General features: G+C 35.0%; 103 protein-coding genes, 1 tRNA gene, 1 pseudogene and 1 other annotated feature (2 of these 106 cut by a window edge). Of the genes and pseudogenes, 79 read left to right on the top strand and 26 right to left on the bottom strand.

Annotation, left to right across the window (positions count from 1 at the left end; all coding sequences use genetic code 11):
• Positions 1 to 599, top strand: the 3' portion of a protein-coding gene (locus GMJ66_RS08830; RefSeq protein WP_156289955.1) for a deoxynucleoside kinase. 91 nt of this gene lie to the left of the window's left edge; only the last 599 of its 690 coding nucleotides appear in the window; its start codon lies off the left edge, out of view; it ends in the stop codon at positions 597 to 599.
• Positions 565 to 1,245: a deoxynucleoside kinase gene (locus GMJ66_RS08825; protein WP_156289954.1), complete on the top strand. Its 681-nt coding sequence runs from the start codon at positions 565 to 567 to the stop codon at positions 1,243 to 1,245. Before GMJ66_RS08830 ends, GMJ66_RS08825 begins: the two co-directional genes overlap by 35 nt.
• A 37-nt stretch (positions 1,246 to 1,282) precedes the next feature.
• On the opposite strand, the gene proC is transcribed toward GMJ66_RS08825, so the two are convergent.
• The gene (gene proC, locus GMJ66_RS08820) at positions 1,283 to 2,098 is read right to left on the bottom strand and encodes a pyrroline-5-carboxylate reductase (RefSeq protein ID WP_156289953.1); all 816 of its coding nucleotides are present in this window, start codon (positions 2,096 to 2,098) and stop codon (positions 1,283 to 1,285) included.
• Between the two features lie 325 nt (positions 2,099 to 2,423).
• On the opposite strand from proC, the gene GMJ66_RS08815 reads away from it, so the two are divergent.
• Positions 2,424 to 2,945: a GTP pyrophosphokinase gene (locus GMJ66_RS08815; protein WP_407939208.1), complete on the top strand. Its 522-nt coding sequence runs from the start codon at positions 2,424 to 2,426 to the stop codon at positions 2,943 to 2,945.
• 306 nt (positions 2,946 to 3,251) lie between these two features.
• Here the strand turns inward: GMJ66_RS08815 and GMJ66_RS08810 are convergent.
• From GMJ66_RS08810 to guaB, 4 genes are all read right to left on the bottom strand, one after another.
• Positions 3,252 to 3,344: transfer RNA gene (locus GMJ66_RS08810), tRNA-Ser, on the bottom strand.
• Between the two features lie 226 nt (positions 3,345 to 3,570).
• Complete coding sequence (serS, locus tag GMJ66_RS08805; RefSeq protein WP_156289951.1) at positions 3,571 to 4,845, bottom strand: serine--tRNA ligase; 1,275 nt, start codon at positions 4,843 to 4,845, stop codon at positions 3,571 to 3,573.
• 273 nt (positions 4,846 to 5,118) lie between these two features.
• Positions 5,119 to 5,342, bottom strand: a binding site (T-box leader).
• Between the two features lie 78 nt (positions 5,343 to 5,420).
• Positions 5,421 to 6,755: a D-alanyl-D-alanine carboxypeptidase family protein gene (locus GMJ66_RS08800; protein WP_231514881.1), complete on the bottom strand. Its 1,335-nt coding sequence runs from the start codon at positions 6,753 to 6,755 to the stop codon at positions 5,421 to 5,423.
• A gap of 156 nt (positions 6,756 to 6,911) precedes the next feature.
• The gene (gene guaB / locus GMJ66_RS08795; protein ID WP_407939207.1) at positions 6,912 to 8,384 is read right to left on the bottom strand and encodes an IMP dehydrogenase; all 1,473 of its coding nucleotides are present in this window, start codon (positions 8,382 to 8,384) and stop codon (positions 6,912 to 6,914) included.
• 158 nt (positions 8,385 to 8,542) lie between these two features.
• On the opposite strand from guaB, the gene GMJ66_RS08790 reads away from it, so the two are divergent.
• The gene (locus tag GMJ66_RS08790) at positions 8,543 to 9,496 is read left to right on the top strand and encodes a YaaC family protein (RefSeq protein WP_156289949.1); all 954 of its coding nucleotides are present in this window, start codon (positions 8,543 to 8,545) and stop codon (positions 9,494 to 9,496) included.
• 34 nt (positions 9,497 to 9,530) lie between these two features.
• On the opposite strand, the gene GMJ66_RS08785 is transcribed toward GMJ66_RS08790, so the two are convergent.
• The 8 genes from GMJ66_RS08785 to dnaA all read right to left on the bottom strand — a co-directional run bounded on the left by GMJ66_RS08785 (position 9,531) and on the right by dnaA (position 20,349).
• Positions 9,531 to 10,631: an HD-GYP domain-containing protein gene (locus GMJ66_RS08785; RefSeq protein ID WP_156289948.1), complete on the bottom strand. Its 1,101-nt coding sequence runs from the start codon at positions 10,629 to 10,631 to the stop codon at positions 9,531 to 9,533.
• Positions 10,632 to 10,897: 266 nt separating this feature from the next.
• On the bottom strand, positions 10,898 to 13,399 hold the full coding sequence (gene gyrA / locus GMJ66_RS08780) for a DNA gyrase subunit A (protein ID WP_156289947.1): 2,502 nt from the start codon (positions 13,397 to 13,399) through the stop codon (positions 10,898 to 10,900).
• Between the two features lie 153 nt (positions 13,400 to 13,552).
• Positions 13,553 to 15,472, bottom strand: a complete 1,920-nt coding sequence (gyrB, locus tag GMJ66_RS08775; protein ID WP_156289946.1) for a DNA topoisomerase (ATP-hydrolyzing) subunit B — start codon at positions 15,470 to 15,472, stop codon at positions 13,553 to 13,555.
• A gap of 84 nt (positions 15,473 to 15,556) precedes the next feature.
• Entirely contained in the window at positions 15,557 to 15,838 is a 282-nt protein-coding gene (gene remB, locus GMJ66_RS08770) for an extracellular matrix regulator RemB (RefSeq protein WP_156289945.1), read from the bottom strand.
• Positions 15,839 to 15,865: 27 nt separating this feature from the next.
• Entirely contained in the window at positions 15,866 to 16,978 is a 1,113-nt protein-coding gene (recF, locus tag GMJ66_RS08765) for a DNA replication/repair protein RecF (RefSeq protein ID WP_156289944.1), read from the bottom strand.
• 5 nt (positions 16,979 to 16,983) lie between these two features.
• The gene (gene yaaA / locus GMJ66_RS08760; protein WP_156289943.1) at positions 16,984 to 17,205 is read right to left on the bottom strand and encodes a S4 domain-containing protein YaaA; all 222 of its coding nucleotides are present in this window, start codon (positions 17,203 to 17,205) and stop codon (positions 16,984 to 16,986) included.
• A 467-nt stretch (positions 17,206 to 17,672) separates the two neighbouring features.
• On the bottom strand, positions 17,673 to 18,809 hold the full coding sequence (gene dnaN / locus GMJ66_RS08755) for a DNA polymerase III subunit beta (protein ID WP_156289942.1): 1,137 nt from the start codon (positions 18,807 to 18,809) through the stop codon (positions 17,673 to 17,675).
• Between the two features lie 196 nt (positions 18,810 to 19,005).
• On the bottom strand, positions 19,006 to 20,349 hold the full coding sequence (dnaA, locus tag GMJ66_RS08750; protein WP_156289941.1) for a chromosomal replication initiator protein DnaA: 1,344 nt from the start codon (positions 20,347 to 20,349) through the stop codon (positions 19,006 to 19,008).
• A gap of 1,257 nt (positions 20,350 to 21,606) precedes the next feature.
• Between dnaA and rpmH the strand changes: the two genes are divergently transcribed.
• The 15 genes and pseudogenes from rpmH (at position 21,607) to GMJ66_RS08675 (ending at position 35,322) form a co-directional block, all read left to right on the top strand.
• Positions 21,607 to 21,741 (top strand): 50S ribosomal protein L34, encoded by a 135-nt coding sequence (gene rpmH / locus GMJ66_RS08745; protein WP_156289940.1) that lies wholly within the window; start codon positions 21,607 to 21,609, stop codon positions 21,739 to 21,741.
• A gap of 129 nt (positions 21,742 to 21,870) precedes the next feature.
• Entirely contained in the window at positions 21,871 to 22,212 is a 342-nt protein-coding gene (gene rnpA / locus GMJ66_RS08740; RefSeq protein WP_156289939.1) for a ribonuclease P protein component, read from the top strand.
• A gap of 129 nt (positions 22,213 to 22,341) precedes the next feature.
• Positions 22,342 to 23,082 carry a membrane protein insertase YidC gene (yidC, locus tag GMJ66_RS08735; RefSeq protein ID WP_407939209.1) on the top strand — a complete coding sequence of 247 codons (741 nt, stop codon included), beginning with the start codon at positions 22,342 to 22,344 and terminating at the stop codon, positions 23,080 to 23,082.
• Positions 23,079 to 23,696, top strand: a complete 618-nt coding sequence (gene jag / locus GMJ66_RS08730; RefSeq protein WP_156289937.1) for an RNA-binding cell elongation regulator Jag/EloR — start codon at positions 23,079 to 23,081, stop codon at positions 23,694 to 23,696. Before yidC ends, jag begins: the two co-directional genes overlap by 4 nt.
• A gap of 516 nt (positions 23,697 to 24,212) precedes the next feature.
• On the top strand, positions 24,213 to 24,503 hold the full coding sequence (locus GMJ66_RS08725; RefSeq protein ID WP_156289936.1) for a hypothetical protein: 291 nt from the start codon (positions 24,213 to 24,215) through the stop codon (positions 24,501 to 24,503).
• Complete coding sequence (locus GMJ66_RS08720) at positions 24,496 to 24,714, top strand: YozQ family protein (RefSeq protein WP_156289935.1); 219 nt, start codon at positions 24,496 to 24,498, stop codon at positions 24,712 to 24,714. Before GMJ66_RS08725 ends, GMJ66_RS08720 begins: the two co-directional genes overlap by 8 nt.
• 44 nt (positions 24,715 to 24,758) lie before the next feature.
• Positions 24,759 to 25,007 carry an alpha/beta-type small acid-soluble spore protein gene (locus tag GMJ66_RS08715; RefSeq protein WP_156289934.1) on the top strand — a complete coding sequence of 83 codons (249 nt, stop codon included), beginning with the start codon at positions 24,759 to 24,761 and terminating at the stop codon, positions 25,005 to 25,007.
• A gap of 524 nt (positions 25,008 to 25,531) precedes the next feature.
• Positions 25,532 to 26,908, top strand: coding sequence for a tRNA uridine-5-carboxymethylaminomethyl(34) synthesis GTPase MnmE (gene mnmE / locus GMJ66_RS08710; RefSeq protein WP_156290023.1), 1,377 nt, complete (start codon positions 25,532 to 25,534; stop codon positions 26,906 to 26,908).
• A gap of 42 nt (positions 26,909 to 26,950) precedes the next feature.
• Positions 26,951 to 28,837, top strand: a complete 1,887-nt coding sequence (gene mnmG / locus GMJ66_RS08705) for a tRNA uridine-5-carboxymethylaminomethyl(34) synthesis enzyme MnmG (RefSeq protein ID WP_156289933.1) — start codon at positions 26,951 to 26,953, stop codon at positions 28,835 to 28,837.
• A gap of 132 nt (positions 28,838 to 28,969) precedes the next feature.
• A pseudogene (gene rsmG, locus GMJ66_RS08700) lies at positions 28,970 to 29,682 on the top strand (16S rRNA (guanine(527)-N(7))-methyltransferase RsmG).
• 826 nt (positions 29,683 to 30,508) lie between these two features.
• Positions 30,509 to 31,360 carry a nucleoid occlusion protein gene (noc, locus tag GMJ66_RS08695; protein ID WP_156289932.1) on the top strand — a complete coding sequence of 284 codons (852 nt, stop codon included), beginning with the start codon at positions 30,509 to 30,511 and terminating at the stop codon, positions 31,358 to 31,360.
• 164 nt (positions 31,361 to 31,524) lie between these two features.
• Positions 31,525 to 32,298, top strand: a complete 774-nt coding sequence (locus GMJ66_RS08690) for a ParA family protein (protein ID WP_156289931.1) — start codon at positions 31,525 to 31,527, stop codon at positions 32,296 to 32,298.
• On the top strand, positions 32,279 to 33,115 hold the full coding sequence (locus GMJ66_RS08685; RefSeq protein ID WP_156289930.1) for a ParB/RepB/Spo0J family partition protein: 837 nt from the start codon (positions 32,279 to 32,281) through the stop codon (positions 33,113 to 33,115). Before GMJ66_RS08690 ends, GMJ66_RS08685 begins: the two co-directional genes overlap by 20 nt.
• Positions 33,116 to 33,944: 829 nt before the next feature.
• Entirely contained in the window at positions 33,945 to 34,649 is a 705-nt protein-coding gene (locus GMJ66_RS08680) for a DUF554 domain-containing protein (RefSeq protein ID WP_156289929.1), read from the top strand.
• A gap of 46 nt (positions 34,650 to 34,695) precedes the next feature.
• A complete protein-coding gene (locus tag GMJ66_RS08675) occupies positions 34,696 to 35,322 on the top strand; it encodes a transporter (RefSeq protein ID WP_156289928.1) in 627 nt (208 codons plus the stop codon).
• Between the two features lie 236 nt (positions 35,323 to 35,558).
• Here the strand turns inward: GMJ66_RS08675 and yyaC are convergent, their stop codons facing one another.
• Positions 35,559 to 36,182 (bottom strand): spore protease YyaC, encoded by a 624-nt coding sequence (yyaC, locus tag GMJ66_RS08670; protein WP_156289927.1) that lies wholly within the window; start codon positions 36,180 to 36,182, stop codon positions 35,559 to 35,561.
• 87 nt (positions 36,183 to 36,269) lie between these two features.
• Between yyaC and GMJ66_RS08665 the strand changes: the two genes are divergently transcribed.
• The 6 genes from GMJ66_RS08665 to rpsR all read left to right on the top strand — a co-directional run bounded on the left by GMJ66_RS08665 (position 36,270) and on the right by rpsR (position 40,221).
• Positions 36,270 to 37,304 carry a YkvI family membrane protein gene (locus GMJ66_RS08665; protein ID WP_156289926.1) on the top strand — a complete coding sequence of 345 codons (1,035 nt, stop codon included), beginning with the start codon at positions 36,270 to 36,272 and terminating at the stop codon, positions 37,302 to 37,304.
• A 98-nt stretch (positions 37,305 to 37,402) separates the two neighbouring features.
• Positions 37,403 to 37,603, top strand: coding sequence for a DUF951 domain-containing protein (locus tag GMJ66_RS08660; protein WP_156289925.1), 201 nt, complete (start codon positions 37,403 to 37,405; stop codon positions 37,601 to 37,603).
• Between the two features lie 218 nt (positions 37,604 to 37,821).
• Entirely contained in the window at positions 37,822 to 38,922 is a 1,101-nt protein-coding gene (gene ychF / locus GMJ66_RS08655) for a redox-regulated ATPase YchF (RefSeq protein ID WP_156289924.1), read from the top strand.
• A gap of 217 nt (positions 38,923 to 39,139) precedes the next feature.
• Positions 39,140 to 39,430, top strand: a complete 291-nt coding sequence (gene rpsF, locus GMJ66_RS08650) for a 30S ribosomal protein S6 (RefSeq protein ID WP_156289923.1) — start codon at positions 39,140 to 39,142, stop codon at positions 39,428 to 39,430.
• Positions 39,431 to 39,445: 15 nt separating this feature from the next.
• A complete protein-coding gene (ssb, locus tag GMJ66_RS08645) occupies positions 39,446 to 39,943 on the top strand; it encodes a single-stranded DNA-binding protein (RefSeq protein WP_156289922.1) in 498 nt (165 codons plus the stop codon).
• Between the two features lie 47 nt (positions 39,944 to 39,990).
• On the top strand, positions 39,991 to 40,221 hold the full coding sequence (gene rpsR, locus GMJ66_RS08640; protein ID WP_156289921.1) for a 30S ribosomal protein S18: 231 nt from the start codon (positions 39,991 to 39,993) through the stop codon (positions 40,219 to 40,221).
• Between the two features lie 144 nt (positions 40,222 to 40,365).
• Here rpsR and GMJ66_RS08635 read toward each other — a convergent pair whose 3' ends face one another.
• A complete protein-coding gene (locus tag GMJ66_RS08635; protein ID WP_156289920.1) occupies positions 40,366 to 40,854 on the bottom strand; it encodes a DUF1189 family protein in 489 nt (162 codons plus the stop codon).
• 298 nt (positions 40,855 to 41,152) lie between these two features.
• Here GMJ66_RS08635 and GMJ66_RS08630 point away from each other — a divergent pair, with 298 nt between their 5' ends.
• The 4 genes from GMJ66_RS08630 to dnaB all read left to right on the top strand — a co-directional run bounded on the left by GMJ66_RS08630 (position 41,153) and on the right by dnaB (position 46,145).
• Positions 41,153 to 42,097, top strand: a complete 945-nt coding sequence (locus GMJ66_RS08630) for a YybS family protein (RefSeq protein WP_156289919.1) — start codon at positions 41,153 to 41,155, stop codon at positions 42,095 to 42,097.
• A 27-nt stretch (positions 42,098 to 42,124) separates the two neighbouring features.
• Positions 42,125 to 44,098: a DHH family phosphoesterase gene (locus GMJ66_RS08625; protein WP_156289918.1), complete on the top strand. Its 1,974-nt coding sequence runs from the start codon at positions 42,125 to 42,127 to the stop codon at positions 44,096 to 44,098.
• Positions 44,095 to 44,541, top strand: coding sequence for a 50S ribosomal protein L9 (rplI, locus tag GMJ66_RS08620; RefSeq protein WP_156289917.1), 447 nt, complete (start codon positions 44,095 to 44,097; stop codon positions 44,539 to 44,541). The genes GMJ66_RS08625 and rplI overlap by 4 nt, the downstream gene beginning before the upstream one ends.
• 233 nt (positions 44,542 to 44,774) lie before the next feature.
• Complete coding sequence (gene dnaB / locus GMJ66_RS08615) at positions 44,775 to 46,145, top strand: replicative DNA helicase (protein WP_156289916.1); 1,371 nt, start codon at positions 44,775 to 44,777, stop codon at positions 46,143 to 46,145.
• Between the two features lie 870 nt (positions 46,146 to 47,015).
• Here dnaB and GMJ66_RS08610 read toward each other — a convergent pair.
• The 4 genes from GMJ66_RS08610 to GMJ66_RS08595 all read right to left on the bottom strand — a co-directional run bounded on the left by GMJ66_RS08610 (position 47,016) and on the right by GMJ66_RS08595 (position 49,630).
• Entirely contained in the window at positions 47,016 to 47,489 is a 474-nt protein-coding gene (locus GMJ66_RS08610; protein ID WP_231514880.1) for an RDD family protein, read from the bottom strand.
• Between the two features lie 12 nt (positions 47,490 to 47,501).
• On the bottom strand, positions 47,502 to 48,494 hold the full coding sequence (gene sppA, locus GMJ66_RS08605; protein ID WP_156289915.1) for a signal peptide peptidase SppA: 993 nt from the start codon (positions 48,492 to 48,494) through the stop codon (positions 47,502 to 47,504).
• A 189-nt stretch (positions 48,495 to 48,683) separates the two neighbouring features.
• Entirely contained in the window at positions 48,684 to 49,424 is a 741-nt protein-coding gene (locus GMJ66_RS08600; protein ID WP_156289914.1) for a DUF3169 family protein, read from the bottom strand.
• Entirely contained in the window at positions 49,424 to 49,630 is a 207-nt protein-coding gene (locus GMJ66_RS08595; protein WP_156289913.1) for a helix-turn-helix transcriptional regulator, read from the bottom strand. Before GMJ66_RS08595 ends, GMJ66_RS08600 begins: the two co-directional genes overlap by 1 nt.
• Before the next feature lie 417 nt (positions 49,631 to 50,047).
• Between GMJ66_RS08595 and GMJ66_RS08590 the strand changes: the two genes are divergently transcribed.
• The gene (locus GMJ66_RS08590) at positions 50,048 to 51,337 is read left to right on the top strand and encodes an adenylosuccinate synthase (RefSeq protein ID WP_156289912.1); all 1,290 of its coding nucleotides are present in this window, start codon (positions 50,048 to 50,050) and stop codon (positions 51,335 to 51,337) included.
• A gap of 173 nt (positions 51,338 to 51,510) precedes the next feature.
• On the opposite strand, the gene GMJ66_RS08585 is transcribed toward GMJ66_RS08590, so the two are convergent.
• The 3 genes from GMJ66_RS08585 to GMJ66_RS20400 form a co-directional block, all read right to left on the bottom strand.
• Positions 51,511 to 52,008, bottom strand: coding sequence for a kinase (locus tag GMJ66_RS08585; RefSeq protein WP_156289911.1), 498 nt, complete (start codon positions 52,006 to 52,008; stop codon positions 51,511 to 51,513).
• Between the two features lie 146 nt (positions 52,009 to 52,154).
• Positions 52,155 to 52,556, bottom strand: coding sequence for a hypothetical protein (locus GMJ66_RS08580; RefSeq protein WP_156289910.1), 402 nt, complete (start codon positions 52,554 to 52,556; stop codon positions 52,155 to 52,157).
• Positions 52,557 to 52,683: 127 nt separating this feature from the next.
• Entirely contained in the window at positions 52,684 to 52,854 is a 171-nt protein-coding gene (locus GMJ66_RS20400; RefSeq protein WP_197046651.1) for a hypothetical protein, read from the bottom strand.
• 973 nt (positions 52,855 to 53,827) lie between these two features.
• Between GMJ66_RS20400 and GMJ66_RS08575 the strand changes: the two genes are divergently transcribed.
• From GMJ66_RS08575 to GMJ66_RS08545, 7 genes are all read left to right on the top strand, one after another.
• The gene (locus GMJ66_RS08575) at positions 53,828 to 55,318 is read left to right on the top strand and encodes a M23 family metallopeptidase (protein WP_156289909.1); all 1,491 of its coding nucleotides are present in this window, start codon (positions 53,828 to 53,830) and stop codon (positions 55,316 to 55,318) included.
• A gap of 287 nt (positions 55,319 to 55,605) precedes the next feature.
• Entirely contained in the window at positions 55,606 to 56,307 is a 702-nt protein-coding gene (gene yycF / locus GMJ66_RS08570) for a response regulator YycF (protein WP_156289908.1), read from the top strand.
• A gap of 6 nt (positions 56,308 to 56,313) precedes the next feature.
• Positions 56,314 to 58,149: a cell wall metabolism sensor histidine kinase WalK gene (gene walK, locus GMJ66_RS08565; protein ID WP_156289907.1), complete on the top strand. Its 1,836-nt coding sequence runs from the start codon at positions 56,314 to 56,316 to the stop codon at positions 58,147 to 58,149.
• On the top strand, positions 58,146 to 59,441 hold the full coding sequence (locus GMJ66_RS08560; protein ID WP_156289906.1) for a YycH family regulatory protein: 1,296 nt from the start codon (positions 58,146 to 58,148) through the stop codon (positions 59,439 to 59,441). The genes walK and GMJ66_RS08560 overlap by 4 nt, the downstream gene beginning before the upstream one ends.
• A 3-nt stretch (positions 59,442 to 59,444) precedes the next feature.
• Positions 59,445 to 60,407 (top strand): two-component system regulatory protein YycI, encoded by a 963-nt coding sequence (locus tag GMJ66_RS08555; protein WP_156289905.1) that lies wholly within the window; start codon positions 59,445 to 59,447, stop codon positions 60,405 to 60,407.
• Between the two features lie 7 nt (positions 60,408 to 60,414).
• Positions 60,415 to 61,200: an MBL fold metallo-hydrolase gene (locus tag GMJ66_RS08550; protein ID WP_156289904.1), complete on the top strand. Its 786-nt coding sequence runs from the start codon at positions 60,415 to 60,417 to the stop codon at positions 61,198 to 61,200.
• A gap of 315 nt (positions 61,201 to 61,515) precedes the next feature.
• Positions 61,516 to 62,742 (top strand): S1C family serine protease, encoded by a 1,227-nt coding sequence (locus tag GMJ66_RS08545; RefSeq protein ID WP_156289903.1) that lies wholly within the window; start codon positions 61,516 to 61,518, stop codon positions 62,740 to 62,742.
• Positions 62,743 to 63,164: 422 nt separating this feature from the next.
• Here GMJ66_RS08545 and GMJ66_RS08540 read toward each other — a convergent pair whose 3' ends face one another.
• Complete coding sequence (locus GMJ66_RS08540) at positions 63,165 to 63,530, bottom strand: DoxX family protein (protein ID WP_156289902.1); 366 nt, start codon at positions 63,528 to 63,530, stop codon at positions 63,165 to 63,167.
• Positions 63,531 to 63,736: 206 nt separating this feature from the next.
• On the opposite strand from GMJ66_RS08540, the gene GMJ66_RS08535 reads away from it, so the two are divergent.
• Positions 63,737 to 65,449, top strand: a complete 1,713-nt coding sequence (locus GMJ66_RS08535; RefSeq protein WP_156289901.1) for an ABC transporter ATP-binding protein — start codon at positions 63,737 to 63,739, stop codon at positions 65,447 to 65,449.
• A gap of 344 nt (positions 65,450 to 65,793) precedes the next feature.
• Here GMJ66_RS08535 and GMJ66_RS08530 read toward each other — a convergent pair whose 3' ends face one another.
• Positions 65,794 to 66,387 carry a histidine phosphatase family protein gene (locus tag GMJ66_RS08530; protein WP_156289900.1) on the bottom strand — a complete coding sequence of 198 codons (594 nt, stop codon included), beginning with the start codon at positions 66,385 to 66,387 and terminating at the stop codon, positions 65,794 to 65,796.
• A 127-nt stretch (positions 66,388 to 66,514) separates the two neighbouring features.
• Between GMJ66_RS08530 and GMJ66_RS08525 the strand changes: the two genes are divergently transcribed.
• The 5 genes from GMJ66_RS08525 to rlmH all read left to right on the top strand — a co-directional run bounded on the left by GMJ66_RS08525 (position 66,515) and on the right by rlmH (position 73,141).
• The gene (locus GMJ66_RS08525; protein WP_156289899.1) at positions 66,515 to 66,856 is read left to right on the top strand and encodes a DUF3889 domain-containing protein; all 342 of its coding nucleotides are present in this window, start codon (positions 66,515 to 66,517) and stop codon (positions 66,854 to 66,856) included.
• Positions 66,857 to 67,668: 812 nt separating this feature from the next.
• The gene (gene dacB / locus GMJ66_RS08520) at positions 67,669 to 69,180 is read left to right on the top strand and encodes a D-alanyl-D-alanine carboxypeptidase/D-alanyl-D-alanine endopeptidase (protein WP_156289898.1); all 1,512 of its coding nucleotides are present in this window, start codon (positions 67,669 to 67,671) and stop codon (positions 69,178 to 69,180) included.
• 450 nt (positions 69,181 to 69,630) lie between these two features.
• Positions 69,631 to 70,800: a TraB/GumN family protein gene (locus GMJ66_RS08515; protein ID WP_156289897.1), complete on the top strand. Its 1,170-nt coding sequence runs from the start codon at positions 69,631 to 69,633 to the stop codon at positions 70,798 to 70,800.
• Between the two features lie 300 nt (positions 70,801 to 71,100).
• Positions 71,101 to 72,321 (top strand): hemolysin family protein, encoded by a 1,221-nt coding sequence (locus GMJ66_RS08510; protein ID WP_156289896.1) that lies wholly within the window; start codon positions 71,101 to 71,103, stop codon positions 72,319 to 72,321.
• Positions 72,322 to 72,661: 340 nt separating this feature from the next.
• Entirely contained in the window at positions 72,662 to 73,141 is a 480-nt protein-coding gene (rlmH, locus tag GMJ66_RS08505) for a 23S rRNA (pseudouridine(1915)-N(3))-methyltransferase RlmH (RefSeq protein WP_156289895.1), read from the top strand.
• Positions 73,142 to 73,261: 120 nt separating this feature from the next.
• Here rlmH and GMJ66_RS08500 read toward each other — a convergent pair whose 3' ends face one another.
• Entirely contained in the window at positions 73,262 to 73,921 is a 660-nt protein-coding gene (locus GMJ66_RS08500; RefSeq protein WP_156289894.1) for a hypothetical protein, read from the bottom strand.
• A gap of 216 nt (positions 73,922 to 74,137) precedes the next feature.
• Here GMJ66_RS08500 and GMJ66_RS08495 point away from each other — a divergent pair, with 216 nt between their 5' ends.
• The 8 genes from GMJ66_RS08495 to GMJ66_RS08460 all read left to right on the top strand — a co-directional run bounded on the left by GMJ66_RS08495 (position 74,138) and on the right by GMJ66_RS08460 (position 83,961).
• Positions 74,138 to 76,756 carry a TrlF family AAA-like ATPase gene (locus tag GMJ66_RS08495; RefSeq protein WP_231514879.1) on the top strand — a complete coding sequence of 873 codons (2,619 nt, stop codon included), beginning with the start codon at positions 74,138 to 74,140 and terminating at the stop codon, positions 76,754 to 76,756.
• Between the two features lie 251 nt (positions 76,757 to 77,007).
• The gene (locus GMJ66_RS08490; RefSeq protein ID WP_156289892.1) at positions 77,008 to 77,373 is read left to right on the top strand and encodes a hypothetical protein; all 366 of its coding nucleotides are present in this window, start codon (positions 77,008 to 77,010) and stop codon (positions 77,371 to 77,373) included.
• Positions 77,374 to 77,476: 103 nt separating this feature from the next.
• Positions 77,477 to 77,842: a hypothetical protein gene (locus GMJ66_RS08485; RefSeq protein WP_156289891.1), complete on the top strand. Its 366-nt coding sequence runs from the start codon at positions 77,477 to 77,479 to the stop codon at positions 77,840 to 77,842.
• 440 nt (positions 77,843 to 78,282) lie between these two features.
• Positions 78,283 to 79,461 (top strand): DNA cytosine methyltransferase, encoded by a 1,179-nt coding sequence (locus GMJ66_RS08480; protein WP_156289890.1) that lies wholly within the window; start codon positions 78,283 to 78,285, stop codon positions 79,459 to 79,461.
• 128 nt (positions 79,462 to 79,589) lie between these two features.
• Entirely contained in the window at positions 79,590 to 80,384 is a 795-nt protein-coding gene (locus GMJ66_RS08475; protein WP_156289889.1) for a TdeIII family type II restriction endonuclease, read from the top strand.
• A gap of 311 nt (positions 80,385 to 80,695) precedes the next feature.
• Positions 80,696 to 82,204 (top strand): zinc-ribbon domain-containing protein, encoded by a 1,509-nt coding sequence (locus GMJ66_RS08470; RefSeq protein WP_156289888.1) that lies wholly within the window; start codon positions 80,696 to 80,698, stop codon positions 82,202 to 82,204.
• Between the two features lie 40 nt (positions 82,205 to 82,244).
• Positions 82,245 to 82,922: a hypothetical protein gene (locus GMJ66_RS08465; protein ID WP_156289887.1), complete on the top strand. Its 678-nt coding sequence runs from the start codon at positions 82,245 to 82,247 to the stop codon at positions 82,920 to 82,922.
• A gap of 676 nt (positions 82,923 to 83,598) precedes the next feature.
• A complete protein-coding gene (locus tag GMJ66_RS08460; protein WP_156289886.1) occupies positions 83,599 to 83,961 on the top strand; it encodes a hypothetical protein in 363 nt (120 codons plus the stop codon).
• Positions 83,962 to 84,229: 268 nt separating this feature from the next.
• On the opposite strand, the gene GMJ66_RS08455 is transcribed toward GMJ66_RS08460, so the two are convergent.
• Positions 84,230 to 85,672, bottom strand: coding sequence for a helix-turn-helix domain-containing protein (locus GMJ66_RS08455; RefSeq protein ID WP_156289885.1), 1,443 nt, complete (start codon positions 85,670 to 85,672; stop codon positions 84,230 to 84,232).
• 262 nt (positions 85,673 to 85,934) lie between these two features.
• Between GMJ66_RS08455 and GMJ66_RS08450 the strand changes: the two genes are divergently transcribed.
• The 28 genes from GMJ66_RS08450 to GMJ66_RS08315 form a co-directional block, all read left to right on the top strand.
• On the top strand, positions 85,935 to 86,402 hold the full coding sequence (locus GMJ66_RS08450; protein ID WP_156289884.1) for a hypothetical protein: 468 nt from the start codon (positions 85,935 to 85,937) through the stop codon (positions 86,400 to 86,402).
• Between the two features lie 36 nt (positions 86,403 to 86,438).
• Positions 86,439 to 86,612, top strand: a complete 174-nt coding sequence (locus GMJ66_RS08445) for a hypothetical protein (protein ID WP_156289883.1) — start codon at positions 86,439 to 86,441, stop codon at positions 86,610 to 86,612.
• Between the two features lie 219 nt (positions 86,613 to 86,831).
• Complete coding sequence (locus GMJ66_RS08440; protein WP_197046650.1) at positions 86,832 to 87,731, top strand: tyrosine-type recombinase/integrase; 900 nt, start codon at positions 86,832 to 86,834, stop codon at positions 87,729 to 87,731.
• 597 nt (positions 87,732 to 88,328) lie between these two features.
• Positions 88,329 to 88,664 carry a hypothetical protein gene (locus GMJ66_RS08435; protein ID WP_156289881.1) on the top strand — a complete coding sequence of 112 codons (336 nt, stop codon included), beginning with the start codon at positions 88,329 to 88,331 and terminating at the stop codon, positions 88,662 to 88,664.
• A 41-nt stretch (positions 88,665 to 88,705) separates the two neighbouring features.
• Positions 88,706 to 89,050, top strand: a complete 345-nt coding sequence (locus GMJ66_RS08430; protein WP_156289880.1) for a hypothetical protein — start codon at positions 88,706 to 88,708, stop codon at positions 89,048 to 89,050.
• 117 nt (positions 89,051 to 89,167) lie between these two features.
• Complete coding sequence (locus GMJ66_RS08425) at positions 89,168 to 89,689, top strand: hypothetical protein (RefSeq protein ID WP_156289879.1); 522 nt, start codon at positions 89,168 to 89,170, stop codon at positions 89,687 to 89,689.
• A gap of 563 nt (positions 89,690 to 90,252) precedes the next feature.
• The gene (locus GMJ66_RS08420; protein WP_156289878.1) at positions 90,253 to 90,765 is read left to right on the top strand and encodes a hypothetical protein; all 513 of its coding nucleotides are present in this window, start codon (positions 90,253 to 90,255) and stop codon (positions 90,763 to 90,765) included.
• Positions 90,766 to 90,811: 46 nt separating this feature from the next.
• On the top strand, positions 90,812 to 91,306 hold the full coding sequence (locus GMJ66_RS08415; RefSeq protein ID WP_156289877.1) for a hypothetical protein: 495 nt from the start codon (positions 90,812 to 90,814) through the stop codon (positions 91,304 to 91,306).
• A gap of 82 nt (positions 91,307 to 91,388) precedes the next feature.
• A complete protein-coding gene (locus tag GMJ66_RS20905) occupies positions 91,389 to 91,511 on the top strand; it encodes a hypothetical protein (protein WP_269321873.1) in 123 nt (40 codons plus the stop codon).
• A 55-nt stretch (positions 91,512 to 91,566) separates the two neighbouring features.
• A complete protein-coding gene (locus GMJ66_RS08410; protein ID WP_156289876.1) occupies positions 91,567 to 92,394 on the top strand; it encodes a recombinase family protein in 828 nt (275 codons plus the stop codon).
• A 42-nt stretch (positions 92,395 to 92,436) separates the two neighbouring features.
• Positions 92,437 to 92,874 (top strand): hypothetical protein, encoded by a 438-nt coding sequence (locus tag GMJ66_RS08405; protein ID WP_156289875.1) that lies wholly within the window; start codon positions 92,437 to 92,439, stop codon positions 92,872 to 92,874.
• Positions 92,875 to 92,911: 37 nt separating this feature from the next.
• The gene (locus GMJ66_RS08400; RefSeq protein WP_156289874.1) at positions 92,912 to 94,549 is read left to right on the top strand and encodes a recombinase family protein; all 1,638 of its coding nucleotides are present in this window, start codon (positions 92,912 to 92,914) and stop codon (positions 94,547 to 94,549) included.
• 200 nt (positions 94,550 to 94,749) lie between these two features.
• Entirely contained in the window at positions 94,750 to 95,343 is a 594-nt protein-coding gene (locus tag GMJ66_RS08395; RefSeq protein ID WP_156289873.1) for a helix-turn-helix domain-containing protein, read from the top strand.
• A gap of 16 nt (positions 95,344 to 95,359) precedes the next feature.
• Positions 95,360 to 96,877, top strand: a complete 1,518-nt coding sequence (locus GMJ66_RS08390) for a class I SAM-dependent DNA methyltransferase (RefSeq protein WP_156289872.1) — start codon at positions 95,360 to 95,362, stop codon at positions 96,875 to 96,877.
• Positions 96,867 to 98,090, top strand: coding sequence for a restriction endonuclease subunit S (locus GMJ66_RS08385; RefSeq protein ID WP_156289871.1), 1,224 nt, complete (start codon positions 96,867 to 96,869; stop codon positions 98,088 to 98,090). Before GMJ66_RS08390 ends, GMJ66_RS08385 begins: the two co-directional genes overlap by 11 nt.
• A gap of 47 nt (positions 98,091 to 98,137) precedes the next feature.
• Positions 98,138 to 101,389 (top strand): type I restriction endonuclease subunit R, encoded by a 3,252-nt coding sequence (locus GMJ66_RS08380; protein ID WP_156289870.1) that lies wholly within the window; start codon positions 98,138 to 98,140, stop codon positions 101,387 to 101,389.
• A gap of 142 nt (positions 101,390 to 101,531) precedes the next feature.
• Complete coding sequence (locus GMJ66_RS08375) at positions 101,532 to 101,681, top strand: hypothetical protein (protein WP_156289869.1); 150 nt, start codon at positions 101,532 to 101,534, stop codon at positions 101,679 to 101,681.
• Between the two features lie 191 nt (positions 101,682 to 101,872).
• On the top strand, positions 101,873 to 102,286 hold the full coding sequence (locus GMJ66_RS08370; protein ID WP_156289868.1) for a DUF2513 domain-containing protein: 414 nt from the start codon (positions 101,873 to 101,875) through the stop codon (positions 102,284 to 102,286).
• 122 nt (positions 102,287 to 102,408) lie between these two features.
• A complete protein-coding gene (locus tag GMJ66_RS08365; protein WP_156289867.1) occupies positions 102,409 to 103,434 on the top strand; it encodes a restriction endonuclease in 1,026 nt (341 codons plus the stop codon).
• Between the two features lie 72 nt (positions 103,435 to 103,506).
• The gene (locus tag GMJ66_RS08360; RefSeq protein WP_156289866.1) at positions 103,507 to 106,413 is read left to right on the top strand and encodes a DEAD/DEAH box helicase; all 2,907 of its coding nucleotides are present in this window, start codon (positions 103,507 to 103,509) and stop codon (positions 106,411 to 106,413) included.
• Positions 106,414 to 106,697: 284 nt separating this feature from the next.
• Positions 106,698 to 107,987 (top strand): hypothetical protein, encoded by a 1,290-nt coding sequence (locus GMJ66_RS08355; protein WP_231514878.1) that lies wholly within the window; start codon positions 106,698 to 106,700, stop codon positions 107,985 to 107,987.
• Between the two features lie 98 nt (positions 107,988 to 108,085).
• The gene (locus tag GMJ66_RS08350) at positions 108,086 to 108,319 is read left to right on the top strand and encodes a hypothetical protein (RefSeq protein ID WP_156289864.1); all 234 of its coding nucleotides are present in this window, start codon (positions 108,086 to 108,088) and stop codon (positions 108,317 to 108,319) included.
• 1,485 nt (positions 108,320 to 109,804) lie between these two features.
• The gene (locus GMJ66_RS08345; protein ID WP_156289863.1) at positions 109,805 to 110,191 is read left to right on the top strand and encodes a hypothetical protein; all 387 of its coding nucleotides are present in this window, start codon (positions 109,805 to 109,807) and stop codon (positions 110,189 to 110,191) included.
• Between the two features lie 561 nt (positions 110,192 to 110,752).
• A complete protein-coding gene (locus tag GMJ66_RS08335) occupies positions 110,753 to 111,133 on the top strand; it encodes a hypothetical protein (protein WP_156289861.1) in 381 nt (126 codons plus the stop codon).
• Between the two features lie 354 nt (positions 111,134 to 111,487).
• A complete protein-coding gene (locus tag GMJ66_RS08330) occupies positions 111,488 to 112,699 on the top strand; it encodes a DUF4297 family anti-phage-associated protein (RefSeq protein ID WP_156289860.1) in 1,212 nt (403 codons plus the stop codon).
• 1 nt (position 112,700) lies between these two features.
• Entirely contained in the window at positions 112,701 to 114,377 is a 1,677-nt protein-coding gene (locus tag GMJ66_RS08325) for an ATP-binding protein (protein ID WP_156289859.1), read from the top strand.
• Between the two features lie 476 nt (positions 114,378 to 114,853).
• The gene (locus GMJ66_RS08320; RefSeq protein WP_156289858.1) at positions 114,854 to 115,033 is read left to right on the top strand and encodes a helix-turn-helix domain-containing protein; all 180 of its coding nucleotides are present in this window, start codon (positions 114,854 to 114,856) and stop codon (positions 115,031 to 115,033) included.
• 72 nt (positions 115,034 to 115,105) lie between these two features.
• Positions 115,106 to 115,343 carry the start of a DnaD domain-containing protein gene (locus GMJ66_RS08315; RefSeq protein ID WP_156289857.1) on the top strand. 617 nt of this gene lie beyond the right edge of the window, so the window shows 238 of its 855 coding nt (coding positions 1-238); its start codon is at positions 115,106 to 115,108; its stop codon lies beyond the right edge, outside the window.

Genomic DNA, 115,343 nt, shown 5'->3' with positions numbered 1-115,343 from the left:
ATTTATTAAAAGAAATTGTAGAAGAGAATCCTTTTCTAGGGAAATTCTATGATGATATTGAAGCATGGAGCTTCCAAACAGAAATGTTCTTCTTATGCAATCGATTTAAACAATTAGAAGATATTGAACAGCAGTATTTACTAAAAGGTAAACCAGTTGTTGCTGATTACCATATATCTAAAAATATGATTTTTGCTAAACGTACCTTACAAGCGGACAAGCTTAATAAATACGAGAAAATCTATCACATATTAACAGCAGATATGCCTGTTCCAAATATCATGATTTATCTAAATGCAAGCCTTGATACTATTTTGAATCGGATACGCAAGCGTGGAAGAGACATCGAGAAAAATATAAAACCATCTTACCTTGAGCAGCTATCCAAGGACTACGAAGTCTATATGAATGAATTTGAAAGGATGCATCCAGATATACCTGTTATCCGCATTGACGGTGATAAAATGGACTTTGTTACCTATCAAAATGATTTAGAAACAATCATTAGTATGGTAGACAGGCATATTAAAGAGATTAGCATCGAGAAAATGAAGGGGAATGTACATGAATCTAAGAGAAAAATATCAAATCCCAAATGATAGTGTCATTACTATTGCGGGTACGGTAGGCGTAGGTAAATCTACCATGACCAAAGCATTAGCAAAAGCACTGAATTTTAAAACCTCACTTGAAAAAGTAGAAACCAATCCATATTTAGAAGATTTCTATCGTGACTTTGAACGCTGGAGTTTTCATTTACAAATTTATTTCCTTGCAGAACGTTTTAAAGAGCAAAAGAAAATTTTTGAATATGGTGGAGGTTTTATACAAGACCGCTCTATTTATGAGGATACTGGAATTTTTGCTAAAATGCATTATGAAAATGGGAATATGTCAAAAACAGATTATGAAACCTATACCAATTTATTCGAGTCCATGGTAATGACACCTTATTTTCCACATCCTGATCTTCTTATTTATTTAGAAGGGCCATTGGATGCCATATTAAAGCGAATTGATGAACGAGGTCGATCCATGGAAAAAAGTACTCCGATTTCCTATTGGGAAGAAATGCATCGTCGTTATGAAGAATGGATTAATAATTTTAATGCATGTCCTATTTTACGGATTGATATTACAGATTATGATCTCATGAAAGAAGAAAAATCCATTGAACCAATCCTGGAGAAAGTCGGCCATTTTATCCAACAGTCCAGAAAACGTACATCAAGAGGTAAATACTGATTAGAACAGGGAGGCCATTATGTAGACCTCTCTGTTTTTATTGGTCTTTTCCCAATTCCTCAGAACGTGCTTTTGCACTTTTAACACATTCCATTAAAATCTTTTGAAAATGATTCTCCTCCAGCACTTTAATCCCAGCTTCCGTTGTTCCTTTAGGACTTGTTATTTTTTGTCTTAATACATTTGGTGAATCCTCTGATTGCTGTAACATCGCACCAGCACCAACCACTGTTTGTGTGATTAATTCCTTTGCAGTTTGTTGGTCTAATCCTGCTTCTATAGCGGCGTTTTCCATGGCCTCTACCATATAATATAAATAAGCAGGTCCACTTCCAGAAATAGCCGTAACAATGTGCATATCAGCTTCTGCCACTATCGTAGTTGTTCCGATGGTGTTAAATAGTTTTTCTGCCTGGTTAACATGTTCATTACTTGCATATTTCCCTTTAGAAATGGCAGTGGCGGAATATCCAATCATTGCAGAGGTATTTGGCATTGCGCGAATGACAGGTAAATCCATTTCCAATTCTTTTATAATCGTATCGGTAGACACTCCAGCGAGAATGGAGATGATAAGTTGTCTTTTATTCATATGTCCTTTTATTTCATGCATAAAATCATGTAAATCATAGGGTTTCATAGCTAAGATAAGAATATCGGCATCTTGAATGATCCTTTCCTTTTCTTGTGTACAGAAAACCTGGTATCTCTCTTTTATATACTCTAAACGATTAATATTGCTTTTATTTGCAACTTTAATTTGGTCCTTTTTAACAATACCAGCGTTAATAACCCCAGACAAAATTGCCTCTGCAGCAGAGCCTGCTCCGAAAAAAGCTATGTTCTTATCCATTGTTTTAGCCTCCTTTAGCAAAAGTGTTCGATTCTATTATACTTACGACGTAAAAAAGCCCATTCCTTCCTAATCCAATAGGACGGAATGAGTTCCGCGTTACCATCTAAATTGATAAGCAATCTTCCCCAAACTCTTTGATAACATGGGAATCTGCGGTTGGTTTTATGCTAACAACACCTAGGGTAGATTTCTTACAAGCGACTTCGCTGGAATCTTTCAGTCTGAGGATTTCATTCTATTTCGAATAGACATTGTACTACTAGCCAAATCAGCGTCTTTCCTGTCCATTTTGTTTTAAGTAATATATGCTCTTCTCCCATATTTGTCAAGCCGAAATTGGAAAATAAAAAATTTACCCATATCCTTGGATTCGGTCAAAGAGAACATCAGGGATATTGTTGGCATACGAGTCGTATGTTCCTTTATTTCTGATATTTACCGTATTTCTGAAATGATTGAGCACCAGAAAGATGTCACATTAGTGACAAAAAAGGATTATATTAAACACCCTAAACCAAATGGATATAAAAGTTTGCATTTAATAGTCTCCGTACCGGTGTTTATGTCGGATCGAGTAGAGCAAGTGTATGTAGAAATCCAGATCCGCACTGTTGCCATGGGTTTTTGGGCCAGCCTGGGACATAAAATATACTATAAATACGATAATGCCATACCTGAACATTTATCCAAAGAATTAGCGGATGCAGCCAAAGTAGCAAATGATTTAGATCAACGGATGGAGCAGCTGCATAAAGAAGTAAATGAAGTAAAAGAACAAGACCAACCAGATAATGAAGAGAAACCTCATTTTCCAATTAATTTCCTGGAATCTTTTATAAAGTGAATTATTACGTGTTTAGAAAAAAGAACAAAAGCGCAAGCGCCCGTTTAGCGACGTACGGACTGGACTGAGCTGCAGGAGATAAAGGAAACACGACGAACGAAGGGAATCGATGTTGACTTATCGTGCGGAGGCGAAGGAAGTCTCGCTAGTCGCTGGGCGCTAGAGCTGGATGTGGCTACTTATAGTAGAAAATTATCCACAGGTTTTACATTTTATAATTTCCTAAGCAATAATAAAACACCGTTACAAATAAAACGTAACGGTGTTTTTTATCTCCAATATTATGTACGCGTTTTTTAGTTAAAATGGAGGAGGTAGAGGGATTCGAACCCCCGCGCGGTTTGACCCGCCTGTCGGTGTTCAAGACCGATCCCTTCAGCCAGACTTGGGTATACCTCCATGACGACAAGAAATAATATAACATATTTGGTAAATACATGTCAATATTTATTTGATAATTTATTTAGAAAAACTCGCATTCGCTCGTCCTTTAGCGAATGCGAGTTTTTCTTATACTTAGGACGTTAAAATTTTAGCTACGTCGAAAAGCTTCTTTGCTAAAATTTTATACTTTCCTAACGTGTAAAAAATATGAGGAGAGCATGTTACCCTCCCTAGTTTTCACCTATTTTATAACTTCTATTCCACCCATATAAGGAATCAGCACTTTTGGTACTTTTACAGAACCATCCTCTTGTTGGTAATTCTCTAAAATAGCTGCAACGGTTCTTCCAACTGCTAGGCCAGAACCATTTAATGTATGGACAAACTCCGGTTTGCCATTCGCCTCTCTACGGAAGCGAATTCCAGCACGTCTTGCCTGGAAGTCTTCAAAATTAGAGCAAGAAGAGATTTCACGGTACGTATTCTGATTAGGTATCCATACTTCAATGTCATATTTTTTCGCAGCCGTAAATCCTAAATCACCTGTACACATACTCATTACACGATATGGCAATTCGAGCAACTGTAGAACTTTTTCAGCATGGCCGGTTAATGTTTCTAATGTTTCATAAGAATCTTCAGGTTTAGCGAAATGAACCAGCTCTACTTTGTTAAATTGATGCTGGCGAATCAAACCTCTCGTATCACGCCCAGCAGATCCAGCCTCAGACCGAAAGCTTCCACTGAAAGCAACATATTGTTTTGGAAGATCGTCTGCATTTAAAATTTCATCGCGATGATAGTTTGTCACTGGAACTTCAGCAGTAGGCACCATGAAATAGTCCCATCCCTCTAATTTAAATGCATCTTCTTCAAATTTTGGAAGTTGCCCGGTACCTGTCATACTCGTACGATTTACAATATAAGGTGGCAGCATTTCCACATACCCATGTTCATCCGCATGTAAGTCCATCATAAAGTTTAAAAGGGCACGTTCCAGTCTAGCACCTAACCCTTTATAAAAGACAAAGCGGCTTCCAGTTACTTTACCAGCACGTTCAAAATCTAAAATATCCAAGCCTGTTGCGATATCCCAATGCGGTTTTTCTTCAAAATCAAATGCCGGAATATCCCCCCACTTCCGTGCCTCTACATTATCATCCTCATCTTCACCAACGGGAACACTCTCATGAGGAATATTAGGAATGGATAGCAGGATTTGCTGTAATTTTTCTTCAATCTCTTTTAGTTCCTTATCTAGAGTTGAAATTTGCTCGCCAACTTCACGCATCTCCTTAATTGCAGGTTCTGCATCCTTTTTCTCCTTTTTTAACACAGAAATTTGTTTCGTTACTTCATTTCGTTTTGCCTTTAAGCTTTCTGTTTCAGCTATTAATTTCCTACGTCTCTCATCTAACTCACCAAAATGGTCCAATTCTGATAAATCCTCACCTCGATGTGTTAGCTTTGCCTTTACCTCTTCAAAATTATTTCTTAAGTACTTCATATCCAGCATGTTTTATTCCTCCTTTAATGTAATGAAAAGACTCTATAGAATACGACATGAGTTGCAGCTTATTCTACCGCCACGGACATACACTTCTTAGTTTTATGCTTCTTTCTTCTTAACATAGATCAGGATAAATAAACTCTTCATAAATCGAACCGCTATTAAGCTGGTTAATTGTAGCGAGGGCAGTGTTGCAATCTACTCATGTCGGAATTTGTATCGTATCAATAGCAACAGACTTTACGAAAAGAGCCAAATAAAAAAACTCCCATCCCTAAATATAGGGACGAGAGTTTGATTCCCGCGTTGCCACCCTTGTTGAAGAGAATATCTCTTCCGGCTTTAACGTATGTAACGGTACGTAACCGGGTTTACTTACTCAGTAAAAACTTTTCCGTAAACCAGTTCAAGGATGGATTCACAGTAACCTACCATCGATTCCCACCAACCATCGACTCTCTAAAGATAGCTACACTGTTACTTATTCCTATCAATACTATTAAGCAGCATGTTTTAATGTATCCATTTAATTTATAATTATCATAAGCCATTTTAATTCAAGAAGCAAGTCTATCCATTTATTAATTAAATAAACCTGTAATCCAATTTACCGCAGAAGAGAAAATATTAGCAAAAAAGTCACCAATGGCTCCGATTGTCAGCATAAACCAATTTGCTTTTTCTACAGATGCCTCTGTAACCAAATTAACAGAACTGATTGCATCCGTATCAATAAACCCTTCGTTTTGCTCGCCTTCATATACCAATGTGGCTGTACCAATTACTTCACCTTTTTCAACAGGAGCAATCAGTTCCCCATTTTCATTTAACTTTTCCTCATCCATTTGATATTCGATACGATATAATTCTTCTTCTTCTGGTTGAATTGGAAGCGCAATAGAGTCACTTATTGAAACATCAACAAAATCTTCCTTCCCTTTGGCAACTGGAATGGCAGATTCCCCCTCCAGCTGATAGCCTGATGGGAACAATTCTTCTGTTTGGAAATTGTTAAATCCATAATCCAGGAGCTTGGCTGTTTCTTCAAAGCGCTCTTCACGGCTATCGGCTCTCATAACTACTGAAATTAAACGAGTTCCATTTCTGATGGCTGTACTAGTAAAACTGTTTCCTCCACTTTCTGTATAACCAGTTTTTAATCCATCTACTCCTTCATAATAAAACTGTTTAAAATTGACTCCTTCGTGTTCTAACATCCAATTCCAGTTAGTAATGGTTTGGCCATCAAATGTTGTTTCTGGAATAGAGGATGTTTCCAAAACCTCTGGAAAGTCATGAACAAGATTATATGCAAGTAATGCAGTAGATCTAGCAGATAATAAGTTTAAATCATCTGCTTCTGTGCCTTCTGGATGGTTTCCGTCCAAATCTGCATTATCAAGTCCTGTAGAATTAACGAACTCATACTCTGTAAGGCCCATTTCTTCTGCCTTTTCATTCATCATTTCAACAAATTCACCTTCAGAACCAGCAATTAATTCCGCAAGAGCAATCGTTGTAGCATTATCTGAATTAATAGCCATTGCTTCATACAATGATTTTACTGTATAGTCCTGATTCTGCCTTAAGCCCACTCCAGAAAAGGCGTCATTTGCCGAGATACTGTATGCATAATCACTAATTTGTGTCGTTGTATCCCATGTTATTTCACCTTCCTGAATGGCTTCTAACACTAAATACTCCGTCATCATTTTCGTCATACTTGCTGGAGGAATCGTAGCATCCGGGTTTTTGGCATATAAAATTCTCCCCGAGTCAAAATCAACTAAAATGGCTGATTCCGAATTTAAATCTAAATGTTCCTGAGCGTTTATATGGTTAGGATGAAGCGTAATCGAAATGAATATTACGGCTAATGTAAAAAGAATCGACAATTTTCTCATGTTGTACTTCAACGTTCTTACCTCCAAGTTTCTGTTTCATATCTTTAAATTATTCTATTTGCGGCTCTATTAAAAAAACACTTGTTTATTTTACCATACAGGCGGCAAAAAAAATAGATGAGGAAAGTCCTCATCTATAAAAATTTCCCATAATAGAGTACCGATCTATTAAACAGAATAGTTTGGTGCTTCTTTTGTTATTTGAACATCATGTGGATGACTTTCCCGCAATCCAGCATTCGTGATTCTGATAAATTGTGCGTCATTACGTAATGCTGTAATGGTTGGAGCCCCGCAATAACCCATTCCAGAACGCAGCCCACCGATTAACTGATGGATGGTATCTGCTAAAGATCCTTTATAAGGAACCCTTCCTTCGATTCCCTCTGGAACAAGCTTCTTATTATCTGCATCCCCTTGGAAATATCGGTCTTTGGAACCAGCTTTCATCGCACCAACAGAACCCATACCACGATATACTTTATATTTTCTGCCTTGATAAATCTCTGTCTCACCAGGACTTTCGGTTGTTCCGGCAAACATGCTACCCAACATAACAGCATGAGCACCAGCTGCTAGTGCTTTTACAATATCACCGGAGTATTTAATTCCACCATCGGCAATAATTGGTACCCCGTATTCCTGTGCCGCCATAGCACAATCATTGACAGCCGTTATTTGAGGTACCCCAACACCCGCTACAACACGTGTTGTACAAATCGATCCAGGTCCAATACCAACTTTAACAACGGTTGCACCGGCTTCAATAAGCGCCTTTGTACCTTCTGCAGTGGCAACATTTCCAGCTATGATATTTAAATCCGGGAATTCTTTACGAACCGCTCGTACTTGTTCAATGACGCCTTTGGAGTGGCCGTGCGCTGTATCAATAACAATTACATCGACACCAGCTTCTACCAACGCCTCAATCCGTTTCACTGCATCCTTCGTTACACCGACAGCAGCTCCTACCAAGAGTCTGCCATGGACATCTTTTGCCGCATATGGGAATTCAATAACCTTCTCAATATCCTTAATCGTAATTAGTCCTTTTAAGTTGTTATTTTCATCCACTAGAGGCAGTTTTTCAATTTTATATTTCTGAAGAATTTTTTCAGCTTCATCCAATGTTGTTCCCACTGGTGCAGTGATTAGGTTATTGCTAGTCATTACTTCCGAGATAGCGATGGAATAATCTTGGATAAAACGTAAATCACGATTGGTAATAATACCTACTAATTTTTGGTCTTCCACTGAATTAACAATTGGAACACCAGAGATTCGGAATTTCCCCATTAAATGTTCTGCATCATAAACTTGATGTTCTGGGGTAAGGAAAAATGGATTCGTAATGACACCACTCTCAGAACGTTTTACTCGATCAACCTGTTCAGCCTGTTCTTCAATGGACATATTCTTATGAATAACTCCAAAACCACCTTGACGAGCCATTGCAATTGCCATTTCCGCTTCTGTAACGGTATCCATCCCAGCACTAATAAATGGAGACATTAACTTTAAACTAGGTGACAATTCTGTACTTAATTGAACTTGATTTGGTAATACCTCAGACTCCGCTGGCATCAATAGTACATCATCAAATGTTAAACCTTCTTTTGCAAATTTATCCTTACGCAACATTACTCCTCCTTATAAAATGTATTTAATGAAACATAAATGATTAAACTAGTAGGTAAATCTATTTTTATATACCATACGCCAACTATTTTCCTTTTTCAATAACATATTATTGGAAATTAAAAAGAAAATAGATTCTGAATTTTTGGTGGGGAGAGACTATGCTCGAAAACAGTGACTTTTACATGTATTTAACATCACAACAAACTGCACAAAACTATTTGCTTCACTGCTATAAACAATTAGAGGAAACAGATGCTGAAACAAAAAGCTATAATAATTGTAGTGCATTTATGTATTATCTTGACCATGGAAGAAGATTTTATGAAATCGGACATGAAGTAGATATTTTTGCAAAACCAGTACTATATTTTTATGGGTTAACACATGTTTTAAAGGCCTGTCTACTAACGAAACGACCAGACTATCCTGAATCCACGACACTTTTATCACATGGAGTTACCACAAGAAAGCGAAAAAAACGCAACTATACCTTTATGAATGATGAAGTAAAAGTACAGCAAAAAGGACTTTTTCCTTATTTTTCAAAATATCTTTTTACCATTGATCCGATACCTTTTGAAAAAATAAAGATGGAAGATTTGTTTTCCGTCATACCAGAGATGCAATCCTTTTTTTCCTTTCAAGGGGATGAGAAAATGACGATGGTTGGAACGGTAAACTCCAGGCTATTACAGTTTCCTGTATGGCTGATGGATACCCATCATTTAACAGAAAAAGCATTTGTAAAAAGGATTGAACCTTTTTTGCCTCAGATTCAAAACATCGACTATCAGCAATCTTCTATTTATGTTGAATTAGAGAGAAAATTGCTATCATCCAAAGGGCCCTTTTTTATTCATATAAATGAAGGTGAAATCTATTTTCCGATTCACAGAAATCATTTTTTACCAGTCTCAGAAGTGATGGTTCATTATTTGCTTTTATATAACTTAAGTATGCTATGTAGATATGAAGCCGAATGGTGGGGGGATTTACTTTCCTCTAAGCCGGAATTGGATTATCCATTTATTGTACAATTTTTAAAAGTTACTGCAAATAAGATTCCAAAATTGCTTGAAAGAGAACTATACCAAAATATGGAAAATGATTAAAAAACGCTAGAAACTGTTTTTCTAGCGTTTCCCTTTATACCCTTGCTTCAAGATGTACATTCGGCATGTTTTGCAATGAAATAATTTCTCCAGTTCCGTCCAATTTAACAATCGGACGAGTAGGTTTAGAAGGCTCTATGAAAATAATCTCACCTGTTTGATCGTTGGTAAGCCTTACTTTTGTACCAATTGGAAAATCAGCAATGCTGCTGACAAATTTATGAACAATAGCAGAATCAAATTTGGTAAACTCACTTTTCTGGAGTTCTTCTATCACCTTAAACGGAGACTGTTTTGCTTTATATAAGCGTTCACTAGTCATAGCATGGTAACTGTCACATATACCTACTATTTGTGCATATTTATGAATTTTATCCATGGGTACTCCAAGAGGATATCCACTTCCATCGAACCGTTCATGATGCTGGATAATCGCCAGTTTTACTCCTGCAGTTAAGGAAGACGTTTGTTCAACAAGCCGATATGAAAGAGTAGGATGTTTTTTAATTTCTTCTAATTCATGTTGTTGTAATGAACCTTTCTTAAAAACTATTTTCGGATCAATCCTGGACATCCCACTGTCACTTAATAAGCCTGCGATTCCTATTTGTAACCATTCACCTTTACTATAGCCAAGTTTCCTTGCCAAATAAGAGGATAAGATAGCGACTGCTACACTATGATAATATAAATATTCTTCCTTTTTCCCATACTGATGGAGCAATGTCACAGCTTCATCGATGTCTTCTGTTCTTTCTAATAAAGGAATAATAAGCTTTCTGACATGCAATATATCTAATGACATACCACTTTGCCAGCTTTTAAATAATTCCTTGTATCCTTTAACCGCTTCTTCATAATGGTTTTGAAAGGGAGATTTAGTTTTGTCTGTATCCCATTGATTTCCTGTAATCTGCTCTTCTTCAGACGCGGCATCCACCGATTCAGGTTCAAATAATTCTCCATTGTTTAACTGTGTTGATACTTCTACTGTATCAACCAGGAAAGCCTTTAATATTTCAATATGTATATCTAACAGTACTGTATTTTTAGGAATAATAGGGTGATTTGTTTTCCCCCAAACATCCTTTAATAAAATACACCCTGGTACAAGCTGTGATGGCATTACTTGCATACATATTCCCCCAGTTCATTAAAGTAAACCCCAATTAGAAAATTCCCCCCAACTATCTTCATTATCTTAAATTTTTGCTGTTTATTACAAGTTTATTGTTTTACACAAAGTATATAAACTGCGAACTAGTTTTGTGCAACGTCAATTGTAAAACAACAGCTCACAAAAAAAGCATCATTTATTAAGTTGGGGATTTACTGCACTTTTGCCTGTTGAAAGTGAAATTTGATAAAAAGGAAGGTGACTTTTAAAAGCCACCTTACCATCTATTCTTCTTCTGTTTCTTCTTCTGATCCCACTTCTGCAGACTCTTCTTCTGGAACATCTTCTTTATCTTCTTCATGTTCAATTTTAGCAACCGTTGCTACTTCTTCGTCTTCATTCAAACGAATGAGTCGGACTCCCATCGTATTTCGCCCTGTTTCCGATATATCCTGAACTGGTATACGAATTATCACACCCGCTACGGTGATGACCATTAAATCTTCCTCCCCTGTTACAGCTTTCACAGCCGATACAGGTCCAGTCTTCTCACTTACTTTACATGTAAACACACCTTTACCGCCACGATTAATACGACGATACTCGGACTCTGGAGTTTGCTTTCCATATCCTTTCTTTGTCACATGAAGAATTTTCGACCCTTCTTCTAAAATTTCCATGGAAACTACTTCATCATCATCTCTTAATGAAATACCTTTTACACCTGCAGCAGTTCGTCCCATCGCTCTAATTTGTGTCTCTTCAAAACGGATTAAATAGCCATTTTTCGTAGCAATCATGACATCTTTATTACCATCTGTTTCTTTCACTGAAATCAGCTCATCATCATCACGTAATCCAAGAGCAATGAGTCCACCTTTACGGATATTCGCAAATTTAGATACAGAGGTGCGTTTTGTAATACCATGTTTGGTTGCAAAGAATAGGTAAGCATCTTCCTGATACTCACTTACTGATATAACAGCATTGACCCATTCACCGCTTTCTACCTGGAGCATATTAACAATCGGGATTCCTTTTGCTGTCCTTGAGAACTCAGGTATTTCGTATCCTTTTGCTTTATATACTTTCCCTTTATTCGTAAAGAATAAAAGCATATTATGTGTCGACGTCGATACAAGATGCTCCACGAAATCATCTTCATTTGTACCCATCCCCTGGATACCTCGACCGCCACGTTTTTGGGTACGATAGGTAGAAGATGGGAGCCGTTTAATATAGCCTTTATGCGTTAAGGTGATAACGACATTCTCTTCTGGAATTAAGTCTTCATCCTCAAAAAAGTCTGTACCACCAACTACAATTTCTGTTTGGCGCTCATCATTATATTTTTCTTTGATCTCTGTCAGTTCTTCACGGATAATTTCCAGAATCTTTTCCTCATCAGCTAAGATGGCTTTTAATTCAGAGATAAGCTTCTCCAATTCTGCATACTCTTCTTCTATTTTGTCTCGTTCTAAACCTGTTAACCGCTGGAGACGCATATCTAAGATGGCTTGTGCCTGCTTCTCAGATAACTTGAAGCGCTCCATCAACCCATTACGTGCAATATCGGTTGTTTTTGAACCTCGAATGAGTGAAATAACTTCATCGATATGATCTAGAGCAATTCGCAAACCTTCTAAAATATGAGCGCGAGCTTCCGCTTTTCTCAGCTCATATTCTGTTCTGCGTCTTATAATTACTTTTTGATGATTTAAATAATGTACTAAACATTCTTTAATATTTAATACTTTTGGTTGTCCATCTACTAGAGCAAGTGTATTAATTCCGAATGTCGTTTGCATCGCGGTCTGCTTATATAAATTATTTAATATGACATTAGGATTCGCATCACGTCTTAATTCAATAGCGATACGCATTCCATTACGGTCAGATTCATCCCTTAAATCTGTAATTCCTTCAATGCGCTTATCACGAACAAGTTCCGCAATTTTTTCTACTAATTTTGCTTTATTTACTTGATAAGGGATTTCTGTAACTATGATCGATGACTTTCCATTGGTATGTTCTTCAATATTAGCTTTGGCACGAATCGTAATCGACCCTTTACCTGTTTCATAAGCTTTCCGGATACCACTTCTCCCTAAAATTTGACCAGCAGTAGGGAAGTCTGGACCATGAATATAATCTTCCATTAATTCCTCAATTGTTATGTCAGGATTCTTACTTACTGCTAACACCGCATCAATCGTCTCTCCCAAATGATGTGGGGGAATATTCGTTGCCATACCAACTGCAATCCCAGATGTCCCATTAACAAGCAGATTCGGAAATCGAGCTGGAAAAACAACCGGTTCTCGTTCTGAACCATCATAGTTATCCTGGTAATCAATCGTATCTTTATTGATATCACGAAGTAGCTCCATCGAGATTTTGGACATTCTGGCTTCAGTATATCGCATTGCAGCTGCTGAGTCCCCATCTACAGAACCAAAGTTACCATGTCCATCTACCAGCATATAGCGGTAACTAAAATATTGAGCCATACGTACCATGGTTTCATAAACGGCAGAATCACCATGTGGGTGGTACTTACCGATTACTTCCCCAACTATACGTGCTGATTTCTTATAGGCCTTGTCAGAATGCATTCCTAAATCATGCATCGCATACAATATTCTTCGATGTACGGGCTTCATTCCGTCACGAACATCAGGAAGAGCTCGTGCGACAATAACACTCATTGCATAATCGAGGAAAGATGTACGCATTTCATTGCTAAGATTAATTTCTTGTACGTTTGGTCTTTGTTTTTCCGCCATATTCATACCTCCTAAACAAAAAACACGATATGTGTTTTTCTAAAGGATTAGAAGATAAAGGGCAAAACTATAAGAATAGAATCCCAGTTATGCCTCTTCCTTCTAACCTTCAACTTCTGTATTCTAGCTTTTTATCTTCAAGCAGTGTGTTTCTTATATATCTAAATTCTTAACATATTGCGCATTTTCTTCAATAAAATGACGCCTTGGTTCTACTTTATCACCCATTAACATATCAAAGACCTGATCTGCATCGATGGCATCTTCTAACTCCACTTGTAGGAGTGTACGGTTTTCTGGATTCATTGTCGTATCCCATAATTGTTCTGCATTCATTTCACCAAGACCTTTATATCGCTGAATGCCCGGTTTTGGTGCACTTGGAATGTCAGCAAGGATTTGATCCATTTCTTTATCATCATAAGCATATCGGAGCGTTTTCCCTTGTTTTATTTGATAAAGTGGTGGTTGTGCAATATAGATATAACCATGTTCAATTAATGGGCGCATAAAGCGATAGAAAAATGTCAATAGTAAAGTACGTATATGTGCACCATCAACATCTGCATCTGTCATAATGACAACTTTATGGTATCTTGCTTTCGTAATATCAAATTCTTCTCCAATTCCAGTACCAAGTGCGGTAATCATGGAACGTACTTCATTGTTGGATAAGATTCGATCCAATCGTGCTTTTTCAACGTTCAGGATTTTACCACGCAATGGAAGGATAGCCTGGAAGTGACGGTCACGACCAGATTTTGCAGAACCACCAGCAGAATCCCCCTCAACAATATAGAGTTCACTGATGGAGGCATCTTTGGAAGAACAGTCAGCAAGTTTACCCGGTAAATTGGATACTTCCAAAGCACTTTTTCTTCTTGTCAGTTCTCTCGCCTTTTTTGCCGCCATACGTGCTCTGGAAGCCATCAATCCTTTTTCCACGATGATCTTTGCAACGCTAGGATTTTCATAAAGAAATGTAGAAAATTTCTCACTGAACACCGAGTCCGTTACGGTTCTTACTTCCGTGTTTCCTAACTTTGTTTTAGTTTGCCCCTCAAATTGCGGGTCAGGGTGTTTGATAGAGATAATTGCCGTAATACCTTCCCTTACATCTTCACCAGTAAGGTTGGACTCTCCCTCTTTAATTAAATTATTTTTCCGTGCATAATCATTAATCACTCGGGTAAGACCTGTTCTAAACCCTACTTCATGGGTTCCGCCTTCATACGTGTGAATATTATTAGCAAAGGAATAAATATTGGAGGAGAATCCATCATTATATTGGATCGATACTTCTACGGCAATATCCTGATCTTCACCCTCAGCATAGAATGGAGCATGTAACACTTCTTTTGTATTGTTAATGTACTCCACATAGGACTTGATTCCACCCTCATAATGGTGGCTGACCGGTTCCTGATCTGTTCGCTTATCTTCTAAAGAAATCTTTAACCCTTTATTCAGGAAAGCTAATTCACGAATACGTTGTGCTAATGTATCAAAGTTATATTCAACCGTTTCTGTAAAAATTTCCGGGTCTGGTTTAAAGTGAGTAATGGTTCCAGTTATATCGGTCTCACCAATTACTTTAATATCGCCTTGTGGGACCCCTTTTTCATAACTTTGATAGTGAACTTTTCCGTCACGGTGAACATACACTTCCATAATAGTAGACAGGGCATTTACAACCGATGCACCAACCCCGTGCAGACCACCGGAAACTTTATAGCCTCCGCCACCAAATTTCCCACCTGCATGGAGAACCGTCATAATAACTTCTAAAGCAGGGCGTCCTGTTTTCTTCTGAATATCAACCGGAATTCCACGTCCATTATCTTTTACCGTTATACTGTTGTCCTTCTCAACGATGACCTCGATATGATCACAATAACCTGCTAACGCTTCATCGATACTATTATCGACAATTTCCCAAACAAGGTGATGTAATCCACGTTCTGCGGTTGATCCGATATACATACCTGGTCGTTTTCGAACGGCTTCCAATCCTTCTAAGACCTGTATTTGATCAGCGTCATATGCTTGTTCATTCTTTATTTTTTCTTCCATTTTCCTCACACTCATTTCTTATTTAAAAAACTAAATCTATTTTAAAATGATTAAAATCATGTATATTTGCACATGAAGGTTAACTTAAGGAATAACCTCATTGGAATAATCATCCAAATTACTAATGCTTTCTATCATGCTAGTTCGCTTCTTAAGTGTTGCAACTGAAACCGTCGTATAATAAATAGTATCTTTGGTGATCATTACGGATTTTGGATTTTTAGTTGGTCCAGTTATTTTCTTTTCCCTTTTCCAAGCATCCATCATCTCTGTCATAATCACAGAGGAGGATATAATATGATAATCAATAATGGCTATGACATCCTTTGAACGTATAACATTACCATCGCCTATATGAATAAACATGCTTCCAAAACCCTTCTTCTTGAAATGTTATGTTTCGGCTTTTCCATTGCTGACTCGGAATAATTCAGCTTTTTCCAGTGTTTCATGATGAATCCCATCTACACTCGTTGTGGAAACAAAGGTTTGTACTTTCCCTTGAATCGTATTTAGTAAATGGGATTGTCTATAATCATCTAATTCACTTAGTACATCATCAAGGAGAAGTATAGGATACTCTCCAACCTCTTTATGAATCAATTCAATTTCAGCAAGTTTTAAGGATAAGGCAGTTGTCCGCTGCTGCCCTTGGGATCCGAATGTTTGAACATCCTTACCATTTACCTGGAATAACAAATCATCACGATGTGGACCAATAAGGGTTGTGCCACGTTCCATTTCTTTTTCCTGTATTTCCTGAAATTTCCTTAAATAATTATTAGTTATTTTTTCCTTATTTTCCGCTTCTGATACTTCAATTGTGGCACTATACTTAATTTCCAGATTTTCCAGACCTCTGCTTATTCCATGGTGAATGGGGTGAGCCCAATTCTTCAGTAATTCTAAAAACAAAAATCGTTTTTCTAAAACAACAGCTGCATGATCAACAAGCTGCATCGTTAAAACTTCCAGCATGGTTGTGTCTGCTTTTTCTCTCCGTTGTATTTGTTTCAACAAATGATTGCGCTGCTTCAGTATTCGCTGGTATTGTCCTAAATGGTATATATAGGTTGGTTGAATTTGCCCTAATTCCATATCCATAAACCTGCGTCTAATTTGAGGAGGGCCTTTCACAAGCGTTAAATCTTCTGGTGCAAACATAACGACATTGATTGCCCCAATATAATCACTTAACCGCCTCTGTTCCAAATGATTTAACTTTGCTTTTTTCCCTTTTGTAGAGATGATAATTTCCAGTGGGAGAGATTGATTGCGTTTTTTTACCCTACCCTCTATTTTAGCATAATCTTTCTCCCATTGGATAAGTTCTTTTTCATGAGAGGTTCGATGGGACTTGGTAAACGCCAGTACATAAATAGCTTCCATCAGATTGGTTTTCCCTTGAGCGTTCTCACCAATAATGACATTGATTTTATCATCGAAGGAAATCTCCTGTTTTTCGTAATTTCGAAAGTTCTTTAACTGTAACCTCTCTATATGCATCTAAGTTAAGCCTCTTTTTTCACAATATAAGAACCGAATTCCTCTATCTCTACTACATCATTTGGATATAATTTCCTCCCGCGCCGGTGTTCCAGTTCACCATTTACAACCGCACCAACATCCTGAAGATAAGCTTTCACCATTCCACCCGAATCTAAAATGTTTAGAAGTTTAATAAATTGGCCTAAAGTAATGTAATCTGTTTCTATTTGTATTTCTTCATGCAAGTTAATCACCAATTTCTTTTTGTATTTTTTACTTATTAGAGGATGTTCAAAAAGTCCGGTGAAAAGGACACATCGAATTTCTTCGTTGGCTCGCTTTTCCGTTGCTCACGTATTAACTGATACGTTCCGCTACTCAAAGCTTCGCCGCCTCGAACTTCTCGGTCCTTTTCATCCTCCTTTTTGAACACGCACTATTAATTGCTTATTTCCTTCTAAAACTTTTATATACCTATTTTACTAAAGTTTTTGGATTAAGGGAAGGTAAGACCCTAGAAATTAAAAATAAACGCTAAAATTGGCCTATATTTGCTTTTTATGATGGCCTTACATTTCATATCTATCCAAGCCACTAATTTTTTAAAAGGATTTGTTTTTTGCAAAAAGAGCCAAAGAAAAAACCGGGTATACCGAAATTTTTCTTTGGCTGTTTTGGTTACTGTTTCTATCTAAAGCAAAATATGTGTTTTTTAATAGGTTCTTACTGGAAGAATTAACTGTAAAATAGAATCATCGTTTACTGGACGAATAATAAATGGTCTCATTGCACCTGTAAATGAGATGGAAACTTCATCATATTCGATTGCTTTTAGTGCATCAATCATATATTTGGAGCTGAAAGAAATCTTTAATTCTTCTCCTTCCATTGCTTGAACTGTAAGATCTTCTGTTACATTTCCAATTTCCGGAGAATTGCTGGTAATTTCAATTAATCCAGATCCTTGTGTTGATAGCCGAACCACATTATTGCGCTCCTCTTTTGCTAACAAAGAAGCTCGATCAATGGTACCAAGCAGTTCTTTTGTTTTTACTTGAATATTGGTTTTACTCTGTTCCGGAATTAATCGGGAAGTTTCAGGATAATTTCCATCAAGCAAGCGGGAAAGGAAATTTAAGTATTTCGTTCGGAATAAAATCTGATTGTTAGTTACACTAATCTCTACTTTTTCCTCTGAATCAACCAGAATTTTATTTAACTCATTTAAGCTTTTCCCAGGTACAACAATATTTTTAAACTCAATATTAGTACTTGAAATAGGAACTTCTCTAGAAGCTAAGCGGTGACTGTCTGTTGCAATAAACGTTAATAAACTATCACTTAAATTGATATTAACCCCCGTTAGAATCGGCCGAGTCTCCATCGTTGAAATTGCAAAAACGGTTTGTTTGATCATGCTTTTCAGTATATCAACAGGGATTTCAAAACTATCATCGGTTTGAATTTTTGGTAGTTGTGGATATTCTTCTGCATCCTGTCCATTTAAAATAAACTCCGCTTTACCAGATCGGATCGTTACTTTCAAACTTGAATCTGCTTCAATTTCTACTGTTTTTTCTGGTAACTTTCGAACAATATCAGGAAAATACTTTGCCTGCAGCACAATACTTCCTTCTTCTATTTGTTCTATATTTACCTTTTCATCTTCTTCAGCAGGAATATAAGATTCAATAGAAACATCGGAGTCACTTCCAGTTAATGTGATTCCATGTTGTTTTGCTTCAATTTTTATCCCTGTCAGGATGGGAATAACCGTTCTTGACGAGATAGCTTTCATTACATTTTGAACACTGGAAATTAATTGTTCGCGTTGGATAATAAATTTCATGAAAAAATCCTCCTAAATGGAAGTACTATTTATATTATTTTTTTATAAAAATATAATAATAAAAGTAATAATACCTGTGATTATGTGGATAAATGTATTTTTCTGTTTGAACAGTAAGTTTTCCACATGTGGATATTTTGTTCATAAACGTTATTGTTCATTAACAGTATTCACATGTGGATAGGGTTATAGTCTACTATAATGATTTGATCTTTTCTTTTATATCTTCAATGTCTCGGGAAAGGTCAGCATCTTTTTCAAGTAGTTTGGATATTTTTTCGTGAGCATGAATGACTGTTGTATGATCACGTCCTCCGAATTCCTCTCCAATTTTAGGCAATGAGAAATCGGTTAATTCCCGTGCTAGGTACATTGCAATTTGTCTAGGAAACGCAATGGATTTGGTTCTTTTTTTGGCAGAAAAGTCTTCTAATTTGATATTATATCTTTCACCAACTACTTCTTGAATCCCCAGAATGGTAATGACTTTTGGTTTATTGCTAGGAATGATGTCTTTCAATGCGTCGGCAGCCAGGGAAGCATCAATGTCTTGATTGACTAGCGAAGAATATGCGACAACGCGTATAAGTGCCCCTTCTAATTCGCGAATATTGGTGTCAATCTGATTGGCGATGTAAAGCATGACTTCATTCGGAATATCAAGTCCTTCCGCTTTTGCCTTTTTATTTAAAATAGCTATTCTCGTTTCTAAATCTGGAGGGGTAATATCGGTAATTAATCCCCATTCAAAACGTGACCGCAGCCGATCCTCTAATGTCGGAATTTCCTTTGGTGGCCGGTCACTGGAAATAATAATTTGCTTACTTTCCTCATGCAGCGTATTAAAGGTATGAAAAAATTCTTCCTGAGTTGATTCTTTTCCAGCAATGAATTGAATATCATCTATTAATAGGACATCGACATTTCGATATTTATTGCGAAAATTCGTCGTTTTATTGTCCATAATGGCATTGATGAATTCATTCGTAAATTTCTCAGATGTTATATAAACAACTTTAGCTTTCGGATTATGTTCTTGTACATAATGTCCGATTGCATGCATTAAGTGTGTTTTTCCTAAACCAACGCCACCATAGATAAATAGCGGGTTATATGCTTTGGCCGGAGCTTCGGCGACAGCTAATGATGCGGCGTGTGCAAAGCGATTCCCAGCTCCAATGACAAACGTATTAAATGTATATTTGGAATTAAGCATCGTTTTTGGAAAATCACCGGGTTCAGATGTTTCTTTTGGTTTAGGGTCTGGTTTCACATCCTCAAGCTCTGGAGTAGTATCTGGAATAATAAACTTTGTATTTAACCTGGAACCGGTAATCTCACCTATAATATCGGAAATTAGATCCGTATACTGGTTCTCAAGCCAATCTCTGGCAAATTCATTTGGAGCAGATATAATCAATGTATTTTTTTCCAATGCTTCTGCTTGCGTATTTTTTAACCACGTATCAAAGCTTGGTTTGCTAATTTTTTCTTCAATTTTCTCTAATGTAGCAACCCATAGCTCTTCAATATTTTCCAATCCGGTTTTTCACTCCTTTCTTGAAATGACAGAAAAAGCATACCTCAGTTTGCTAAGAATGAAGGAAAGGCATGCTAAACATGTACATTATTTACGGTAAAAAATTCATATGAGAAGAAAAAAGATTTGTGGATATTTTAATATAAGGATAATGAAGGGTAGTAATAGTTATATACGCTATCCACATACCTGTTGAAAAAGTTATAAAAAGTACTGTGAACAACTATCCACATGTTATCCACAATCTGTGTATAATTATTTTGTCGATTTGATTTTCCACAAGTGAAAACATTAATATAATATCAAAAAAAACCTAATCGTGCAATGCTTTTTCATCACTTATCCACAAAGTCTACTGGTTGTATATAATTTCTATCCACACTACTATATTTTGTTATTTTGTTGTCGATAAGTGTTGTGGACAGAAAAATATTGTCGAATTTTTTACAAACAGTGCCTGTGGATAATAAAAATGTGGTAAGGAAAAGGAAGAAAATATAACCTGTTGAAGATAGGTGATTAAAGAACAGATCTCGGAAAATAGAAAATGTGCTTTTGAAAAGTTTATTTTATTTCTCTAGAATATAAAGATATCTACTTTTTTTATGTAACTCTTTTCTGTTGTAAAAACAGGTCACTAGAATTTATACGAGCAAAGAGATCTGGTGGAGTACGTTTCATTTTACTTAGAACTCAAATAAAAAAAAGTGCTAATAAAACGTGCTTTTAATATGTTTACCTATGCATGAATCAGAAAGCCAATACTAGCGTAGACAGAACGTAGCCTCCTCAAAAACACAAACCGATTTCTTCGTGCGATTAGAGCTGCAGTTGGCGTTCCTTGTCCTGTGGGAATAGCACGTTCCAGACCTGAGCAGCGAGGTACTACTTAAGTAATCTTCTTTGTTCCCTTGCGCCGATGAATCCTACTATGGAGCGTTACTAGAAGACTAGAGGTGCACCGGTTTTTCTTGATGAGGCTTGAGGCCGTGCCCACGAACCGTAAATATTCTGCCGAAGCGACTGCATGCACAAATCATCATTAGAACAAGCGAGAACATCAGGAAATGGAGTTTTCACTAGTCGAGAGTTTATAAAAAATGCATACTAAATTTGTCCGCAAAAAGCAGTGATCTTTTAGAAAATGGATTTGACAAAAGGTATTCACATTACGTATAATTACAAAGACTGTCTAATTGATAAGTTTTTAAACCAATTTTAGATATTGAAGTTTTCCCTTAGGGAGGTGCAAGATAAATGAAAAGAACTTACCAACCAAATAATCGTAAACGTAAAAAAGTACACGGTTTTCGCGCACGTATGAGTTCAAAAAACGGACGTAAAGTTTTAGCTCGTCGTCGTCGTAAAGGAAGAAAAGTATTATCTGCATAGGCCACTGTTGATTCAGTGGTCTTTTTCTACATAAATTTATTGAATAAAATAGGAACATTCATGTCAATGATTATATGGTTAGCTGTAAATACAGAAGGACAAGCTTGTTGTGTTAGATAGGTGGTAAGAATGAAAAAAAGATTTCGTATAAAAAAGAATGAAGATTTTCAGTTTGTATTCAGGAAAGGTAAATCTTTTGCTAACCGTCAGCTTGTTATTTACTACGTAGAGAAACCTGGTCAAGATCACTTTCGAATCGGTCTTTCTGTAGGGAAAAAAATAGGAAATGCAGTAACACGTAATAGAATTAAGAGGTATTTGCGCCAGGCTTTTCAAGAGTTAGACAGTAGTATAAAATATCCATATGATATTGTTATAATAGCAAGGAACCCAACGAAGAATATGGAGTATGAGGAAATAAAAAAAAGTCTCATTCATCTTATGTATAAAGAACGTCTATTAAAAAAATAAGAGAACTTTCAGCTTAAAATAGAAAGTTCTATCTTTTTAAGATAAAATAACATGTAGAATATGCGAGTGATAGTCTAAGGAGGAAATAAATTGCGCAAGAAGTATTTATTGCTTCTGGCTCTTATTGGAATGGTCTTACTGCTATCTGGTTGTATGGAAGTAGATCAGCCAATTACGTCAGAAAGTGAAGGAATATGGAATCAAATTTTTGTCTATCCGCTTTCATGGGTAATTATAAAAATAGCTGAAATATTTAACAATAGTTATGGACTTTCAATTATCATTGTTACTATTTTTCTTCGCTTACTTATTGTTCCTTTAAGTATTAAACAAATTAAAAGTTCAAGAGCAATGCAGGAAGTTCAGCCAAAATTAAAGGAAATACAGAAGAAATACAGTTCAAAAGATGCGAATACACAACAAAAGCTTCAACAGGAAACAATGAAGGTGATGCAGGAGCATAATGTTAATCCACTCGCTGGTTGTTTGCCGATTTTTGTCCAAATGCCAATATTAATTGCCATGTATCATGCAATTGTTCGTACTGAAGAAATTAGTAACTACAGCTTTTTATGGTTCGAATTAGGTTCTCCGGATTTCGTATTACCAATATTAACCGGTGTGTTTACGTTCATTCAGCAAAAACTCATGATGTCAACCAATACAGCAATGAATGCTAATCCGCAAATTGCCATGCAAATGAAGATGATGCTTTATGTGATGCCAATCATGATTACAGTAATGGCCTTTTTCTTCCCAGCTGCATTGGCATTATACTGGGTAACTGGTAATATCTTTATGATTTTCCAAACTGTTTTAATCAATAAACCGATGATGAGTGACAACAGTAATGGAGGAGTTAAGAAGTGAAAGAAATAACTGCTAGTGGACAAACTATTGAAGAGGCGGTCCAAGCAGCACTAGAGCAGTTAAACACCACGAGAGACCAAGTTGAAATTACCGTTATTGATCAAGGAAAAAAAGGTTTATTTGGAGTATTTGGAGCAAAACCAGCAATAGTAAAAGTATCGCTGGTTAAAGATCCAATTAAAGAGACCGAGAAATACATGAAAGAAGTTACGGCGAATATGAATTTAGATGTTGATATTCAAACGACCATTGAAGGAAAACATGTTACCTTTGAATTAAATGGTGAAAATATTGCAATTTTAATCGGCAAACGCGGGCAAACATTAAATGCGTTGCAGTATTTAATTCATCTCGTAATTAATAGAATCAGTGAAAACTATTATACGGTTACGTTAGATGCTGAAGGATATCGGGGGAGAAGACAAGAAACGTTGGAGTCATTAGCTTTAAAAATGGCTGATAAAGCGATGCGCTTAAATAAAAAGGTGGCATTGGAACCAATGCCAGCGTTTGAAAGAAAGATTATTCACAGTGTATTGCAGGGAAAGCCTGGGATTTCCACGTATTCTGATGGAGAAGAACCCCATCGCCATATTGTAATAAAACCAAAGTAATTGTATATAATAAGCACTCCCATTTAGTTTGTTGAATGGGAGTGCTTATTTTTATAGATTGTTTTTTTAAAACATGTTTATTTTTACCATAAAGATTTTATTTAACATTGATATAAACTTCGAACTAAATGAGTGCACTGTTAATAGTGGTAGGCTATACTGAAATTTATTTAATTAAATAAATTGTTAGAAATATAAAAGCACAAAATTTCCATAGCGGTAGGTACAACACCTATTTAGCATCTTAAGTTGGTCAGGAGTTTATATCCATTCCACAACAATAAACTTTACAATAAGAGCCTTTTTATTGTAAAGGAAATTTGAAGCAAAGAAAAAGTTTGACATAGCAAAAGGACTAACTTCATAAATGGTCTTGCTGTATGAATCCAGTTTTCTTTTGTTTAAAATAACGACAACAGCATAAATTAATAACAAATTCCTTTTACCGTTATGAATGTAAATAGGGAGATAGTTCTATACTAAGCATAATCATAACCTGGAAAAGGAGTTTTAGTCTTGAATCAATATTCGGGAGCAATTTTTAGTGGTGAATTTGATCAAAGCAATGACAGTTTTTATCTCACGGAAGTAAAAAGTATTAATACTGGATCTGTTTTGTCAGAAAATCAGCTTTCACATTTAGAGGAGTATTTAATCAAACAGCACGATAGTTGTATGTTAACTGTCAATGATCAAATTCCTGTTCTATTACAGAAACATGAAATTGATGAGTTACTTGGCGACATTCGTCAGATATTAGAGGGACTAAATCATTCAGGTGCAGAAGGGAGTTCAGAACATGCTTAAAAAAAGTAGTGGAAAGGCGAAAACTGTTGCGGAAAAAACCTACCAGTATTCGGATTACTATAGTGAAGATCAGCTTTCCAAAGGGATGGCTGTAACTCATGAGCAAGTGTCAGATACGTATATGGAAGGTACAGCAGACAGGGAAGTCGATCACAGAAATGAACGCGATGATAACAGTGATGAGGAAAATATTCCAAGAAAACACTTATAATTCACCTTTATTAAGTAGATGTTAAAACGGAAGAAGGGGAAAAAATGACAAACAGAAATAAAATTCTAGTTCCAGAAGCACGAGACGGATTAGATCAATTAAAAGCAAAGGTTACTAATACAAACAATCCAAATCATACGAAATATGAAGTAGCTAAAGAACAGGGAATCCATCTTCACCATGGATATAATGGTGATATAAAAGCGAAAGATGCCGGTAAAGTTGGTGGAAATATAGGTGGCAATATGGTGAAGGAATTAATTGAAATGGCAAAGAAGGAATTAAATAAGTAGGTATACAAAAACTCCGCAAATTTTTGCGGAGTTTTTTCATGCACGTTAGAAAAGATAAAATTTTAACATGAAGAGGATTCGACGTAGTTAAAATTTTAATGTACCAAGTATAAGAAAAACTAACACATTCGCTTAAGGACGAGCGAATGCGAGTTTTTCTAAAAAGAAAGGCGAACTTTAGTAGCGAGAGCTAATGGATAAACATATAGAAATGGATAGCGGAAATTTGTCCATATCGGCTGGACAAGCGAATATGGTGTTTTTTTAATGGGAAAAGTATTAGTAATTTAGCAGCAGTTACGAGAAAATATCAACTGTTAATAACTCTTTCTCGGATTTGTATGATATCAAAAAAGAATCTATCCACATGTTGATAACTAGTCTGGGCGATTGGGTTATAATTGTGTTGTGGATAAGTTTATTTTTCCGTATAAGTATGTTATCCTATTAAGTTAGTGACAATGAAAATGTAGAATGATGAATATAGAAGTCAAGCAAGGAAAAATGTTGGAGGTGAAGTGATGATGGAAACGGACACGATTACTGCAATTTCAACGCCGATTGGTGAAGGGGCGATTGTAATTGTAAGACTAAGCGGTTCAGAAGCAATTCAGTTAACATCAGAAGTATTCAAAGGGAAAAATCTACAGGAAGTGGATTCACATACGATAAATTATGGGAAAATCATCGATCCCGAGACAAATGAGGTTGCAGATGAAGTGATGGTTTCTGTCATGCGTGCGCCGAAGACATTTACTCGTGAAGATGTAGTTGAAATAAATTGCCATGGAGGAATGGTTGCTGTAAATCGTGTGCTGGAAATGTTGCTTAGTAGAGGTGCAAGACTCGCTGAACCTGGGGAATTTACAAAACGTGCCTTTTTAAATGGACGAATTGATTTATCTCAAGCAGAAGCAGTGATGGACTTAATCCGTGCGAAGACAGATAAAGCGATGAATGTTGCTCTAAAACAAATGGATGGAAGGCTGTCCGGACTGATTCAGCGTTTACGCCAGGATTTACTGGAAACCGTTGCCCATGTCGAAGTAAATATTGATTATCCTGAATATGATGATGTGGAAGAAATGTCACATGAAGTGATGCGAACAAAAACAAAAGAGGTTCATTCCGAAATTGAACAGTTGCTGCAAGTGGCAAAGCAAGGGAAAATACTTCGGGAAGGTCTCGGAACGGCTATTATAGGCAGACCAAATGTCGGAAAATCGTCCTTAATGAATACGTTGGTACAGGAAAACAAAGCAATTGTGACAGAGATTCCAGGAACAACACGTGATATTATTGAAGAATATGTAAATGTAAGAGGAGTTCCATTACGGTTGGTAGACACAGCAGGAATCCGAGAGACAGAGGATATTGTGGAAAGAATCGGAGTGGAACGTTCGAGGAAAGTATTAAAGGAATCTGATTTAATTCTATTTGTATTAAATTATAATGAAGAGTTAACGGAAGAAGATATGAAGCTGTTTGAAGCGGTTAAAGGGCTTGAATATATCGTTATTATTAATAAAACAGATCTGGAACAAAAATTGGATTTAGAAAAAGTAAAAGAAACAGCAGGAGACAGGCCAATTGTAACGACATCTCTTTTAAAAGAAGAAGGGGTGGATGAATTGGAAAAAGCGATTGCTGATACATTCTTTTCCGGAGAAATTGATTCTGGAGATTTAACGTATGTTTCAAATGTAAGGCACATTCAGCTTTTAAATAAAGCAAAAAAAGCATTAGAAGATGCAATAGAGGGAATTGAACTGGGAATGCCAATGGATATTGTACAAATTGATGTAACACGAACATGGGAATTCCTCGGGGAGATTATTGGAGATACGGCAAGTGACAGTTTAATTGATCAGTTGTTCTCACAATTTTGTTTAGGAAAGTAAAAAGTTAAGTTATGCTATAAAGATTTGAAAGGATGAAAAACAATGACATATAATGCGGGTCATTATGATGTTATCGTCATTGGTGCCGGCCATGCTGGTGTGGAGGCTGGTGTTGCAGCAGCACGAATGGGAGCCAAGACGTTAATGCTTACACTGAATTTAGATATGATTGCTTTTATGCCATGCAATCCATCCATAGGTGGTCCTGCCAAAGGGATTGTTGTACGTGAAGTAGATGCTCTTGGTGGTGTTATGGGGAAAGTAATTGATAAAACGTATATTCAAATGCGGATGTTAAATACAGGAAAGGGTCCTGCCGTACAGGCATTAAGAGCCCAAGCGGACAAAGCGCTATATAGCAGAGAAATGAAGCGATTAATCGAAAACGAAGAAAACCTCACGATTCGCCAAGGGATGGTAGAGGAATTGATTGTGGAAGATGGCAAGTGCAAAGGGGTTATAACCGAAACAAATGCTGCTTATTATGCAGATGCAATTGTTGTCACAACTGGTACGTATATGCGCGGTAAAGTATTAATGGGAGACCTCGAATATGAAAGTGGTCCAAATAATCAGCGTCCATCTGTTAAATTATCGCAAAATCTGGAAGCACTGGGACTAGAGCTTGTTCGCTTTAAAACTGGTACACCACCACGAGTAAATAGCCATACGATTGACTATTCAAAAACAGAAATTCAACCAGGGGATGAAAATCCGAGATATTTCTCCTATGAAACAACAGAACAAATTGTCGATCAAATTCCTTGCTGGTTAACCTATACGAATGAATTTACACATGAAGTAATCAATGACAATTTGGGATTGTCATCAATGTATTCTGGCATGAAACGTGGTACAGGTCCACGCTATTGTCCTTCCATTGAAGATAAAATTGTGCGGTTTAATGATAAACCACGTCATCAAATCTTCCTTGAACCAGAAGGGAGAGATACAGAGGAAGTTTATGTCCAAGGATTGTCGACATCCCTTCCTGAGTCAATTCAACATAAAATGATTAAATCGATACCTGGATTGGAAAATGCAGAAATTATGCGTCCTGGCTATGCGATTGAATACGATGCTGTTGTTCCGACGCAACTTTGGCCAACATTGGAAACGAAATCTATTTCTGGTTTATTTACTGCTGGTCAAATTAATGGTACATCCGGATATGAGGAAGCTGCAGGTCAGGGAATTATGGCTGGAATCAATGCTGCATGTAAAGTACTTGGGAAAGAACCGTTTATTTTGGACCGCTCTCAAGGATATATTGGCGTATTAATTGATGACCTGGTAACAAAGGGGACCAATGAACCTTATCGTTTATTGACATCCCGTGCTGAATACCGTTTATTGCTGCGTCATGACAATGCTGATTTGCGTTTGACTGATATTGGTCATGAAATCGGTTTGATTCCGGAAGAACGTTACGAAAAGTTCCTTGAAAAGAAACGTTTAGTGGAAGAAGAAAAACAACGCTTGAAGACAATCATGATTAAACCTAATGATGACGTTCAAAAAATAATGGAAAAAGCAGGGGCAACTCCATTAAAAGAGGCAACAAAAGCCTATGATTTAATGAAAAGACCAGAGTTAAACTATAGTGAAATTGAACAAATGATTGAGCCTAACCCTGATTTAAATGATGAAGTAAAAGAGCAGGTTGGAATTCAAATTAAGTATGAAGGGTATATTAAAAAGGCAGTTGAGCAAGTAGAACGTATGCTGAAAATGGAAGACAAAAAAGTTCCTGAAGATATAGATTACGATGCGATTGCTGGATTAGCAACAGAGGCAAGAGAGAAATTGAAGAAAATCCGTCCATTGTCTCTAGGTCAAGCATCAAGAATTTCCGGGGTTAACCCAGCCGATATTTCTATTTTGCTTGTGTATATTGAGCAGGGGAATATAGCCCGTCTTGCGAATTAATATATAAAACGCGGTTATCTAAGGAGATAGCCAAGTTTTCTAACCTGCAAAGTCTTAGTCCATTAACCTCTAGCCGGTTAGTGGACTTTACATAATTGTTGAGAAAATTGTATAGTTAAGGAGTTTTCATTCATGAATCCAGAACAATTTCAAATGGCTTTAAAAGAAAAAGGAATTGAACTAAATGAAAGGCAGTTAGAGCAATTTGCCATCTATTATAAAGTCCTTGTCGAGTGGAATGAAAAGATTAATTTAACTGCTTTAACCGCTGAAGAGGATGTATACTTAAAACATTTTTATGACTCCATTTCTGCCGGATTTTATCATGATTTCACGGAGAAACAAACATTATGTGATGTAGGTGCTGGAGCTGGATTTCCAAGTCTTCCATTAAAAATTTGTTTCCCGAACATAAAAGTCACTATCGTTGATTCCCTGCAAAAACGAATTGGATTTTTGAATCATCTCGCGGAACAGCTCGATTTAACCAATGTTGCATTTTACCATGATCGGGCAGAAACATTTGGTAAAAACAAAGAGTTTAGAGAATCATTTGATGTTGTTACCGCCAGAGCTGTAGCCCGAATGTCTGTATTAAGCGAACTTTGTCTTCCACTTGTGAAAAAAATGGTGTATTTATTGCGATGAAAGGTGCTCAAGCCAATGACGAATTGTCCGACGCTAAAAAAGCCATAGAAACCTTAGGTGGGGAAGCGGAAAATACATATACATTTATGCTCCCAGAAGAAGAAAGTGAACGCAATATCGTTATAATAAAAAAGATAAGAAAAACTCCAAATAAGTACCCGAGAAAACCAGGAACACCTAATAAAATACCGCTATGAGCAAAGTGAAACAGTTATCAAATTGATTTTTAAAAAATCTTTTGCTTTTGATACACAATATATAAAGTAAAACGTAAGTGAGTGCAGTTTTTTTTCGCTCCGGACAGTGGCGTACCTTAGGGCAACGCTTTAGCCTCCCAGGAAGAAAACGACTTCTTGCGGGGTCTTCAATCCGCCCTAAGGTGTGCGTAGTGTGTTTCCGTAGCAGTAGGGATCAGTAGAATATGTTGGATTTTATATCAATTACGAGATAGCCTAGATTGAAAAGCAACTAAACTTTATGAAAATACCATATATATAGGGGAGAGTTTTTTATACCATTTTATATTTTGATAAAGGAAGAGAAAAGTCTGCTTTTACGTGTTACGATAGCATGAAATCTTAGCTGAAAAGTGAGTTCGAGGCAGCTGATATTATAACTCACACAAAGAAAATGAAATGGTTATTAAAGTATAAAGCATCTAATTTAACTGAACCAACTAATAAAATGATAGTAAAAACCAGTCTAACAAAGCTGGCGTGAGTTTTTTCAAGGGGATATAGACATTTATTGGTGCTTTTCTGACTCTATATATGGTAAAATAGATTTAAATCTTATATTCTAGTATGTATTGCACAGTATGTATGCTGTAGCTTTTTTTTACGCTAAGAAAATAAAAAATGGGAATTAAAGAGGGCGTTCGCTTAAAGGTGAAGCTCTGGCTGTAATTTTACTAAATATGAGTGAAGTATTAAAATAAATAATGAAAACAAATTGTTTCACGTGAAACAATTTTTTACATAAATATAAAACTAGTCTTTATAGAATTTCAAGGTGGTGTCAAATGTGGTGCATCCTTTTAACCGTATTTTTGGATTAGGTGAAAAATCAGCGGATGAAATAGAAGAATCTTACCATCCAGATGAAGTGGTTCAAATACCTGTAGACTGTATTATACCCAACCGTTATCAGCCAAGAACGATCTTTAATGATGAAAGAATTAAAGAATTAGCACAAACCATTCATACACATGGGATGATTCAACCCATTATAGTAAGGAAGTTTGAAGAAGAGAAATACGAAATCATAGCTGGTGAACGTAGATGGCGAGCGGTTCAAACGCTAGAATGGGAAACGATTCCCGCAATCTTACGTGACATGACAGATACAGAAACAGCATCCGTTGCTTTAATAGAAAACTTACAAAGAGAAGAATTAACGGTTATCGAGGAGGCTTTTGCATACTCCAAACTATTAGAAATGCACTCCTTAACACAAGAGGCATTAGCTCAAAGGCTTGGGAAAAATCAGTCTACCATTGCAAATAAATTACGGCTATTAAAACTTCCGGAAGAAATCCAAGAAGCGCTATTAAATAAATCGATTACGGAACGACATGCAAGAGCATTAATAAAGCTGAAAGATCCAAAAAAGCAAACGGAAGTATTAAAGTTAATTATTGAAAATGATTGGAATGTAAAACAAACAGAAGAGAAGATTGCCAAAATACAGGAACCAAAAGAGCCGAAGAAGAAACGACCGAAGCTTAAGGGAATCAATAAGGACATTCGAATCGCGATGAATACGATACGTCAATCACTGAGCATGGTAACAAAAACCGGTGTTGATGTAGAATCAGATGAAAAAGAATTTGATGAGTTTTACCAAATAACGGTTAAAATACCAAAAAAGAAATAACAGCAATGATACATTTTATTTTTACCCATCTTACGCAAATAAGGTGGGTATTTATATAGAGTTATTTTATAGATTACAATTACATAAAAATATATAAATAATATGACCGTTTTTATAGAAAGAATGATAAAATAGATTGTATATAGTTTTAGGAAGGTGTCAACATGGGGAAAATAATGTCCATCGCGAATCAAAAAGGTGGCGTAGGAAAAACAACTTCATCAGTCAATTTAAGTGCATGCCTTGCACACCTGGGAAACAAAGTATTACTAGTAGATACGGATCCACAAGGAAATGCAACGAGTGGGGTAGGCGTTAATAAAGCTGATGTCAGTAATTGTATTTATAATGTTCTTGTCGATGATATGGAAGCAGAAAAAGTGATCATATCAACGAATGTAAACAACCTAGATTTAATTCCTGCAACTATTCAACTAGCTGGAGCAGAAATTGAGCTTGTACCAGTGATTTCAAGGGAAATACGCTTGAAAAAGGCTTTGGAAAACCTAAAAGACTCATATGATTATATCATTATAGATTGTCCTCCTTCATTAGGCTTGTTAACACTTAACGCATTAACAGCTTCTGATACGGTCATCATACCAGTTCAATGTGAATATTATGCCCTCGAAGGTTTAAGTCAATTATTAAATACGATTCGACTTGTTCAAAAACATTTAAATAAAGCCTTAATGATTGAAGGTGTGCTGCTCACCATGTTGGATGCTCGTACGAATTTAGGTCTTCAAGTAATAGAAGAAGTGAAGAAGTACTTTCAAGATAAGGTCTATCAATCGGTTATTCCAAGAAATATACGGTTAGGCGAAGCACCTAGTCATGGACAACCAATTATAACGTATGACCCAAGATCGAAGGGTGCAGAAGTATATCTTGAATTAGCAAAGGAAGTGATAGCCAATGGCGAAAGGGTTGGGTAAAGGTATCAATGCGTTCTTTCCTGAAGTAGAAGAGGTGAATGATGCTTCCATTGAGGAAGTTGCTATTACGGACTGCAGACCGAATCCATATCAACCAAGAAAAACCTTTCACGCGGATGCTATTGAAGAATTAAAAGAGTCCATCCTTCAACACGGAATACTTCAACCGTTAATTGTACGTAAGAGCATTAAAGGGTATGAGATAGTTGTCGGGGAGAGACGTTTTCGGGCGGCTAAAGAGGCTGGCTTGAAGACAGTTCCTGTAGTAGTAAAAGAGCTTTCTGATGAAAAAATGATGGAACTAGCATTGCTAGAAAATCTGCAGCGTGAGGATTTAACTCCTATTGAAGAGGCGCATGCATATTCCAATTTAATGAATGAGCTTCACATTACACAGGAGGAATTATCTAAACGTCTGGGGAAAAGTCGTTCACATATTGCCAATATGGTACGTTTATTAGCCTTACCAGAAAACATTGTTGCCTATATTAATAATGGGGAACTGTCTATGGGTCATGGTCGAGCACTACTTGGCTTAAAAGATAAGGAACGATTAATACCTCTTGTCAACAAAATCAGAAATGAAAAATTAAATGTAAGGCAAGTAGAAAATTTAATCACCACTTTAAACGAAAAACCAGTTAAAAAGAAGGAAAAGCCAAAAAAAGATGTTTTTCTTACAGAACGGGAATCTGTTTTAAGAGATCGATTAGGTACAGCTGTATCGATACAGCGAGGGAAGCGAAAAGGGAAGATAGAAATCGAATTTTATACAGATGATGATCTGGAACGTATTATCGAGCTGTTAGAAGACTAAACCAATAGACTTTTCTGGGGAAATAGACTGATGTGAATGATGTCAGTCTATTTTTTCACATTAAGTCATCAAAAATGTTCCACGTGAAACATTTTTGATATTTTTACATATTAGGAAAGAAAAATAGTTAGCCAAAAAGTTGTTCCATATTTTGATATAAACTTCTGACTAATGGAAATACCTATTTGTGATGCTCGCTTGTTCTGATGATTACAGCGTGTATGCAATCGCTCCGGCAGAATACTTACGGTTCGTGGGCACGACCTCAGCCTCCTCGCGGAAGAACGCTGCTGCTCAGGTCTAGGACATGTGCTATTTCCACAGGACAAGGAACGCGAACTGCAGATTTACATCGCACGAGGAAAATCAGCATGTATTTTCGAGGAGTTACTTATTCTGCCTACGCTAGTACTGGTTATCTGATTAATGTTTAGCAATAACCTGTAATTAGGACGTTTGACAATCTTCTTTTCACCTAAAATGAGATCTAACTTCACTACGTAAAAAAATATGTATTCAACAGATTGCTTTCTGCTCGCAAAAATTCTAGCTTTGTATTTTAGAGAAAAAAGTATTCTTTAATCTAATCAAAAATCGAAATAGTAACAATCAGATAGAAAGTCGAATAGTACAAACCCAGCGAAGTTTATTTCTGGAGCGGTTAAACGCACAATGCTACCTTTTTAAGTTACGTCGGACTATATACATTCAACGCAACTAATATTTTAATGTCCAAAGTATAAGGTAAACGAACATCATCGCTAAAGACGAGGGTATGCGATGTTTTTAATACATAAACATAAATGATACATATAGGGAAGTGATACAAATGGCGTTATTAGGAACAATTATTAATGGGGCATTAATTTTAGCAGGCAGTATATTAGGATTGTTTTTCACAAAGATTCCTGAAAGATTCAAAGAAACGGTTATGCACGGAATTGGCTTAGCGGTCATATTAATAGGTTTACAGATGGCTTTTTCTACGGACCAAATAATTATAGTACTGTTAAGCTTACTTAGCGGGGCAGTTATCGGTGAACTTCTTCGTCTGGAGGAAGGGTTAAATCGGTTAGGTGAGTGGGTAGGAAGTAAATTCACGACAAAAAATGATGAAATTAGCATGTCGCAAGGGTTTGTTACGGCAACATTAATATTCTGTATCGGGGCAATGGCAATTATCGGAGCCCTGGATAGTGGAATTCGTGGAGATCATGAAGTTCTAATAACCAAAGGAATTTTGGACGGATTTACAAGTTTAGTTTTAACCACTACACTGGGATTCGGAGTTATGTTTTCCGTTATTCCGGTTGTCGTATATCAAGGTGCAATTGCACTGTTTGCAACGCAAATTGATCGGTTACTTCCGGAAGTTTTTTTAGAGGGGTTGATTGTAGAAGTTACTGCAGTAGGAGGACTTTTGATTGTGGCTATTGGTTTAAACATGCTAAAACTAACGAAGATTCGGATAGGAAATCTATTACCTTCTATACTCACACTAGTTTTAATCTATTATATCTATCAACTCTTTTAAAGAGAAAATCATTCTATTCCTTGAAATATAGATAGGGGACTTTTCCATGCAAAAGGTTATAAAAATTACATATGAAGGAATGATGATTCTCTTGGTCATGTTAACGATCATGACCATATGGACAGATAACACTTTTCATTCAACTATTAATTGGATCGTATGGGCCGTATTTACCGTTGATTTTTTAAGCAGGTTAATCATGACAAAGGATAAATGGAAATTTATAAAGAATCATCCATTTTTATTGCTGGCGATTGTTCCATTTGATCAAATTTTCCAGGTAGCTAGAGTAGTCAGGGTGATTTATTTGTTTCGGATTAAAACGATAACAAAATATTATGTGACACCATTTATTGAAAAGCTTTCCTATAAATCAGCCACGGTGGTTTTATCATCTATTATGATTATTTTAATCATTAAGTCATGGGTTATGATGTATTTAGAAGCATCAGTTGAAACTTTTTGGGATGGATTATATGTAACATTTGGTCATTTGTTGTTCTTTGGACGGGAAATCTATGTCATTAGTCATCCCGTATCTATATGGTTTTTAACCATTGCTTCTGTTTTAGGTATAATTCTCCAAGGATTAGCATTGCAGTGGGCATTTTCGAAAGTGGAAAGATATTATAAAGTATTTAAAAATAATAGAATAAATTCAGAGAGTAAATAAACGGGTATTTCATTCGTTTATTTTTTTTGCGAAAAAGAGGTTCATGTTAATAATGCATATAAATGTTGTGAAAAGGAGGTGTAAAGTAAAAGAAAGAAAGGGGTTTTCCTCTAAATATAGCTAAATCATGGTTTGAATCAAGTTCAGTTATAACACAGATACACTATGATTATTGGTGATTCATAGTGTATCCATCAATTTATACGCCATTTCATTTTCAAAACTTTCCAGTATTCCTAAATCGTACGTTTTTTCTCCTTCTTACTTCTCAATACAATCGCAGACATTGGGTAATTGTATTTCAGGTTACAATCAACCTGTTCCAATACTCCAGCTAAACCTTTTGCCATATCCATAACAAAAGATAGTCTCGTGTTTTGCAGAACAGAATATTCCATAAAACCGCCAATATTTACAACAGCGGTAATATGCATATCTCCGACTTGAGGCAGGGATTTATTTAAAGCAGCCCCAGGTTTTAGTGGACCTTTCGCAGCAATTAGATGGCCAATGGAGCTATTCTTGCCTAAACATGCATCAATGGCAATAATATATGGGTTTCTATGATTTTTTGTAATGGTATCCATGGTTTCCTTCAGATTGGTAGCGTGTACAGGGTTATGCAATGTTCCATAAACAGTCATATGTTTTAGTTTTAAATCTTCTAAATAAGAGCCAGTAAGAGGACCTAGTGAATCACCGGTAGACCGATCTGTACCAATACAGACAATCACGTAATCACGAGGAATTTCCGGCATCCAAGTCATAATTTGGTTACTCATCTTGATGCTTAGGGCAGGATCGGTATATGACAAGCGAAAGTTTTCATTTAAATTATTAAATCGACTCTTTAGACTCATAGCTTATCCTCCAAAATCATATTGGTATAGTATACGGATATTTTTGTTTTTCTATACATAGATTCTATAAATATTGGAGGAAATGAAATGTTAAGAGCTGGTCTAAAATGGATGTTTTTAATAATTGGAACAACGATTGGAGCAGGATACGCTTCTGGAAGGGAATTATGGCAGTTTTTTGGACATGAAAGTGGACTGGCTATTCTCTTGTTTACGGTATTTTTCTCGATTTGCTGTTCGGTCATAATGTATGTAAGTTATAAACATGAATCCACACACTATTTACCGGTTTTAAAAGATATTGTGGGCAGACGTTTATCAAAGTTTTACGATGTCATGATATTTTTCTATTTATGCTCTACAACAGTGGTAATGATTGCGGGAAGTGGTGCAACCGGACAAGCATTTAATTTTTCAAAATGGTGGGGAGTTGCAATCATTGTTATTGCCTTGATTTTGCTTTTTAAAAGAAATATAAATGGTTTGCTTTCCATGAATCAGATTATATTACCTGTTTTATTAGGTGGACTTGTATTTATTTTGCTGCTGTTTACGATTGACCAGGAATTAGAGCTGTTTTCCCACTGGCATGAGCAGCGGAACTGGACCGCTGCATTTCCATTTACTGCATTAAATATTCTTCCTTTAATCGCAGTTATAGGTGCAATTGGAGATAAAGTGAAATCAAAAGGGGAGATCCTTATTGCCAGTATTGGCAGTGGACTAGTATTGGGTGTCATCTCGTTCATTTATAATAATAGTTTAATTCAAATTGCTGATGAAATTCTTTTATATGAAATTCCATTATTTGCAATATTAAAGCATTATCCATTTGAAATATTAATTTTTATGTCTATTATGCTATGGTTTGCTATCTTTACCACAGCTGCTTCAGGGATATTAGGAATCGTGACAAGAATTCAAGAGTATTTTCAACAACCCTTTATTTACTTGGTCATCGTTACATTATTACTTATGATTCCACTGACAACGATTGGATTTTCTCAGCTGATTAGCTTTATCTACCCGATATATGGAATTTTAAATTTATATGTTTTAACACGTTTACTTTTATTTCCTTTATGGAATAGATATGAAAATCAAGAATGGAAATCTCGCTGAAAACATAGATGAAAATGAGTAGGCATTTATTATTCTTTTCAGTTATAATAAATGAAATGCTATACTTTCTTTAACTATGTAAAAAAGGAGATGACCAAATGGTAGAAAAGGAATTCGGATTAAATGATGTTGTGCAAATGAAAAAGCAGCATCCATGTGGAGAAAACCGCTGGAGAATCATTCGAATGGGTATGGATATTCGAATTAAGTGCTTAGGTTGTGATCATAGTGTCATGCTCCCTAGAAGAGAATTTGCCAAAAAGATGAAAAAAGTATTAGAGAAGGCAAAAACGGAATAGGAAAATATATTTAATGATAGACGAAAATATATCTAAAATGGTAAAATAGCATTATATAGAGATAGAAAATTAAAAAATAATAGGGTAAAAAAGCAAAAATAGGTATGTTTATCGTGCCTATTTTTGTTTTTTGTTTATTTGTCTTTTTTCCTACTAATATCTATAATTAGAATATCGAACGCGTTCTGATGAAAGAATCCTTAAGGAGTGGAAATGAAATGGCTTTAACAGCAGGAATTGTGGGACTACCAAACGTGGGGAAATCTACGTTATTTAATGCAATTACACAAGCAGGAGCAGAAGCGGCAAATTATCCTTTTGCTACTATTGATCCTAATGTAGGAATTGTAGAGGTTCCAGATGAACGTTTAAATAAATTAACAGAATTAGTAAACCCAAAGAAAACCGTGCCAACAACATTTGAATTCACGGATATTGCCGGTATTGTAAAAGGTGCAAGTAAGGGGGAAGGGTTAGGAAATCAATTTCTTTCCCATATTCGCCAGGTTGATGCAATTTGTCAGGTTGTTCGCTGTTTTGAAGACGAGAATATTACACATGTTTCCGGAAAAGTGGATCCAATCGATGATATTGAGGTCATTAATTTGGAGTTAATCCTCGCTGACTTGGAAACAGTCAACAAACGATTTCAGCGTGTGGAGAAACTTGCCAAACAGAAAGATAAAGAAGCAGTAGCGGAATTGGATGTCCTTTCTAAATTAAAAGATGGTTTGGAAGAGGAACGGCCTGCTCGCGCATTGGAATTTAATGAGGAACAATGGAAAATTGTAAAGGGACTTCATCTGTTAACAAGTAAACCAATTCTATATGTTGCTAATGTTAGTGAAGAGGAAGTGGCTGATGCAGATTCCAATAAAAATGTGCAAAAGGTAAGAGAATATGCAGCAAAAGAAAATGCCGAAGTAATTGTGATTTGTGCTAAAATAGAAGAAGAGATTTCAGAATTAGATCAAGAGGAAAAAGCTATGTTCCTTGAGGAATTGGGAATCAAAGAATCTGGACTGGATCAGCTGATTAAAGCTTCCTATAGTTTATTAGGATTAGCTACGTATTTTACAGCTGGTGAACAAGAAGTTCGGGCTTGGACGTTCCGAAAAGGAATTAAAGCACCACAAGCAGCAGGAATTATTCACACCGATTTTGAAAGAGGTTTTATTCGGGCGGAGACAGTTTCTTATGATGACCTTGTAGAAGCTGGATCCATGGGACAAGCACGTGAAAAAGGGAAAGTTCGCTTGGAAGGTAAAGAGTATATTGTACAAGATGGCGATGTCATTCACTTCCGTTTTAATGTGTAGCTATTTTCAAAAAAACAACATGCTTTATGAAAAGAACCAATGTGTAAAACAAAACGTATAACAAATTAGGATCTCTCGAATGCTTGTTATTTCTAAAAAGATTTGGTATAATACATCATTGTGAGTAATTAGTCGAATGATTGCTCCTTGCTCTTATCAGGAAAGATTACTTTTCCGATAAAATAAGGGCCGCTAAGACCAAAAGGAGGTGTAACGGATGAGAAAATACGAAATCATGTATATCATCCGCCCAGACATGGAAGAGGAAGCTCAAAAGAGTCTTGTTGAGCGCTTTAACACAGTTTTAACTGATAATGGGGCGGAGATTGAAAAAGTGGATGAGGTAGGTAAAAAGCGCCTAGCTTATGAAATCCAAGACTATCGTGATGGATATTATGTTTTAATTAACTTTAGTGGTGACGAGAAAGCTATTAATGAGTTTGATCGCCTAGCTAAATTTAGTGATGATATTATTCGTCATATTGCAGTTCGAGAAGATGATCAATAATAAGGAGTGGTTCTGATGTTAAATCGTGTCGTATTGGTAGGCAGATTAACGAGGGATCCTGATTTACGTTATACGCCATCTGGAGTAGCAGTAGCTAACTTTAACATTGCAGTGAATCGACCTTTCACGAATCAGCAAGGGAATCGTGAAGCCGATTTTATTAACTGTGTCGCATGGCGCAGACAAGCAGAAAACCTGGCAAATTATATGAAAAAAGGTAATATGGTTGGTGTAGATGGCCGTGTCCAGACCCGTAGTTATGAAGGGCAGGATGGTAAAACTGTATTTGTAACGGAGATTCAAGCTGAAAGTATTCAGTTCTTAGAATCAAAAGGTTCTTCTGGTGGAGGAACCAATACATCAGGATTTCAGCCTAATCAAAATCAGAACCAAAATAACCCGAATCAAAATCAATTTCAGCCAAATCAGAACCAAAATCAACAACAACCAGAGGACCCATTTAAAAATAATGGGGAACCTATTGATATATCAGATGATGATCTACCGTTCTAAAGGTTCGGTCTTTAGAACTTATAAATATAATGCAAGGAGGGTTTTAAATGGCAGCTCGTCGTGGTCGCGCAAAGCGTCGTAAGGTGTGTTACTTCACAGCGAATGGAATTACACACATCGATTATAAAGATGTTGATTTGCTAAGACGTTTCATTTCAGAACGTGGAAAAATTCTTCCTCGTCGTGTAACTGGAACTTCTGCAAAATACCAACGTAAACTTACAAAAGCAATCAAACGTTCTCGTCAAATGGCATTATTGCCATATGTGGCAGAGTAATCTAAAACCTCTAATCCAAATTATTTTGGTTTAGAGGTTTTTTATTCTTCATTTCTGTTATTTTTATAACATATGTATCATACGTATGTTATGATTGGAATAATATATACCTTATTCATTTCTTACACCATCTGCCTCCAGGATTTAGCTTCTTATCCTTCGTTTGGGATAAATGAAAATCATTCTACATAATAATCCAAATGAATAAATAAATGCGAACAATAAATAAATATCCGTAACAGAAAAAAGAAATGCGAGAATTGTATATAACAGAAACGGAATGGTTATGGTAAATGCTGTCATTTTCCATAATAGGGAGTAATGTAATTTTCGTTTTAGTATTTTAGAGATTAGTTTACCCAGATAAGCCGTGATGGATATAATTGCAAATACAATAACCGTTAGTGGGAGATAATAAAAAATAAAAAAATAGATTAGTGTAAAAATCAAATTTATATCCGAACCAAAACCGTCCGCATCGGTTAACCGATCCACTAGGGAAGGTATGGATACGATAAGCAGCAAAATTAAAATATAAAAGATAGCAATATCTAAACCAACCCGATTTAGTTGAAACATTGCTTGTTTGTTAGGTAACTTCATACTATTTAAAAATGAATTCCAAAAAATCATTCTTTTCATCCTTGTCCTATAAAATAGAAATAACTATAGGTCCATTATATTAGATTTTGGCAAAAAGTCGTATCATAACTATTTAAAATCATGATATTTCTACATCTTTTAACAAAAAGTGACATTTATATTAGTAGGTATAATACGTTATAATGGAATGAAGATAAAAGGAAGTTATACGGGTTGGATATTATTATGTTTTACACTTTATTCGACAACCATTTCTATAAATTTCATGTTATCATATGATATATTGTAGCTATAGCTAAAATTTATAGAGGATTAGTCGAGGTGCTATATGAATCAATCAAAGAAACTTACAGATGGAGCATTGATGTTAGCCATTTTTATGGTATTGCTCTTTATTACAATCTTTATTCCACTACTATCCATTATTAGCGTGTTCTTACTTCCGGTACCTTTTGTCATATATGCTTCAAAATATAACTGGAAGCCATCCTTATTAATGTTGGCACTCGCTGTCATTTTATCGGTGATGTTTGCAACGATCTTTTCCTTACCAACACCTATCATGATGGGGTTAGGTGGAATTATGATAGGAAGTGCTATTTATAAAAATTTATCAGCATATGAGACATTAGCAAGGGGTACTTTTGGATTTGTCATTGGATTGCTTTTCCTTTTTGTGTTTAGTCAGGTTTTATTCCAAGTAAACATCGTTGAAGATTTCCGTGTGATGATTTCCGATTCATTGGAAATGAGTACATCTATATTGGAAGACTTCGGTGCAGAAGGTCAAGCGGATGAATTCCAGGAAATGATTCAACTCCAAATTGATTATATTATAGACTTATTGCCTGTATTTGTATTAATATCAGCTCTTGTTTTTGCTTTAGTAAGTCAATGGGCCAGTTACAAAATATTAAACAGGTTGGAAAAACTGGATTTACACTTTCCGCCATTTCGTACATTGCGTATGCCATCCAGTATTATATGGATCTATTTAGTCGTTCTATTCCTGACTTTGATGGATTTAAACCAATCAGGAACGTTCTTTTTAATCGTACAAAATGTACAAGTTTTAGCTAGTATTTTATTAGCGATACAAGGTTTTTCCTTTATATTTTATTATGCTCATCATAAGAAACTGTCTAAGGCCATTCCAATTATAAGTATTGTTCTTACGGTGTTACTTCCTATCGTTTTTCTTACCATAGTAAGAATTATTGGTATTATAGATATAGGATTCAATATGAGGGAGCGCCTGATGAAGAATAAATAAATGAGGGGTTTATAGGAGCTGAAAATTATGCCGGATATTCAGAAAAAACCTACACTTAGCAGGCACTTATGGGTCATTTATTCATTATCCATTATCCTGCTTCTATTTATATGGTATTACGAGTGGGTGCTAGGTATTATAATGACTGCTTTGTTAGCAGCTTCACTTTACTATTCCATTCGCACGGAGAAAACCATTATTGACGAAACAGAAGCATATATTTCAACCATCTCCCATCGAATAAAAAAAGTTGGTGAAGAAGCACTGCTTGAAATGCCATTTGGAATCATTTTATTTAATGATGATTTTGAAATCGAATGGTCCAATCCATATATAAATAAATTTAGTGAAGAAGATACGTTTGTTGGAGAGTCACTAAACGTACTTTCAGAAAAACTAATTCCTATGATTAAGGAAAATAAAGAAGAAATTTGGATAGACATCGATTCATTAAAGTTTCTGACCATTATTCGTAAAGAAGAACGTTTATTATACCTTCTTGATCGAACTTCACAAGTAGAGTTAGAAACGTTATATGAGAACGATCAAACGATTTTGGCGTTTATCTTTTTGGATAATTATGAGGAAATCACCCAAAACATGGATGATACGGCTAAAAGTCAATTAAATTCGGAGGTTACTTCTGTTTTAAATAATTGGGCAAGTGAGTATGGCCTTTATTTAAAACGTACATCTCAGGAAAGATTTTTAGCGGTCGGAACAAAACAAATACTAGAGAAACTAGAAAAAGCAAAATTCGCTATTTTAGACGAAGTACGTGAAATCATTGGTGAACAGAATAACCCTGTTACCCTTAGTATAGGGGTTGGTACTGGTGAACTGACCTTACCTGCTTTAGGTGAGCTTGCTCAGTCTTGTCTTGACTTAGCATTAGGACGTGGCGGTGACCAGGTCGCTATTAAGGATGAGTCTGGAAAGGTTCGTTTTTACGGTGGGAAAACCAATCCAATGGAAAAACGAACTCGTGTACGAGCACGAGTGATATCCCATGCTTTAACTGAATTAGTGAAAGCAAGTGATAATGTTATTATTATGGGACATAAGGCTCCTGATATGGATTCCGTTGGGTCCGCAATTGGTATCTTAAACATTGCAAAGACGAACGATGTAGATGGTTATGTCGTGTTTGATTCAGAAGATGTCGATACAGGAGTCTATCGCTTAGTGGAAGCTTTGAAAGCAGAAGATAGTATTTGGCATCATTTTATCGAACCATTCGAAGCGGAAGAAATTATCACGAATCGCAGTTTGGTTGTCATTGTCGATACACATAAACCTGTCATGGTTGCCGATTCAAGTCTTTTAAATAAAACAGACTATAAGGTAATTATCGACCATCACCGCCGAGGAGAAGATTTTATTGACAATCCTACCTTAGTGTATATGGAGCCTTATGCTTCTTCCACTGCGGAATTAGTCACAGAGCTACTGGAATACCAGCCTAAAGGCTTAAAATTAAAAATGCTGGAGGCAACCGCATTGCTTGCCGGAATTATTGTGGATACAAAAAGCTTTACGTTAAGAACCGGGTCGAGAACATTTGATGCTGCCTCTTACTTGCGTTCCAAAGGGGCAGATACGGTTCTTGTTCAGCAATTTATGAAAGAGGATATTGACATATATGTGAAACGTGCTAAGTTAGTGGAGCGTGCAGAAATATTCAGAGATTCCATTGCTATTTCAAAGGCAGAACCAGGCATCTCTTATGGCCCTGTGCTAATAGCGCAAGCTGCGGATACCCTTTTAACGATGACAGGGGTTAGTGCATCTTTCGTTATTTCTGAGCGGGATGATGGTAGAATAGGGATCAGTGCAAGGTCTCTTGGTGACGTGAATGTACAAGTAATCATGGAAAAAATGAATGGTGGTGGCCATTTAACGAATGCAGCAACACAACTGGAAGATACCACGATAGAAGATGCTGCAAATTTACTAAAAGATATCATAGTCGAGTACTTTGAGGGGAGAGAATCGGAATGAGAGTAATATTTCTTAAAGACGTAAAGGGAAAAGGGGAAAAAGGCGACGTCAAAAATGTATCTGATGGATATGCTCGTAATTATTTATTAAAAAATAATTTAGCAGAAGAAGCAACCTCAGGGAATTTAAAAGCATTAGAACTGAAGAAGAAGAAAGATGCTGCACTCGAACAAAAAGAAAAAGATGAAGCAGTGGAGCTGAAAAATAAATTAGAAGAACTAGCCGTAGAATTGAAAGCAAAATCTGGTGACGGTGGTCGTTTGTTTGGTTCGATTACAAGTAAGCAAATTGCTGAGACGCTAAACAAGCAATATGGATTTAAAATTGATAAACGAAAAATTGAGCTGGATCAGCCTATCCGTGCACTTGGATACACGAATGTTCCAGTAAAATTGCATCCTGATGTTTCAGCGACCATCAAAGTCCATGTAAAAGAACAGTAAAAATAAAAGCGAAATTGCCCGTTTAGCGACGTACGGTCGAAATACAAGATTATTATATGAAGATATAAATATAACTGACAAGAGAAATCGGCTTTATTGCCGATTTCTTCTACTCTAAAAAACTCACTTCTGATCATAAAGAAAAATTCTTGCTTTACCATTACTTCAATATAAAAAATCTTCTTTTAAAATCATACACTTCTCAGAAGAACTAAAGGGGAGAGAACTTAGAAATGAGCCAATCATGGAATGAACGAACACCACCTCATAATATGGAAGCTGAACAATCGGTAATTGGTGCAGTATTTTTAGAGCCAGAAGCATTTTCTGCGGCTTCAGAAATATTAGTTCCGGAAGATTTCTACCGGGCAGCACATCAACGGATTTTCGCAGCGATGATGAAACTTGCAGACCGGGGAGAACCGATTGATGTCGTTACGGTAACTTCCTATTTGAATGATGTAAAACAGCTCGATGAAGTAGGCGGTGTCACATATTTAACGCAATTGGCAGAAAGTGTACCAACGGCAGCGAATATTGAGTATTACTGTAAAATAGTCGAAGAAAAAGCACTGTTGAGACGTTTAATTCGGACAGCAACAGACATTGTTACTTCCAGTTTTGAAAAGGAAGACGAAGTAGAAGATGTTCTCAATGATGCGGAAAAAGGGATTTTAGAAGTATCGGGCCGAAAAAACTCCGGTGCCTTTAAATCTATTAAAGATGTATTAATAGATGTATATGATAATATAGAGCAACTGCATCAGCAAAACGGTGATGTAACGGGAATTCCAACCGGTTTTAGAGATTTGGATAAAATTACTTCCGGTTTCCAGCGTAATGACTTAATTATTATCGCGGCCCGTCCGTCTGTTGGTAAAACGGCCTTTGCTTTAAATGTTGCACAAAGTGTTGCCGTAAATACGGATGAAAATGTGGCGATATTCAGTTTGGAGATGGGGGCCGATCAATTAGTTCAGCGTATGCTTTGTGCGGAAGGTAATATTGATGCACAGCGTTTGCGAAATGGACAACTTCAGGCAGAAGACTGGAGTAAACTAACCATGGCGATGGGTTCCTTGTCTAATGCAGGAATCTACATTGATGATTCACCAGGTATCCGTGTCAGTGAAATTCGTTCGAAATGCCGTCGTTTAAAACAGGAGCATGGTTTAGGGATGATCCTTATTGATTATTTGCAGCTCATTCAAGGAAGTGTAAATTCCAAGGAAAACCGGCAACAGGAAGTTTCCGAGATTTCACGGTCTTTGAAAGGATTAGCACGTGAATTGAATGTACCACTTATTGCCCTGTCACAGCTTTCCCGTGGAGTGGAATCACGTCAGGATAAACGACCAATGATGTCCGACTTACGTGAATCAGGAAGTATTGAGCAGGATGCCGATATTGTAGGATTCCTGTATCGTGACGACTATTATGATAAAGAGACAGAAAAACAAAACATCATCGAAATTATCCTTGCTAAACAACGTAATGGTCCAGTGGGTACCGTAGAGCTTGCCTTTGTGAAAGAGTATAATAAATTCGTAGACTTGGATCACCGCTATGAATCAAGTGATATTCCACCGGTAGCCATGTCATAAAACGAAGCTGGGATAAAAATATTATAGTTATCGAAAAATCCGAACGATAATTCTGATTTTGGGATTGTTGTTCGGTTTTTTGGATGATTATTGCCGTTTGTAAAAATTTCATTCTGTTGTGCAAAATATCAACACAACGGGCGCACATATCAACCGTAGATGACATTTATCACTCGTGTCTAGACTTTAGCAGCGCGGGTACTACTTGAGTAATCTCCTTTGTTCCCTTGCGCCGAGGAAGCCAACTACAGAGCATTAATAGAAGACTAGAGGTGCACTTACGGTTTTCCCTGATGAGGCTTTAGGTCGTGCCCACGAACCGTAAGTATTCTTCCGGAGCGAATGAATGCACGCTATCATCATTAGAACAAGCGAGAGCATCACCATAGGAATTTTCATTAGTCCTCAGTTTATATCCATTCCATAATAACCAACTTTGCGAAAAGAGCGGTTTGAACTTTTATACATGTAATCATTCGTTTTTAGGTTGGGTGTTTAATAATGTCCCAGCCTTGTTTTGTTATGTTAGCCCTTTTGTCATAAAAGAATATCGTTTCCATCAATGAGAAATGTTGCTCTATCGATATCTCAGACACAACATATTCGTGGGAAAGGTGCCCGCTCATAAAAAAGGAGTAGGCGCTCATAAAAGAAGAAGCCCGCTCATAATAAGGAAGTACGCGCTCATAAAAGAAGAGTCCCGCTCATAATAAGGAAGTACGCGCTCATAAAAGAAGAGTCCCGCTCATAAAAGGAAAGAACCACCCATAAATAATACCGTTAGTGACAACAAAAATAACAATTTCCAGGAAAACAGCCAAAATAAAAAGCCAGAAATCCCTTTATAAAGGAATTCCTGGTTCTTCTTTATCATCTCGCGAAGACAACTCTCGTACCAGCTATTAAATCATGTATCCCCTGTTTTTCTGAATTAAATGCGACAACAATGTAAAGAAGGAATGTAATAAAGAAAACCCGATGAAGAAATCTTCCTACCAGTTCCCGGAAAATTAGGTCATTCCAGCTTAATTTCTCCCCATCACTTCGAACTACCTTTAATCCAAAAATCATTTTTCCTAATGTTTGCTGATAGAATTTGGTCATCAATACAAAATATAAGTAAAAAACGATACTACTAAGTATTCCAGATAATGTCCAAAAACCTATGTCAATTGCTGCCCCATCATTTAGAAACCTAAGAGGACTTAATATAATTCCATTAATACTAAAAACAATGATTAAATCTGCCAAATATGCCCAGAAACGCATCCAAAAGCCAGCATATGGAGATCTATTCACTACTTCTGCTTCAGGTTGACCCATAACAGTTGATTCTTCACTCATGTGATGACCTCCTTACTCCGAATATAAATACATGGCACGTGGCGCATTGGATTGCCGTAATAAATGTACAATTCCGTCTAATTCAGATTGTGATCCAAAATTGCTGCTTAGTGTCATTCCTAAAAACTGTTCAAAACCTAACCCACTCTTATATTCAACAACCTGTGCATCGTTTAAATCGTAATCTTCCTTCATCATAGCAATCGTATCATCAAGAGTACCTAATTCATCTACTAGGCCTAATTCATGAGCCTGAGAGCCTGTGTATACCCGGCCATCTCCAAGTTCTCTCACTCGTTCTTCCGTCATTTCTCTTCCATCTACAATTACTTGGACAAAATCACCATAAAGGTCGTCAATCATCGTTTGTAAAATTGTGCGTTCTTCTTCTGTCATTTCACGGGAAGCCGACATAATATCTTTAAACTCTCCACTTTTTATCGTATTAAAGTCTACTCCCAGTTGATCCGCTAATTCTGCAAAATTAATGCTTTCCATAATAACACCAATGGACCCTGTTAATGTTGCAGGATGTGCAATGATCTTATCAGCTGGTGCTGCAATATAATATCCGCCTGATGCTGCTGTATTCCCCATAGAGACATAAACAGGCTTATTATATTCTTCTTGTACTTCCTCTACCTTATCATGTATTTCTGCACTTTCGACAACCCCACCACCTGGAGTATTAACTCTTAGAATAATACCGTCAACGGTTGAATCTTCCCCAGCGTCTTCAATCATATTTAAAAAGCGATCATGATTATATAAGCTAGTGTTCCAAGCATTTGTCGAAGTGTCCTGAATAATTCCATCCAAACGAATGACGGCAATTTTGTTTAGTGCAGAACCTTCTTCTAATATATCCTGTTCAAATTCACTTGCATTTAAATTAAATAATTCTTCAAAATCTGTGGCTAAAACAGTTGTAATAGCTTGAAATCCAATCGAAAAAATAAACAAAACGATTGCGATGACAAGGGCAATCCATCTTTTGCGGTTCATAAGTATTTCCTCCTTTAATTTTGATTACTAAGTTTAATTAGCTTAAATATAGACAAGTTAATAACTACTCTTCATTCATTTCACAAACGCATAAAAAATAAAAGCAACACACATTCCTAAAAACATAAAGTAGAAAAAGGTTTTGATTAAAAAAGATTTTGTTTGATGATTTATTACATACTTCCCTCATTAAATTTTATAAGTTTTTACTCCTTCAAAATAGTAAATTCCATTCATAGTAATCCAAAGTAATCCGACAAATAAGAAAGTTACGGCAGAAAATGTAAATAGGATTCCATATGTAAATAATAGTACTAAAGCAACAACAAATATGACATTCATTTTGTTAAAAACAGAATAGCTAATTTTATAAGTTTCGTATTTTTCACCTTCATCCATCATGTTAAAATACGCTTCATTCACCTTTGAGGATAATAAATCCAGCTTCTTTTCCGGATACTTTTTATTCTGAAGATGAAATGCATACCACTGGGTAACTAAAGAAGTAATTAAAAAGATTCCTGACAGAATGAAGTTCATAAATACATAAACAAATATAGAGTTAGATACTTGGTTTAGTTGCATAATGGAGAGCGAAAACCAAATGAAAGTAAAAATAAAAATAATAGAAGATAACGAGATGATTTGATAGAATGCTTTGTCTATCATAAGTTCTGAGGTGTCTTCATCATATAAATGATTTTTCCCCATTGATTTGTAAGTCTTTATATTTTTATAGAATAAAGTATAGCCAATGATGATAATCGTTAATAGAATTCCATAAAGCAAATCATAAGGAAAAATGATGTAAGGTTGTGTAACTAGTAACTGTATGTATTCTTCGCCATAGCTTGCAATAAAACCAACTGAGAAACCTACAGCAAAAAGAATGGCTCCTTTCATTATTAAGTTTAACATTTTATTTTTCACTAATCTTCCTCCTCCAATTGGAAAATTTCTTCTACGCTTTCCCTAAACACACGAGATATCTTTAATGCCAATATAATGGATGGAGCATAATCACCCCGTTCAATCAAGCTGATGGTTTGCCTTGAGGCCCCAATCTGTCTTGCCAACTGTGTTTGATTCAACCCATCACGAGCACGTAGTTCCTTAAGGCGATTTTTTAGCTTCAACAAAACCTCCTCCTCTATGTTAGTACCACTTTAAGTTACTTTCATGGTATTGACAAGTATTATTGTCAATTTGACTAAAATAATTACATTAAATTTACATTCTTAATGCTCATTTAACGAGTTTTGTTGTTTGTTAACTTCGCAGTTGATATAAAGTCCGACGTCGTATAGTGCACCGCTCAATTAATTCTTTACATGGCAGTGTTCTACAAAGTATGAGAAGGGGGAAAGATGTTGTATATAATTCGCTTTTTAAGGGTTGAATAAAAGTGATAAAGGTTTTTATTTATACCGAACGATTTATCTTTAAATTAAATAAACGTTCGTATTTTGCGTTGACTTAACACTTCATTATTGATAAACTTAATTCGTTAATGAATTAAAAACATATTTTATATAAATTAGTGGAGGTGCGCTATGTCCTCAGTAGTAGTTGTTGGAACACAGTGGGGCGATGAAGGAAAAGGGAAGATTACGGACTTTTTATCGCAAAATGCCGAAGTGGTTGCCAGGTATCAGGGAGGTAACAATGCAGGCCACACAATAAAATTTGATAATGAAACCTATAAGTTACACTTGATTCCATCTGGTATCTTTTTTAAAGAGAAGATTTGTGTGTTAGGTAATGGGATGGTTATCGATCCGAAAGCGTTTGTGGAAGAGGTTGCCTATCTGCATGAACGTAATATATCAACAGAAAATCTTCGTATCAGTAATCGGGCACATGTGATTTTACCGTATCATTTACAGTTGGATATCCTGCAGGAAGAAGCTAAAGGTGCGAATAAAATTGGAACAACGAAAAAAGGAATAGGCCCTGCTTATATGGATAAGGCCGCACGTATGGGTATTCGTGTAGCTGACTTATTAGATAAAGAAGCCTTCCGTGAAAAACTGGAACAAAATTTAGAAGAGAAAAATCGCTTGTTTGAAAAAGTGTATGAAGTTGATTCGATGAAAGTAGACGATATCATAGAAGAGTATTATGAATACGGGCAAAAAATGGCACCATATGTGTACGATACATCTGTTGTTTTAAATGATGCATTGGATGAAGGGCGCCGTGTTTTATTTGAAGGTGCGCAGGGAGTTATGCTGGATATTGACCAAGGTACCTATCCATTTGTAACATCATCTAATCCAATTGCTGGTGGGGTTACAATTGGTTCTGGTGTTGGCCCAACAAAAATTAATCATGTTGTTGGTGTATCGAAGGCTTATACGACTCGTGTTGGTGATGGCCCATTCCCAACTGAACTACATGATGAAATTGGAAATCAAATTCGTGAAGTTGGCCGTGAGTATGGAACAACTACTGGAAGAGCACGCCGGGTTGGCTGGTTTGACAGTGTCGTGGTTAGACATGCACGCCGCGTGAGTGGAATTACTGACCTTTCCCTAAACTCCATTGATGTGTTAACAGGGATTGAAACATTAAAAATCTGTGTAGCATATCGTTATAAAGGAGAAATAATGAAGGAATTCCCGGCAAGTCTTAAAGTGTTGGCAGACTGTGAACCAGTTTATGAAGAAATGCCAGGCTGGAAAGAAGATATCACGGGTGTTAGAAGTTTAGATGAACTTCCTAACAATGCTCGCCATTATTTAGAACGTATTGCTCAGCTCACAGAGATTCCATTATCGATTTTCTCTGTTGGACCTGATCGTACACAAACTAACGTAGTAAGAAGTGTATATAGCCCATAATTAGCAAGTGTTTGGATATCGCCTAACAGATTTCAGTTTCACTGATAGAAAATGCTAGTAACAGTAGAAATAACATACTAAACGGCAAGTATAGAAGAGATGAGACTCTAAAATACTTGCCGTTAACTATTGCTTTCCCTAACCATCCGTTAGTTAAAAAACAATCATAATAATCAATCTTGTAGCTGGTTTAGTATCAGTTTCAACACATCGTTCTGTGACATATCTTTAGTCAATGTTGTTTCTTTATCAACGCCAAGATAATCGTTCGGAGTCCACCAGGCGCGTAAAGAGTCTTCCCCAAACTCCATCTTTTTCGAACGAGTGTTGTGTCGTTTGACTGTTTCCTCGAAGGATAAATCAAAATAATATGTATATGCTTTTTGGTTATAGAACTGGATTAAGTTATTTAACATTCCACCATAACGGTCCTTATTCAAGATCCCTTCCACAATAACAAACTTACATGTATTTTTACCGTATTCTGCGATTTGGCGAATCAACTCAATTGACAGATTCCCTTCCCTATCATGAACTTTTAACATTTCACGGCGAACCGTATCCTGTGAAACTAAAAGCGTCCCATAACCAAAATGATTTTGAAGGCTCTTCGCAGTTGTTGTTTTTCCACTTCCAGAGTTTCCTCGTATGATAATTAGCTTAGATTCCATATTCCCCTCCCTGCGCATCCTTCTTCCACGGTTAAAGCGAAATCTGCTTACTGTTAAATCCTTTCTATATAAATAATTGAATTTCCGAGTTTTCAATAATATCTTCTACTAAAGCACCGATAGTTTAGCAAATACTCCAGTTAATCTTAACTCTTCTCGAATGAGCGAACGAATAAGATACCTGAAACTACGGTTAATATAGCTTTTATCTCTGGGTATATAAATGGAATATATGGATAAGGAAAACCTAATCCGAACCACAAAATCCAATTTGATATGGGGATGGATATTAATAAAATCAGAATTAACATAGTAATAAATTTGCCCTGATTTATTTTATAAGTTCGTGCTTTAATGAGTTCTACTATTCTCTCTGATTCTAATACAATACCAAATAAAAAATATATGATACCTAATAATGTCCCGTAAACTAACATTCCTTCCACATTTCCGAATTCTGCAAACTCTTTATATTCTGGGATAAAATAAACAGCTAATAACAGCAATATGACACTTCCTATTATTCGAAGAACACTTAATTTATTCAACCCTTCCTCCCCTTTATTCTTTTTTATTGTTATTAGTTTTGACATGGCAAAATAAACTACAGTAATAGTAAGTAAAAAGTCTCTATTTTATATATGCCCCTGATATTAAATAAATCTGCACCTATTCTTAGGTTTTCTTTCGATTTTCAAGGTCATTTACCCTCTTTTTAAGATTTGAAATATCTTCTTTTAAATCATCAGTTGGACTTTTTATTCTATGCGTTACTCCTTTAATAATCGCTATTACAGTAATAATAAAAACAACCAATCCTGCGACAAACATAAGAATTATTTCCACAAAAAATCCTCCCTTATACTTCTATAACTTTTCTGGCTAAAATAAACGTTACATCTTATTCCAGAAACGCACCCGTAACGAATAACAACTGTTAATCTGACTTCCTTATAAAATGAAAAGTTAAACTCGATAGGATAAACGAAAGTATAATTATTATCGGCGTTACAAAAATAAGAGCTATTAAGCTTGTTTTATAATTCAACGGAACAAATAATTCCCAAACCTCTCCCGTTATCTTCCACAGTACCATAAGAATTAGGATTGTGAACATAAAATAAATTACTCTATCTAAGAACTTTTTCACTGTATTTACTTCATCCCCCCAAACTACTTTATTGCCACTTTTTAGTAGGAATACATGTCCTATAAAACACCCCTGAGTGATTACATAAAAAGGATTAGAAGTAACTGAGATTACCTCAAAAAATTAAATGATACTAAAAAAGAAACGGAAGAACTGGAAGCAGTAGATTCATCGACATTTAGTTTGAAAAACGTGGAGGACGATAGATGGAATATTTGGGATGTATTTTCCTGAATTTTATTTCATACACCCCCTAGCCCTTGAATTTCTTCTTCAGTGCTGATGCCCGTTAGTTAGTAAAAAATTCACATTCTATTTACCTCACATTTTAGCATGCCAATTAGCAGTGGTGTTTAGATTTGGCAGACAATTCTTTTTATGGCTTAGGGAAATTTTAAATACATTTTTCAACAAAATTTCCCTCTATATATCAGTAAATTATAAGTTTCTGGAAAAATATGGAATTAATGATACAGTTTCATTACATTCTTCGACAAAAGGTTTCTAATTCTGAATACCTATGCTAGATTAATAGAGGAGAAAAAATCTTAAAATAAGGCTGTTTTCTAATAGATTTAGACTATGATTACAAAAGCAAATAATCCGCAACTAACATACGAAAAGAGCCTCAAAAATAATAGATGTATAGAATTAAGGAGTACTTTAAGGATGTCATATAGAAAAAATAAACAAAATCGTAATCAATTATTTATAAATAGAAGAAATAAATTCCGTTTTCTAAAAACAGCTACTGTCAGCCTTTGCCTGGCTTTAGGATTAACTATTTCAACGGTGCATGCCGAAGAAGAAGTGAAAACGATTTACCACGTATATATGGATGGTACATATTTAGGAAAAGTGAATGATGAAGCGGTTATTCAAAATATTATCGATGACAAGATAGCAGAAGAAAGCAAGGAATATGAAAATTTGGATCTAACAATCGGTGAAGATCTAAATTACGTCTCTGAGAAGGTTTTTAGCCCTTCTTATGACAATGAAGCCGTTGCTAAAGCGTTGGAAAGTGAAATCTCTGTCATGGCAGAAGCGATTGAGTTAAAAATCGGAAATGAGATAGTTGGTTATTTTCATGACCAGGAAACAGCGGATGAAGTAATTCAAGAATATAAATCCCAATACGTTGATGAAGAAGACCTTGAAAGACTGGAGTCTGAGAAGGACCAAGAAGAAGAGGATCTAGATGAGTCCGAGGTTGAGGAACGTCCAGAACCTTCTTTACAGCTAGGTGATACAATCATTAGTGAGGTTTTGTTAACAGAGGAAATCACCACGTCAGAAGGGGAAATTGCTCCAAATGATCTTCTGACAAAAGAAGAAGGGTTAACCTTATTGGAAAAAGGTACACTGGAAGAGAAGGTTCATCAAGTAAGTGAAGGGGAAGTATTAGGTGGAATTGCCAGTAAGTATGAGTTGTCCATGGAAAAATTACTGGAAATCAATCCATCGATAACAGAGGACACCCTAATTCAAATTGGTCAGGAAATTAATGTAATGGATTATGAGCCATTTGTAGATGTCATTGTCAAAGAAGAGACTTTAGTGGAAGAGTCTATTAATTATGAAACAGAAGTTATCGAATCAGATGATTTATATAAAGGCGAAGAGAAAGTCCAGCAAGAAGGGAAAGATGGCAAAAAAGAAGTTCATTATGTCATTGAAACCGTAAATGGATTTGAAGAAAAGAAAGAAAAAATAGAAGAGACCGTCACAGAAGAACCGGTTAATAAAGTAATCATAAAAGGAACGAAAGTCATTCCATCCCGTGGTACAGGAAATCTAAGCTGGCCAGCTGTTGGTGGATATGTATCAAGTAAGATGGGCGAACGCTGGGGGAAAATGCATAAAGGAATTGATATTGCAAGGCCTAGTAACCGAAACATCTTAGCAGCCGATAATGGTGTGATTGAATCTGCCGGTTATAGTGGTGGATATGGGAATAAAATAGTCATCAATCATAACAATGGAATGAAAACTATTTATGCTCACCTTGCATCCATGGATGTAAAAGTTGGACAAACCGTTGAAAAAGGGAAGAAAATTGGGGTAATGGGTTCTACAGGGAACTCCACAGGAATCCATTTACATTTTGAAGTATATGAAAATGGCGCATTAAAAGATCCTCTTGATTATATTAGGTAAGACTGACTCTTATGAGTTAGTCTTTTTTCGTAGGCAAACAGGAAAGTATAAAACTAACTACAGCATTCGTCCCAAGGCATGGTGAGGCTAAGAATGGATTTAATAATATAGAACTTATTTCCTATAGGCAAAGAATACCATTGCCATTTGGTTTGGCGATAGACAAAAATTCTATTATGATAAGTATACGTAGTAATATTTCAAGAGTGATGATATTTCAACGAGTAAAGACATATTCTCTAATTTACGATAAAATAAAATAAGCAATGGTAAAAGGAAGTGACAAGATGAGTCAGAAAATATTAGTAGTAGATGACGAACAACCAATTGCAGATATATTAAAGTTCAACTTAGAAAAAGAAGGATATCAGGTGATTTGCGCTTATGATGGTGATGAGGCTATTCAATTAGCAGAAAGTGAAAAGCCTGATTTAATGTTATTAGATATTATGCTTCCCAATAGGGATGGGAATGAAGTATTACGGGAAGTAAGGAAATCACAGACGATTCCCATTATCATGTTGACCGCCAAGGATTCTGAAATTGATAAAGTGTTAGGTTTGGAATTGGGTGCCGATGATTATGTGACGAAACCGTTCAGCAATCGTGAATTAATTGCACGGGTGAAGGCGAATCTACGTCGCCAGCAAGTTCCAGATGAACCGGTGAAAGAGTCCAGTGATATAAAAATCGGTAATCTAACCATTCATCCGGATGCTTATGTTGTTTCCCGTGATGGTGTTCAAATTGAATTAACACATCGGGAGTTTGAATTATTGCATTATTTAGCTCGCCATATTGGACAGGTGATGACCAGGGAGCATTTATTAGAAACGGTTTGGGGCTATGACTATTTTGGAGATGTTCGTACTGTTGATGTTACGGTAAGAAGGCTCCGTGAGAAAATAGAGGAGAACCCAAGTAATCCGGCATGGATTGTAACCCGCAGAGGTGTGGGCTATTATTTACGTAATCCTGAACAGGAGTAGTTGTTAATGAATAAAGTTGGCTTTTTCCGTTCCATACAATTGAAGTTTATCATTATTTATATCCTCTTATTGCTGCTGGCGATGCAAGTAATTGGTACCTTTTTCATGAAGGAGCTGGAAGATGAGCTCTTATTGAATTATACAGAGTCCATTAATGAACGTATGGACTTGCTCAGTTACAATTTAGAGCAGGCTTTTAATAGGGAAAGAAGTGAAGACGGAGAAGGCCTAACATTACTGCAAGAGGTGCAGCAAATTGTAAATGATACTAGTATTGATACGGCTGTAACCAATATTCAGGTTATTAATAATCAAGGTCGAATTATAGGTACAAATGATCCTAACTACCAAAGAGATATCGGGAAAAAAACAAGTCTGGACCTTATTGAAAATGCATTGTTTTTTAATTCTTTTAAGGAAGATATAATGCTGGATGAGGAATCACAGGAACGTGTATATGTTCAGGCTTTACCTTTATATGATAATGAGGGTACCGTTGTAGGAGTTGTTTATGCCAAAGCCCCCATTCAAACGGTATATGATCAGTTAAATGAAATAAATGATCTTTTTATACAAGGTTCCATATTAGCCATCAGCGTCTCGGCGTTTTTGGGAATTTTAGTAGCCCGCACCATTACCAAACCAATTATGGCAATGCGCAAACAGGCACAAACGATGGCGAAAGGGGATTTTACACAGAAAGTCAATGTATATGGAAAGGACGAAATTGGACAATTAGCTGAAACTTTTAATGATTTAAACAGTAGGCTCAAACACTCTTATGCGACGATAGAGGAGGAAAGGCGAAAGCTAAGTTCCGTACTATCGAATATGTCTGATGGAGTCATAGCTATCGATAATACAGGTATGATTACTTTGGCAAATGAGTCTGCAGGGAGATTAATTGGTCAGAATCCTGATGAAATCATTGGGGATTATCTATTGGACGTCCTGCAAATAGAAGATCGTATCGTTGACATCACAGAACTTCAGGATAGCGGCTCCATGATCATTGATTTTAGTGAAGATGATGAACCTTTTCTTATCCGGGCGAATTTCTCGACGGTTTTTGATGATGAAGAGGAAATTACCGGTTTTATTGCGGTTATCAGTGATGTTACAGAACAGGAAAGAGTGGAACAGGAGCGAAGAGAGTTTGTATCCAATGTTTCTCATGAATTAAGGACCCCACTAACAACGATGAAAAGTTATATTGAAGCACTTTCTGATGGTGCGTGGCAGGACAAGGAAATTGCCCCTCGATTTTTAAGTGTTGCGCAAGATGAAACCGATCGAATGATTCGAATGGTCAATGATCTGCTACAATTGTCCAAGCTGGATGCGGACGAGTATCCGATGCATAAGGAACGAACAGAATTTATCAACTATTTCCATCAGGTCATTGATCGACTGGAAATGAATATTCCAGAACGTCTATCGTTTAATCGGGAATTGCCTAATGGCCGTTATTATGTATGGATAGATAAAGATAAAATAACCCAAGTATTGGATAACATTATCTCAAATGCGATTAAGTATTCTCCTGAAGGCGGAGAAATACGTCTCAAAGTAGAATATAAACGACATTTTCTATTAATTAGTGTACATGATGAAGGGATTGGAATTGCATATGATAAGCTGGATAAAATATTTGAACGTTTTTATCGAGCAGATAAAGCAAGGTCAAGAAAATTAGGCGGTACTGGATTAGGTTTAGCAATAACCAAAGAACTAGTAGAAGCACATCATGGAAAAATATGGGCCAAAAGCAAAGAAGGTAAAGGGACAACCATTCTCTTTACACTTCCGCTGATGAATCAGAAGCGGAGGGGTGGACGATGAAATTAGAAACGTTAAAAACATTTATTTTAGTCGTCTTAATCGGAATAAGTTTATTGCTTACATTTGGAATGTGGAACTATCAGCCAAGTATAGAATCTTTAAAGGATCCGACACCAGAAGATATTAGTTTAAATGGTTCAGAGGAATCCATCCAATCACTGATTGAACCGAAACAAATTATCTTCCATCAAGCAAGTATGCATTATGGATTTGACAGTCCGCTGGAACAAAGGGAGTTTTACCAAGATGTACAGGACTGGGTCTTATATGATTTTGAAACGGTAAAGACAGAAGAGAATACAAACCATCCTGACGGAGAACTCATTTTTCCGACCCCTTTACCAATGGAAATATTGGATAGTCTTTTTACGTTTAACAGTTCCAATCTGGAGCTTCCCATTTGGTCGTTTCAAAGAGTATATTTGACGTTAGACGAAGAGGCGAATGCAGTAATGGTGGAGTTTCTATCCATTGATGGCAGAGACAAGGCAGTGGCATTTGTTCATGATCCAAGTCATTATGAACAGTTGCAGGCGTACATGAATGAACAGGAGTTAAGGGAATATACTTTGTTTGATGAAGGTGGAACCGACATTTATCTTCCAGAAGGACCGATTCATTTATCCAGACAGACGAGATCGTTTAGTCGAATTAATCCAAATGATCTCGTGGAAGTGCTATTCTCCGATCCTTCTGTGGTGAGGCAATCGAATTATACAAACCGGGGAACCACTTATTTCACAGATAGCAGTCAAATGAGTGTAACAAGAGATGAAGCTAGAATGGAGTTTATTAGTCCCGGTGCGAATAACGAATATCAGGAAGGTTTATATGCAGAAGACCTGCTGAATAAGAGCATTGATGATATTAATGCTCACGAAGGTTGGACAGATGAGTATAAGTTAATGGACATCTTTATCAATGAAAATCTTATTCGCTATCAAATGTATTATCAAGGCTATCCTGTATTTAGTACGTTAACGACAATAGAACAGGAATGGGGACAGCGTTTGATTCAGTATAAGCGCCCCTTATTCCGCAGCAATGATCTTCTAAATGAAATTACGGTTGAATTGCCTTCAAGTGGAGCTATTGTCGATTATGTAAGGGAACATTATAATCCCGATAACATCATGGATATCCAAATAGGTTACCAATTAAACTATGATAAAGACGATAATTTAATTGTTTTTGAACCAAACTGGTATATTCAGCAGCAGAATCAAGAGAATTATTATTGGACTCCTGTTAATCCGTATGATGAAGAATTCACCTTAAAAGGAGGGGACTAGAGGATGCAATGGGGTCATATAAAAACATTATTTATCCTCAGTTTCCTAATTCTTAATGTCTACTTAATTGTTCAATTTGTTCAGAAACAACAAGAAGCAGATTTAGGGATACTTTTTAGTCAGGAAACGACCATAGAGGATCAACTGGCCGCTGATAATATTACAATTACGGATTTGGATATGGATATTGAGGAAGCGACCTATGTTCTGGCATCTCAAAAGGAATTTAATGAATCAGAACTCGAACAGTTATCCAATTTAGATGGTCAATTCATAACCGTGATAGATGACAATTTTATTGTTTCCCAGCTAGAAAAACCAGTACCAGTCTCTGAGGACTCAACAGGTGAAGAAATAAGCCAACTGGTAAAAAGTAATATTCTTTATGGTGAGGAATTTGCCTTTTGGGATTGGCATGAGGAATTAAATATATTAATATTCTTCCAGCAAATAGAGGGACGCACCGTTTATTATAATGAGAATGGACCTGGGTTATTATTATTGTATTTAAATGAAAAGAATGAAATAACCCATTATACGCAAACCATGCTCGGGGAAGGAGAGCCACAAGGTTCTGGGTCTAAGTCATTAATTCAGCCTATCAAAGCAATTGAAGCTTTGTACAACTCACATGACTTACTTCCAAATGAAGAAGTGACGGATGTGGATATCGGTTATTATTCCCGGCTGATTGAAGAAGGAGAACAGATCTTTGCTCCGACATGGAATGTTGTCGTCAATGGGGAACGAAATTATTTTATTAATGCGATTGAAGGCATTATCTTCTCCAATGTCGATGAGGAATTTTTAGATAATATTATTGACGAGACGCTTGAAAAAGTTGAACCATTAATGAACGATGAAGATGAAGACAATGATGAGGACGACGATGATGGGGAAGAGGAAAATTACCATTCTTTTATAAGAATGCTTGAAGAAAAACAGCAGTTCGAAAAATCGGAGTGAAATAGAAATGACATTACGTTTTAGTGTATTGGCATCAGGGAGTACGGGCAATGCCTTTTATATAGAGTCAGAACAGCAGAAATTATTAGTGGATGCAGGATTAAGTGGAAAAAAACTTACGAATCTGTTTGAAAAAATCCAAATAGACCCTCAAGAGCTGTCTGGAGTTTTAGTTACGCATGAACATAGTGACCACATTAAGGGTTTAGGTATTTTTGCACGAAAGTATAATCTTCCAATCTACGCAAATGAAAAAACGTGGAAAGCGATGGATGGAGCTATAGGGAAGATTTCCGTTGATCAAAAATTTCTATTTAATATGGAAGAAGTGAAGACATTTGGTGATTTAGATGTGGAGTCATTTGGTGTTTCACATGATGCGGCAGAGCCAATGTTTTATACGTTTCGTCATAAAGGAAAAAAAGTCGCGCTCGTTACGGATTTAGGGTATGTATCTGAACGAATCAAGAAAATTGTGGAAGATGCAGACGCATATGTTTTTGAGGCGAATCATGATGTGGAAATGCTCAGAATGGGGCGTTATCCATGGAGTGTAAAACGTCGTATTTTAGGTGATTCTGGCCACGTTTCAAACGAGGATTGTGCTTTAGCACTGACCGACATTATCAGTAACCGTACCAAACGCATTTATTTGGCTCATTTAAGTGTAGATAATAATATGAAAGACTTAGCACGTATGTCCGTGAATAACGTACTGAAGGAACGTGGAATAGATATGGAGTTACATGATACCGATCCGGAAGAACCAACGGCATTATATGAGGTAGGATAGCATTTGTGCACCAGACTATAAAAATTTGGCCAGGAAGAGGTTTGACACAGTTAAATTTTAACAGGCCAAGCATAAGAATTAGAAGAGTTAGAAACGAACACCTTCATCAACAGGATGATGTGTTCGTTTTTCTTTGTAAGATAAGAAAGTATAAATTTGCTCTTTGATGTCTAGCTGCATCGCCATAGCGACTAGCGTACTTCCCTTACCTTCGTACTTCGCTAAAAGGGCGCTTGCGCATTTCTTAATTATAATCCTCTAAAGTTAGGAAATACTACTGTGTAGAAATCTATATGTAAAATGAGGGGAAAAGAAATGGGCTATTACAATCAAGGCTATCCACCAAACCCGCATCGTAAACCAAATCGGAAAGTCAGCTGGATCATACCTTTACTGATTGGGTTAGGTGCAGGGATATTCCTGGTAGCACAAGTGATACCAGCTTTCACACAAACAGATGGTAGTGCTGGAACGATGAATAATATGAATAAAGTAAACACGGAAGCGAATGAAAAAAACGGAGGTACTGGTAATATAATTAATACTTCGGTTCATGTTGATGTTTCTACACAAATTACCGAAATTGTGGACGAAGTGACGCCTGCTGTAGTAGGTGTAACCAATCTTATGAAGCATGCAGACTATTGGCAGCAGGAGGAAAGCATGGAGGCTGGAACTGGCTCTGGTGTGATTTATAAGTTAGAAAATGGTACAGCTTATGTAGTCACGAACCATCATGTGATAGAAGGAGCGGATGAAGTAGAGGTTGTGCTCTATAATGAAACTTCTATACCGGCAGAAATTGTCGGGAGTGATATTTTTACGGATTTGGCTGTATTGCGAATGGATGGAGAACATGTTGAAAAAGTAATTGATATTGGTTCCTCGGGTAAAGTTAAAGTAGGCGAACCTGCAGTAGCTATTGGAAATCCTTTAGGACATATGTTTTCCAGTACAGTAACCCAAGGGGTCATCAGTGCAACTGAGCGAACGATACCACAGGATTTTGACCAGGATGGTAGATCCGATTGGCAAGCAGAAGTCCTTCAAACGGATGCAGCGATTAACCCAGGAAACAGTGGTGGTGCACTGATTAACATGTATGGACAGCTTATCGGTATTAATTCCATGAAGGTAAATCAAGAGGCGGTAGAAGGAATTGGCTTTTCTATCCCTGTTGATTTTGCCATGCCAGTTATTGCTGAATTAGAGGAAAAAGGAGAAGTCATCCGACCATACTTAGGTGTAGAGATTTATTCCCTGGATGAAGTACCGAAATCGGAATGGGATAATACGCTAAATCTCCCAAATGATGTAAAAGGTGGCGTGTATGTATGGAGTGTTGAACCATTTTCTCCTGCAGATCAAGCGGGATTAGAGCAGTTGGATGTTATCATTGCCTTAGATGATACGTCAACGTTAGACACAATAGATTTACGTAAAATCCTTTATCATGAAAAGGAAATTGGTGAGGAAGTAAAGGTTACCTTTTATAGGAATGGAGAGTTAATGGAAACGACGATTGAACTCGGGTCTCAATAAATATGGATAGGGCTGCCACATTATGAAAACAGACAGTTCTAAGGTATGCATAGTTTATTTCCAGAGCGGGTAATTGCGCCAAATATTATTACAAGTTATATGCGTACTTTATAGATTTAGTGATAAAAACAAAGATTCATTTAGAAAACAGCTTTATAAAATGGAAAAAATCCGAACCAATTCGAATTCTAACAGGAGAATTTTGAATGATAAGTTCGGATTTTTTCTGTTCACAGGGTTTATGCACAGCCTGTGGATGAAACTGTAGATAAATACAATATATGGTATAGAAAATATGTTCTGCAACAAAATATCACCGAACATTTGTGCATATGTTAATAAGTTTGTGGATAACTTGGCAATTTGAGGATAAAATACGATGTTATTAACGACTTATCAACAATTTTATGTTTTAAAGCAGATTACCAATACTTACTGTACTTCCAAACAACAACTAAAAGCATAAGCATGACGATATCCAATCGTGCTTCAAACAAAAAATGTACCAATCCTCCATCGGATAGAATCGGCAATTTTGTAAGGAAAATCGCAGACAGCATAATAAAAATAAGTGGGGCAGCTGCCTGTTGCACGTACATTCGGGCAACGATTAAACCGCCGCAGCTAATTTCGATCATAGCTACTAAAAATAATGTGAACTCAGGGTATGGTATTCCTAAATTTGCAAAGATTACCTTAAAATCGTTTATTACTAGCTTCACTATACCGGATGTGATAAATACATAACCAATAGAATAACAAACCCATCTAGTTATTTGCATTTGCATATGCTTCCATGTACCCCCTAAAAGACTAGTTATTCCATCTATATGCTTTAAGTTGGACAACGTTGACAAGTAGTTGAAAATAAAAAATAAATATCTACTTTCCTTATTGCTAATGGTAGAAATAAGACATATAATTTCATTTAGATTAATCAAGAAAAGGGTTTGCTGCTAACGCTGGGTGTTAGTAACAGAAAGGGGTGAATGTGTTGATTCGGCGTTTTTTTTCTTATTACAAACCACATAAACGGCTATTTATTGTTGACTTTGTTGCTGCCATTATTGTTGCTATTCTCGAACTCGCTTTTCCGGTTGCCGTACAGTGGTTTCTTGATGAACTGCTGCCAGGAGACGATTGGAATTTGATTGTAACGGTTGGTGTCCTGCTATTATTTGTTTATATATTAAGTACGTATTTACAATATGTTGTCACGTATATCGGACACAAGCTTGGGGTTAATATTGAAACAGACATGCGTAAAGAACTGTTTTACCATGTCCAAAAGCAATCTTTTCGCTTTTTCGATAATACAAAAACTGGACATATTATGAGTCGAATAACCAATGATTTATTTGATCTTGGAGAATTGGCACACCATGGTCCTGAAGACTTTTTCATTTCGATTATGACCTTTGTTGGGGCCTTTGTAATTATGTTTACGATTAATCCTACTTTATCCCTCGTTATTCTTATAGCGGTTCCTATTTTGATTTTCCTTATCACGTTTGGAAATATTCGCATGAATAAGTCGTGGAAAAAAATGTACGAGGATATTGCCGGAGTGAATGCACGTGTGGAGGATGCCGTATCGGGTGTACGTGTCGTCCAGTCATTTACAAACGAGAAATTTGAGATGGAACGTTTTACGAAGGATAACAATCGTTTTCGAAAAGCAAAGATAGGGGCTTATCAAACGATGGCCATCGTCCATTCCAATATTTATTTGTTAATGCGGTTAATTACATTAATTGTGCTGGTTGCCGGTGCCTGGCTAACTTTTAATGGAAGAATGACATATGGAGAATTAGTTAGTTTTATCTTATTTGTTAATGTGTTAACGAACCCAATTAATAAAATCACCGCTCTATTAGAAATATATCCAAAAGGCATGGCAGGGTTCAAACGATTTACAGAGTTACTCGATGTTGACCCGGATGTGAAAGATCGTAAAGATGCATTGGAAGTAAATTTACGTGGTGAGATAGCCTTTCATGATGTAACGTTTGGCTATGAACAAGAGCAGGGAGCCGTTCTGGACTCCATTAATTTTCATATTCGTGCTGGGGAAACGGTAGCATTTGTTGGCCCATCTGGTGCTGGAAAAACTACCATATCGTCATTAATTCCGCGTTTTTACGATGTAGATGAAGGAAGAATCACTATTGACGGAATCGACATACGAGACATGAAAAAAGAGTCCCTTCGCAGCCAAATAGGAGTTGTACAACAAGATGTGTTTTTATTTACAGGTACTCTCCGTGAGAATATTGCTTATGGAAAATTAGAGGCTACAGATGAAGAAATTCAGTTAGCCGCGAAACGGGCACATATGGAAGAATTTATCAATGAGTTACCAAATGGATATGATACACAGGTCGGGGAACGAGGGTTAAAACTATCTGGTGGTCAAAAACAGAGGATTGCAATTGCAAGGATGTTCTTAAAGAACCCGCCAATATTAATTTTGGATGAGGCAACTTCTGCCTTGGATACCGAAACAGAAACAATTATTCAACAAGCATTAAATGAGCTTGCCAAAAATAGAACCACCTTAATTATTGCTCATCGGTTAGCAACGATTAAAAATGCGGATCGGATTATGGTGGTAACGAAGAATGGAATGGAAGAGGAAGGCAGTCATGATGAATTACTGAAAAAGGATGGACTGTTTGCACATTTGCATAGTGTACAAATGAATTAACGAAAGAGGATTTCTTAAGGTGGTGCGCCTATAACAGTGGCCAAATCTGAGAAATCCTCTTTTTTTCGATTCCAATTCTTAGTTATCCACATAATGTTAATAATATGTTGATATGTTTGAAAATTTAAGAAAGATAAACAATTCTTGAAGATATTGTTAGCAGGAATCAAATAGTTATATTTTAGAAAGGAGCAGATTTTCATAGTTAAAATTTTAAATGCTCCTATATAACGATCAACATATTTGCGAAAGAATAAGGAAATAAGCGTTTTTCCTAAAAAATAAATAGGAAATTGTCGATATTTCCCGGGAAATGGAAAACCTCCTCGAATTGGAGGAGGCTCTTAAGGATTGATGGTTTCATGTGTAGGAGTTAAATGTTCAACACGATTATAATCTTGAATTTCCCATTGCTCTTGATGATAATAAATCGTATTAAAGCATCCGTTCAACAGAGGTGTTTTTCTACCTCCGATTTCCCCGTTGGACAGAATGGAGAGCATGGCATTGATGACGGCACCGTGGCTTACGAGTATGATGCGTTTTTCCGGATATAATTGTTTCACCTTTTCTAAGGCAGTGAGTATCCGATGATGTAAAACGGCTTGTTCTTCCTGATTGGGCAGATTTTCATCCTGATACTTTTCTAATCGTTCTTCATAGGTCATTCCCTCAGCATCTCCAAAAGACCGTTCAATAAACTCATTCATTTCTATAAGGGGCAGCTGTAAATAATCATTGATAATTTCTGCCGTTTCTTTTGCACGCTTTAAAGGACTCGTTATGACAACATCAAATTTCTGTTTATGTAAATAAGCACCACATTGCTTCGCCTGTTTTCTTCCTTTATTATTGAGCGGAATATCCGTCCGTCCCTGAAGTCTTCCTACAGCATTCCAGTCTGTTTCTCCATGCCTTATAAAACAAATAGATGTCATTTGATTTCCCTCCAAAAATAATATGTCTAAGTCACTAAGATAAACTATTCCTCCCCTTTTTACTACAAGAATTTGGTGAATAGGAAAAGGGAAAATTACCAAATCTATAGAAAAGGAGGAATGAACATTGAAAAAAATACTATCAGCCATCACGATTACACTGCTTCTGTTTTCCGGGTATACGTATCTAACCCCTGTTCAGTATTTCATTTCTGCAGAAGAAGATGGTATCCCATCTTATGCAAAATGGGGGCGGTTAGCTATGCAGGAAACGAAAAAGAAATACTCCAGTGCGCAAATTATTGATTATCTTCATATTGGACGAGATTCCAAGGACAAGCATTCCGTTGAGAAATTCAAGCTATGGCTAAAAGATGAAAATCGAGAATTTGGGGTATTTATTAATATAGAATTTAAAACCGATACAGAAGAAGTTATCTCTGTTACCTTTGAAGAAACCGACCAATAAAGCTAATCGACAAAATTTCCGATTACAAGATGTTCTGTATGATCCGGGAAATTGTTTGAAGCAATCTTAATATGTTGGTTTCAAATTGGATCGAATCTAGCTTATTCATAGGAACCCTTTATATATATGAGATGTCCTCCTTCTTTCCCGTAAAAGGTTCGCTTCTGGAAGATTTCCTTTGTATCCGATAAAACTTGATAATAGAGACCAATTTCATGAAAGGCTTTCTCACGATATATAAAGAAATTTTCAACAACCCAATATAATTGTTGGGTTTTCATTTTTCAAATACAGTTCTTCATAAAATTCCCACTTCAGACTTTCGCTTAAGTTCTCCAGCATTTTTACCCTTCCCACAGGAGTGCCCAATTGTTACACCTGAACCTCTTTATGATAAGGGTATGATCATGTTGAATAAGGATTCCCACCACACGCTAATTGAATGTTCATACCAATGCTAAAAACGACATCATATTGGTATCGTCCCTATGTATTTAATATTTCTTTTTATTAGGCTGTTTCAAAAAGGGTTGGGACTGCGGTTACTCGTCCCACCGAAAAGAGCATGATCAATAGAAAATACATAGAAATCATATCATAAAATCGGTCAGAAAAGTGGGTAAATTCTATTCGACAAAAATAATTGTAGTGATATGGATATATTTCCAAAAAATAATGTGAAAGCTATAGAGTATTGGAATAATGCCAAGCTAGGTAATAAGAATGGTTTTAGCTAGCACTACTTTCATTTACATTTATATTGTGTATAATTAAAATATTCAAATAAATATCAGGGGGATGTGAATAAGCTAATGAGAAATGTTACAAAAGTCGGGTTCCTTTCACTATTTATATTATCGCTTTTATCGCTTCTGTATGTTGATAAAGGGGAAGAATTATTTGTCGTTGCATCCGAAGATTTAACATCGGAAATTAACGAATCCTTACCATTGGATGAAAAGCTGAACCTAGTTTTGGAAGATGAGCGGTTAGATGGCGCGATAACCGGTGTAAGTGTACGGAAAGCAGATACAGGAGAAGAAATCTACTCCAATAATGGGGACATCCGATTACATCCTGCATCCAATATGAAGCTTTTAACTGCTGCAGCTGCATTGGATACATTGGGGTCAAATTATCAATTTTCAACAGAAGTGTATACGGATGGACAAGTTGTTGGGGAAGTCCTGCAAGGGAACCTTTATATCAAAGGGAAGGGCGATCCATCTTTACTCAAAGCCGATTTGGATCAGTTTGCCTCTGTCTTGAAGGATAAGGGAATTACAAAATTACACGGAAATTTAATTGCTGATGATACATGGTATGACGATGTTCGTTTATCTCAGGATTTAAACTGGTCGGACGAGCCGTTCCATACTGGTGCACAAGTATCCGCCTTAACCCTTTCCCCGGATCATGATTATGATGCTGGTACCGTGATTGTCGAAGTAATGCCAGGAAAAGGGGAAAAGGCCAAAGTAAAAGTTACCCCAGAAACGGATTATGTAACGATTGTGAATCAGTCAAAAATGGTGGCAAAAGGTGAAGCGAAAACGATCTCCATTGAAAGAGAACATGGAACGAATAACATTATCGTGGAAGGAAATATGCCGACTGATGGGTCTAACTCCAAATCATGGGCAGCAGTATGGGAACCGACAGGATATGTGCTTGATGTGTTCCAGAAATCGTTAGAACAGAATGGAATAACCTTTGCTGGAAATGGCAAAGCAGAAACTGGAAAAGTGCCTGATGATGCAACCTTACTTGTTCAAAAGGAATCCATGCCATTAAAAGACTTGCTTATCCCTTTCTTGAAACTGAGCAATAATGGACATGGAGAAGTACTGACAAAGGAAATGGGCATGGTGGTTGAAGGAGAAGGAAGCTGGGATGCGGGCCTTGACGTAATGAAAAATGTTATAGCTAATTTAGGTGTGAATGAAGAAACGATTCTTTTGCGTGATGGATCAGGTATGTCACATAAAAATTATATACCAGCAAGTGAATTAACGAGCCTGCTTTATGCGGCCCAGCAAAAGGACTGGTATGCTGATTTTGAATATGCCCTGCCTGTAGCCGGAGTATCCGAACGAATGGTAGGGGGTACACTTCGTAATCGAATGACAGAAGAACCGACAAGAGGAAATGTCATGGCGAAAACAGGGTCATTAAATGGAGTGAATACCTTATCAGGTTATGTTACATCAGCTGACGGGGAGAAATTAATCTTCTCAGTATTAAACAATAATTATATTAAAGGATCCATGACACCAGTTCAAGATGCTATAGCAACGATACTTGCATCACATGAATTTGAATAATTAGAGTTAGGGAATCTCAGATAGAGGTTCCCTTTTTAAAAAAGATAAGAAAGTATAAATTTTTTTGCTTCGATGTCTAGCTCCAGCGCCCAGCGACTAGCGAGACTTCCCTCACCTCCGTACGATAAGTCAACATCGACTCACTCCGTTCGTCGTGTTTCCTTTATCTCCTGCGGGGACTGTTCGGCTAAAACCGCCGCTTTGCGCGGCAACACCGAACCACCTGGCATGGCCAGGCGCAGTCCGTACGTCGCTAAACGGGCGCTTGCGCTTTTCTTAAGTGAGGCAGTTTTCTAAAAGTGCGATGAAGCTCCGGAGCGGTAGGAGACCTGTTTTGAAGATTAGCAAGCAAACTTTCAAAAAAGCCCCTAATTAGGTAGATAATAATACTATTTTCTGTAAATCTGGTTTAGAATGGAACTATGTTTAATCGTAAAAAGGAAGGTATCTATGACGGAAGATAATATTACTCGATTACATATTAATAATAAAGAGATTATACTTATTGGAACAGCCCATGTGTCCAAACAAAGTGCAGAGCAAGTAAAAGAAGTCATTGAAACAGAAAAACCAGATTCCGTTTGTATTGAATTGGATGAGGGCCGATACAAGTCCATCAAAGAAGGTAACAGATGGAAGGATATGGATATATTTAAGGTGATTAAGGAAAAAAGAGCAACATTATTGTTAATGAATCTTGCTATATCCTCTTTTCAGAAACGGATGGCGAAGCAGTTTGGAATTAATGCAGGACAGGAAATGATCCAGGGAATGGAATCTGCAGAGGAAATTGGTGCCGAATTAGTCTTAGCCGACCGGAATATCCAGGTTACCTTTTCAAGAGTATGGGGGAACTTAGGCTTAAAGGGAAAAGCATTGCTTTTATCGCAAATTATTGCAAGTATTTTCAGTAAGGAAGAAATTTCTGAAGAAGAATTGGAAAAAATGAAGCAGCAGGATACGATTAATGCGATGCTCCAGGAGTTTACCGAGCATTTTCCAAGGCTTAAGAAACCGTTAATTGATGAGCGTGATCAGTATTTAGCGCAGAAAATTAAAAGTGCATCAGGGGATAAGGTAGTTGCCGTGTTGGGAGCTGCTCATGTGCCTGGCATTACGAAAGAAATACAGCATGAGCATGATTTGAAGAACTTATCAAAGCGTCCGCCAAAATCCAAGGCACCAAAGGTTATTGCCTGGTCGATACCGATTCTTATTATTGCAATGATTGCTTATACTTTCATAACCAATCCTGCTGCTGGCTGGCAACAAGCGATTAGCTGGGTTGTCTGGAACGGCTCCTTTTCAGCATTGGGTACTCTTATCGCATTAGGTCATCCTTTAGCCATTTTAACAGCTTTAATCGCAGCGCCAATTACTTCCCTGAATCCGTTAATTGCTGCGGGATGGTTTGCAGGTTTTGTCCAAGCCTATTTCAGCAGGCCAACAGTAAGGGATTTTGAAAAATTAACCGAAGATGTATTTAATGTAAAAGGGTTTTGGCATAATAAAGTGACTCGTGTACTATTAGTCGTTGTTTTAGCGAATGTAGGAAGTTCATTAGGAACCTTTATTGGTGGATTGGATGTTGTCCGGTTATTTATTAATAACTTATTTTAGACTATGTTATTCAACATCGTAATTACACCCTTCAAGTTTCCCGGTGTAGTGTTAAAAATACTTTTTCTGAAAGACAGCCTTTAATAAAGGTGTGTGTTTTGTTTAAATAGGTGTTCTAATGGAATACTATTTTTATACAATAGTAATTAGAGGAATTTTAACGATAAGTATAAAGTCAAAATGAGGGGCTGTGTTACATTTTAACAGGGATAATAAAACGTAACACTTTTCCCGTACTTATAAAGTCATTTATAATGAAACAGAGTTTTATTTTTAAGGTATTTAAGGAGGAACCGGCTCGTGATCATTGCGATCATTTTTTTACTGTTTGTTTCCCTGTTTTTTTCAGGTAGTGAAACAGCGTTGACAGCCACGAACAGGATGAGGCTGCAAACGAAGGCAAACAATGGCGATAAAAAATCTGAAAAGCTTTTAAATTTAGTATCTAAACCAAGTGAATTTATTACAACCATTCTAATTGGAAATAATATTTCTAATATTTTACTCCCAACATTGGTAACGACAATAGCAATCGAATATGGGTTTCATGTAGGTCTGGCCTCTGCCATATTAACGATAGCAATTATTATTTTTGCGGAAGTGATTCCGAAGTCCGTTGCCGCTGCTTTCCCTGATCGGATTGCCTCTATCGTTTATCCAGTCATACGATTTTTTGTGATTGTGTTTAAGCCGATTACGGTCGTACTAAATGGTTTAACCGGATTTATTACAAGGGCGCTTTCGAAAGGGCAGCCAAAGGATGTATCGATATCTAAGGAAGAATTTCGGACGATGGTGGATATTGCAGACTTAGAAGGGACCTTTCGCAAAGATGAGTCGTCGCGTCTGAAAGGAGTTCTTGATTTTCAGGATTTAAATGTAAAAGATGTACTGAAAACACCGCGTGTTGATTTGGTTGCTCTTCCCAGCACGGCGACATATGAAGAGGTCAGAGATGTAGTTATCCAGAACCCCTTTACGAGATATCCAATCTACAAAGACGACATTGATAACATTATCGGAGTGTTTCACTCCAAGTATTTAATTCAGTGGTCACTGGAATCGGGAAAATCATTAAAGGAATTTAGTGATATTGATCCATTACTTGTATATGAATTCCATTCTGTGGAATGGGTATTTCTTAAAATGACGAAAGAGAAGAAACATATGGCGATTGTGTTGGATGAATATGGTGGAACAGAAGGAATTATTACGCATGAAGATGTTATAGAATCAATGATTGGATTAGAAATAGAAGATGAAATGGACCTGGATAATGATGCATTAATTGAAAAGTTAACGGAAACTGAAATTATTTGTGACGGCAAAATTACACTGCGTCGGTTGAATTCTATTTTCGAGACCGATATACCAGAGGAAGAAGATGTACTGGCAGGTTATTTATTAAAGGAATTTAATGATTTCCCTGAAGAGGAAGAAGTCATTGAAAGAGAAAACTTAACGTTTAAGATCATGGAAATCGAAAACCGTACGATTCGAAAAGTACAAATCATTAAATAGCAATAGTTGAAAGCCCCATTTTAATAAAGTGGGGTTTTTTAAAAAGATAAGAAAGTATAAATTTTTGCTTCGATGTCTAGCTCCATCGCCTAGCGACTAGCGGACTTCCCTCACCTCCGTACGATAAGTCAACATCGACTCACTCCGTTCGTCGTGTTTCCTTTATCTCCTGCGGGGACTGTTCGGTTAAAACCACCGCTTTGCGCGGTAACACCGAACCACCTGGCATGGCCAGGCGCAGTCCGTACGTCGCTAAACGGGCGCTTGCGCTTTTCTTAGTGAATGAAAGCTTTTTTGTTAAACTAATGATAATTAAACATGCTCGGAAGGATTGGAAAAGATGAAAATAACGATTGTGTCAGTAGGAAAACTGAAAGAAAAATACTTAAAACAAGGAATTCAAGAATACTTGAAGAGATTAACTGCCTATGCAAAGGTGGAGATTGTAGAAGTAGCCGATGAAAAGGCCCCCGAAAATATGAGTGAAGCGGAGATGCTCGAAGTAAAGCGGAAAGAGGGAGAGCGTATTTTATCTCATATTGCCCAGGACACACATGTGATTACGCTGGAGATACAAGGAAAGATGCTGAGTTCAGAACAACTCGCAGCAAAACTGGATGAACTGGCGACATACGGGAAAAGTAAACTCGCTTTTGTTATCGGTGGATCCCTTGGTATTAGTGAAGATGTACAACGCCGCAGCGACATGGCGATATCCTTTTCGAAAATGACATTTCCCCATCAGTTGATGCGGTTGATTTTGTTGGAGCAGGTGTATCGGGGGTTTCGGATTAATCGGGGGGAACCGTATCACAAATAGTGGTAAAACAGAGAGTTGAGATTGTAATTAATGAGGAGTGGCTAAAAAAAATTAAATGATGTGTGACCTCGATTAATAAGTTATTAGAGGAAAAGACAGGTTTATTCCTGTCTTCTCAATTTACATTCTTTTGCTCTCATAGTGATTTAAAATCTTTTCTTCCTGTTGGTGCAATCTCTCAATTTTAATTAATTTTTCTTCCTCAGAATAAAAAGGATTAGAATTAATGTTTACCTTTCTTTTTTTAAATCTTGTATTAATAAATTTTAAGTAATTTATTCCATAAAATTGATGATAAAGTTTATAATAAGTAACTTTTGCTTCATCTAGAAAATTAATAAATTCTTGATGACTATCAACTAATAAATCTAAGACTTCGTTTTCACTAGCATCTTCTTTATCACTGTCAGTTTGGAACTGTTCATTGGCTTTGATATAAGAATGCCAGTGTATTGCATCTTCATATGAAAGAAGATGTATATTTTTAGAAATCAATTTTTCAACTTCAGGTATTACTTTTTCAAAGCCTTCAATAACAGGATTCCTTTCAATATATGGTGGTTCATTGTCACCTATCTCATGTTCCTTTATTTCCATATCAGCCTTTAAGTTTTTTCTATGAGTTAGAATTAAATAATATAGTGGGCCATACAATTCTTTCAATTTTTCTTTCCTTAATTCGTTTCTTCTATTAAAGGGCGATATTATAAAGTGTAAAAAGAAAAATAATACTATTGTAATTACCGCTGTAATTATTACACTTATTAATTTATAATCCAAAATAATCATTCCTCCTGAAAGGTTATAAACTTCTCTTCTCTTTTATTATACATTCATACTAGATTATTTTGGAATTGCTCATGTAACACTTTTACTTTAATGTTAGTAACTAATAAAAATAAAATGAAATGCAAGGACAGGTAAAGATAATTTCACCTGTCTTTTTGTTATATAATGGAATAAATGATGTTGAAAACAAAAAAAGGAGGACAAAATGTGAAGAAATTTGCCGAATTCTACAAGTGTGCATTGCAAGTTAATCCTTATAGTTATTTAGCATATAGAGGTAAAGATCATGAAGTAAGTGAAGATAAATATAACCAAATGATTTTAACTAACGCTCTTTCTGAAGAAATTAAAGTAATAGGATTAGCAGACCATGGAAATGTGGAAACGTCTAATAAACTTAGAACTTTATTAAGTGAAAATGATATTACTGTTTTTCCGGGGTTTGAAATTGCGACTGCAGAAAAAATCCATATTGTATGTCTTTTCTCTGAAAATACAACATCTGAAGAATTAAATAGATATTTAGGTAGATTAGGGTTAACTAATGTAGATAATGGGGTCATGCCAAGTCATCTATCTTGCTTGGAAATTGCCAAAATTGTTGAGGAAGATCTGAAGGGATTTTGGTATGCTGCCCATATTACAAGTGATAATGGGATTTTGAAAATGGGTCAAATGAATCACATTTGGATTGATTCAAAACTTAAAGCAGCACAGATACCATATAGTTTAGCAGAGGTTGACCCAAGATATAATAATATTATTAAAAATAAAGAACCTATGTATAAAAAGACCACCCCATTTGCATATATTAATGCGAAGGATATTTGTAATCCTGAAGACTTACTTGAAAAGAATGCTTACTGTTTAGTCAAAATGTCGGATTTGAATTTCACATGCTTTAAAGAGGCCTTCCTAGACCCTAGTGCTAGAGTAAAACTATCATTTGATCAAAATGAGCGATATCACAGTAGTATAGATAAAATAGAAGTTTTTGGGGGATATCTTGATGGATTTTCTATTGACTTATCTAGAAACCTAAATACTGCTATTGGTGGAAGAGGGACAGGTAAATCATCCTTATTAGAACTACTTCGATATGCTCTTGATTGCGAACCTAAAGGCCATGATTCGAAAAAATACTTTAAGGAATTAATTAAAGCAAATTTAGGTTTGGACAATGGAAGGGTAGAATTGCATATCACCTCTAACCAGCGCTATGGGCAAAAATATAAAGTAATTAAAAGGTATGAAGATCCTATAGTAATTGAGAATGCGGATGGTACTGTTTCAAACTTGAGTGTAAAAGATATATTACCCAGCGTTGAGATTTTTGGACAGAATGAAATTATAGAACTAGTATCTGATGAAGAAGCAAAATTAAATATTTTAAGCAGATTTCTTCCTAATCAGGAGGATAGTATTTCAGAAAGAGAAGAAATTATAAAAAATTTAAAACAAAATGCAGCCCAATTAATGGATAGAATCCAGAAAAGGGATGAGATTTCAGGAAAAGTTTCTAAATTGCCGAAACTTGAGGAGAAGGTAAAATTTTTTAAAGAGAATGGAATTGCAGATAAACTTAGTACTATAGAACAATTATCGACAGAAGAAGAATACATAAAAAAATCATTAGAGGTAATAACAAAGCATTCACTACAATTTACTGAAGTAGATGCTCCGTTTACTAAAGAATTTATTGAAGAAACAGCCAATGCAGATAAATTTAATAAAATTTCAGGTATTATAAGTAACTTTAACTTGGAACTTTTTAAATTAAAAGATGAGTATGAAAAACTTGTTAAAGAAAGTGCAAGGAAAGTGGAGGAAATAAAAGGTGAGTGGCAAGAAATAAAAAATGATTCTGAAGGAGAAGTTAAGAAATCAATCAAGACTGTAGAGGGATTGAATGGAAAAACTGGCCCAGAAATCGCTTTAGAGTATAGAGAGACCGTATCTGAAATTGCACGAATAAATCCAAGTAAAAATGAATCTAGAAGAATAGCAGAGGAATTAGAAAGCATAATTAAGGAAAGAAGAACGTTGTTAGAGAAGTTAAAAAAGAATCAAGATGAATCTTATGACTCCCTAAGGAGAGCAGTCAAAAAAATAAATAAAGGGAAATTAAATGGGAAAGTACAGGTAGAAGTTCAAGCAGGAAAAAACAGAGAAGAGTTAATTGAATTTTTGTCCGAAATTGATGGTCTAGGCCCGAAAAGTTTAGGATGGATTAGAGAAAAGGATGAATTTTCATTGCCAACATTTATTAAACATATCAGTGAAGGTAGCACAAAATTATTGGAGGAATATGATTTAACAAAGTCGAAGGCTGATATATTAGCACAATTGCCATTGGAAAAGAGACTTGAACTGGAATTAATACCACTACTAGATATGATAGATGTAAAACTAAATACCGTAGGTGAAGATGTTGAAGGAGAAAATTTTAAATCTCTTAATAAACTTTCGAAAGGTCAACAATGTACGGCAATACTTAATATAATAATGTTAGACAACAATGATCCTTTAATTATAGACCAGCCAGAAGATAATCTAGATAACTCTTATATAGCAAATAATTTTGTTGACGGTTTAAGAGATTATAAGTTAAACAGGCAATTCATTTTTGCTACACATAATGCAAATATTCCTGTTTTCGGTGATTCTGAACTAATAGCCGTAATGAAAGAAGTTGATGGGCAAGGTTGTATTGCAGACAATTGCATTGGTTCAGTTGACAACCCAGATGTTAAAACTGCAGTAATCAATACTTTGGAAGGAGGAAATGTTGCTTTTCAAATGAGAAAAGCGAAGTACAATTTATAGGTGAACTTTAAAAAACCCATACCTTTATTAGGTGTGGGTTTTTGCGCTTTTTATGAAAAGGTTTTTAATTCTAGAAAATCACCTAAAAATCAATGATAAATACTCCCTCAAATCAATTATAGGAGTGCTAGTTATATATTACCCATAAATTTAATTATCCTTTATTTGTGCCCAAAGAATCAAGGTATTAACTACGTTATCTTGAAGAGTCATCATGAAAAAGTTTCCAAAAGATAATGGAGGAGATACACTTGAAAAGAAACAATCACTCAAGAAAAACAAATGAAAATGAAATAGTTGAATTCCGTTACGAAAATTTTCTTTTTATGATTACACGTTTTAAAAGAATCAACTGGAAGCAATACAAGGGGTTTTCTCAGTATCAGTATTTTTTATTTATATTCGATAAAAAGTTAGAGAGAGTTAATAATGAAAATTCTTTAACTGATGTTTTCGATACAAAGGTTAGAGACAATGTTTTTCTAACCTTTGAAGATCTTAAGCATAGAATAGATGCTATTTTGAGCGAGTATATTTTAGTTGATGATGCTATTTTCGAGTGTTTAAGACAGGTTGAAAAACTAAATCCTATTTATTTGGAAAAAGACAAGGAATAAAATCCTTGTCTTTTTAATACTTAAATCTCATAAAATTCTTAATCTAAAAATGCAGTAATATTCCCCTTTGTGTTGAAGTAAAAGGTAAAGGGAGGTGGAAATATTGCTTAAATTAAAGGTAGAAGAATTAGTAGAAATAAATGATTTTTATAATGGTGCATCTAGGGTAACTATAACGTATGCAACAGCCAATAGTGTTCTATTAGAACTTTATGATGGTAGTGATATAGAGGAATTTATTCTTAGTAAGAGGGATTTGATTATGGTACTTAGAAACTTTTATGTAGCGGATATTTGTGATATTGTTCATTCAGGGGTTTATGGTTTTATTGATGTAAAAGAAGATATTTTAAATGAACATTATCCTGTACAAATCTCTGTTGAAGATGGACATAAGTATTACTGTAATTTAGAAGAACTTAATTATATATGGGAGATAATTAATTATCAAAAGGAACAGTTAATATAATAGGTGAAATTTAAAGATAGAATTAGTGAAATAAAGGCAGACTAGATTGAGATATAGAAAAAATGATATGTGTAGGATAAAATAGGAAGTGGTGTTTATTTATCACTTCTTTATTTGATGGAGGAGTTATTATGATATGTAAATGCGGCGGGGTCTTAAATGTGATAAGGGTTGAAACTCCCCCTAAACATCTTAGTAAACAGGAAAAATTGGTATATAGTAGACTATGTGATGTTGAATGTTTAAATTGTGAGAAAATTTACTACTCCCAACCTTTTGATGATGGAAATAGGTTGAATATTGCTAAGGATTTAAGGAGAGGAGGAGACTAAGTATCTCTCCTCCTCTTTTTTATGTAAAAGTGAAAAGTTCTGGACCTATACCACTATAAGTGTTATAATTATTCCATAAATGTAATGCTACATTAGGAGTGGAAAAAAATGACTTATCCTGTAATATCACTTTTTAGTGGAGCGATGGGCCTAGACTTAGGTTTAGAAGCCGCTGGACTAGAAATTAAAGTAGCGCAAGATATAGATCCGTGGTGCCAAAAAACGGCTATTGCAAACGATAAAAATTATTTATTAGGCGATATAAAAAATTTGATAGAAGAAGATCCAACCTGTTCATTTCTTCTTAATCAAGCCAATTTAGAAGCAGAAGAAGTTTTTGCAGTAGTGGGCGGGCCGCCTTGCCAAGCGTTCTCAACTGCAGGAAAACGCGAGAGTATAAATGACCCACGTGGTTCATTATTTATGGAATTTGCTCATGTAATAAGAACTGTTCGTCCTAGATTCTTTGTAATGGAGAATGTAAAAGGATTAACTTCTGTATCTGTAGTAAAACCTCCAAAAGACAAGAAAAAGGAAGATTACACACCAGAGGAAATGCCCGGTAGTGCTCTAAAGGTTATAATAGAGACGTTCAAAGATATAGGATACAAATTAGAATTTGGTGTAGTTGACGCCGTTCATTACGGTGTCCCTCAATTTAGGGAAAGATTAATTATTGTTGGTTCGAGAGATGATGAAGATATATTTTTACCTACTCCAACGCATTTCCAAAAACATCAAAACCCAGATTATAGATGGAGAACTTTAGGAGAAGTAATCTCTGACTTAGAAGAGGAACAGGGAATTTGTGGAACATTCTCTGAAGAAAGAATTAACTATCTTAAACATGTCCCAATGGGTGGCAATTGGAGGTCATTACCTATTGAACTTCAAGAAGCAGCAATGGGCGGTGCTTTTAAATCTGGAGGAGGTAAAACGGGATTCTACCGTAGGCTAGATTACAACCAACCTTCACCAACTTTAGTTACAAGTCCAACACAAAAGGCTACATTACTATGCCATCCAACAAAGAATAGGCCTCTAAGTGTTAGAGAATACGCACGAATTCAACAGTTCCCCGATAATTGGATTATTGAGGGAGAAGCAGACGATGTATATAGACAAATCGGAAATGCAGTTCCAATTGGGTTAGGTAAAGCAATTGGACAAGTTCTAATATCTGTAGCAGAACAAAATGCTCAAGTAAAAACAAAACGTTTAAGAGGAACATCAGTTCATAAATCTTTACAACAAGTAGCCACAGCAAAGGAAGTACAAATTATTTAAGCAAAAAGGGTTTCTATTTATATATAGAAGCCCTTTTTGTTTAGTTCATTTTAACTGTTCATTTGGTCCTATCCAAAGCCCTTTTACTATTATATACTGGTAATAAATAGGGAGTAGGAGGGGACAATATGAATGAAAATACTAGGCAACTAGTAAGGGAGCATATCATTGCGGCCATGGATAGAAAAATCGAACATTTAACTATAACAAACCCTTTTAATGAGGAAGAGGTCTATGAGAGAAATCCAATTGGTGCTCGTATAGTTCCCACTGAAGTATGGAAAGGATCAAAGTTTGAACGTTCTTTCGTAACAACACTTGGGCAAGGAATTTTTGAGCAAATTGGTAGAATCATAGCAGAAGGTACAGGGGCTTATGCTGAAAATCAATACTCTTCAACAGTTACACTTAATACCTTTCAAACCCAAACAATAGAGCAAACAGTTGATAGGCAGGCTACTGGAAGAAGAACCGCAACACCTGATATTTCTGCTGAAATCCAACATTTAAGAACACTTAATTATGATGCTACTGTAAATGTATCTGTCATTAGTGATTTATTCATAAGAAGGCAAGATGGAACGGAAGAATTCTATTCTTTCAAAACTGTTAAGCCAAACAAAGACCAAACAGCAGCGGCAAAGAAAAACTTGCTTTATTTAAGAACTGCCAATACAAATAATTATGCTTATTTTGCACTACCGTATAATCCAGCAGGTGAAGGTCGTTCATATATGCAACAAAAGCATAAAATACCTGCAAAGTTTTTTGATATGGACGATACTGACTTTGTACTTGTTGGCTCCACTCTTTGGAATCAAATTGGAAATGACCCAAACACATATACAGAACTACTTGATATCTTTGAAGAGGTAGGGCAACATACATCTGAACGAATTAGAAGAGAATACTTCGGATTGTAAGAGGCGGATAAAACCGCTTCTTTTTTTACTTACTCTGTAAATAAACCAATCCATATTTATTTTTTGAGGAAAATTTTACTCAGTTTTGTGGTTGAGAACATATGTTCTTTAATGAAATGGATATAACTACAAATCTAATAGATTGCCTCTTCTTAATATCCTAAGGGAAATACCTATAATTTCAGTTAACTTAATGGCTACCAAATAATAAAATAGTAAAACATAATTACAATATGTAACAATAAGGAATACAAGAGTATCTTTTGTTATGATATAGAAGTAGTATTTTGAATTTTCTAGGAGGTCATGGCTTGAAATCATTAGGTGAGCATTTTCCATCATTAATAAGTGAATGGCACCCCACAAAAAATGGAGAAAAGTCTCCTTTTGACGTTTCATATGGATCTGACTATGAAGCATATTGGAAGTGTACTATTTGTAAATTTAATTGGAAGGTACGAGTGGCTAACAGAACACTTCGTAAAACAGGATGTCCAAATTGTAATAAAAGATGGAATCATTCGTTTCCAGAACTTGCGCTATTTTATTACATAAAGGGAATATTTTCCGATGCAGTACTAGATTTTGAAATTGAACATGACCGTTTTAGGGCAGCAGATATTTTCATTCCATCTATCCATACTGTAATTGAATATGATGGTTATTTTTATCATAGAAAACAGTTGTATAGGGATTGTGAAAAGACGAGATTCCTTTTAGAACAAGGATATTATGTCGTTCGCATTAGAGAAGAAAAATTGCAGGATTTAGGGATTATACATTCAAAACTGCAAGTTTACTTATACCATAGAAATGGAGAACCTTCAGTAAAAAAATGTATTGAAGATGTCTTATTATTATTAGGTAATATACATAAAATCGACAAATCTGCACAGCAGTTAATATATAAATACAAAGAACAAGTAAATATCATTAAAGATACAATCCCAATTCTTGGACAATTACTTCCTGTTGTCCAAGAGAGTAATCTTCTAGAAATGTATCCGGAATTAGAAAAAGAGTGGCATTTCGAAAAAAATCATCCTTTTCTACCACAACATTTCAAAGCGAAATCAAACTATTCTGTATGGTGGAAGTGTGATAAAGGTCATGAGTACGATACTAAAATTATTAGTCGTACAAAAGGACACGGTTGCAGGTTTTGTGAAGGATTAGAGGTTACGGAAGATAATAGTTTATTAAGGTTATATCCAAATATTGCAAATGAATGGGACTATCAAATGAATGGGATGATTACGCCCGACAAAATACATGGCCGTTCTAATAAAAAAGTTTTTTGGGTATGTCCAAACTGTGATTCCTCATACGATAAAATTATTAATGAACGTACCGGTAGTGGAGAAAATTGCCCTTACTGTGCAGGTAAAAGGGTTAATAAAACAAATTCATTAGCAACATTGCGACCTGACCTAGCAAAAGAATGGCACCAAACTAAGAATGAGAAGAAGCCAGACGAAGTATCTACGGGATCCCATTACTACGCCACGTGGAAATGTAATCGAGGACATGCCTATCAGGCATATGTTTATGAACGTAGTGCGGGACGAGGTTGTGGAACATGTTATGAAGAAATCGGACGCTTCCAACCCCACAAGGTTTCTATTGAAAAAAGTATAACTACAAAAAAACCTTATTTATTAGCACAATGGGATTTTGAAAAGAACACTGTTATCCCTGAAGAGGTGGGGGCGTACGCAAGGCAACTCATTTGGTGGCGGTGTTCAAAAGGATGTAGTTGGCAACAAGAGCCAAATGCAAGAAATAGTTCAAGATGTAAAATTTGTAGACTTAAAGACTAAGTTTGCTAAGCAATAGGTTAGTATAAAAGAGGTGAAAATTTTGATTAACTATGCTCTAGTTCTTCTAGCATTATTAATAATAGGTGTTTCTTTAATTATTCGAACTGGTCGTAATGAATCGAAAAAACTAGATGAAGCGTACGAATATCTTAATAAGTTTCGTGAATATGGTAATAGTCTTATTAAAGGTAATGAGAATTACGAGGCTTATGAATGGCTTACAATGAGAGGGCCAAAAATGCAAGCCAAAGTTGGTGAATTAGGAATTGCTAGGGGTTTTATTCCACCCTACTCAAATATTCAGTATAATACTTATCAGATTATTGTAAACGCACTTCCCACTTTAAGAGATGAAGCACGGGATCCAATGAGAGGCTTTAACAGTCTACAAAACCCTGTAATACATAATTACTATTCAATGATAGATGATGTATTATTACGTTATATAGGTAGATTGGATAATAGACTAGAAGATGCAAAGGCACAAATAAAGAATCCATTTATTTGGTTAAGGGAAGGGGTTCAGTTCTTTGTTCAATTGCCAATTCTCCTACTATACTGGAGTGGGTTAATCAAATATACTACTTACTATAGATTTTCTAATAATTTTATTATTAAATTAATAAACTTCCTTATAATTTTGATAGGATTAGTTAGTTCAGTAATTACTATTGTGACGGGCTATAACCCCTTTATGGAGATCTTTAACAATATGTAATACGGTTCAAGGAAGGATCTAGTGAGATAAAGTTTCACTAGATCTTGTATATTTAGAATATTATCATAATGGACTAAGAGCAGATTTAGTTATAGCACAGTTATGTGAAGAGCCCGGCTTTAATGGACATTTAAGGAATGACGTAGTAGATATTTTAGCAGTAATTGAAATGAAATATAAGTATGACACTAATGCCGTTCTTTTTAAAAAAGATATTTTTAAAGTTAAGAACTACATTAGAAATATAGAATATAAAAATTGCCAATATTACTTAGCGTTTATTCATGAGGTAGTGAATACTAAAAAAGGAATGTTCATGGCTAACCCAAAAAGACTTAAAGTGGTCTGCTGGTAAAGTAACAGAACTCAATTGCCATTTTACTGAAGAAAATGAAGTTCCAGTATTCCAAGTTATTTCATACTAATCGGTAGTGGCTTTTATAAATCAATTTATAAGAAATAACTGAATTTCTACTGTTTTTGCTTAGTGGCAGTAACATTAATTCCTATGGATTTAATAACAGAGAAAGTAATTTAAAATGCTAATTAGATAGCCGTATTTCAAAGAGTAGATAAATAATTTCTACTCTTTTTTTGGGGGAGTAAAAGGGAAACGTTTGTTTGTGTCTAACATGTATACATGTAAAATTAGCCTAAGACAATGGAGGAGATACTCTTGAAAAAAGAGCACTTTATGGTAAAAGGTATGGACACAGAATTTGTTGAATTTCGTCACCTAGAACACGATATTTTATTTACTAGGTTTGAGCGTTTAAGTTTAACAGGCGCAAACGTTCGGGAAGAAGCCAAATATTTATATTTAATTTATATTTTCCGTAAACAGCATAAGTTAGCAAAGAATCGTGATAGTGATGGGGAAATCGATACTTTTAACATTATCTGTTTTAATAAGTCATATCATACTTTTGATGAAATGGTTCATAACCTATATTCCATTTTAACGGAGTATATATTGAATCAAGATGAAGTTTTTAGGTGCTTAAACGAGGTTCAAAAACTTAATCCGAAAAATTGTTAGAACAAGGAGTGAAATCCTTGTTTTTTTGTATGATAATCAATGCTTAAGTAATCCCGCTCTAACGTTGCTTGTTGGTGGAGCAACGTGGATATTAGGTTATTGTATATCCAAATTAGTACCGAATATTTCACGTTTAAGGAGAAAAAGTGTAATAATTAAATATGGGTTACAGTGTACAAAGAAAAAAGAGTGATGGTTCACTCTTGGAGATTGTCAATATGGGTATGAATTAATATCATTGTAAAAAGTTGCAGAGAAAAGTACTTATTTATTGGTTTTTAGTCTTTTTAAGCAATGCCTTTTTTAATATATTATCTATATCCATCCATTCTTTATTAGGAAATGCCTTAAGGGTAAGTTGGGTTTTGGTATTACTATATTCCTTTAGTTTCGGTGCCTTTATAGTAATGGAGATATCATTATCACCATCCACAAAATCAAGGTTTAATTGGTATGTATTTGGTAGGTTATAGAAGGTTTCTCCATCAAATAGGATAGGAGATCTCATAACCTTAATAACTTTTGATTCCTCAAGTTCCTTTATATGATTAAATGCTGTCCTAAGTCCACATGGTGCAGAGTTCGCGATTTGCTTATATGTCATATAAAACTGACCGCTTTCATCTGCGAAACGTTTTGAATGAATAAAGAGTGCATTAATAGTTTTGTGAAACTTTTTAGGATATTGATGAATAGTTAGTAAGTCATTTCTTGACACTACTATTTGTGTTTTTGATTTGCCTCCCCCAAGAACAATGTTTTTAGAATAGACACCTTCTACGATTCGGCTAATCTCTTTAAAGCAAATTTCCAAGGGGGTATCATAATATTCCTTCTTTTGATTTTTCATCCAATCTCTTAAGATGCCTTCACAACTTTCCCTTCTGTGATTCCTCGTGTTTAACCATATCGCAAGTTTAATAAGACTTTTATGTCTTGTACCTTTACTCCTTAGTCCATTTTTAAATAAATTTTCTAAGGAATTCAGTGTGTCACTGGTACGAACCTGTCTATTATGTTTGGCATTTTTACTTATGTCTTTTTTTGCAACTGGGTTATTTTCAGAACTGCTCTTGCTTTTTATAGTTGGTAATCTTTTGATAATTGACCGGATTTGATTCACGTCAATTGGTTTAATATCTAGAATGTAATCTAACGTTTCTATTGGTTTAAAGTCATCATGTATATTTACATACCAACAAATATTACTATTCACATTCTTGTTATTTCTATTGACGCCCAGTGGAAGTTTCAGTCCTTGGGTTGGACTTGGTCTACATTCAATTTTCTTTTCTTCTAAGTCGGGATATTTTTGAAGCAATTTAGATGCAACATAGTCGTAAAGTTTAACCATTTTAGGGTAGCCAAGGGTATCAGAAAAATAAACATCCACATGATACCCCTTTGAGCCGCTCCAACTTGTATGTATAAATTCCGATGAAATTCCGATTTGATTTAAAACTAGGTAAATGGATTGCACGACTTCCTTTGATGGGATATCAACGTCAAAAGAAATGAATTTAGTTAATTCTTCTCCACAAAATATGCCGTATGTACGCTTTCGTTCCAGATGTAAATCAAGCATTTCATCAATAAAGTTCTTATCTTTCCATGTATATGAACCGTCTTCGATCTGAATAATATATTTCTTCCTCTCAGTAATAAACAAATGTTTCATTTTCTTCGCAAAAGCACTAATGTCATTGTCCATTTAAAACACTCCTTTCAAACAAAACAGATAAAGTATTCATTAATATAACTGAAAAAAACTGCATAGAAGTTTACTTATTTAATGCCTTTTTGTTAATAGTCTTTTAATTGGTTTTAATAAGAATATCATGTATAATTCTGAATTTCATATTTTTATGAAACTTGTACAATTAGTTCTAAACATACTTATCTCGTCTTTTTCTTTTTATGTTATAACAATTGTAAGCCAATTAAACTGGCAAAATGGAAGGAGAGGATGATTAATGGAAGAAGTAATTAAAGAGGAAATGGATAATCTGTTTAATGTGGGTGTTGGTAATCAATATGATTATGTAGGATTTTATATTGATAAGGAGAAGGAGAAGGTAAGGTGTCTTATAGACCGAACTGATGGTGCTACCTATACAGATGACTTTATAGCCGAAAGTAAGGTGGAAGCAATCATCCTACTTTTTGAAAAAGTTGAGGAAATGGTTGATGAGGTACAATCTAGAATATCAGATTACTATTCTGAAATCGCAGCAGAAGTCCCTGAAGAAAAAAATGATGAAGAATTAAAAGAGAAATTGGAATATGCTGCCTTATGTGCTCTTTATAAAATTCAAAGAACCGACTTAAAATCATTATTTAATGAAGATGAGTTAAAACTAGCAGAATTAAAACACAACAAATTAGTAGAAAGGTATAACCTAAAAGAAGTGAACGATATAAGTTTTAATTACTATAAATAGAAGTTTCTCTTAAGTTAACAGTTGGAGGTGATTTCAATGGAACTACTATCAGATACAGATTTAGAATCAGTAAGAGGAATGTATCAGCATGCAAACTTTAAAAGTGCTAGTCTCAACAATGATGGCACATTTAATTTATATTTAAATTTCGGTTGTGGGTGTGACGAGTATAGAGTAACAGAGGAGCAATTAAATTACATTCAGCAGTGAAACGTACTTATTGTTGCTATATAAGGGAAATATTCAAAATACATACGAAAGGCGCTGGCAAAGTGATCCTTACGCGCTATAATACGACCAACAACAAGTTTGTCAGATAATATGGTTTATGCGACAAGAGTACTTCATTTTCATATATTTTCTCGTCGCATAATACCTATAAAAGAAATACTTTTTTCGTCGTATAACATAGCAGGGAGGATTGTTATAATGAACACGGCTCCAGCCACTATTTCACAATCGGTAGAAAGTTTCAAAACACATCTTCTGGAACAAGATAAAAGTTTAAACACCATTAAAAGTTATACCCAAGATTTGAACCACTTTTTAAAATGGATCCATCAAAGGTATGAACCACCTCATTTAATATCCGATCTTACTTCTACTGACTTAAAAGATTATGAACGACAACTTAAATCGGATCAGTCTATTGCTCCAACAACAATCAATAGAAGGTTAGTTGCATTAATGAAATGGTCAGAATTTCTGGTAAGTATTGGATCAACCAATGTCAATCTTTCCAAAAACATTAAAATCAAAAAGATTCAAAAACAGAATAACATACGTTGGCTTACAAGGAAAGAAGTTGGTAAGTTATTACATGCAATTGAGTTGACTAAACAACAAAACCATAAAAAAGGTATGCTTCATCAAACAATAGTTTATTTGGCTGTAAATTTAGGCCTTCGTGTACAGGAGATTTGCAATGCCAGAATTATCGACGTAGATACACAAAGGGGAATTCTTCGAGTAAATGGCAAGGGAGATAAACATAGGATGGTTCCTTTATCCGAAAATACCAAGGAGGCAATAGTGAAATGGTTGGGGGAAAGAGATTCTGAATCCGAGTTTTTACTAATGAGCAGTAAAAGTAGCCATATTACGACAAGAGCAGTTCAGCATATATTTAAGAAATATAGTAAACAACTAGGGATTGAGATAACTCCTCACTCACTACGGCACACATACTGCAAACAGTTAGCACAACATGGCGTAGATATCCAATCTATTGCAGAACTGGCTGGTCATAGTAGTATTGAAACCACTAGGGTGTATGTCACACCTTCAATTCAAGAGTTGCAAAGTGCCTTGAAACGAACAGAGTTTTAATTTTGAGCGTTCAGTTTACTGAGCGCTCTTTATATTACCCATTAATAATGAAAGTTAAGCGTTTTAATCAAAATAAGAGATTATTTATTATTAATAATAGTTCTAATGAGTAAAATGATTATAATCAATAAAATGATTTTAATCATTAATAACTATAGTTAATGAGTAAGATCGAAAGTGGAAAATTACCACTTTTGTTACCTGAATTTTAGGTAACAAATAAAATACCATAAAAATGAAAAAAATACATGATATAGAGAATTAAAATCAAAAAAAATACTCTGATAGAAAAAAACAGAAGAAATTAGGTTTTAAACGACATTTAATCCAAATCCTTAATTCTCCCCGATTCTCCCGTTTTTTGGACGAAATCACCACATTTTTTTGTTGACCATTTTTGCTGCCTAAAATCAAATTATGGTTTACAAAGAGTAAATAAAATTTTTCAATAGCATATTAATTAGGTGTTAGATACTAGATTTTTACATGTTCTTTATCTATGAATAATACAAACTACACATTTAATAGATAAAAAAACTTGAAGATGATTTGATTCGCGCTATAGTAGTCATCAAATATAATTGGGAAGGTGATAATGTGGGGATTTACTATGGAATAACATTTAATGTAGCGAAGTGCCAAGAAATAACTGTAAAGTTGCAGGAACATGCTAGATTCTTTAATAAAAAACTAGAGATGCATTTAGTTGTTGACCTTAGTGTTTTGGAATCTTATTTAAAATCAATGGATTTAACAATTATTGATAGGATTTTGCTTTATGACTATGAGGAACTAGGGAGTTGGGATAACTTCAAAAGGTTCTCTAATTTATGCAAAGAGTATGGGTTAGAGTATAGCATCATAAAAAAAACAATTGACTTACATAGTGATGTTGATGTTCCAATTGGATATCTTACTGACATTATCCAGTAGAAGTTACGAATAAAATTAAAAATTATAGGGAGGGACAGGTTTTGGATAGTCAATTCCAAACATATACGAAGAGCCAAATAGACTTCATCAATAAACAACTTCAGGCTGCTGCAAGAATGGCTGCTAGAACTGAAAAAGAAATTCTTTCTATCTTTACTGATGATGAAATTAATTTGGTAAAAGAAGCATGGAGTAGAAGTAAATCTTCTAATGGTATGTCTTTTAAAAACAGGTTAATAAATTGTGTAGTTGATGAAACTGCTGAAGAATTTCTAGTGACTAAATGGAATGTTAACAAGAAAGAACTTTTGCAGAAGGTTATGGTTCTAACCGTATATCAGGCTTTTACATTAATCCGTGTTTCTAGTCGACGACTTAATGATTAAAGATGACAATTTTTTGATCGTTGCAGGTTATGTTTCCTAAAGAGGGCGTCGTGAATTTCACGATATGAAAACAAAAATATCATCTACCACATTGTAGTAATTGAAGGGGGCTTTATCATGGGTTTGATATTTGAAAAACAGTGGCATAAAATGGTCGTTCTTTTAATTTCACTTTATTTTTCACTGATTTTTACAACTGTATTTTTACCTTGGATGTGGACTTATTATATAATTCCAACCACTGATTATTACCTTATTTCTTCTGTTGTCATGTTTTTTGGAGGAGTAGTATTTAATACCGTATTATTCGTTAATTTTCATAATAAAATAATAGAGATAGAAAATGGCTTTCCAATAGGAATTGTTCATAAGTTGTTTGGTTGGTTAATACTTGCGTACATCATTCTATTTTTTTTCATGGTGTTTTTTATTGATAACGTAATACCTATTTTATACTTTATTATTTTTCTCACCATTGGTGGATATTCGCGGTTTTGGATACTTCAAGGATACATTAAAGCAAAAAATAATAAGTACAAGAAAAGTGAAAATTTAAAACATAAATCTTGGTTGGAAAGAATCCTATTCTTTAATATTGTTTTATCATTACTACTTGGGTATCTGCACCGACTCGGTTAAATAGTTATTTTTTAGGATAGTCTCTTACTTAAAAAGACTTGTTTACATTATTTGGACGTTATATACTTTTACTAGAATATACCGAATATACTTTTTATACACTTCGGAAGGGCTTTCTAGAGGCCTTTCCGAAAAAAATAAACTTTTTTATCAAAGGTCCTTTACAAAAGGAAATATTTATACTAAGATATTAATCAAGTTATATATATTATATTTTGATTCAATAGTTTTATTTTTTCTTTAATTAGTTTTCTATAAGTTTTATATATATAAGTCTCTTTCTTTTTATTACGGAAGAGCAAATGAATATATACGAATATACAGAATAAACGGGAAAAGTGTGTGTTTCACATGCAATTTCCAATGGTTGAGTATGCTTTCTTATTCTCAATCAAACTTTAGTTTCGTATTTGTATATATTCATTTGCTCTTTTTCTATTTGTAATAAAAAGGAGGGGACTTTTTTTGTTGGTCTTTTGTAATCATATGTTGCAATAAATGATTTTAATTATGCTCTAGATGGCTGTGATATCAGCACTACTAACGAAAGGGAGAGGTTATTTATGAGAAATATGAAAATGAAAGAAATGTTTCAGAAAATGAAGCCGGGATTTATGTATTCAACAGTTATTAGTAATGAAGGTACTTCTGAGATAGTGTTTGTGATTAAGGATTATAACCACAAGGTAAAAAAGATGGTTAATAACCCTTATGCAAATGTTAGAGCAGGTATTGAAGATAATGGCACTGCCAGTGGATTACTTTATTTGGTGCAATTCGGAGATTATGAAAGAAATATTTATCATTCTTGGTTTGATAAAACGATCCAATTAAAGCAATTAATCCCCCTTTTAAATCAGAAGAAGGTTGTCCACTATTTTGTTAACGAAAGGAATCAGATAGTAGACATATTAGCGATTCCTAATTCGCTAAATGAAATTGTACATAAGTACCTTCAGAATGTTGATCCAATATGGACAATTAAAGAATTTGACTCTTTAGTTTATGAAACTATGAGAAAACATAAATCCAAATTAGGATTATGGAAATACATTACTAAAAATATGGCATCTTGATCTTGCCTAAAGATTCTAAATAAAAAAGTTTAGGAGGAAATTGTTTATGCAAACAAAATCATTAACCAAAGTAGGGTATTTAGTTCATCTAAGTAGTGAGAAAGACGATAGCATAGACTTAGATTTAAAGAGACGTGTATTGGAAGTGTTATTGGAGGAAACAACAGGTTTACGGGCAACAAATTCTTTGTCTTACAAAAATAACCCTTTAGTTGCGCAATTGTTTATAAAAGATTTAAAGAAGGATGGAATTGATACTATAGTCGTCCATGATTCATTAATTTTTGATAAAGAAGTGATTGGTCTATTTGTTGTTGAGGGATTCCGTTTTGTATTGGTTGAAGTAAATGGGGTTAAATCTAAATATCGTGTTACAGCGATATCAAATGATGATTTAAGACATGGTCACCAGAGAAACAAAATCAGTGCATCTAAGTGGATAAATTTAAAAAGTAAGTATAGTAAAGCGCTGTTTCGTAATGAAAAAACAGCAAAATGGCTAAATGGCATTATCGATGAAATGGAAAAGAAAACAATGTAATTACTCAATTTTGAGGAATGCTTTTCCATTAAACATAATTAAAAAAATCTTGCAGGGAGGCGTTAGCAGGAGGTGCGGGAGGTTGACATTACTTAATAATTCGAAAAACTTAGTCTTTCCTACTACGGAAGAACTAAAGAAACAAGAACTTATCGAAACGTTAGCCAAACTTGTAAAAGCGTATGCTGATACAAAACGTAAATAAATACTAAAATTTGGTGGCTTTGTGCCACCAAATAAATAAAAAGGAGAGATGAATAATGAATAATGCTGCTGCAATTTATGCGCGAGTTGCTACAAGTGAACAATTTAATGATGTATCAATAGAGAGCCAAGTTGAACAATTAAAAGCATATTTAAATAAAAAGGGTTATACAAACATAGAGGTGTTTGCTGATGAAGGATATTCTGGTAAAAACTTTAATCGGCCTGAATTTCAACGATTAATAAGAAATTTAGATCGGTTTGATGCCATTTCGGTTTGGAAACTAGATAGAATTTCAAGAAACAATCGTGATGTACTATATTTGATTGATAACCATTTAAGGCCTTCCGAAAAAAAGTTATTAGTAAGTACATGTGATGTTGATAGTTCAACTACAAATGGGTACATGTTTATTGCTTTACTGGGAACCTTTTCTGAATATGAAAGAAGGATAAGTTTTGAAAGAATTAGTCTTGGGATGAAAAGAAGGGCTCGTTTAGGAAGATGGAGTGGTCGAGTAATGATAGGTTATGATTTAGATAACGGTGAACTTACTATAAATAAAGGGGAAAGCCAAATAGTTAAAGAGATTTTTGAATTAAGGAATAAAATGAACAGTTATAAAAGTATTGCTGATCAAATTAATAAAAAGGGCTATAGAACTAAGAGAGGAAATTGCTTCAGTATAAATTCTGTTAAAACGATTCTCGAAAACCCAATTTATGCTGGATTTATAAGATATCGACAATGGGATGACCATGTTGTAAATAGAAAACAGTATAAGTTAGTTAGAAGTCAACATCCAGTAATCATTGACAGAGAATTATGGGAAAGAGTGCAGACTATAACATTAGAACAGAAGCATATTTCCACAAGTGCTTAAAACAAAATAATGCAACTAAAAAAATTTAAGGAGATGGTATTTATGAAAAATGTAACCTTTTTCACATTATTGCCTGAGTCAATTAAAGGAAAAAGCATGGAGGCAGATAAGGAATTTTTGTTATATGTGACAAGAGCATTTAACTTCGCTGACAAAAATAATCTTAATCTTCAAAATTCGTGTGGTGTTACAACCTTTGAAAATAGTAGTCTAGATAAATATTTTTCGAAACTAAAAAGAAGGTCAACTGTATTAATAATATCACCTGCACTAGTTGCAAACCCTAGTATTCTTAATAATTTCATTAAGAAAGATGTTACTTTTAGGGTCATCGAAGGTGATTATCTTATGAAACCAAAACTTCTAAAAGAACTTTGGTTAGAAGAAGCAAAAACTGCAACAATAAATTTTCCAGACGCAGTAGACTATTTAATTAAAACAGAGGTATTAACTTCAGAAGGAAAAGTTAGGCAGGCTTGAGTTGAGAAACTAAATAAATTATTGGAGGATGATAAGTATGACTAAAAGGGCTGCAATTTATGCACGTGTGTCGACAGAGGAACAAACAAAAGGGTTTTCGCTTGGTAGTCAAGTGGATCAATTAGAAACTTATCTTAATAGGAAAGGATATAAAGATCTAGAGGTATTTATTGATGATGGTTATTCTGGCAAGGACTTTAATCGTCCTAATATTCAACGATTAATAAAAAATTTAAGTAGTTTCGATGCCATTGCTGTTTGGAAAGTTGACAGACTTTCAAGAAACAACGAACAGGTACTTAGTTTAATAAATAACTACTTAAAGCCATATGATAAAAAGTTGTTAATAAGCACCTGTGATATTGATAGTTCAACTGCAAATGGTTACATGTTTATTTCGTTGTTGGGAACGTTTGCTGAATATGAAAGGTCTCAGATAATTGAACGAGTTAGTAGTGGAATGAAAAAAAGGGCGGAAAGTGGGAAGTGGAATGGGGGTATTATCCTAGGATATGACACAGAGGAAGGCGAATTAAAAGTTAATGAATATGAGAGTAATATTGTAAAAGAGATATTTGAATTAAGAGCATCAGGACATGGTTATAAAAGTATTGTAAACCACATAAACACTAAAGGGTTCAAAACAAAGAAAGATAAAGCATTTGGTATCAATTCTGTGAAAACTATACTCGAAAATCCTACATACGCAGGTTTTATTAGGTGGGGAAAGCATCTAAATTGGAGTGAAAAGCGTAGATCGGGAAAGCAAACAGAAGTTAAGTTAGTCAAAGGAAGACATGAGGCTATAATTGAACGGGAATTATGGACAAGAGTTCAAGAGGTTGGAGAGGAACAGAAAAAGTTCATTAGAACAAGTAACTTTGAAGGGGAGTTTGTATTATCTGGAATATTAAAATGTCCGCAATGTGGTAAAGGTATGGTTATGTCAAAAACTAAAAAGTCTGATAAAGAATACTATCTGTATTACCAGTGTCAAAACTTCCATCAAAGAGGATTAGCAGCCTGTAATTCAAACTTAGTTGTAAAAGAAGATATTGAAAAACAGGTTCTCCTCAAGGTGAAAAATCTTATGAATTCTCCTAAGTTAATTGAAGAATTATGTAGCAATATAGAGGAAGAACGAACGGAGGATATTCAAAAGTATAGGATCGAACTAGGATTTTTGCAAAAAGAATTAAAAGAGAAGATGGAAGAAGAGGCAGCACTATTAGCAAAAGCCAGACAAGCAATTAAAGCCAAAAACGAAAATGAAGAAAAAAACTATAATTTGATGTTAAATCAGACTGTAGGTGAAAGAGAAGATATTGAAAAAAAGGTTAACGAGTATGAGATCTTTATCAAAAATCATTCGTCATCCTTAAATATCACCAATGACCAAATTATCACGGCTCTAAGAGACTTTGACGAATTACTTCAAATAGCCGATAACAAAACTAAAAAAGTACTACTACGTTCAATAATAAAAGGGATTAATTTAAGTAAAGACAGGAAATCAATTAAGTCATTGACATTGTGGTTTGAAGAAGGGGACGACACCCCTTCTCCACCACCAATTTTTTTTGGTGATATTTTCCCAGTGAATGACGAACGGAGAGCCGTACCACAAATAAGGGTAATGGCCAGACTCCCTAACAACTTCTTCACTGAAACATAATCAAGGGTGTAGTATTGAATTCGGATTAAAGGGTCAGTCCCCCACTGCGCTAAAGTGATAGAGAAGTGGTGACTGACACCATAGCCACTGCATAATCACCTTTAGTTACTAATGATCTATATAAATAATTGACTATAACCAAATTGCCTATTACAATATAATTATATTGACTGAGACAATATTTAGAGGCAGGTGATCAATTGATCGGTCTAGAATACATCTTAGATCTTTATGGGATGCAGCATATTGAACTAGCTGAAAAGCTTGGTATCAAAAAGCAAAATATTAATCTATGGATTAAAGGGAGGCAAAATATCTCTAAAAAGCATCTACCTACTTTAGAGAATATTTTTGGTATAGAGGATAAATACTTTTCTAAGGAATTAACCGAATTGGAGAAGCTGGAAATCCAAAAGGAAAAGCTAAAACGAGATCTACAGCCTGTTATAATGAAACATGAAGAACAATTCTTAATTGGAGAAGAGAATGATCTAGTTGAAGTCCCGGTTTATGACAAAGAGGAAATAAATCAAATTGAGCATGATATTGAAAAAGCCAAGCTTATTGAAAAGTTCCGGAATATGATAAATAAAACGGAACACCAACCTTATTTAGATACATTTAAGTTAGTTTTGGAGCTTTTAGATAAAGTGCAGCATGAACCAACTTTCCATAAGACAATTGAAGGATTGGCGCATTATTTAGAAGTGTTACCTAATTGGGTGTCTACAGGTCCCGAACAGGATGAATTTGAGAGTGAATTATTTGAAGTATTAGATGACCACAACTACTAAGAAGGAGTTTTAGAACATGGAAACAGCAAAGATTGGATTTGAAGAAACACTTTGGAAAGCAGCAGATAAATTACGAGGTAGTATGGATGCCTCGGAATATAAACACGTTGCATTAGGATTGATATTCTTAAAATACATTTCTGATAAATTTGAAACCAAATATAATGAGTTACTCGAAGAAGGAGATGGATTTGAAGAAGATCGTGACGAGTATACATACGAAAACATCTTCTGGGTGCCGAAACAAGCACGTTGGGGCTTTATTAAAGATCACGCAAAGGACCCAAAGATTGGTCAATATATCGATGAAGCGATGATTGAGATTGAAAAGGAAAACCCATCCCTTAGAGGGGTGTTAGATAAACGTTATGCACGTCCAGAGCTTGATAAACGTCGTTTAGGGGAATTGATTGACCTAATTTCTACAATAAAACTACACAGTAAAGAAGAGAAGGATTTACTTGGCCGTGTGTATGAATACTTCCTTGGTAAATTTGCAAGTGCAGAAGGAAAAGGCGGGGGAGAGTTCTACACCCCGCAAAGTGTCGTAAAAACTTTGGTTGAAATGATTGAACCCTATGAGGGGCGAATCTATGACCCTGCTTGTGGTAGTGGCGGTATGTTTGTCCAAAGTGAAAAGTTCGTTGAAAGTCGACAAGGAAATATTGAGAACCTATCTATTTACGGTCAAGAATTGAATTCAACAACTTGGAAACTTTGTAAGATGAACCTTGCTATCCGTGGCCTCGAAGGAAACATCGGCGAACATCATGCGGATACATTCCATAATGACTTGCATAAAACGTTAAAGGCTGACTATATCTTGGCCAATCCTCCTTTTAATATCAGTGACTGGGGAGGAAATGATTTAGTAGATGATGTGCGTTGGAAATATGGTACTCCACCAAATGGAAATGCCAACTATGCATGGCTTCAACATATGGTCTATCACCTTGCACCAAATGGTACAGCAGGAATTGTCTTAGCGAATGGTTCATTAAGCTCTAACACTTCCAATGAAGGGGAAATACGTAAAAGTTTATTAGAGGCTGATTTAGTTGATGCTATTGTTGCTTTACCTGATAAGTTGTTCTATTCAACTGGTATTCCTGTTTCATTATGGATTTTAAACCGCAATAAGAAAAATCATCCGACCTACCAAAGTCGTGAAAATGAAATTTTATTTATTGATGCTCGAAACATGGGACAAATGGTTGACCGTCGCTTACGTGAATTAACGGAAGAAGATATTCAAAAAATTGCAGGAACCTACCGTAACTGGCGTAAACCAGACGGTGAGTATGAAGATATTAAAGGTTTCTGTAAATCAGCAACTCTAGATGATGTTCGTGAGAATGAATATGTGCTAACTCCCGGCCGTTATGTTGGATTAGTTGATGTTGAGGATGATGGAATTCCGTTTGAAGAAAAGATGGAGACTCTTACTGGAGAATTAAGAGAGTTATTTGATAAATCCCACCGATTGGAAGAAGAGATTACTAAGAATTTAGGGGGGATTGGCTTTGACATTTAACGATTGGAAAGAAGTATCCCTCAATGAAGTTATTTTATTTAATCCTAGAGAAAGTTTAAAAAAAGGAACAATAGCAAAAAAGATTGGAATGGATAAGCTCTCTGAATTTCAAAGGAAAATTACTGGGTATGAGTATTCTGAATTTAAAAGTGGAACAAAATTTAGAAATGGAGATACTCTACTAGCACGAATAACTCCCTGTCTTGAGAATGGAAAAACTGCGCAGGTTGATATTTTAGATCAGGATGAAGTAGCTTTTGGATCTACTGAATTCATAGTTATGCGAGAAATACCAGAGAAGTCATATAATGATTTTATATATTATTTATCAATATCTGATAAATTAAGAAATATTGCCATAAAATCAATGACTGGTACTTCGGGTCGTCAACGGGCGCAAAAAGATGTAATAGAAAAAACAAAGATATCAATTCCACTATTAAATGAACAAAAGTCTATAGCAAACATCCTCTCGACCTTAGACGACAAAAAGGAAACAAACAATAAAATCAATGAAAAGCTGGAAGAAATGGCTCAAGCGTTGTTTAAACATTGGTTTGTTGATTTTGAGTTTCCGAATGAAAATGGAGAGCCATACAAATCTAGTGGCGGAGAAATGATTGAAAGTGAGTTGGGGATGATACCTAAAGATTGGAAAGTAACTAAGTTAGATGAATTAATCGATCTTTTTGATTCAAAGAGAATTCCTTTATCCAAAAATGAAAGAGATAAAAGAGAGAAGATATACCCTTATTATGGAGCGTCATCTTTAATGGATTATGTTGATGACTATATATTTGATGGTATATACGTATTGTTAGGTGAAGATGGAACTGTAGTCGATGATCTAGGTTATCCGATACTACAATATGTTTGGGGGAAATTTTGGGTAAACAACCATGCTCACGTGATTAAAGGTAAAGATGATTATTCAGATGAGTTTGTCTATATGGTACTAAAAAATACAAAAGTAAGCTCTGCAGTTACTGGAGCAGTTCAACTTAAAATAAATCAAAAGAACCTAAAAAGTTTACTTGTTATAATACCTGAAAATACAGACCTTATAAAGCAATTCTCTAGTGTAATGGATTATCAATTTTCAATTATTAGAAATAACAGTAATGAAAATAAAGCTCTTACGTCAATTCGTGATACACTTCTACCAAAACTAATGTCTGGAGAAATTCGTGTGCCTTTAGATAATGAGTTTTAAATGAACAGATGTAGTAAATAAATCCCATTTAGAAAGGAGAGAGGCGAATGAGCTTTCTAGAAAATTTCACCGAAGATAGGTTAGAAGAAGCAGCCATTGAAATACTTCGAGAGCTTGGTTACGAATATGTTTTCGGACCTGAAATTAGTTCAGACGGGGATCGACCTGAAAGGAAGGATTATCGTACAGTAATCCTAGAAGACCGTGTGAAAGATGCATTATTTAAAAATAATAGGCATTTACCACATGAAGCTTTAGAAGAAGCGTTCCGCCAAATTATTGCGTTTAACAGTCCAAGCCTAGAAGAAAATAACCGCTATTTTCACAAATTGATAACAGAGGGAATTGATGTATCATTCCACAAAGATGGGCAAAATCGCTCAATGAAAGCTTTCTTAATAGACTTTGAAGAACCATCTAATAATGAATTTCTTGTAGTCAATCAATTTACTATTGTTGAAAAAGAAGAGCGTCGCCCAGATTTAATCCTATTCATTAACGGTATTCCTTTTGTTGTCATCGAGCTAAAATCTGCTTCTGATGAAAATGTGAGTATAGATAATGCCTACGCACAGATACAAACATATAAACGCGATATCCCATCCTTATTCTACTATAATGCATTTTGTATTTTATCAGATGGAATTAATGCGAAAGCGGGGACCATTACGGCCAATCAAGAACGTTTTATGAATTGGCGTTCTGTGGATGGCGAAAAGATTGAACCTTTGGAAGTTCCGCAATATGAGGTCATGTTGCGAGGTATGCTTTCAAAAGAACGATTAATTGATATTATCCAGAATTTTATTCTTTTTCAAGAATCTCACGAAGAGGAACGAGATGAAAATGGTAAGAAAATCGGGGATAAGAAGTCGATTGCAAAAATCATGGCTGCCTACCACCAATATTTTGCTGTGAAAAAGGCTGTGGAACATACAAAAACAGCAACAAGTGAAAATGGAGACTGCAAAATCGGTGTTATTTGGCATACACAAGGATCAGGAAAAAGTTTTTCAATGGTTTTCTATACAGGCCAACTTATTAATCAGCTAAATAATCCAACCATTGTCGTAATTACAGACCGTAATGATTTAGACGATCAACTATATTCTACTTTTTCTAAATCACAGGATATATTAAGACAAGCACCGAAACAAGCAGATGTTCGCAAGCTTAGTGATGATCAAAAAAAACAGCAGGCCAATGAGAAGGCGAAAGAAATAAACGGACTGTATGACCTTCTAAATGAGCGACAATCAGGTGGTATTATCTTTACGACCATCCAAAAATTTAAGCCAGAAGAGGAAGGCGAAATGCCAGTTCTGACTGATCGAAAAAATGTCATTATTATTGCTGATGAGGCGCACCGTAGCCAATATGGATTATCTGCAAAGACAAATACAAAAACAGGTGACGTAAAATATGGATATGCAAAATATTTACGCGACGCACTTCCAAATGCTTCTTTTATCGGTTTTACTGGAACACCAATTGAGTTAGAGGACAAGTCAACACCAGCTGTTTTCGGTAACTATATTGATATATATGATATGACACGAGCGGTGGAAGATGAAGCGACAGTTCGAATTTATTATGAAAATCGGATCATTCGTTTAGAAGCCAATGAAGAAGAATTAGCCAGAATTGATGAGGAGTTTGAAGAGATTACGGAAGATCAAGAAGAATCCACTCGTGAAAAATATAAATCCAAATGGTCTAGGCTTGAAGCGATTGTTGGTTCACCTAGTCGGATTAAGAAGTTAGCAAAAGACATCGTCAACCATTACGAAGAAAAAGCTAAAACAATTGATGGGAAAGCAATGGTTGTCTGTATGAGTCGTCGTATATGTGTTGCACTATACGATGAGATTGTTAAGATTCGACCAGATTGGCATTCTGATGACGATGACATAGGGAAAATAAAAGTAGTTATGACTGGTAGCGCAGGAGATGAAGATGCTTTACAAGCACACATTGGTGGAAAAAAACGCCGAGACTTATTAGCTAAACGAATGAAAGATAACAGTGATGAATTAAAAATTGTTATTGTTCGTGATATGTGGCTAACCGGATTCGACGTTCCTTCTATGCATACGATGTATATCGATAAACCAATGCAAGGCCACAATTTAATGCAGGCGATTGCACGAGTTAACCGTGTGTTTAAGGACAAATCAGGCGGTGTAGTTGTTGACTATATAGGAATATTAGAAAGTTTGAAAAAGGCTTTAAATCAATACACAGACAGCGATAAGAAAACTACAGGTATTGATACGTCAGCTGCTGTTGCTGTGATGAAAGAGAAATTGGAAATCTTGCAAAATATGATGCACGGTTATGATTACTCGGCTTATATGAGTTCATCACAAGCGGGACGTATTCGTGCCATTACTGGTGGTATGAACGTTATTTTCGGTAAGAACGAAAAGGAACAAAAAGAATTTAAACAGACTGCAACAGAATTAGCCAAGGCCCATTCACTATGTGCAGCGACTGAAGAAGGTAAAACTGTAGCACTTGAAGTTAGTTATTTTAAGGCAGTAAAAGCAAGTCTTAATAAACTTCAGGAAAAACAACCGAAACGTAAATCGAAAAAAGAAGTAGAAGCACGAGTTAGTCAGTTACTTGAGCGCTCTATTATTTCTGAAGAAGCGGTAGATGTATTTGAAGTAATGGGACTGAAACATCCAGATGTATCCATTTTATCGGAAGAGTTCTTAAAAGAGGTTCGAACATATGAGCATAAAAACTTAGCAGTTGAATTGCTTAAAAAATTACTAGAAGGCAACATCAAAACGATGGAAAAACGAAACCTTGTTAAATCCAAGAAATACTCGGAAAAGCTGAAACAGTCCTTAAATAAATACAAAAACCAAGCAATTACTAACGCTGAAGTAATGGAAGAATTAATCCAAATGGCGAATGATATGAAAAAAGCACGGCAAGAGGAAGAAAATTTAGGGTTAAACGATGATGAAATAGCCTTCTATGATGCTCTAACATCAGAATCCGTTGTAAAAGAGTTAATGGAAGATGAAGTATTACTGAAAATAGCAAATGAACTTACGCAGGCAGTAAGACGTAACATGACTATTGATTGGCATGTTCGTAAGAGCGCACGAGCTGGAATGCGAAGAATTATTAAAAGGTTATTGAAGAAGTACGATTATCCACCAGATCAAGCGAAAAAGGCATTGGAAACAGTAATGCATCAAGCGGAGTTGATGGCGGAGCATACAGAAGTAGGGGATTGGGATATACAGCAAGCAGCAGAATCAAAAGGTGAATATAGATTATAACAGCAAATGTCAGTCATCTTAGAAGTTATTTGAATGAACTTTTATGGATAACTGGCATTTTTGTGTATGTGAGTGACTGTTCCTATGTTATAGGACAGATAATCTCAAACTATAAAATTAGTAATTTAAGGAGGTGATAAAGATGGCTGTTAAACATATACCAACTGGAATTGTGCATAGTGGGACAAAAGGTGGAAGCACTGGTTGCGGATTTAATACGAAGGAAAATTCTAGTCATTGGGTAAATACTAGTTCCAAAATTACTTGTGACAAAAATGGTTGTAAGAACTAATTGTACAAAGTAAGGTGATATTTTATTTGGTTAGAAAAGTTAAAAAGCAAAGGGGCTATATTAATACTTATTGCTATATAAGATTTGTCCCTTTGCTACATTTATTTATCCGATATAATTTTTTCAACCTTATAGATTTCTTGAGAACAAGCTGTGTATCTTTATAAGATTTCAAAAAAGGGGTAAGAGGTATGGAACTTAACCACGATTGTGTTAGAGATTTACTTTTGGCGGTAGAAAAACATACTAACTTAAATGAACATCTTGATCATGATAAAATACTAGTGTTACCAGAATTAAAAGAATACGATGGAGATACAGTAATCTACACTGCTCAAAAACTTAACGAAGCAGGTTTCATTAATGGTAACTTCGATTTTTATTATGACGGTAATGCTCACATAGCAATTAGTTCATTAACCTATGATGGTCATACATTTTTAGATACAGTACGTGATGATATAGTATGGAGGGAAACGAAAAAAGCTGCATCAAAATTTTCAAGTGTTTCACTATCAACTCTTCTAGATATTGGTGCTTCATATTTAAAAAATAAATTGGGCTTATCATTAATTGATTATCGTCTTTTTCCTCTCTTACATTAAATACCAGTATCTTATTAAACAAATGTCAGTCACCTATAGAAAAGATTTGGAAAAAGAACTTTTATGGATGGTTGATACTTTTTATTAAATCGCTAAGGATTTAGAAAGGGTGGAGATTTATTATGACAGTTTGGTTATTTCGTGCTGGAAAACAAGGGGAATTTGAAAACAAGTTTCTAGATGATGAAAGAGTCTATCTTACTTGGGATGATCTTAGTATAGATTTAAAAGAAATTGAATCAAAGGAAACACTATATAAACGACTAATCGAGCATTATGATTTAGATAAAGAAAAAACAGCAATCAACTGGGCTTCACAAATTTGGCCAATTGCACATGCAATGGAAAAAGGTAATTTAGTAGTCTTACCTTCAAAGTTTAATCGAACAATACATATTGGTGAGGTTTCTGGTGATTACGTGTATGATGAATCACTTGGAAGCCCGTACTATCATTATCGCAATGTGAAGTGGATTGCAAAAGATATACCAAGGGATCGTTTTGAACAGGATATTTTATACTCATTAGGTGCTTTTATGACGGTATGCAAAATACATAGAAATAATGCAGAAGAACGTATAAGAGAAATGCGTGACAATAATTGGCATGTACCAAAAAATAAAAATGTTAAGGAACTAGTTGAGGAGAATGAAGAAACAGTTTCAATTGATTTAGAAGAGTATATTTATGATCAAATTTCAGAGAGAATTATTCAACGCTTTAAGGGGCATAAGATGGAAAATCTGGTTGAGGAAATTTTGAAAGCTAAAGGATTTACAACATACAGAAGTCCAGAAGGCGCGGATCACGGTGTAGATATATTAGCAGCTTCTAGTACATTGGGATTTGGAGATCCAAGAATTTGTGTTCAAGTAAAGACATCGGATACGCCTCTTGACAGGCCTACATTAGACCAATTAATAGGAACTATGAGCAATTATAGTGCAGACTTTGGATTGCTAGTTTCATGGAGCGGTTTTAAATCATCTGTTACGAAAGAAATTCCTAAACAGTTTTTCAAGGTCCGTCTTTGGGACTCCAAAACCATTATTCAACAAATTTTTGAGAACTATGAAAAGCTTAGCGAAGAAATTAAGAAAGAGATTCCTATTAAAAGAGTTTGGATGTTGGATAGTGAAGTTGATTGACACTAATGAAACCTTTGTTATTAAACTACATTCACAGATGATTTTTTTTATTGGAAAGGGGGTTCTATTAATATGGAGAAAATATCTGATACATATTTTCCAGAAAGATACAAATACCTTAACTATCCTAGAGAGTCACAAAAAAATCACGGACTTAGAAATGCCCAAATAGGTGCTATTCATTCTATTTCTTCCTTTTTTACTATTAGTAATTCTAATGCTGCAATTATAGTTATGCCAACGGGATCAGGCAAAACTGCTGTGTTGATGATGACACCGTATGTGTTAGAGGCAAAGAAGGTTCTTGTTGTTACTCCTAGTAAAATGGTTAGAGGGCAAATTACTGAAGACTTCAGTCAACTAAAAACCCTTATTAAAGCAAATGTATTTAATGATAAACTTTTAAAGCCTAATGTATATGAGATGAAACATTTACTTAGTGAAGATATGATTGATGACATCGAATCTGTTCAAGTTATTATAGCAACACCAGCTTGTGCTTTGTCTCTAACTAAAGATACCAACATAAATAAAGAGATTGATTTAGTGTTAATAGACGAAGCCCACCATGTACCAGCAAAAACTTGGCAACAAATACTTATTAATATGAAACATGCTAGGCAAATTTTATTTACTGCTACACCATTTAGGATGGATAATCGGGAGATTAAAGGCGAAATAATATATAATTATCCACTTTCCTTAGCTTATAAAGAAGGTATATTTGGTGAAGTACAATATATACCTATTGAGGAGTACTTCGAAAAGGATAAATTGATTGCAAAAAAGGCAGAGGAAGTATTTTTATTAGATAGAGAAAAAGGTTTAGATCATTATTTAATGGTAAGAACCAATTCTAAAAAGCACGCAAAAGAGTTAGAGAGGTTGTATAGTGATAATACAACATTAAAATTAAAAAGAGTTGATAGTTCTATGGCTAATTCAACGGTAATGAAATGTATAAAAGATTTAAGAGGAAAAAAATTAGATGGAATAATTTGCGTAGATATGCTAGGAGAAGGGTTTGATTTTCCAAATTTAAAAATTGCTGCTATTCATGCTCCGCATAAATCTTTAGCAAGTACTTTACAATTTATTGGTAGATTTGCAAGAACTAATGCAGAAAATATTGGTGCTGCAAAATTTATTGCAATGAATGACAGTGAGTTAATTATAGAAAACCAAGCTCTTTATACTAGTGACTCAGTTTGGCAGGACATGATTATTGACATGAGTGAAAGTAAAATTTCTGAGGAGGAATCTATAAAGGAGTATATTGGTGATTATCATAACGTCAACGAAAATAGGGTGGAAAAGATTGATGATTTTTCTTTGCATGGTGTTAGGCTAAATTGCCATGCAAAGATCTATAAAGCGTTTGGGTTTAATAGTTCTGCTAAATTTCCTGACGCTTGCAAAATTGAATATGGTCCGTTTTTAAATGAAAAAGACAATACTATTGTTGCAATAGGAAAGGATCACACCTCGCCAAAATGGTTTATTGGAGAAGGTGTAAAGGATGTTGAGAATCTATTATACTTAGTTCACTATCAAAGGGAAACAAACTTACTATTTATTTATTCGCAGATTAAGAGTGAAATTGTTTATGAGGGAATAGCTAATTCATTCTGTTCATATTATGAAAAAATACCTAAACATGAAATGAACAGAGTACTTGGTAATTTACGTGAATTTGAAATCTTTAATTCTGGTATGCAAAATCGTTATAACGATTCAGGTGAGTCATATAGAATTTCAGCCGGTGTTGATGTAAGTCAATCTATTGATCCTAGTACTGGAAAATTATATTCAGCTGGACACGTCTTTTGCAAAGCTTTAACTGATGAAAGTGAAATTACTATAGGATATAGTAGTGGATCAAAAATGTGGAGTAGTACCTATGCATCTATAAGAGATTATATAAAATGGTGTGATTATAATGGGTCAAAGATATCAAATAGTGGAATTGTAGTAAAGACGAATACAAATTATGACTATTTACCTGTACCAAGTAGATTGGTTTCATATCCGTCTAATATATTTATTTCTGATTTCTCATGGAAAACATATGTTAACCCACCTACTATTTATTTTTCAGATAATAAAGAAGTGCAAGGTATTTTATTAGATGTTTCTATAAGGATTTTAAATGTGAAAGCAGATGAAGTAAGACTTTTATTGAAAGTAGACGATACTGAAGAAGTAATAGTATGTGACGTTAATTCTAATTATTCTTCTGATTCAAATAAAATCTTGGTTTCAGATGGACATAAACAAATTAAATTATCAGAATACCTTAATAATCATCCACTAGTTTTTCGCACTACAGATGATGTAATGATAACCGGGATTGAACAAAGTGAAGGAAATCCAGATGCAATGGTATTTAGTAATGATAATATAGTTCCAATTGATTGGATTGAGGAATACGGTACTGATATTAAGGTAGAAGTAAATGATCCAAGATATCATCCGGATGAAAAATCTATTCAAACATCTTTGAGAGAAATTTTATTGACTGATAGCACCTTGAAGTATATCATATACGACCATTCTAAAGGTGAAATAGCTGATTATATAACTGTATTAGAAAATAAAACGTCGTATGAAATTACCCTTTTTCATGTAAAGAAAATGTCTGCAGCCAATTATAATAGTGATGTAAATGATATTTATGAAGTAGCAGGACAAGCTATAAAATCCATTATTTGGCTTAAAACAAAATCAATTTTATTAAAAAAGATTGAGGAAAGAAGAAAATCAAAACATTGTATCTTTATACGCGGTGATTATGATGAATTTAAAAAAGAACTACGAAGTCAAGATAAGCAAATTATAGGTAAAGTTGTCATTGTTCAACCTTCGATAAGTAAAGATACATATATGCCTGATAAGATACAGGAAGTATTAGCAGCTACAAAATATTATATCTCCAATTCTGGTAAAGTTAAGCAGCTTGAAATTTGGGGAAGTAAGTAATCATTTAAAAAGGTATCTTTTTGCTTTAGTTGAAAAAATTAAGGATGTTATGTATGAAAAACCAAACAAGTGGAGAGGGAAATTGGATGTTACTTACTGGTTTACGTGGACTGGGGAGTTTTTTATATAATGCATACCAAGAGAGACCGTTCCCCCCTATTAAACACTTAATATGAGTTATTTTGAAAAGCAGCATTAAGTGGGATTTCCTAATGCTGTTTTTTGCCTTAAAATAATCAAGGCATAACTTAGTAGGCTAACGGATAATTTGAGATAAGGAGTTGATGTTTGTGAGTTTGGGAAATTTCCTTTATAGCCTAATTCATTCTACTGAGCCATTTGAATATATATCAAATTGGAGCAGGTATGATGAAATAACAAAGGATTATAGGTTAATTGCTTCATCTGATAAATACAATAAAAGTGTTGTCTATCCACCTGGGCTTGTAGACATACTTAATCAAAATAACACTGACTTTGTTCCATACTTTATGAGTGAGAAAATCTTTTCTATTGATACCGATATAATAACTTCAATGCTGAGTAACTCAGGCGTACAGATATTATATGACCATTCAATAATGCTAGATACAAACTACACCAGTTATATAAAAAGGTTCTTGAGTGGAATAGAAAATTCAAATCTATTAGAGGAAAGTACTTTTAAAACACTAGATATATTGTTAAAAAGTAATTTTAACTATGATATTACTTTTTATTTATTGGAAAATTATATGAATATATTTTCATCCGGAGAAAATACATTTACGGTTTCAAATGCTAAGCACCTTGCACTGTACGAGAATTTATATTATGTAGAATTGTTTAAGAATATAAATCAAGAACAGTACGTTGACTATAATAAGGTAGAGTTTACAATAAGTAAAAATGAAGCAAAACAAAATACTGATGAAATCATTAGTCTATTTTATAATGGAAACCTTATAGCTAATGAAGTGTTAAGTTTGTTTACCAATAAGCATCAAAGTATAACCCTACTGTTAATTGGTATCTGGCAAATTCAATTCGGTAGTAATTCCAGTCCGAAAAACAAAATGAAAAAACTTTTTGAATATGTAATTAATAGAGTAGGTATATTTTATGAAAGGGAAATGGTCATTGCATTCAGATATTTTGAGGATAGAAAATCGGTATCAATGTTAAATAAAATAAATAAAGGAGGTAAACCTATTACTTCAAAAGAACTATTAGATAAAATAGGGAATATAGCGTGGGATTTCATGGTTCCTAGAGTTATGGAATTTCAAATTAATGCAAACAAAGATTCTTCTCACTTTATTCCTCTTTTCTTATCTCATGATAAAAAATTAAAGGAGTTAATCGGGCTTTTCAACATCAAGGGGATTCTAATGCATAGAAAGACGAATGAGTATATTCCGTTTTCAGATTTAGATACTACTGATTTTTTTGATAAAAAGGGATTATTAGATGAACTGGAAACGTTAAAAACGGTTGAAATAGAGGCTAAGAGGAAAAAGATAAGAGAGAAAAATATAGAAACTAATTTTTGTAGTGTAATAGATGAAATAAGAAAGCTTCATGAAATTCTTTAAGACAAGCTACTAATAAAAATAATAGTAAGATATAACTTTGAATGTAAACGCCTGATACTTTAGAGCCACACTTTTATTACAATAGTGAATGTTGACTATTGATTTTAGAAAATGGGACTTGCCTGGTTCATCATAACAGTTTTTTTTTAATCGCAATAGTAGGCGGCTATTTATCTGGAAAAACAAATGGAATTGACTTTTCAAATAATCAAATCCTTGCCAATTCAATTCAAAATTACTTATTGGTTGCTTTAGTAAGCTCTATTAGTATTTTTTCTATTAAATCAAATCCAAAACAAGAGGATGAAGTGGATATCCAGTTTGGGGAGTAGTAGAAACAGATAAAACGATTGAGATGCAGGTTACAAGTATAGATGATCTTTGAATGACTGGGAGAGTTGAAGAAAATGTTGAAGCTATAATTTCCCCTTAGAAAAAATTGCTATTTGATTGAAACATTAGAGTTAATGTGCTGCAAGTAGTATTCTTGGTAAAATCTAAAAGTAGCATTGGATAATGTAAGTTCCAATGTTGTTTGTTGCCTTTTAAATAACCATGTTGAGCATATGTTAAATAGAGTCAAATTTAATGAGTATTACATTTGCTTTGAAAATTTTTTAAAATAAGAGGGAGGGACTTTACTTGTCTAGACTTAATAGAATTCAAGAAGAAAAGGGTCTGGCCCCATGGGTTCTCAAAACAAAGGCACCCCTTTGAGGAGGTTTTGAAGGCTTATTTACCGATAAGGATAAAACAATTGTCCAGTCAAGTAAAATACTACATAAAGGTGATAAAAGTTTTTATAGAAGCTTAAAAGTAAGTCGTTAAAGTTTTGTTTAGTGAAGACTGACTGACCGATACATAACAATATCTATTGATTTTGCTCTGAGTCAAAGAATGAGGGGCTTGCAAGAGCGGTAGAGTAAAACCATAATTTTCCGTGGGGAATTGTATATGAAAAAAATTAATAACTTACAATATAAAATTGATTGACTTATTTGTCTGGACCATTAGGAGAAAGTGACTTATCTATAATAAAATCAAAGTTAAATGAAATAGGAATTGATTTTCAGTCAGAAGATAGAAATGGAACCATTATGGCCTCGATTGACGACTTTGTTAATGTATATTCATTCATTATCAATTCTTCTTTAGCTTTGGGTTTTAGTATCAGGAGTTATCGTTAATTCCACATGGGATAGTATAAAATTTGTTATCTTGCATTCCTTTTAAAAAGTTCGAGGTAAAAAGTATTACAAAGTAACAAAAAATGGTGCTCAGGATAAGGAAGTAACGTTTGGAATTGAAATTAAGATAAATAACAATCTTTACAATTTCAGATTTAATGGAATATACTCAGATGAAGGATTATCGGAAGCCCTAGATAAAATTCTCCTTTACCTGAAGAGTACACAACAGCAACCAAAGGAAAGGGATAAGTTAACTGCTAAAGGATTGCCCAATTATATAATGACATATAATGAAAGAACAAATATATGGATCGTTAGAAATACTAAAGAATTAATCAAAGAAAAGATAAAGGAATCAAAATAAAAACATCAATACTCTAAGAGGATATGAAATTATGATTTCACGTCAATAACACATCTGATTGACTACGAGAATCATTTTTAACAGTTTCGGATCCGTTTACCAACGCTGATTATCTTCATGAATGTATGTGGCGACATTAAATGAAATCTTTCAAAAAGGATGAAATCATTATGACAAGCTTTATTTGGGGACGTTCCCCTCAAGAAGCATATGAAAATCCATATGAATACGAAGCCCAAGAACAGTTTTCAAGAGAAGCCTGAGTGTTAATAAGTGATTTATTTTCTTATTTAATGAAGAGAAACGGGATGTATCCAAGAGATGATAGGACGGATCAAAAGGCTATATGGATGCTTTTTGTTGATGGTATAGAAACAATAAATGATTGCCTCGAATTAATAGATACCAAACAACATAGATTGGCTTGTAGATTATTTAGAGATGTCGTTGAGGCGATAGATTTAGCAACATATTTTTCAAGCTCGGATAAGGATAAAGAGAAGAACTTGAAAAGCTGGTATGATAACAAGGTTATTCCAAATAGAGTGTTTCGAAATTACGTATCTAATACAGCTGGTGAGACTGTAGCCCAAGCCTATAGGAATTTATATCGGGATTTATCAAAATTAAATCATAGAACCTATAGGTGACTAGCATATTCATACATGTTAAGGAAGGGAGAATTTCTTGTTTATGAAAAGGAATATAGTAATACACTATTAATGCTGCCGCAGCCAGTTGCAATGTGTTATGCGTTGCTAGCAAATGTGATAACAAGATATTCTAATAGAATGCTTGAATGTGAATTAATCACACTTGATGAATTGACAACTATATGGGACAAGGCCCTAGAGAAGAAGACAGTACCGCCAAGGTTCATGACAAAAGAAGATTATAGAAGAGTGTTTAAGCAAATTAGGGATGACAATGACTTCACATAACACCATACTCACCCAAGAGAGGTTGACTCCCTTCAATAGGTGCTATGGGGCTTGTCTCTAGCACAAATAGAAATGCGTTGTTATACAGAAAAAAGTGCAATGAGCTAGATAAACAGAGCCTAAAGCCTTAATATAGGAAACTGGAAGAAAGGGGTAAGATATAAAGAGATAGTTACTTGGATTGGTGAGAACATTTGGGTTGTATCAATTTTTACGTTGGTACTTGGTGCTTACCTTAATACTTTCCTTACAAAAAATAAAGAAGTTCTAATGAAAATCGCGGATAAAAAGGGGCAGTATTATGCAGACTTTGTAAATTCCCTTCTTGATTTTAATAAGTCACATTATCAGAAATTATTGGCTAACGATAAGGGTGAGATTAATAGAAATTACTTTTATATGAAAAATTTAGTCATATTATATGGTTCAAGTGAAGTTATAGAAAAACTCTCAATTTGCGAGAAAAGGGGGATAGATTTTGAGGTTGATGAGGGAAGGGAAATTTATCTTGATTTAATCGAAGCAATGAAAGAGGATATTGAAAATCCAAAGATAATATACTCATGGTGGAAAAGGAAATTAAGCTCAAAAGATAAAAGGAACAATATAGGTTATATTCTTTTTGGCTATAAAGAATCGAATGATGAATAATCTTTGGATTTATGGGTCGGACCCCAACTCCTTGGTCACATTAACCAATGCCTCAATTTTTTCCCTCTAAAATAACGACGGTAACTGTCTGTATGTTTTCACACTCAAGTACTGGTTGATTAATTGATGAGCAAAGGAACCGTTCCCACGATTCTAACTATTATTTGTTGAGAAAGTTTTTGATTAGGGAGATATAAAAACATTGTAGAATATTGGAAAATAACACCACTTGTTGTATTATAAAATTAGAAAAAACGATTATTTAAAATCGAATCTAATTACTATCAAAAAAGGCAGAAGAGTATCCTAGTTGGGAAGAGTTCTTCTATTTTTTTATATTCTTTGGAGGTAACAATGGCGAACAGATCAGCAATAGATACAATAAGGGGATATTTCTATCAATTTGATTATTCTATAAAAAGATTATTAGAGTTAGAAAATGAAAATGATACAGTTGTAGTTGAAGGGATAGAAGATATTGATATTAAATCAGCTACGGAAGAGACAGCAGTTCAATGTAAATATTATTCTAAAACAGAGTACAATCATTCAGTAATTGGAAAACCGATTCGTATGATGTTAACACACTTTAAAAGTGTTAAAAAAGGAAAAAACAAAAAAGTTAATTATCATTTATACGGTTATTACAAGTCTGGACATGAGAAATTAGTCAATCCTATTACTGTAACCTTTCTTAAAGAAACTTTTCTTACGTACACCAAAGAAAAGGTTAAATATAAACATCATGAAATTCTAGGATTTAGTGAAGCTGATTTACATGATTTTTTATCTTTATTGCATATCAACATTAATGCGGTTGATTATGATTCACAATTAGATAGTGTTTTAAAATTATTAGAAAATCAGTTTAATTGCTCCCGTTTTGAAGCGGAACACTATTATTATAATAGCGCATTAGATGTACTAAGGAATCTATCAATTGAAGAAGATATTGAAAATAGAACAATAACAAAAAAGAAGTTTCTAAAACTAATAAATAACCAAAAAATATTATTTAACATGTTGTTTATAAGATATAAGGGAAAAAAAAGATATTTAAAAGAATTAAGGCAACATTTATTTTCAACTTTAAACTCTTCACCTTTTGAAAGGTTCTTTGTAATACAAGTCCCTGATGAAAATTACGATAGAGTAGATTTAAAAGAATTATTGATGATTATTTCTAAAAAGTATTCTAAATTGTCTAAAAGGGAATCTAGGCCTTTTTGTCCTTATGTTTGTTTGTATAATATGGAAAATCAGGAACTAATAAAATTAAAGAATGATTTATATAATGAAGGGTTTAAATTTAAAGATGGGTATGATTTTCAAGGTGCAGAATTTAATCCTAGCTCATTAATTATGGAAGCAAATTACTATAATGATGTTAGATTAAAGGTATTGAGTAACTACCCACAAATGGAACTTACATTAAAGCTGATTAGTAAGACAAAAGAAATTTATCAGTTTTATATTTCTAATCCATTGATAAAAAGGAAATTTGAAAATATTAAGCAAATAAATATTCAAATAGAAGAGTTAACTGATATAAGGGAGGTCATTTAATTTGAATTTACAAGGCGAAAAGATTAATGCAGAGGTAATATCGGTTTACCCTAATAAAGTGAAAATATCTGTCGACAACTTGGAAGATTTTAGAATTGCAGAGGAATCATTAAAGGTAGGTTCTTATTTGCGTATTCTAGATAATGAAAATGCAATTCTTATTGCAATAATAGAGAACTTTTCAATTGAGGTTAGAGATGATGGAAAGAAAGACTACATAATTGAAGCAAATCCACTAGGAATGATTATTGATAACGAGTTTATTAGAGGAGGAGATTCAATTGCAATACCTCCGAAAAAAGTAGAAATAGCCAAAGAAGATGAAATAGTAAGTATATATGAGCATTCAATCAACGATACAGAAAAATTTACTTTTTCCTCATTATCTTCAAATGGAAATATCAAGGTACCGGTAAATGGTAATAGATTTTTTAATAAGCATATAGCAATAGTAGGGTCAACTGGTTCTGGTAAATCACACACTGTTTCTACAATTTTACAAAAAGCAGTTAATGAAAAGATAGGTGACTTTGATTTAAATAATTCTCATATAATAATTTTTGATATTCATTCAGAGTATAGTTCTGCTTTTCCAAAAGCAAATTTACTAGATATTAATAATCTGGTATTACCTTATTGGCTACTAAAAAGTGACGAACTCACCGAGCTGTTTATAGATACAGAAGCCAATGACCATAATCAAAAATATATTTTTAAAGAAGCAGTTGTAAATAATAGAAGAGAAAATTTTTCAGGTCATGAAAAAGAAAACTTTAGGATTCATTTTGATTCTCCGTATTTTTTTGATATCAATAAAGTCCTTGAATTTATTACAAAGAAAAACTCCGAAGTAATTGACACTGGGGAAGTATATAAATCAGGTGATAAAAAGGGACAAAAGAAAACGGTGCAGGGTAGCTTATATGGTAAGTTAACAAATTTTGTTAACCGTCTTGAAAATAAGGTTTATGACAGTAGGTTGAAATTTCTATTGGGGGATAAATCGAAACAAATTACTTTTGAAGAAACAATTGAGCAATTATTAGGCTATAAACAAACCCAAAAATCCAATATTACTGTAATTGATCTGAGTGGTGTCCCATTTGAAGTTCTAAGTATAACCGTTTCATTAATATCAAGAATAATATTTGAATATGGTTATTATTACAAAAGAATGAGATATTCCCAAAATCCAGAAGAGAAAATCAATAATGACATACCAATCCTAATGGTTTATGAAGAGGCACATAAATATGTTCCTAAAAGTGATCTATTAAAATATCGTGCTTCAAAAGAGGCTATTGAAAGAATTGCAAAAGAAGGAAGGAAATATGGAGTATCACTACTTTTATCAAGTCAAAGACCATCTGAAATATCAGAGACTATTTTCTCCCAGTGTAATAATTTTATTGCAATGCGCTTAACAAACCCAAACGATCAGTTATATGTTAAGAGATTATTACCTGATACTTTAGGCAATATTACTGATAGAATGCCTACTTTTAAAGCAGGAGAAGCACTATTACTAGGAGATGCTGTTGTTTTACCATCAATAGTTCAAATAGATAAATGTACAACACCGCCATCTTCTAATGATATTCCGTATTTAGATTTATGGAAAGAGGAATGGAAAAACTTAAATTTACCTGATATTAAAACTGAATGGTACAAGCAATAAATGATTTAGAAGTTATATAAAACATTTTTTCGGGCTTATGAATAAGTGAAAAGGCATTGCTATAATTTTACCAATGCCTTTTTGCCTCTTAAATAATCACGGTGAACCCCATTAAATTATAAAACAAAGAGATGAAGTTATCTTTAAAAGGAATGGATGAGATATGAAATGTACCATGTGTGCTTTAGTAAAATATTTAAAGGGTTAGATCCACTTTACAATTCTAAAAGAAAAAGTATCGCAAAGTATCTAGCTTAGCTATTAATTACTTAAACCAAATGCAGCCTTGAGCGAAAATGCAAGCTTTATTTGCTCTCTGGTTCTTTGATTGACGTTAAAATAATTCCAAAAAGCCGGTGCACAAGTGATATAACCACCACATTTAACATAATAAAAAATAATTCAACCCAAATCCCCCCTTTTTACCCTTTCATTTCGATTGTAGTAATGAAAGAACAAAAGGAGGTGTTTTTTTTATGGAGAGAAAAACGATGACGGTGAAGGAAATGGCGGCTTATCTTGGGGTACATCTGGATACGGTGTACAAAATGGCACGTTTAAACGAGATTCCACATTTTCGAATTCGTAGAAGGATTTTATTTTCAAAAGATACGATTGACGCTTGGATGGAAAATCAGGAAAAACAATCAAATTGAACTAAGGCTACCCTTTAAGAGGGTGGCCAAAAGGGTGGGTAAGCCAGAATAGGAAGAGAGAGGTGATTTAGAATGAACTATATCAAACAGTTAAATGCATTTAAGGAATACTTGGAGTTCCATGACATACCATCAGCGGCGATTTTGTTGTGGCACACCTTAATGATGATTAACAATATGGCTGGGTGGAAGCATCGATTCAATGCTTCCAATGCTTTAGTAAGGCAGTATGGTGGTTTATCAAAACAGCGCTTATCCGAGGCACGGGCAGTACTCGTAAAGTATGGGCTCATTCATTATGAGCCTGGGG

The sequence above is a fragment of the Oceanobacillus salinisoli genome (assembly GCF_009733865.1).
Classification (GTDB): Bacteria; Bacillota; Bacilli; order Bacillales; family Amphibacillaceae; genus Oceanobacillus; species Oceanobacillus salinisoli.
This window is presented reverse-complemented; position numbering and strand designations above follow the sequence as displayed.

Coding starts and splice junctions, on each gene's coding strand:
- GMJ66_RS08825 (WP_156289954.1), top strand. CDS start 565: ATGAATCTAAGAGAAAAATATCAAATCCCAAATGATAGTGTCATTACT.
- proC (WP_156289953.1), bottom strand. CDS start 2,098: ATGGATAAGAACATAGCTTTTTTCGGAGCAGGCTCTGCTGCAGAGGCA.
- serS (WP_156289951.1), bottom strand. CDS start 4,845: ATGCTGGATATGAAGTACTTAAGAAATAATTTTGAAGAGGTAAAGGCA.
- guaB (WP_407939207.1), bottom strand. CDS start 8,384: ATGTTGCGTAAGGATAAATTTGCAAAAGAAGGTTTAACATTTGATGAT.
- GMJ66_RS08790 (WP_156289949.1), top strand. CDS start 8,543: ATGCTCGAAAACAGTGACTTTTACATGTATTTAACATCACAACAAACT.
- GMJ66_RS08785 (WP_156289948.1), bottom strand. CDS start 10,631: ATGCAAGTAATGCCATCACAGCTTGTACCAGGGTGTATTTTATTAAAG.
- gyrA (WP_156289947.1), bottom strand. CDS start 13,399: ATGGCGGAAAAACAAAGACCAAACGTACAAGAAATTAATCTTAGCAAT.
- gyrB (WP_156289946.1), bottom strand. CDS start 15,472: ATGGAAGAAAAAATAAAGAATGAACAAGCATATGACGCTGATCAAATA.
- remB (WP_156289945.1), bottom strand. CDS start 15,838: ATGTTTATTCATATAGGCGATGGTAATGTTATACGTTCAAAGGATGTC.
- recF (WP_156289944.1), bottom strand. CDS start 16,978: ATGCATATAGAGAGGTTACAGTTAAAGAACTTTCGAAATTACGAAAAA.
- dnaN (WP_156289942.1), bottom strand. CDS start 18,809: ATGAAATTTATTATCCAACGCGAACAATTAATTTCCAGTGTTCAAAAT.
- rpmH (WP_156289940.1), top strand. CDS start 21,607: ATGAAAAGAACTTACCAACCAAATAATCGTAAACGTAAAAAAGTACAC.
- rnpA (WP_156289939.1), top strand. CDS start 21,871: ATGAAAAAAAGATTTCGTATAAAAAAGAATGAAGATTTTCAGTTTGTA.
- yidC (WP_407939209.1), top strand. CDS start 22,342: ATGGTCTTACTGCTATCTGGTTGTATGGAAGTAGATCAGCCAATTACG.
- GMJ66_RS08720 (WP_156289935.1), top strand. CDS start 24,496: ATGCTTAAAAAAAGTAGTGGAAAGGCGAAAACTGTTGCGGAAAAAACC.
- GMJ66_RS08715 (WP_156289934.1), top strand. CDS start 24,759: ATGACAAACAGAAATAAAATTCTAGTTCCAGAAGCACGAGACGGATTA.
- mnmE (WP_156290023.1), top strand. CDS start 25,532: ATGGAAACGGACACGATTACTGCAATTTCAACGCCGATTGGTGAAGGG.
- mnmG (WP_156289933.1), top strand. CDS start 26,951: ATGACATATAATGCGGGTCATTATGATGTTATCGTCATTGGTGCCGGC.
- GMJ66_RS08690 (WP_156289931.1), top strand. CDS start 31,525: ATGGGGAAAATAATGTCCATCGCGAATCAAAAAGGTGGCGTAGGAAAA.
- GMJ66_RS08685 (WP_156289930.1), top strand. CDS start 32,279: ATGGCGAAAGGGTTGGGTAAAGGTATCAATGCGTTCTTTCCTGAAGTA.
- GMJ66_RS08680 (WP_156289929.1), top strand. CDS start 33,945: ATGGCGTTATTAGGAACAATTATTAATGGGGCATTAATTTTAGCAGGC.
- GMJ66_RS08675 (WP_156289928.1), top strand. CDS start 34,696: ATGCAAAAGGTTATAAAAATTACATATGAAGGAATGATGATTCTCTTG.
- yyaC (WP_156289927.1), bottom strand. CDS start 36,182: ATGAGTCTAAAGAGTCGATTTAATAATTTAAATGAAAACTTTCGCTTG.
- GMJ66_RS08665 (WP_156289926.1), top strand. CDS start 36,270: ATGTTAAGAGCTGGTCTAAAATGGATGTTTTTAATAATTGGAACAACG.
- GMJ66_RS08660 (WP_156289925.1), top strand. CDS start 37,403: ATGGTAGAAAAGGAATTCGGATTAAATGATGTTGTGCAAATGAAAAAG.
- ychF (WP_156289924.1), top strand. CDS start 37,822: ATGGCTTTAACAGCAGGAATTGTGGGACTACCAAACGTGGGGAAATCT.
- rpsF (WP_156289923.1), top strand. CDS start 39,140: ATGAGAAAATACGAAATCATGTATATCATCCGCCCAGACATGGAAGAG.
- ssb (WP_156289922.1), top strand. CDS start 39,446: ATGTTAAATCGTGTCGTATTGGTAGGCAGATTAACGAGGGATCCTGAT.
- rpsR (WP_156289921.1), top strand. CDS start 39,991: ATGGCAGCTCGTCGTGGTCGCGCAAAGCGTCGTAAGGTGTGTTACTTC.
- GMJ66_RS08635 (WP_156289920.1), bottom strand. CDS start 40,854: ATGATTTTTTGGAATTCATTTTTAAATAGTATGAAGTTACCTAACAAA.
- GMJ66_RS08630 (WP_156289919.1), top strand. CDS start 41,153: ATGAATCAATCAAAGAAACTTACAGATGGAGCATTGATGTTAGCCATT.
- GMJ66_RS08625 (WP_156289918.1), top strand. CDS start 42,125: ATGCCGGATATTCAGAAAAAACCTACACTTAGCAGGCACTTATGGGTC.
- rplI (WP_156289917.1), top strand. CDS start 44,095: ATGAGAGTAATATTTCTTAAAGACGTAAAGGGAAAAGGGGAAAAAGGC.
- dnaB (WP_156289916.1), top strand. CDS start 44,775: ATGAGCCAATCATGGAATGAACGAACACCACCTCATAATATGGAAGCT.
- GMJ66_RS08610 (WP_231514880.1), bottom strand. CDS start 47,489: ATGAGTGAAGAATCAACTGTTATGGGTCAACCTGAAGCAGAAGTAGTG.
- sppA (WP_156289915.1), bottom strand. CDS start 48,494: ATGAACCGCAAAAGATGGATTGCCCTTGTCATCGCAATCGTTTTGTTT.
- GMJ66_RS08590 (WP_156289912.1), top strand. CDS start 50,048: ATGTCCTCAGTAGTAGTTGTTGGAACACAGTGGGGCGATGAAGGAAAA.
- GMJ66_RS08585 (WP_156289911.1), bottom strand. CDS start 52,008: ATGGAATCTAAGCTAATTATCATACGAGGAAACTCTGGAAGTGGAAAA.
- GMJ66_RS08575 (WP_156289909.1), top strand. CDS start 53,828: ATGTCATATAGAAAAAATAAACAAAATCGTAATCAATTATTTATAAAT.
- yycF (WP_156289908.1), top strand. CDS start 55,606: ATGAGTCAGAAAATATTAGTAGTAGATGACGAACAACCAATTGCAGAT.
- walK (WP_156289907.1), top strand. CDS start 56,314: ATGAATAAAGTTGGCTTTTTCCGTTCCATACAATTGAAGTTTATCATT.
- GMJ66_RS08560 (WP_156289906.1), top strand. CDS start 58,146: ATGAAATTAGAAACGTTAAAAACATTTATTTTAGTCGTCTTAATCGGA.
- GMJ66_RS08555 (WP_156289905.1), top strand. CDS start 59,445: ATGCAATGGGGTCATATAAAAACATTATTTATCCTCAGTTTCCTAATT.
- GMJ66_RS08550 (WP_156289904.1), top strand. CDS start 60,415: ATGACATTACGTTTTAGTGTATTGGCATCAGGGAGTACGGGCAATGCC.
- GMJ66_RS08545 (WP_156289903.1), top strand. CDS start 61,516: ATGGGCTATTACAATCAAGGCTATCCACCAAACCCGCATCGTAAACCA.
- GMJ66_RS08540 (WP_156289902.1), bottom strand. CDS start 63,530: ATGCAAATGCAAATAACTAGATGGGTTTGTTATTCTATTGGTTATGTA.
- GMJ66_RS08530 (WP_156289900.1), bottom strand. CDS start 66,387: ATGACATCTATTTGTTTTATAAGGCATGGAGAAACAGACTGGAATGCT.
- dacB (WP_156289898.1), top strand. CDS start 67,669: ATGAGAAATGTTACAAAAGTCGGGTTCCTTTCACTATTTATATTATCG.
- GMJ66_RS08515 (WP_156289897.1), top strand. CDS start 69,631: ATGACGGAAGATAATATTACTCGATTACATATTAATAATAAAGAGATT.
- rlmH (WP_156289895.1), top strand. CDS start 72,662: ATGAAAATAACGATTGTGTCAGTAGGAAAACTGAAAGAAAAATACTTA.
- GMJ66_RS08480 (WP_156289890.1), top strand. CDS start 78,283: ATGACTTATCCTGTAATATCACTTTTTAGTGGAGCGATGGGCCTAGAC.
- GMJ66_RS08475 (WP_156289889.1), top strand. CDS start 79,590: ATGAATGAAAATACTAGGCAACTAGTAAGGGAGCATATCATTGCGGCC.
- GMJ66_RS08455 (WP_156289885.1), bottom strand. CDS start 85,672: ATGGACAATGACATTAGTGCTTTTGCGAAGAAAATGAAACATTTGTTT.
- GMJ66_RS08450 (WP_156289884.1), top strand. CDS start 85,935: ATGGAAGAAGTAATTAAAGAGGAAATGGATAATCTGTTTAATGTGGGT.
- GMJ66_RS08445 (WP_156289883.1), top strand. CDS start 86,439: ATGGAACTACTATCAGATACAGATTTAGAATCAGTAAGAGGAATGTAT.
- GMJ66_RS08440 (WP_197046650.1), top strand. CDS start 86,832: ATGAACACGGCTCCAGCCACTATTTCACAATCGGTAGAAAGTTTCAAA.
- GMJ66_RS08425 (WP_156289879.1), top strand. CDS start 89,168: ATGGGTTTGATATTTGAAAAACAGTGGCATAAAATGGTCGTTCTTTTA.
- GMJ66_RS08420 (WP_156289878.1), top strand. CDS start 90,253: ATGAGAAATATGAAAATGAAAGAAATGTTTCAGAAAATGAAGCCGGGA.
- GMJ66_RS08415 (WP_156289877.1), top strand. CDS start 90,812: ATGCAAACAAAATCATTAACCAAAGTAGGGTATTTAGTTCATCTAAGT.
- GMJ66_RS08410 (WP_156289876.1), top strand. CDS start 91,567: ATGAATAATGCTGCTGCAATTTATGCGCGAGTTGCTACAAGTGAACAA.
- GMJ66_RS08405 (WP_156289875.1), top strand. CDS start 92,437: ATGAAAAATGTAACCTTTTTCACATTATTGCCTGAGTCAATTAAAGGA.
- GMJ66_RS08400 (WP_156289874.1), top strand. CDS start 92,912: ATGACTAAAAGGGCTGCAATTTATGCACGTGTGTCGACAGAGGAACAA.
- GMJ66_RS08390 (WP_156289872.1), top strand. CDS start 95,360: ATGGAAACAGCAAAGATTGGATTTGAAGAAACACTTTGGAAAGCAGCA.
- GMJ66_RS08380 (WP_156289870.1), top strand. CDS start 98,138: ATGAGCTTTCTAGAAAATTTCACCGAAGATAGGTTAGAAGAAGCAGCC.
- GMJ66_RS08375 (WP_156289869.1), top strand. CDS start 101,532: ATGGCTGTTAAACATATACCAACTGGAATTGTGCATAGTGGGACAAAA.
- GMJ66_RS08370 (WP_156289868.1), top strand. CDS start 101,873: ATGGAACTTAACCACGATTGTGTTAGAGATTTACTTTTGGCGGTAGAA.
- GMJ66_RS08365 (WP_156289867.1), top strand. CDS start 102,409: ATGACAGTTTGGTTATTTCGTGCTGGAAAACAAGGGGAATTTGAAAAC.
- GMJ66_RS08360 (WP_156289866.1), top strand. CDS start 103,507: ATGGAGAAAATATCTGATACATATTTTCCAGAAAGATACAAATACCTT.
- GMJ66_RS08355 (WP_231514878.1), top strand. CDS start 106,698: ATGTTTGTGAGTTTGGGAAATTTCCTTTATAGCCTAATTCATTCTACT.
- GMJ66_RS08335 (WP_156289861.1), top strand. CDS start 110,753: ATGAAAATCGCGGATAAAAAGGGGCAGTATTATGCAGACTTTGTAAAT.
- GMJ66_RS08330 (WP_156289860.1), top strand. CDS start 111,488: ATGGCGAACAGATCAGCAATAGATACAATAAGGGGATATTTCTATCAA.
- GMJ66_RS08320 (WP_156289858.1), top strand. CDS start 114,854: ATGGAGAGAAAAACGATGACGGTGAAGGAAATGGCGGCTTATCTTGGG.